The organism is Nostoc favosum CHAB5714 (assembly GCF_020829495.1).
GTDB classification, from domain to species: Bacteria; Cyanobacteriota; Cyanobacteriia; order Cyanobacteriales; family Nostocaceae; genus Nostoc; species Nostoc favosum.
Window position 1 is genome coordinate 1 of record NZ_JAIVFQ010000028.1, and the last position, 81,439, is coordinate 81,439.

Below are 81,439 nucleotides of genomic sequence, written 5' to 3' on the forward strand. Positions count from 1 at the left end.
GCTCAGTGCATCGCAGGAAAGAAGCCTCTTGAAGTTGTGCCTAGCTTCGCAAAAATCAAATACTAGTCCTATAGTTTTTAGAAAAAATAAAAATGATTAAGATTTGACCCTTAACCATTTGATGATAATAGGTAACATCTAGCTTTAGATGGCGGTTAAAGATTAGTTGTAAAGCGTCAAAACCCACCTCTACAGCTTCTACTGCGGCCCGATCTGGATCTGTGGATGTGGCTGGGATAGCTGAAGCTGCAAATTGCACTCCCGTCAACGAAAATTGTGTGACTTTTCCCAGTTTTACCGGACGGTTGAGTGTAGTAGTGAGACTTTCTTGTGCTAAGGGTGTTAACTCTGTTTGGACAAAAGTCCACAACCGACAAATACCGACAATAACTCCTAACAGCAAAAGTCCGCCCAAAGCAATGCTACCCCGACTCAACACCAGCAACCATAGACGCTTGCGGATAGGCGACGGGGAGAGAATATCTTGATTGGGAGATTTAGTCATTTGCTTTTACTGTATTAATTGCCAGATGTTGCTGGCACACACAAGCATTAACTGACACGCTGATTCAGTATGCCATTTCCAGGATACGCCAACTAAACCCAAGACCTCATTGGTTGAGTTACGGTATTTGCTTAATCCAATACTTATGCTTCATAATATTGGCGTTTTCAGTTAAATCTGATCTGAATAGAATGAAAATTGTTCCTGTGACTTTCGCTGAGGCACAACGTAGAACTTTAATATGGATAGACCTTAAAAAAGACAGATGATTACACCAATGCGTGTTTTTGTGTTAATTTTTAATGCTCGAACGGAAAATGAGGGAATTCATACCATTCGGGAAGGCGATCGCAATAAAATTCTGATGTTCGAGTCAGAAGACGACGCTACCCGCTTTGCCCTAATGTTAGAAGCTCAGGATTTTCCCTCACCTACACCAGAGCCGATCGATGCTGAGGAAATCAAGGAATTTTGCGAAAGTGCTGGATATGAATGGGAAATCATCCCAGAAAACAGCAATTTAGTTGTAACTCCCCCAGAACTTAACGTCGAAAAAACCGACTGGCAAGAAGATGCCCAGAAGGAGGATACTGTTGAGGATACGTTTCCTCTCAATCAACAGCCACTAGAAGAACCAGAATTGTCTGATTCTGAACTAGAGAAAATGCGTCGCAAATTGGAAGGATTGTTGTAATTAGTCATTAGTCATTAGTCACTAGTCATTGGTCACTGGTTATTGGTCACTGGTCGCTAACTGACAAATGACAACGGACAAAGGACAAATGACAAAGAACAAATGACAAAGGACAAATGACAAATGACAAACTTACAAGAACGTGGGCATCTTTTAACCGAGCTGGTAAATCCTAACAGTCTTAACTTAGACCAGCTCAGTTCTCTGGAATTGGTGGAGTTGTTTAATAGCGAAGACCAAAAGGCAGTCGAGGCAGTTGCAGCGGCGAAAATTCAGTTGGCACAAGCAATTGATAGCACCGCAGAGCGTTTGCGCCACGGAGGACGCTTATTTTATATCGGTGCGGGCACAAGTGGCAGGTTAGGGGTGTTAGATGCTGCTGAGTGTCCACCTACTTTTTGTACGCCGCCAGAGTTGGTACAGGGGATTATTGCTGGTGGTGCTGGCGCACTGGTACGCAGTTCGGAGGATTTAGAAGACAGTATTGAAGATGGGGAGGCTGCGATCGCAGGGCGACAAATTACCCAGCTAGATGTAGTAGTCGGCATTACCGCAGGTGGAACAACGCCTTATGTCCACGGTGCGCTTCATGCTGCTCGTGTGCGAGGAGCCAAGACTATTTTTATCGCCTGTGTTCCTGCTGAACAATTTAGCTTTGATGCCGATATTGACATTCGCCTATTGACAGGGCCAGAAATAATCGCTGGCTCAACTCGCCTAAAAGCTGGTACAGCCACTAAATTAGCTTTAAATATCCTTTCCACTGGGGTGATGGTCAAACTCGGCAAAGTTTACGGTAATCGGATGGTAGATGTGGCAGTAACAAATCAAAAGTTACGCGATCGCGCTTTGCGAATTTTGCAAGACCTCACAGGCTTAAGTCGGGAAGCAGCTGGTTTTTTATTAGAACGCAGTGGTAAATGGGTGAAGCTAGCGCTATTAATGCACTGGACTGGTTTGGAAAAAGACGATAGCGATCGGCTTCTTTCAGAACACCAAAGTAATCTTAGGGCAGCTGTTATCAGTTATCAAAACCACAACAAACCTTAAAGAAGTTTTCCTAAATAAATACTTTATACAGTTAAGGATTATCAGTGGCAATTTCAGGCGTGTAGAGAGACGCGTTAGCGAAGCGGGGCGTTCGCGATAGCGTCTCTAAGAGTTGCCCAGTCCTCGCGTCTCTCTATAAGTGAGACACATTAATAAATGTAAATTCTAATAAATACTTTTAACATATATTGCCAATCTCAATAAATGAAACAAAGATAGAGATTGCCAATCTTTTTTAAACAAAAATTCAGAAATTCTACGGATATAATTTCGTATGAACATTATTAAAATAATATATTAATACTGAATGCATCTTTCTTAATGATGTGGACAATAGCAACCTACTTGAGTCGTAAAGTTTGCCGATAATCAACTCTGTGCTAAATGACTTTTTTACTACTAATATTTTTGCTATTTTTCTATATCCCTTGATTTTAATAAACTTGATTTAGACTGCTATAAACGAAATGTATTTGCACTTATTGACCTATCTGCTGACCACTATATAGCTAGTGTGGGTTTTTCAATAGCTGGCTTTTTAATACAAGGAACAAAGTATGGCCCACTCGGAACTTATTCTTTCAAATAACCTAGTTAATGAATTTAAAACTTGTACTCAGCTGCAATACAATGGCAAATTAAATATTAAAAGTTCTAAGGGCAGCCAATGGACTTTTTATTATCGGCTGGGACGGATAGTTTGGGCAACAGGTGGAACTCATCCCTTCCGGCGTTGGCGTAGACACATGGCTCAAAATTGCCCCCAGATTGATGTTGATAAATTGCAGTTGCGTTTGCAAGACGTATCAATAGATTACTGGGATTATCGCCTTCTAGAAATCTTTCATAAAAAACAGAAAATTCAGAGAGAACAGATTCAGTCTATTGCCGAAAACACTATAGCAGAACTATTATTTGACCTAGCTCTGCAAGGAAATTTTGCTTCTATAAGTTGCAATCGCACCCAAGAAGTTATTTTAGAAACACCAATGAGCTTCACGAGTGCAGAAATGTCTGTAAAGCACATGCAAGACTCGTGGAAAGTTTGGTCAGAAGCAGGTTTAGCAAATTTTTCTCCTGACTTAGCACCAGTTCTACGCCGACCAGAACAACTTCAGCAGATGGTAAGTCCATCTGTCTACAAAAACTTTGTGAATTTAATCAACGGCAAATTAACTCTGCGAGATTTAGCCGTGAAAATGAAGCAGAGTCTACTGCCACTCACCCGTTCATTGCTTCCCTATATCCTTAAAGGAATCATCGAATTGGTGGAAATACCTGACATGCCCTTAGTAGTGACTGAGGTCAACAATAAGCCTATCACCGCACAACCAAAGAAATCAATTGCTCCACTAGTAGCCTGCGTAGATGATAGCCCTCTGGTCTGTAAAATGCTAGAGGATATTATCACTTCCAATGGACTAAGGTTTATCAAAATTCAAGATGCTGTACAAGCTCTCCCAATCCTGATTCAGGATAAACCAGACCTGATTTTCTTGGATTTGATTATGCCAGTCGCCAGTGGTTACGAAATTTGTACTCAGTTGCGACGAATATCTGCCTTCGCCAATACACCAGTAATTATATTAACAGGTAGTGATGGTCTTTTAGATAGAGTTCGTGCTAAGGTAGTCGGTTCTACAGATTTTATCACTAAACCTGTAGTGCCTGACAAGGTAATGAGTATAATACGTAAATATTTACCTGCGCCAAGTGTATCCATCGACAAGAGTCAACCTAATTTAGAAGTTTGTAAGTAGGGAGAATTAATAATTTTTATTGATGATTAATCATAAACTAATCTGATTAGCTTTAAAATTTCATTCCTCAGCATGAGCCTATTGCTTAACAATAACCATAACAAAAATATTTACAATCGCTAAACTTTTCCACCTCAGTAAACATAAAATTACTGGGGTAATAAATAAGAAGTCCAAATTCACAAGATGCAAGTAGGTAGCGGTCTTAAACCCACCTATTTTTTTATACTAAATCGAATATTTATCACGTAACTAAAATATATATTAAATTATTTTCATTACGTACTTTTTCGGAGGTTAATATATAAAGATTGAATCAAAATTAGACAAATACAAAATTTTTGTATTTATAGCAGTCCAATTTGAGTTGTGAAATATTCTTGATGACAAGGGGTTAGGGTCTAGTACCGCAAGGCGGAAGTCAAAAGTCACACATGCTTTAATTTTGGGCTTTCTGGCTGTAATGAAATGGTAGGTTTATTTCCGCCTACCTGTACTAGTCTCTAGTCCCTTGTATGTCTTTCTTCACGCATCATTTGGATTTGTATGTCTAATTTTTTTACATTCTTAAAAACTTTTAAAGGGTAATTATCATGAATACTGTTTTAGTTGTTGAAGATGGCTTAACAGATATGGAAATAATCAGCCGTTACTTGCAACAAGCAGGTTATTCTGTGATTAGCGCCACAAGCAGTGAAGAAGCTCAAGACAAAATAGATAAAAATAAGCCAGACCTCATATTTCTCGACGTAATTTTACCAGGTAAAAGTGGCTTTGAGATTTGCCGAGAGTTGAAAAATAATCCCAACACTAGCAAAATACCTGTGGTTTTTTGCTCTACAAAAAATAGTGATGTAGATAAAATTTGGGGTAATATGTTGGGCGCTGATGGTTATCTGTCAAAACCGATTGATCGAGAGGAGCTAGCGGGAGTTTTAAAGCGATTAATTAACTAGTAAAACTTCATAAAAAAACAAAAAAATAGAATTCTATATTTCTAATATAGAGCCTCTATAAAATTAAATAACAACTGCAAATAGTGGCTATAGAGCAATAATCAAGCACAAAGGAATAAGAACTTTGGAAACCAAGGAAAAGTTTTTAAGTTTTAATTTGGGAGTAAGGGATACAGCGATAATTTCGTTACAACACATCACAGAAGTTTTGCAAGTATCATTACCAGAAATATGTGGCGTTCCTCAGATGCCCAGTAGCGTCTTGGGTATCTATAACTGGCGCGGTGAGATGCTTTGGTTAGTAGATTTAGAGGCAATGTTAGGTTATCCTCCAATTTCGCAAGGAGCAAATTTACTTTCAAAAATGATGGCAATTGTTCTCGAAAACAAGGGGAAGTATTTGGGACTATTGGTGCGACAGCTAATAGATATTGAATGGCTGGATACTCAAGAAATGAAACCCCCAACTAGCGAATTATTTTATCCTAAAATATTACCTTTTTTACAGGGATACTTTATTAATGATTCTGAAGATATGATTTTTAATTTGGATGCCATAACAATTATCCAAGCTCCCATGTGGAAAGTTCATAATTGAACGGTTGATTATGGGTGATGAGGCATATTGTTTTAACAATACTTAATCCTTCATAGCCAAATACTAATTCATTCTTACCTGCCTAATAACCAATTCTTACTCTAACAAATTTGGAGGCTAATAAAATGACATTTCTGTATAACAATAGCCAGGAAAATCAGAATCTAATTTCTGAAGTAGAAAATCTGAATGGGAACGCCAATATAACAAATATTGCTAGCAATGAAATATTCTTATTAAACGCGATCGCTCAGGAATTTAAAACTTGGCGGCGACAGTTGCAAGACATCGCAACTCACATGCGCCAAGCGCCAGACCTTGATACACTACTCAAAATTACTGTAGCGCAGATTAGAGAAAAAATTGGCTGCGATCGCGCCTTAATTTATCAGTTTACTTCCCTTGATTCAGGTAATGTTTTAGCAGAATCAAGAACACTAGGTTGGACACCGACTTTAGGCGAAAATATTCCCGGAATTATTTTTGGTTTATATACCAACCAAGACTATATAGAACCTGTAGTTATTGACGATATCAATCAGATTCAACTTACCCCTTATCAAAAGCAACTACTAGATAAATTTCAAATTAAAGCTAGTTTGAGTTTACCGATTGTAGTAGAAGGTAAAGTATGGGGATTACTGGCAGTAAATAATTGCTTATCAACACGGCAGTGGCAAGAAGTAGAAATTAGCCTACTATCCCAAATTACAACAGAACTGATCTACAAATTGCAGAGCTTTGAATTAAAAAGAGAAGAACAACAGCGCATACTAGCAAAAAAATCTGTAGCTAAAGTAATCGACAAAATTCTGCGGGTATCAAATGTCGATAAGCTTTTTCAAACAACCACTCAAGAAGTACGGCAATTACTAAAATGCGATCGCGTCGCCGTTTATCGCTTCAAACCTGACTGGAGTGGCGAGTTTATCGCTGAGTCAGTGGGTAATGGCTGGGTAAAAATGGTCAGCCCTGATTTTTATATGGTGTGGGAAGATAGCCACTTGCAAGACACCCAAGGAGGACGTTATGCCAAGGGTGAAAGCTTTGTGGCCAAAGACATCTATAAAATGGGTCATGCTCAATGCCACATTGATATTTTAGAGCAGTATGAAATGAAGGCTTACATCATTGCCCCCATATTTTCTGGAGAGAAATTATGGGGCTTGCTGGCAGCTTATCAAAATTCTGGGCCTCGTGATTGGCAACCTTGGGAAGAAAGCTTTGTGACCCAAATTGGACTGCAATTTGGTGTGGCTATCTCACAAGGCGAATATCTCGAACAGATGCATAAGAAATCTGAGCAACTAGCTCAAATAGTTGAACAAGAAAAAGCTTTTACTAAGATAGTAGGCCGCATCCGACAATCTTTAAATGTAGATAGCGTCTTCAAAACAACCACTCAAGAAGTGCGTCAATCACTACGATGCGATCGCGTCGCAGTCTATCGTTTTAACCCTGACTGGGGTGGCGAATTTGTGGCTGAGGCTGTGGGTACTGGTTGGACAAAACTGGTAGGCCCTGATATTAAAACCGTTTTGGATGATACCTACTTGCAAGAAACAAAGGGAGGTAGGTATGTCAGAGGCGAAAACTTTGTTGTTAATGACATCTATCAAGTAGGGCTTGCTCCTTGCCATATTGAGATTTTAGAGCAGTTTGAAGCCAAAGCTTACATAATTGTTCCTATATTCTTTGGCGATAAATTGTGGGGTTTGCTGGCAGCTTATCAAAATTCTAGCCCCCGTGAGTGGCAAACCTGGGAAGTGACCTTTTTGGTTCAGACTAGCTTGCAATTTAGCCTAGCTAAATCACAGATAGATTATTTGGAATTAGTTCGGTTGAAATCTGAGAAACTAGCTCAGATAGCGGAACAAGAGAAAGCTGTCACCAAGATTAGTAACCGGATTCGGCAATCTTTAGATGTAGAAGAAATCTTCAAAACAACCACTCAAGAAGTACGGCAATTACTGCGATGCGATCGCGTCGCAGTCTATCGCTTCAACCCTAATTGGAGTGGTGAATTTGTAGCAGAATCAGTAGCTCATACTTGGGTAAAACTGGTAGGCCCCGATATCAAGACTGTCTGGGAAGATACCCACTTGCAAGAAACTCAAGGAGGTCGATATGCCCAAGGAGAAAACTTTGTTGTAAATGACATCTATCAGGTAGGTCATTCTAATTGCCATCTGGAAATTTTAGAGCAATTTGAAGTCAAAGCTTATGTAATTGTTCCTGTATTTGCTGGGGAACAATTGTGGGGATTGCTGGCAGTTTATCAAAATTATGGAACTCGTGATTGGGAAGAATCGGAAGTAACTTTGTTAGCACGCATTGGCAACCAGTTAGGACTAGCATTACAACAGACTGAATATTTGCAACAAGTACAAGGGCAGTCAGCCAAATTAGCAGAAGCAGCAGCACGAGAAAAGGCAGCCAAGGAGTTACTACAACAACGATCTATTCAACTCCTAATAGCCCTTAGACCCGCCCTCAACGGCGACTTAACAGTACGCGCACCCATTACAGAAGACGAACTAGGCACGATCGCTGATGCTTACAATAATACCCTGCAAGCACTGCGGCAAATCGTTCTTCAGGTACAGGGGGCTGCTCAACAAGTTGCCCAAACTTCCGGTAACAGCGAGGCTTCACTAACGGGACTGAATAATCTAGCGCAACAACAATCTGAGGAAATTACCGCAGCTTTAGGTGAGATTCAACAGATGGTGGACTCTACTCAAGCTGTGGTGGCGAATGCTGACTTAGTGCAATTAGCAGTGCAACAAGCCAATGAAACTGTTGAGTCTGGCGATACTGCGATGAACTTAACTGTAAAAGCAATCCAAGGAATTCGTGAAACCGTTGCTCAAACCAGCAAGAAAATTAAACGCCTCAGTGAATCTTCGCAAAAAATCTCCAAAGTGGTGAATTTGATTGGTAATTTTGCCACACAGACAAACGTCCTGGCTTTGAATGCAGCCATTGAAGCCACCCGTGCAGGTGAATATGGCAAAGGCTTTGCAGTTGTAGCTGACGAAGTTCGTTCTTTATCTCGCCAGTCAGCAGCAGCAACCATCGAAATAGAAAAATTAGTCCAGGAGATTCAAGCAGAAACCGGAGAAGTAGCAGTAGCGATGGAAACTGGTATTCAGCAGGTAGTAGAAGGCACAAATCTTGTCAATGATACTCGCCAAAACTTGAATGCGATCGTTTATGCAACTGCCGAAATTAGTCAGCTAATCGAGCGAATTACCGCAGCGACTCAAAAACAAATGACGCAATCTGTAACAGTCACAAAATCAATGCAAGATGTAGCAGAAATTGCTAATAAGACTTTTGCGGAATCTCAAGAAATTGCGACTGTGTTCCAAGATTTATCAGGGATGGCGCAAGAGCTATTAACAACTGCTAGTAAGTTTAAAGTGAAGTAGGGAATAGGGAGTGGGGAGTTACGAGTAGAGACGCGATTAATCGCGTCTGTACAGGAGTTAGGAGCTATTTGGTCAAAGCATTAATTAGATAAATCACTATTTTATTGGCAAATGGAAAAATGCTTTGACCTTAATTAATTGTAACTTTTGAGTTGAAGATAGGAGAATAGTAATTGGCAGAGAGTATTATTCAAGAGAAGAGTTTTAAATTTGCTTTGGAAATTATTCACCTATATATTAAACTGCAAGAGCAACGGGAATATGTGCTTTCTAAGCAATTACTACGAAGTGGGACAAGTATTGGCGCGAATGTTGAAGAGGCTAGCGGTGGTCAGAGTAGAAAGGATTTCTTGGCAAAAATGTATATTGCATACAAAGAAGCTAGGGAAACCAAATACTGGCTACGTCTACTACAACAGTCCAAACTAGTAAATATTGATTTAACCAATGAACTAATCTATGCAGACGAAATCATTCGGATTTTGAGTTCAATAGTCAAGACAACTGAAAAATCAATTGGTTGATCAACTCCCAACTCCTGTACAGACGCGATTAATCGCGTCTCTACTCCTAACTCCTAACTCCTAACTCCTAACTCCTAACTCCTAACTCCCCACTCCCCAATTATGATTACAGATAACGAAATTCGTGAACAAGGATACATCTACTTTCTGGCTGAAGCCCCAGAATTAGTACAAATTATTGAACAAGAACTATTTAGCTTATCGGAAGGTTATAGCACTGCTAAAGTTCATAACTTAATGCGGGCTACTCATACACTTAAAGGTGGCGCTGCTAATGTTGGGCTAGAAGTAATTAAGATGATAGCCCATTTTTTAGAAGATGTATTTAAGGCTCTATATAATCCAAAAGTTGTAGTTGATGCCGAATTACAAACACTTTTGTTACAAGCTTATGAGTGTCTTAGCATAGCATTAAATACCGAATTAATTGGCAGCACTGTTAATGATGAAGAACTGCTCCATCGAGCAACTTCAGTTTTTGCACAGTTGCAAGAAAAGCTAGGTGATGCATTTGGTGCTGAAACTCATATTCCCACTTCTGAAGAATTGGGATTTGATATTGTCCAGTCAGTTTTTGAAGTCGGAGTAGAGCAACGTTTAAACAGTATTGCTGAAGTTATTAAAAATCCACCAAGTCATGACGAATTTATCGAGTTTTTACACTCTCAAGCTGAGGTGTTTCTCGGTTTAGCAGAATCTCTAAATTTACCTGGATTGGGAGAAATTTCTCAAACAATTCTGTCAGCGCTGCAAGCAAACCCCACTCAGGTGCAGCAAATTGCAGAAATTGCCCTTGCAGATTTGCAACAAGCACAAAAATTGGTATTAGAAGGCGATCGCACATCTGGCGGAAAAACTTCTCCAGCTTTGCGAAAACTCACGACGGTGGCAAAGAATGAGTTATCTGGAGAATTACAAAATCATTCAAAAGAACAATTTTACCAATTTATCACTACATCTGATAACAATAAAAACCAATCAGTAAAGCCAACAACTGCCAAGTTTTATTTAAAAGTTATTCGTTACATTTTTGGCTGGTTTAATCACGAAATCAAAATACCAGAGGCAGAGCTTAATTTTGAATTAATGGTTCCCAGATTAGAAAAAGAAAATTTACTTGATTATATCGATAATTGGCTGAAAAGCTTTCTTGATTTTGTTCAAGATAAAGAAGATAGTCAAAGCCTTTGTATTTATCGACATGGGATAATTTTAATCATTTTATTTGCCGTCACCAAGTTTCAGCATTCTGTTGAAAAATCTGACAGCTACATCTCAGTCATTAAAATATTACAAAACCGAATTCATAGATTAGCACAAGAATATAAAAACTATCCTCCTGTTACTAGTAAAGAGAAAAACTGGCTTGGTAATCCCAAGTTACAAACGCTCTTAGTTATTAAAGAAATACCTAATGGTTATTCTCAAACAACTGAAAACCAACTAGAAGCAATATGGGGAGAAGAAGCTAGCGAAAACTTTATAGATCAAGTGGTGACAACCACGGATGATGATTCTTCAGTAAAGCTTGATTCCTTAACTGTCAATGAGCAGGGAGTTGTAAATGTTCCTGAAACAGCTATTGAAGTCATGCCTGATTTAGCTACACAAATCAACAAAGAAATAGAAGATAAACCAGAGTATGTTCAAACTAAAAACTTTCGCCAACCTTCTTTTATTCGAGTAGATACAGAAAGACTGCAACACCTTAATTATCTAGCTGGGGAATCGTTGATTTACCAAAAACGGCATAGTTTGCAAGATGAACAAGTCAAAGAAATAATTGACCAATTAATTCAGCAACTCACTAGACACCAAACAACTTTAAATGAATTACGTGATTTACCATTACAAAGACAAAATATTGCCTCACAACAAACGCAAAATTTTGCAGTGAATTTTGACTCTTTAGAAATGGATGTATATACAGATTTTCAGATGACATTGCATGAAGCAATAGAAGAGACACTCCAACTACAAGAAACCACAGAGTCTCTTGACTTGCTTCTGACGCAAGCTGCTCAAATCAGTGACAAACAAGAAAATTTAACTCTTAATATTATAGATAGCTTAGTAGAAGCACGAATGTCGCCTTTGGGTAATATCCTGAATCGCTTCCCCCACATGGTAGATAAGTTGGGGAATGTTCATGCCAAACTTGTAGAATTGAAACTTACTGGTACTGAAGTACTAGTTGATAAAGCGATCGCAGAAAAGCTGTACGATCCCTTATTACATTTAGTACGTAATGCTTTTGACCACGGTATTGAAGCTCCGCAACTTCGCCGAGAGCTTGGTAAACCAGAACAAGGGTTAATCGAAATCCGCGCCTATCATCAGGGTAGCCAAACTGTTATCGAGGTTCGGGATGATGGCGAGGGATTGAATTTAGATAGAATTCGCAGAAAAGCTGCTAAATTTTATCCCATACAAACTGAAGAAAAAACTATCACCTATACTTCTAATCTGGCTGAATCTGAACTGTTAGATATGATATTTTCACCTGGATTTTCTACTGCTGGTAAAGTGAGTGAAATCTCTGGGCGCGGTATGGGGTTAGATATAGTGCGGACTCAGATGAACGCACTTAATGGTTCAATTTCAGTTCAATCCTTACCCAACCAAGGAACAATATTCATACTCAAAATTCCTTTTTCTATGACTACCGAAAAATTAATGCTAGTTCAAGCCAAAGGTATTGTATATGCCCTTCTTTTGGACAGTATTGAAAAAATATTGATTCCCTCTGAACAACAGATTAAAGAAATTGAAGGTAAAAAAGTCTTACATTTGAATACAGACGATGATGAAACTATGGTCAGCCTTCGTCAACTTTCAAAGTTGATTAATTATAATTATTCATGCTTTAATAGTGCTACTCCATACAACACATCAAGTACTCACGACCCAAGCATAGCGAAAAATCCGGTACTTTTGCTACGACGAAATCAGGGAAGATTTGCTTTAGAAGTTGACCAAATAATTGGTGAACAAGAACTGGTAATCAGACCTTTAGGAAATGCGATCGCACCGCCAAAATACATTTATGGTTGTAGTAGTTTAGCTAATGGTAATCTCATCTTAGTGATTGATGCTTCATTGCTGGTATCTAGCGAGCTTCAACAAACAACACTTGATGTCATGGCGCTACCAGTACCTTCTTTGTCAAATAAAAAAGCCTTAGCGATATCAGGACATACTTTTTCATCTACACCATTACTTGCTGCATCTACTTCCACAACAACTATAGAAACCCAACCCAGTTACTCTCAAGAGTCAGATAATAGATCACCAAAAGAAACCCAACCTAGTTATTCTCAAGAGGCAGATAATAAATTACCAAAAGTTGTTTTACTTGTAGATGACGCAATTAGTCTGCGCCAAACTATCTCTCTCACACTGCAAAAATCTGGTTATCAAGTAATACAGGCTCAAAATGGTGTAGAAGCTCTAGAAAAGTTACAGTTACATCCAGAAATACAAGTTGTCATCTCCGATTTAGAGATGCCACGAATGAATGGTTTTGAGTTGTTGGGCAATTTCCGTCAATACCCCAATTTAGCAAAAAAACCTGTAGTGATTCTCACTTCTCGCAGCGCTGAAAAACATCGCCAGCTTGCTCAAGAATTGGGTGCAAAGGCTTACTTGACTAAGCCTTATTTAGAGCATGAGTTTCTTTCTACAATTAAGGAGTTAATTAACAGTAATACAGATGATTTAAACCATTTAGTCACGGTAGGAAATGATTAATGACTTTCGTGTTGCGGTTTGATATTTTGGAAAATGCGATCGCCTTAATTACTAGGTAGATTATTTGGATCTACACCTAGAGAACGTAAATACTGCGCTAATTGTTCAGCCCTTTGTCGCTGCTGTTGTGCCTGTTCTGCATCTGTCAAATAGCGATTTGCTTGCTGATCATACCAACATAAAAACTCCTGTTGTATCCCGGCAATTACAGCTTGGTGTCGCCCAATACCTAACCCTACCTCTGGCATCAAATAGGGTTCACCTATTTGTAGTTGGTAGTTTCCATCTATCAACTTATAGACTTCAAAGGGTTGATGTTGGTCGCGTCGCCAAAACTCAGGGTTATAAATTACGTAGTACAATACACCAAGTTTTCTGTATATATCTAGCTTCTCGTCGTATTCACCTCCTGGGGTGTGGGATACCATTTCTAATGTAAATATTGGAACTACCCCATTTTCTTCCCAAACCGCGTAACTTTTGCGTGATTTGCCACCCTTTTTTCGTTCTACTCCCACACTTAAAAAAGCATCTGGCACTACAGGTACTCTAGAATTTAGTCCTGTGGTGTGATATAATCCCATATCTACTCCAAAGTACCAATCCATGCGATTTGCCCAAATGGAGTTGAGTAAGAAGAGTAAAATGTTGGGCAAAAAGTTTTGGTCTTCGTTATCCACTGGCGTATCGTCTGAACAGGGAAGTTCATCAGTAGTTGGTAACGCATTTTTGAGATCAGGTGAGAGCATAACCGTTGTCTCGCTGGCGTTTGATGCCCTTATTATAAATGAGTGACGAAAAGTTTAGCGTTTGGGCGCAGCCTCGCCAAATTTAATTAAAAGTGCGATCGCAATACTAACAAGCAAAATTAATGTCATACTCAAGGCTGAACCAAATCCCCAATTTTGCGTTGCTCCCAGAAACTGGTTATAAACTAACCGCGCTGCCGTCATACTAGAAGCACCACCCAGTAATTCTGGATCGACAAAATCCCCCAAGCCTGTGATAAATACAAGCATGGAAGCAGCCGCAATTCCAGGAAAAATTTGCGGTACGGTTACTTGCCAAAAAGTTTCCACCGGATTTGCACCTAAATCAGCCGCAGCTTCTAACAACCGCTTGTCTAGCTTTTCGAGAGAAGCATATAAAATCAAAACCATATAGGGTAACAAGCTGTAACTCATACCAATAAATACAGCTTGACTCTGGTTAAGTAATTCCAAAGTAGGCAAGCCTAAATTGCTGAGTAAACTGTTCAATAAACCAGTAGGACGAAGAATTGTAATCCAAGCGTATGATCGAAGTAACGAGGAAGTCCACAAAGGCAAGACAAAGCCTAATAGCAGCAAATTCCGCCAACGCTGCGGCGCTATCTGAGCAATCCAATAGGCGACGGGGAAGCCCAAAATTAAACAAATTATTGTAGTGCCAAATGCAAAAAATAGCGATCGCACAATTACTTGTACATAAAGGTGGTCAAATATGCGGATGTAGTTTTTGAATCCGTTGGGATTGACCAAATCTCCTGGCCGGATGTCTGCAACTAAACTTAACTGGAAAATTATTAAAGTTGGCAGCACCAACAAAAGTAATAACCAAATGCCAGATGGTGCAAGTAATACCAAAGGTTGGAGCCAATTCGCTCGCGGGCGTTGCAATTCTTTTATTTTAGAAATATCACTTTTTTGAAAATTCACCACTTAGAACTCCTAACTCCTAAGAGACGGGATTAATCACTCTTGTACAGACGCGATTAATCGCGTCTCTACTCCTAACAGACGCGATTAATCCCGTCTCTCCTAACTATTTTAGCCGCTAGTTAATTGAGTCCAATAGCGATCGTAAACCTCTTCAAATTCTCCTACAGGAGTAACACGTTCACAATTTGCTAAAAGTGACTCTGAGGGAAATAAATTAGGATTATTTTGGATTGTTTTTGGCAATTGCTCAAATCCAGCACTATTAGGCGTAGAAATATTCAGGCGTTGACTGATTTGGGCTGCTAATTCTGGTTGCAAAATCATGTTAATCCAAGCATAAGCTCCAGCTAAATTAGGGGCTGTTTTAGGAATTACAATACTGTCTGTCCATAATGAAGAACCACTGCGAGGAATTACATATTTGAGTTTAGGGTTTTCTTGAGAGATTCTCACCGCATCTGCTGAATAGCACATTGCCAATAGTAAATCTCCTGCCAGAATTTGATTTTGCCAAGCGTCTGTATCAAAACGTGCGATCGCAGGTTTTAGCACTTTCAATTTTTCATAAGCTTGTTTGATTTCTTGTTCATTTTTTGAGTTGTAAGAGTAACCTAGCATCCGTAACGTTGCACCCATCACTTCTCTAACATCATTGAGCAAGGTCATCTGCTGATTAAGTTGCTTTTGGTTTTGCCAAAGGTAATCCCAGTCTTGTGGTGCATCTTTGATTTTTTCGGAATTATAAAGTAAACCTGTTGTCCCCCAGTTAAAAGGGATGCTATATCGGTTATTGGGGTCATAGCTAGGATTCTGAAACCGGGGGAATAAACTCTCTAAACCGATTAAGCGATCGTGATCTATTTCTGTTAATAAACCTTTGTTTACCATCTTCTGCACCATGTAATCAGATGGGTAGATGATGCTGTAAGTACCACCGCCTCCAGCTTGCAATTTAGCCAGCATGACATCATTGGAATCATACACATCCGCTAGCACTTTCATGCCTGTTTGGGTACTAAAGGTTTTCAATAATTGGTTGTCAGTATATTGCGTCCACGTAAAAATATAAAGTTGGTCACGTTGACCCGAAGTATTAGAATTAGCACGGACTTCAGCTAGCCTCCAGCCACAACCAGCTAAAGATAAGCCAGAAAGCCCTGCCACCCCTTTTAAAAATTGGCGTCTGTTAGTCATTAAGTTAGAAGCTGTTTATCAACAACCTCTAGATTACGGTATACCTAGTAGCCCCTGCCGTGATTTTTAGGGATAAATGTGTCAATCTTCACACTTACTATAGGGCTTGCTTAATCTCTGATGCTTGTCCTGCCTCAACGAGATACCTGTATGGAAGGAGTTGTTCATCATACGTGTATCAGTGGGACAAGAAACCAGGAGTTTTTGCAGATGAAATTATATAGATTTTGACTATATAGCTTAGAATAGTAAGTTTATCATCATATTTCTTTCTTATAGCTTCAATCAGTAAGCTGTTATGCTCTTCCTAAAAAAGCCAAACAAGTTTGTAGAGAATTGCGGTACAAAGTATTTAAATATGTTGTTAAACATTTGTAAACTGTTAGCAGCCGAGTAGCCGCGTGTCACATCTTGTTAAGGAATTATCATGAGACAACTTGTTATTGCTGAAGGCGTATGCCTCATTGGTCATATCGTGTCAAAAGCCTTTGGACTGGTAGGGATGCTACTGGTCGTACCTAATGCTGAAATAATTTTAAACTTATCGCAGGTTGGAGAAACTGCCATACAGTTAAGTATGGCAGGTGGCGGTGTAGTTGATATCATCTTGGGGACAATAGCTGTCTCTATTTATGCCTACCGGACGCTGGGATTGGGAACTTGGTTAGCATTTATGCTGCCTGCCATGTTTATCTCCTTGGGGAGTGAACTACTGGGAACCAGTACAGGTTTTCCATTTGGTGATTATAGCTACTTGAGTGGCTTAGGTTATAAGATTGCGGGGCTAGTTCCTTTCACAATTCCTTTATCTTGGTTTTATGTTGGGCTGTCGTCTTATTTAATTGCGAGAACTGGTTTGAAAGTGGCACAAAAACCTAGTTGGGGACGCCATATTGCGGCTATAGCCGTTGGTGCTTTACTCTTCACTTGCTGGGATTTTGCCCTTGAGCCAGCGATGAGTCAAACTTCTCTACCTTTTTGGTATTGGGAACACCCAGGAGCTTTCTTTGGCACACCTTACCAGAACTATGCAGGTTGGTTTGGCACTAGTGCCCTGTTTATGACTGTGGCAGGATTGTTGTGGAGAAACGCTTCGATTAAATTAGAGCGATCGCAACTCAATCTACCCTTAGTCGTTTATTTAACTAATTTTGCCTTCGCCGCCGGACTAAGCTTGGCCGCTGGATTCTCCATTCCTGTGTTGCTCGGCTTATTCCTTGGTGTAGCTCCCGCCGTGGCTCTGTGGTTAAGCAGTTCAACCACACCCACTCCAGTTGCTGTTGAACCAGCAAGCAACGAAGTCTCGGTGGCAAGAAGCGTTAAAGTTGCCTTGAAATAAGTCGATAAATTAGGGAGTGGGGAGTGGGAGATGAGGGAGCAGGGGGAGAAATCAATTCAAAATTCAAAATTCAAAATTCAAAATTAAAGAACTTCTGCCTTCTGCCTCCAGCAAGAACTGCCTCCTCTTTCCCCATGCCCCATGCCCCATGCCCCATGCCCAATGCCCCATGACCAATGACCCATGACCAATGACTAATGACTAATGACAACGCTTTGATGGTAGAAAGCACCATCTCACTTTTATTGCTACTTATCCAAGTACCAGCAACGGCGATTCTATTTTCGCGCCTGCTAAAGGGGCCAAGACGGCTTGCTCCAATAGAACCGCAACAGCCGACACTGGAGCTTTTGGGTAAGGTTAGCGTCGTTGTTCCCACGCTGAACGAGGCGCTTCGCATTAGCCCGTTGTTAGCTGGTTTAAGCCAGCAAAGCTACGAAGTTCGGGAAATTATTGTTGTAGACAGCAAGTCTAGTGATGGTACACCGGACTTGGTAAAAGCGACACAGCAGAAAGATCCGCGCTTTCGGGTGATGACAGATGACCCCTTACCCTCTGGTTGGGTGGGGCGTCCTTGGGCGTTGCATAACGGTTTTCTATTTAGCTCTGAGGGTAGTCAGTGGTTTCTGGGGCTGGATGCTGATATCCAACCGCATCCTGGTTTGGTTGCTGGTTTGGTGAAGACGGCCGAAGCACAGGGCTATGACCTCGTTTCCCTTTCACCCCAGTTCATTCTCAAATATCCAGGAGAGTGCTGGCTACAACCGGCTTTGTTGATGACTCTGCTTTACCGATTTGACCCTGCTGGGATCAATACAGAGCAGCCAGAACGGGTGATGGCAAATGGGCAGTGTTTTTTGTGTCGCCGCTCCGTTTTAGCTGCTGTGGGTGGCTATAGCAGTGCGAGTGGTTCTTTTTGTGATGATGTCACTTTGGCGCGAAATATTGCTGTTCAAGGGTATAAGGTGGGCTTTTTAGATGGCGCAAAGGTGCTGAAAGTACGGATGTATGAAGGGGCGATGGAGACGTGGAAGGAATGGGGGCGGAGTCTCGATCTCAAAGATGCAACTTCTCGTTCGCAGTTATGGGGAGATTTATGGCTACTCACATCCGTTCAAGGTCTACCCCTTTTAATAGTCCTTACTTTTTTGTTGATTTCTCCCCCACACTCCTACTCGCTACAGACGGGATTAATCGCGTCTCTACCTACTCCCCCACTCCTTCTGCTAGGACTAAATTTATTCTTGGTGGTAATTCGCTTTGCTATGCTAATTGCGATCGCACCTTCTTATGATCGCAAAAGCGCTAAAGGTGGCTGGTTATTCTGGCTTTCCCCTTTGGCTGATCCCTTAGCTGTGCTGCGAATCTTCTTATCTGCGTTCCGCAAGCCACGCGAGTGGCGGGGACGCAAGTATAGTGGTGAGTTATGAGTTATGAGTTATGAGTTATGAATTTTCAACTCCTCACTCCTAACTCTAAACTCCTAACTCCCTACTCCTCTTCACCTCCTACTTTATCCCCGCGTTCCAGTTCCCAAAGAATTTGATTTCCTTCACGGCGTACCCGTGACACTATCCAGTTTCGCCAGCGCCATTGATCTCCCCGACTGGTAACAGCGCTGGCGTGGACATCCATCAAGTCTGCTAACTCAGAACTGGTGATTAAATAGCCTTTTTCTGAAATTTCGTCAGCGATACGCAGAGTTTCGACCAAGCTGCGGAGTTGCGAAACCCTCATTTCTGGCGGTTTTTCATCGGTTGCGGCCGCAGTTGGCCCAGTAGATGGTTCCATAACGGTTATTTCTGGTGCAGAAGTACTGATTTCTTGCGGACTTTGGTTAATTATTCGAGAGTTTTTTTCATAATCAGCTACTTTTGCTACATTTAGGTCATTTGTGGAAGGTAAAGATTTATAAAAATTTGTAGGTGTTAATTGTTGTAGCGAAGGAATTTTACCACTGGCGTATGTGCGAGCGATCGCATCACAACGTTCGTTACCTATGTTACCAGAATGTCCCCTGACGTGTTGCCATTTTACTTGTTGGGTATTAAGTTCATCGAGAGTTTCCAAAAGCTCTTGGTTTTGGACGGGTTTACCATCTGACTTTTTCCAGCCTTTCTTTTTCCAGCCTTTCACCCACTTGGTAAGGCAGTTAATCAGGTATTCGCTATCGGTATGAAGGATAATGGGTTGGGTTTGTTGAGATGTTTGCAGGAATTGGAGGGCTGCGATCGCAGCTTGCATTTCCATTTTATTATTAGTGGTATGAGGGGATGCATCGCCCATTTCGTGGATTGAACCATCGCTAAAATAGACGACAACTCCCCAACCGCCAGGGCCAGGGTTTCCGGTGCAAGCACCATCGGTGTATATGCTTTGGATTGTGGGTTGAGTGGACATGGTTTAGGATATCGAACCGCAAAGGACGAGGCAGGCGCTAACAGCGGGTTTCCCGACTTATTCGCTCTTAGCGTTCCCGTAGGGTAGCAACTGCCGTGCTAAGGACGCTAAGGAAGAGTGATTAGCTGCGAATTGTTTTAACGAATATCCAGGCTATTATAGTTACCTTTCACATAGCCAAATATAGACAGGCTATTTTACAGGTGTTTGAGCTACTCCAATTTCAGCATGGACACGCTTAAATGTTGAAGTAATACGCCTTGGATGTACTACCTGACATCCCCTATCCCTCTGAACTATATTCATCAGGATTACTTTTCTTAGGTGATTAAGGTCTACTTAATCTTAATGACGAGGCTCGAAAAACTTTTCAAGTTGTCTATCTCAAACTATCATAAATGTATATGTTTAGGTTAATTTGGCTACAAAATGAATGAAGTTTTAACATACTGGTTCGCACTGCGGCTAAGGTAACTAACGATGTGGGCGGGAAGATTAAGTTAAAACTAAGGTGAGTTGCAGCAGTTTTCATGTATTTGAACCACATTTCTCGTAGGGGCACAGCAATGCTGTGCCCTTACTGCGCGATCTATTTAACTGAAAATAGCTGTAATTTTTGTCAGTTGATACAATCGCATTGTTAGCCGATACAATCGCATTGTCAGTCGATACAATGCCATTGTTAGTCGATACAATCGCATTGTCAGTCGATACAATGCCATTGTTAGTCAAAACAATCGCATTGTTAGTCGATACAATCGCATTGTCAGTCGATGCAATAACAATGCAGAAGGTTGCGTTTAAATAGCCTCCGTGAGTTGGAAAGCATTAATTGTCCGCTAATCTACCTACGCGGACTTAGTTTTGATGGTTCCGCGATTTCTAATCGCCAGGGTTACATACGTTTCAAATCTTGTAAAACTGCGGCGGCTGATTGATAGCGATCGCTAAAATGATAGCAAACCATTTTATCTAAAATCACCGCTAATTCTTCACTCACTTGTGCTGTTTGCCGCCACATAATATTACCCGTTTCTGGATCTGGGTGGAGGTCTTGTGGTGCTATCCCAGTTATGGCTTGAATGGCAATCATTCCTAAAGCGTAAATGTCACTGCATAAGCGCGGATGACCGGCAAATTGTTCTGGAGGTGCATAACCCCGCGTCCCAATGGCTACTGTGGCTAATTCTGTTTGCTCACTACTTGGCGGTTGCATCAATTTGACTGCACCAAAGTCAATCAATACCAGCCGATTGTCTTGAGCGCATCTAATAATATTAGCCGGTTTGATATCACGATGAATCACTCGATGCTGGTGAACAAATTCTAGAACTTCTAAAACTTGTTTTAACATCTCAATCACAAATGATTCGTTTTGCACATTCCGCACAGGTGGTAATTCTTCACTTAGGGTATGTCCCTCGATATATTCTTGAATCAAATAAAATTCTTGGTCATCTTCAAAATAAGCAAGTAGTTCGGGAATCTGATGATGTTTACCCAAAGATTGTAATATTTCAGCTTCACTATTAAACAACCTACGAGCAACTTGCAAAAATCGTGTATCTTGACGGGCTGGCATTAACTTTTTAACTACGCAAATCGGATTACCTGGGCGTTGAGTATCCTGTGCTAAATAAGTGCGGCCAAATCCACCAGCACCGAGAACTTGAGAGATTTTGTAGCGTCCACTCAAAAGCAAATCACCTGATTTTATTTCTGGTGAATCAACTGGGGGAGGAAAATCAAGATAGGAGTCGGGAAGTGCTGTTTTATCTTCTAAGAGTACATTTAATTGAGCGATCGCTTCTTGTTGTTTTTCAACTTGCAGAATAATCACCTGAGTTTGTCGCTGATTTTGGTAGCTAGTATAAGTAATCACACAAATGCTACTAATCACCAAAGCGAGGGCAGAGGGAACTAATGGTATCCATCCGGCTTGCAAAAACAAAGCAACGCAGATTCCTATTAAGCCAAGTAGAGTTGTCCCGACCACCACTAGCAACAGCAACGGATTTTGCCACCGCCATGCTATAATCCCACCTAAAAGCGACCAGCCCCACACCCAAATAAGTTCCGCCCAGTCTGGCCAATACCAAATTAGAGCTCGCCCATCCAACACTGTACTGATGAGTTGACTTGCTATCTGTGCATGAATAAACAGAGCAGGCATTCTGGCTGGTTGATCTGGCAAAGCGCTGTAGGGTGTATAAAAGCTACTTTGAGGTAAATTAGCGGCAGTAGCGCCAATAATTACAAGGCGGTCTTTGACTAAATTGGGTTTGACTTGTCCACTGAGGACTTGTGTGAGGGTTACTTCGTCGGCGAGGCTGTTGGGGTGATGGTAATTTAATAATATTTGATAGCCATCTGCATCTAGATGTTGGTAGCTACCGGAATTTGGTTGTAAACGCCAGAACAGGGTTTTACCTAACTTAAAATCTCCTTTATTAGTAAAGTCATATTCAATGCCTTGTTTTTCCAGATAATTAATTGCTATTAACGCACCAAATGCAAATGATGTTGTACATTTTTTGTATGGAGAGTTAACAAATAACAAACTGCGGCGAATAATTTGGTCGTTTTCATTGTCAGCAACCACATTGCCAAACCCAACATTCTCTATAGGTAAATTTGGCGGTGGTGGGATTTCATCTCTACCCAAGCTGCTGAAAAAACAGGTGCTGACGATGTTATCTTTATTTTGCAAATTAGCTGCCAAATACTTGTTTTCTGGTTGGAAAAGATATAAACCAACAATTCGCGGTTGATAAGTCTCTATTTTCTTTAACAGCTGATTTATTGTATGATCTGATGGAGTCCCTTTCTCTCGTTTGAGATCCTCGTCAGTGATTTTTACCAGCAAAATCCGCTTATCAGGTGCTTCTGCTAGACGCGATCGCAACATCTGATCATAAACTCTCAACTCCCAAGGCTGCAACCATTTGAGTTCCCGAACTCCCCAGATAAAGGCGGTAACTCCTACACTGGTAACTAAAATAATTTGCAACCAGCTTTTGCTCTTGAAAGTTTCACGCGAATCCTGAACTTTGACAAAGGGGACACGGAGTTTTTCTAATAGTCCACTAATCACGGCGTTGCGGCGGTAGCCTGAATTGGGTAGATTTTGCAGGCGCAGAAGTTAATTTTCTGACTCTAGGTTAATTAGCTTTTAACCTGAGCTTCTATATTAATGTAACAATTTACTTGCTGCTTAGAGACTAGACAAGCGATTGGGCTATGCAGCTAATCATCCGTTTGAGATGTTTGAGCATCTTTAACAGCACTGGCAATTGGGAAAGAAATAGGATTAGTAGATGGGGTTAGTGAATCTAACTCGGATTGTTCGAGTGATGCCTCAATGCTTGAATCAGCAAAATAGGAGTCAAATATTTTATCATAGTTAGAAGCAACAGCTAAAAAAGCGCCACCTAAAATATAGATAGGTAATGGCAAATTAAATTCTTGCAACCAGTCAAACAGTTCCGCTAAGGCAAATAACACAAAAAAGCAGGCAAGCCAAACCCTCATATTTTTATTCTCTCGATTGAAACAACTCTATTAATAGCTTAAATAGGTTGCCTAATAGTTGATGTAGTACATAATCACCAACTTACAACAGACCTCTTGCAAAAGTCCTAGATGTGTGGGACAAGTTGGGTAGCATTGATGACGTTGGAAAAAAAAGAGAGTACCTCACCTACTTCCAAACAAGTAAATGCGTACGCTCAACAAGCAAATGCTGTCGCTCAACAAGTAAATGCGTACGCTCAACAAGCAAATGCTGTCGCTCAACAAGCAAATGCTGTTGCTCAACAAGCAAATGTTGTCGCTCAACAAGCAAATGCTGTCGCTCAACAAGCAAATGCGTACGCTCAACAAGCAAATGCTGTCGCTCAACAAGCAAATGCGTACGCTCAACAAGCAAATGCTGTCGCTCAACAAGCAAATGCGTACGCTCAACCTGACTTTTGACGGGATGTGGAAAAGGGGATAGACTTTTGCAAGAGGTCTAACCTCTATAACTCTAGATAGATGTAGTGAGAGTTATAGCATCTGCTATATTCCAATATCTACTAGAAAAATAAAAATATATTTAGCTTATGCCTCAATCGAACAGCTAAGGATTGCACAGTTGGTTCGTGAGACTTGGCAGTGCCTCAAACTTTCACAGGTAAAACTGGCAACGATGTTAGGAGTTTCGTTCTACAGTATAAACCGATGGCAAAACGGACGGACACGACCTTCGCCACTGGCTATGAAACAAATTAAAGAGCTATTACACTAAATGGGAGAACCCGGTGAAGCGCTTTTAGCCAGATACTTTAAAAAATGAGGAGCAGAGACTGTGACTAAAGAGGCAAAGGGCAGGGGACAATAAAATATTAGGTGTGATTGAATTTTTTAGCAACCAACTTTTAGAGCCTGACACCAATTTACTCCAAATGATCAGTGCGATCGCCACTCAGATTGGTCAATTCATCGAGCAGCAGCGAAATTTGTCGTTACTGTAAGAAAGTGAGGAAAAATCTCGCCGGATTTTGGAAACATTAGGTGTCTCGATTGAGAAAGAAAATTTTCCCCTTGTTAAAGATTTAATTTATCATCTAAAAGCTCAAGAGGTTACAGATTTGCGGCAATATTTGGGTGAACAGGAGCAAGTAGAAGAAAATCTGCGTCATAGTGAAGCACGCTACCGCTCACTGGCAGAAGCAAGCGCATCCATCGTCTGGAGTGCGGGGCCTTGGGGCAACGTTGTTGACGAGATTCCAACTTGGGAGGCGTTCACTGGGCAAAGTCCCGAAGAATACAAAGGATGGGGTTGGGTTGACGCACTGCACCCAGATGACCGTACATCTGTAGCTGCTATTTGGAGACAGGCCTTTTTTGGACGCAGCGTTGCAGTTGCCGAGTATCGTGTTCTGCGGCATGACGGCGAATACCGTTACATGAATATACGCGGTGTGCCTATACTTGATGAAACAGGCGAAATTCAGGAATGGGTAGGAATGTGCGTAGATATTAGCGAAGGCAAGCAAGCTGAGGCAGAACGTGAGCAATTGCTGGCGCTACTGAAAACAGAACAGACTCGCTTGGTTGAAGCTAACGTTCTGCTTGATACCCTCTTCAATAACGCACCTATAGGTATTGGTCTATGGGATGAGAAATTAAGATACGTTCGGTTGAATGACGCTTTAGCTGAGATTAATGGTTTTCCCCAAGAGGTGCATATCGGTAAGACTGTCGCCCAAGTGCTACCTGGAGTAGATTCTACGGTCATGGAAGCTTTTCGTAATGTGATCGAGACTGGAGAATCTATTGCCCAAGAGGCCAGTGGAGAGACACCTGCCGCGCCTGGAAAGCAGCGGCACTGGTCGGTAAATTATTATCCAATTCAACTACCAGATGATATTACTTGGGTGGGTGCAATCTGCCAAGAAATCACGGATCGCAAGCAAGCAGAAGTCGAGCGCCAACAGCTATTTGAGCGGGAGCAAGCGGCTCGTGTTGAGGCTGAAGCTGCCAAAGAGCAAGTTACCAAGATTTTAGAAAGTATCACTGATGGCTTTCTTGCCTTTGACAGTGAGTGGCGCTTTACCTACCTCAATCATCAGGGAGGCATAAATCTGGGGCGTTCCTGCGAGGATTTGCTCGGAAAAAATTTGTGGTCAGAGTTTCCAGAACTGGCTGATACTAGCTTTGGTCAGCTTTATCAAAGGGCAGTTGCTCTAGGAATGCCCCTTGAGCTTGAAGATTATTACCCACCCTTTGATGCATGGTTTGCGGTTCGCGCCTATCCTTCAGCCACAGGGTTATCAGTTTATTTCCGTAATATTAGTATACGCAAACAGGCAGAGGCAAAACTGCGCGAGAGTGAGGCGTGTTTTCGGCTGATGGCTGAGAATTCAACTGATATTATTTCACGCCATACAGTAGATGGAATTCTTCTTTACGTTTCACCAGCTTGCTACACAGTATTGGGGTATCAGCCAGAGGAACTAGTAGGTCATTCCAGCCAGGAGTTAGTTCACCCTGACGATTTGGCAGAGATTGCCAGGAATTATCCAGTCAATGCCGATTTACCAGATATTTATACTATTACTCACCGCGCTCGTCACAAAGACGGACATTATATTTGGTTGGAAGCAACTGTTCGAGCTATTCGCGATCGCCAAACTAAAGAAATTTTAGAGATGCAAGCGTCTTCGCGGGATATTACAGAGCGCAAGCAGGTGGAGGTGGAGCAGCGTTTTCTAGCTGACGCTAGTGAGATTTTGGCTGCATCATTAGACTACGAGACAACCTTAGCCAGTTTAGCGCGTTTGGCAGTGCCTGAAATAGCTGATTGGTGCTTAGTTGATATTATTTGTGACAATCAATTAGTCCGCCGGGTTGCAGCAGCCCATGCCGATCCAAAAAAACAAGAATTAGTAGAACAGTTACAAAATTATCCGCCTGATTTGACACGAAAAGAAGGTATTGCTGAGGTAATACGGACAGGCAAATCACAAATTACTCATTTTATTTCTGATGAACAGATACAAGCGGTAAGCCATAATGCCAGTCATCAAAAAATCTTGCAAGAACTAAATCCGACATCTGGTATTAGTGTACCCCTCATAATTCGGGGACGGGTGCTGGGAGCTATGACTTTGGTATCTTCTTCAGGTCGTCGCTACGATACCAAAAGCCTAATGTTATCAGAAGAGTTAGCTCGCCGGGCTGCCGTAGCCGTTGATAATGCCCGACTATATACAGAAACACAGCAATCTCAACAGGCGGCTTTACGGGCAGCATCTCGCACTGCGCGTCTGCAAGGCATTACCGCCGCACTTTCTGAATCTCTGACTCCGGCACAGGTTGCTGAAGTAATGGTAGAGCAAGGTATGGCAGCTTTGGGAGCTAGTTCTGCTTTAGTAGCACTAGTGACTAATAGCAGCACTGAACTAGAAATTGTCCGTGCAGTAGGTTATCAACAGGAAGCAGTAGATTCATGGCGTCGATTCTCTATTAATGCATCCGTACCACTGGCAGAAGCAGTGAGAAACAAGCAGCCCATCTGGCAAGAGTCAACAGCAGCGAGGATTGCTCGTTACTCACATCTTGGTAAGGAATACGCCCAGGTTGACTACGGAGCTTGGATTTCAATTCCATTGATCATCGAGGGGCGAGCCATAGGTGGAATGTCTCTAGCTTTTGCCGAAATTCAGGAGTTTAGTCAGGATGACCAACCCTTCATGCTGGCACTAGCACAGCAGTGCGCTCAAGCGATGGAACGGGCCCGTCTATACGAGGCAGAGCAAACGGCACGGGAAGCAGCAGAAAACGCTAACCGAATTAAAGACGAATTTCTAGCAGTCCTTTCTCATGAATTGCGATCGCCACTCAACCCAATTTTAGGATGGTCTAAGCTACTCCAAACCAAAAAACTTGATGAAAAGACAATCCCTCAAGCGCTGAAGACTATTGAACGAAATGCTAGGTTACAAGCTCAACTGATTGAAGACTTACTGGATATCTCCCGGATTTTACAAGGTAAACTTAGCCTGAATATCTACCCAGTTGATTTGACATCTGTGATTTCCGCAGCAATGGAAACAGTGCGGTTATCGGCAGAAGCTAAGTCAATTGAGATGCACATTAGCCTGGAACCACATTTGGGGCAAGTTTTAGGTGATTCTGGCCGATTACAGCAAATCGTTTGGAACCTGCTCTCAAATGCAGTTAAGTTTACACCTGCGGGGGGACGGGTTGATATTCGACTGAAACAAGTAGGGGGTAAAGAAATACCAAACCACTCCCCGCTTTATGCTCAAATTATCGTCAGCGACACTGGCAAAGGCATCGATCCTAATTTTCTGCCTTACGTGTTTGAATATTTTCGCCAAGAGAACAGCAGCACCACCAGAAAGTTTGGTGGACTGGGATTAGGATTAGCGATCGTCCGTCACTTAGTCGAACTGCATGGCGGCACAGTGCAGGTAGAAAGCGAGGGCGAAGATCAGGGGGCAACTTTTACCGTGAGACTCCCACTGCTCCAAAATCAATCAGAGATTAAACAGGAGAGTAATGACTCAGAGACATCCTCAAATTTAAATGGTGTCAATATTTTAGTAGTGGATGATGATGCAGATACGCGAGAATTTATTGCCTTCTTGCTAGAGCAGTATGGGGCAAATGTGACAGCAGTAGCATCAGCAAATGAAGCACTAGCCGCTTTAAGCCAATCCTTGCCAGATATACTTTTAAGCGACATTGGGATGCCAGAAGTGGATGGATGTATGTTTATGCGACAGTTGAGAACACTGCCAGCAGAGCAAGGAGGGCAAATTCGAGCGATCGCACTTACTGCCTATGCTGGAGAAATGAACGCCAAGCAAGTACTTGCAGCTGGATTTAACAAGCATCTTGCCAAACCAGTAGAGCCAGCCGAATTAGTAGATGCGATCGCCAACTTAATAGCTGAATAAACCGCAACGCGAGAGTCATTAGTTCTTGAGATACCACGCCCCCTGCCCCCTGCCCCCTGCCTCCTGCCTCTTATAAACCTGTCTCTAGCTGTTTACCCTGCATTCAGCGCATCTATCAATTGCGGCCCTGCTGCAAATGGTCCAACCCAATTCACGGTTACACCCAATGCTTGGAAACGTGGCTCAACAGCTTTTTTGGATTTGACAAGATCACCAGAACTTTGATACGCCAAGTTAATTACTTTGGCGTTTGTCTGCGCTTGGGTACTTTGCACAAGGCTACCGGCAAAGGGAGATAATAAAGTAAACAGTCCCAGTGCTGAATATTGGACAATACGCTTTAAAACTGTGCGACGTTGTGGTTGATATGGCTTATTCATCAGTTGTGATTTTCCTCGTAATTTTTAGCTTTTAGGTTGTAAGTCTTACTTTCTTTCTTTCAGCAAGTAAGATAATAGGAAGTTGTTATTTAAACCTCCTAGAACACCAATTTATGATTACAAATTGAGATTGTGCTAATTCAAGAAATCTCCTTTTGCATTTGGGAGCATACCAAATGTGTAAAAACATATTTTGTCATTGCGAGCGTAATGAAATGAAGCGAAGCAATCGCAGCATCTAGACTTTGCGATTGCTTCATTCCGCAACTCTTAGAGACGCACTCGCGTTCGCTCCATTCGCAATGACTACCTGCTAACTTGGTAAATTTGCTTGCATTGGGATGCTCCCTTTGCATTTAGTAAATTGGTATTCTAGTTTGTTTTAAAAAGCAGACTTCATATCTGATTATTCTCTACTTTTCACTAATCAGTGTTGGTGGAGTAATAGCTGCATATTCTTTGGGTGTAAGCAATGCTTCTTGAACATCAATTTTTTTTGGTAATATTTTTTCGTTATAAAATAAATCTGCAACACTTTGTTGAGCTTTCATCAACTCTGGAGTAATTCCTTTTAGTCGATAATTAGCGCGTCCAGAAAATTGTTTACTATAGTTACTTTAAAAGAATTCAACCTAGTTATTCAAGCTTTTTGTCTCGTCCTGTTTAAAAAATATGGGGGATAAATTTTACTTATAGTTCTAGCTTTTTAGAGACGCAATTTCTTGCATCTCTACTTCAGATATAGAGGTTAAAATGGACGACTACCTGCAAGGCTAACCCGTTTCAAGACCCTTCGCTCATTCGGATCAAATGCTTGACGGTAGTGCAAGGTAGCTTGATTATTCCAGTAGACAATATCACCTATAGACCATTTATGTTGGTAGTAGAACTTGGGTAAATGCTTACTTATTCGCTAACACCTCTGAGGGAGTAATTTTGGCGTACTCTTCAGGCGTCAAAAACCCATCCCTAACATTCACCTTCTTGGGGATAAGTCCTAAGCTGTACCACTTATCTGCAACCTCTTGTTGCTTGATAATGGTTTTTTCAGTAATCGGTAGCAGCCCATAGTCATATTTATCATGCATTATTTCTAAAGTAGGTGGATCTAGCTGAGTTACAGGAGCAAGCAGTTGTGCTACTTCTTTGGGATGATCCTTAGTCCAAATTTCTGCTTTTTCTAGCTCCTCTAGAAACACTTTGATAACATCAGGATGAGCCTGATAAAACTGGCGTGAGGTTGAGTAAAAGTTGCCAGTATCCCGCAACTTACCACCATCTGTTAGAACACGAGCTATTTTATTTTGTACATTTCTGGTAGCGAATGGCTCCCAAATATACCAAGCATCCACCTTGTTCTGACTGAATGCCGCATTTGCGTCTGCGGGTGCTAAAAAAACAGATTGGACATCACTCAGTTTCAGTTTTACATCTTCTAATGCCTTAACTAATAAGTAGTGACCGATAGAAGCTTTTTGAAAAGCCACTTTTTTACCCTTCAAATCAGTAACACTTTTAATCGGAGAGTTTACAGGAACTAAAAGTGAGATAGCTTTACCACTAGGGCGTGTAGTAGCTAGATAAACAAGAGGCGCTCCTGCTGCTTGTGAAAATACAGGAGGCGATTCGGCTGTAGATGCGATATCTAGTCCATTTGCATTCAAGGCTTCTAGCTGTTGTGGCCCAGCCGCAAACTCAGCCCACTGCACTTTAAAACCCAGAGGCTCTAATCGCTTTTCTAAGGAACCCTGTTTTTCTAAAATTGCTAAAGCGGAAAGTTGTTTTGAACGTACAATCCGTACTACTTGCTTCTCAGTTGACTTCTGTGTAGCGCTAGATGAAGCCAGCGATTCAGGCGAAGTTGCCGACTGTTGAGTGTTATTTTTTACTTCACTACAACTCGATAGGGCTGTTGATAGCATTAAGCAGTAACCAAGAGCAAACAACAAGGAACGACGTGTTGTTCTCTGGCTTTTTCTGAATTCAAACTTTCCTTTTAAAGCTGGCATTGGTTGTTTTATTGATTTCCCTCTAGGTGGTTAGAACAATGATGATTAATTGCAATGTAAAAAACAAAAAATCTTATCTATTAAGTTATTTAAAAATTACAATAAATATTTATTAAATTAGAGGATGTTTTAAAAGCCCCAGAAGGTATAATTTTGCTGTTCTCACTTGGGTTAACTTCGACGATAAATCAAGGTTTTAGCCATGTACTGAGATACTTGACTGTACTAACTAGGAGAACAAAAGACCCTTTTAAAACATCCTCTTAGGTAAGAGAGTGGGTATTACCCACCCCCCAACAATTCGAGGAACTGAAAATTTAATAGTTAGAAGGGAAAATTTAGGAAGTGGAGTGAGAAGATCCCACTCCAATATCGTGCTAGTGGAAGATTGAAACTTGTGAGTAAAACTCTGTCTTGTTCGTGTTCAATTTTGCTAGTATTTCCAAGCGACTAGAATTGTAGCTTTGTAGGAAGTGTTTTTAGTTGAGTCATATCAATTTTAGATTGTTGGGCATTGGGCATTGGGCATTGGGCATTGGGCATTGGGCATTGGGCATGGGTTATTCCTGTTGTCTCCTTCATCACCCTTGTCTCTAAGAATATTGGGTGATCACAGGTAGTTGATCGTTGAGTACCCAATCGCCGATCGCTCGCAATTTGTAGTCCACAGGATCATGGAGGGTAAAAGTTCGCAAATCTCGCCAGTAACGGTCAAATCCATACTTAGTTGCAGTGGCGCGAGTTCCGGTAACTTCAAAGATGCGGTTGGTAATATCTATACCTACACGGGTAGCTAATGCCTTGGACGCGGAAACTGCGTTAGCGAAGCTCGCCGCAGGCATCGCTACTTCTCCCCTCTCTTGATGAGTCAGCGATACATCCTTATCCCACGCTGCTTGCACCTTTTCGGCTGCTTGGTCGGCTAGAGCGATCGCAGCTTGAATTTCCACCCAAAAATCACCGTAATGATGTAGAAGATATGGGTCTTGAGTAGCACTATCTACCCCTGATGTAATCCACGCTTTAGTAGTAGTTTTTGTATACTCACGAGCGGCGGCGAAGGCTGCTTTAGTAATTCCTAGATAAACATTGGTTTTTGTTAGCTGGGCAATAATGCCAAGAAATTTTAAACTCTCATTTCTCCGTGTCCTCTGCGCCTCTGCGGTTCGTTATTTAGGAGAAATGTAGAGTGGGCAAGGCCCACGCTACAAGTGAACAGAGGAAATGGAACATGGAACGTTGTAAAAAATTGTCCTTTGTCATTAGTTATTTGTCCTTTGGTAATGACCAATGACTAATGACAGTTATTTCTTAGCCGCTAAATATTCGTTTGCGGCTTTCTCAACACCTGTACCCTTGAAGAAGTCTTGATTGAGACTGGTGTACAACTCCAAAGGATGGATTGAGAGGAAGTAGCGGAGGTCTTCTTCGGTAATGATTTCGTGTTCTGCCATTGAGTAAGCGTTGGCAGTAACGGCGGTGATATCAGGCACATCCCAGTGACCGGAATCTGAACCCAAGAAGCGCATATTCCAACTCTTCAATTCCTTCTTCGGGAGTGTGCAGGGGAATGGCGGCGATGGGTGTTAAGCGATCGCTATAAGGGCGGAAAATATCAGCATGGTAGGTGTTAACTGCTCGACAAACAGCCCGCCGCATTTCTTCGTTACCGATATTCGGGGCCATTGTTGCCAAGTTGGGGTACACAACGGCAAAGTCTGTACCTGTTTCTTGCAAGCGCTCATGCAGCAACTTGGGTAAGCTAATAGTAGCTAAATTCAAAGTATTTTTTGTAGGACGACCCCACCAGTTAGGGCGATTGGTGCGATAAGCAAAACGTTCTTCCCAAGTTTGCTTATACCACTTAAAGCGGGAAGATCCTGGTAAATTCTCTTTGAAACGTTCGACAAGTGCAGTTCCACCAATTTGCTCTAAATAATCCAAGACTGCTGGTTCAAATTCTTGGGTATGTACATCAGTATCAATGATCGGATAACCAAGTTTTTCCCGAATTTGAGCAGACTTGGTTTTTTGTGGGCGGTCTAGAGCGATCGTCATGATAGTTTACCCTCATCAAATGTTTATAGACATTGGCAAAGACGCGATAAATCGCCGTCTTTACAAGAATCAATCATTTGTAGAGACGGCGATTTATCGCGTCTCTTAAACCGAACCGTATTGCCTAGTCCCTAGTCTCTTTCCCAGCCAAAAATTCATCTGCGGTTTTCTCGATAGCCGTACCTTTGAAGAAGTCACGATTCAGGCTGGTATACAACTCCAAGGGATGAATTGACAGGAAATATTGCAAATCTTCTTCGCTGATAATCTTGCGTTCTACCATTGAATAAGTATTAGCAGCGATCGCAGTAATATCAGGTACGTCCCAGTGGCCAGAATCGGAACCCAAAAATGCTTTAACCCGATCGCCATAAGGATTAGCTTTGCGGTTAAAAGCTTGGGCTACACGGGTATCATCTGATTCTGTCCCGAAGTAGAAGTGATTCAAGAAGCGATCGCGGATATCCTCTGGCTTGGTAACTCCTGCTACGGCGAATTCATCCAAATCACCTGGCTCTAAGGGAGATACTAAGTCAGCGTGGAAACCTAAACCACTGCCTAGTTGATCCAAACGACCATGTACTAGTTCACCACCATAGCGGGTATATAATTCTAGCAGTTCTTCATAATTAACATTGGCGGGATTGTTATTTTCTACCAAATGGTCTTTATTGCGAGTATCCCAGTGCCAAATCAAATCAGTGTACAAACTAGCACCCCAAGCTGAACCTCCTTCTAAAAAGGCAAACTTGAGTGTAGGGAAGCGGTGAGTTACACCACCAAAGAACAGAGATTTACATAGTGCTTCCCCAGCCGATGCAAAGTGACCAATATGGTTGTATTGGTAATTGCTAATGGAACGCCGATTTATCCAGCCCATACCGGAAGAGTGGGTGGTGGGTACAACTTTCAGTTCTACGCACTTCGCCCAGAAGGGATCGTAATCATACTTACTATCCAAGCCAAAGGTGTCAATCCAGATGGCTTCGTTAGCTACTTCTTCGCCATATTTCTCGAAGGCGGGAATCGGGCGGCGGATATGTCCGGGGATTTGAATGGCTTTGAGTCCCAAAACCTTCACCGCATATTCCAATTCTGCGATCGCCTCTTCGGGCGTATGCATGGGAATGGCAGCAATGGGTGTTAAGCGATCGCTATAAGGACGGAAAATATCAGCGTGGTAAGTATTAGCTGCACGGCACACAGCCCGCCGCATCTCTTCATTACCGATGTGTGGTGCCATCGTTGCCAAGTTGGGATACACAACGGCAAAGTCTGTACCAGCTTCTTGCAAGCGTTCGTGCAGTAACTTTGGCAAACTAACGGTGGCTAAATTTAAAGCGTCGTTGGTGGGACGAGTCCAGAAAGGAGGGCGGGCGGTGCGGTAAGTGCGGCGTTCATCCCAAGATTGGTTAAACCATTTAGAGCGAGATGCACCGGGTAAGTGTTCTTGGAAACGCTCTGCGATCGCAGTTCCAGCAACTTGCTCTAAATAGTCCAAGAATGCTGGGGGAAATTCTTGGGTATGTACATCGGTGTCAATGATCGGATAACCAAGTTTTTCCCGAATTTGAGCAGACTTGGTTTTCTTGGGACGGTCTAGTGCAATAGTCATAGCCATTTTACCTGAATTTTCAAATGCATTGGTCAAGAGGGGAGCAGAAAGTTTACAGGACTTACGCAAAATAATGGAAAAACGAACCGCAAAGGCGCAAAGGACACAAAGGAATGAGAGTTTTAGAGAGCTATTGCGTAAGTCCTAAGTTTATAAGCCTGGAAGTTGAGCCTTTGAGCCTGGAAGTTGAGCCTTTGAGCCTGGAAGTTGAGCCTTTGAGCCTGGAAGTTGAGCCTTTGAGCCTGGAAGTTGAGCCTTTGAGCCTGGAAGTTGAGCCTTTGAGCCTGGAAGTTGAGCCTTTGAGCTTGGAAGTTGAGCCTTTGAGCTTGGAAGTTGAGCCTTTGAGCTTGGAATTTGAGCCTTTGAGCCTGGAAGTTGAGCCTTTGAGCCTGGAAGTTGAGCCTTTGAGCTTGGAAGTTGAGCCTTTGAGCCTGGAAGTTGAGCCTTTGAGCTTGGAAGTTGAGCCTTTGAAATACTTAATTAACGCCGTGTGCAACTTTCTCTCAAACCTAACCCCCAACCCCTTCCCTACAAGCGTTGGGGAGCAAGAATCAAAGCCTCTCTCCCCTTGGGGGAGAGGTTTGGAAGTGGGGTTTAAAGAATAAGTCCCACATCGCGTTAATTACAAAAATTTGTTTTTCTTGCTTAGAAAAGTTACTGATTCCTGCCTCCTCTGCTCCCCCTACTCCCTCATCTCCCTCATCCCCCCACTCCCTATTTCTCTTCAGCAACCCAATCTGTTAATTTAAAGTCCGACTTTGCTAAACCCTGCGAGACTAAAAAATTCTTTGTCCCCTCTAAAAGTTTCACACCCTCGGCTGGTAATGGTTCTTCTGATATTTGTTTGAGCGGTAACGATACTTTAATAATATTGAGGGGATATTTAGTAGTTTGGGCATGGTACTGATAATATTCTTCAGAATTAGCTTTTAAATCCTTAGCTGCTTCTGTGAGAATTGCATTAAATTTCTGTGGAAAATCAGGTTGTTTCGCCAGAAAGCTTTCGGTTGCTACAACTAATGATGTCCCTGACAGACCTTTATGATTCGCAGAAGAATCAATCACTGGAAACCCTTGTGATTTCAAAAAAGGCCCCAAATCACTTGAAGTTGCATAAGCAGCTATATCACCACGTTCTAAAGCAGCTTTTGCCTCAGTAGTCATCAAATGAACAACTTTTACATCCTTGGCAATTTTAGCTTCAGCTAACAGACCCAGCAGGTATCGATGCATATAAGAACCTTTTTGGGTAGCTATTTTTTCACCTTTGAGTTCAGCAAGCGATCGCGCCCCATTCTTTTTCGCTACTAACCAGGCGGTTGTATTAAATTGAGTAATCCGCAATAATCGGGTTTCCTGACCCCTCGCTCTCAAAACTATGGCTGGTGTATCTCCTAAAGAGCCAACATCTAATTGTCCAGCGACAAGCGCCTCATTTAGATCCGGCCCGTTAGGAAACCTTGCAAAAGTAATGTTTTTAAATCCCGCTTTTTGCAACTCACTATCTAATATTCCTTTTTTCTTTGCCCAACCAAGTGGCCCTGTAGGTTCTGAACTACCTACATAACCTATTCGTAGGGTAGAAATGTTGTTAGATGCAGCTACAGCACTATTGGCCTTAATAGCCTCAATAGATTGAGCAGATTTTGTTTCGCCTTGGCTACATCCTGTAGTTAGTAGTAGTAGGATACAAGCCACTGATGTTGATAATCTTGAAGGAAGTTTATTTTTACTGATAGAACCTGTTCCTACTGCGATTGCTAGCATGACTCTTTTCTCCGTCGTACTATACGCCGTGTGCAACTTTCTCTCAGACCTAACCCCCAACCCCTTCCCTACAAGCGTTGGGGAGCAAGAATCAAAGCCTCTCTCCCTGTGGGGGAGAGGTTTGGAGAGGGGTTCTAAGGATAAGCTGCACATCGCGTTACTATTTCATCTGCTTCAGAATTTGGAATGTTTGATCGGCTTTTGCTGTTGATGTACGTTTATGTCCCCAACCGATGTTTTCCCGGTAACTACCCAGTAGCCCAACTTCTGCCAATTCTGCCTCGTTGACCGAAGTCGTCACATCGCTTTCTGGTGCAACATAAAGAGCATCAACTGGACAATACAATTCGCACATATAACAGGTTTGGCAGTCACTCTGTCGAGCAATAGTTGGCGGCGCATCGGGTACTCTGTCAAACACGTTGGTTGGACAAATGTTTACGCAGATATTACATTTTATGCACCGCGACTCGCTGACCAACTCAATCACACTAATGCTCCTATTTTGGGTTGTGACTTTTCTGTACTATGTAAAGGCTGAGTTTTCACCCAGACTTGATCTAATCCGCCACTAATCAGGTGATGTTGCTGGTTAGCATCAAGTTCTGGATAATCTAGATGTTTGTGCATACCACGAGTTTCTTTACGTTCAATGGCACTGCTGTACATCCACCTCGCTGTGGCTACCATCGCCGCCGCTTCTCGCGCCCGAATTAGCTCTTTATCTGATGTTACCTGGCTACTGCGGAGTTCTTGCCAAAGATGATTTAGCCTACCCAAAGACTCGCTTAAGCCTTGTTCTGTACGGAAATAGTTCTTTTCGTAAGGAAATACTTCAGCTTGGACTGCTTGAATAATTTCATCAGTTGCTAAGGTTTGAGAGCGATCGCTTTGTAATACTACCTCTCCAACACCCAAAACTAGTCGTTGAGTTTTGTGTTCTCCCAAACTGCGGCTATATTCAGCAGCCGATTTCCCCGACCAATAGCCAGAAGATATTGCCCAAGCTGCATTGTGGCTACCGCCGCCAGTAAATCCACCACAAATCAGTTCGCGTGTGGCGGCATCTCCTGCTGCATAAAGTCCCCGCACAGAACTGGCACAACTCTCATCTACAATCCGAATTCCTCCCGTACCGCGCACCGTTCCTTCTAGGCGCAGAGTCACAGGGAAACGTTGAGTAAATGGATCAATACCTGCACGGTCAAAGGGTAAAAAGAAGTTGGGTTGCGCTAAACGCATAGATGCCCGCATCGATTCAGCCGCTTTGTCTATGATGGCGTAAACTGGCTGTTGCAACAATGTCTGGGCAATTACTGAACGTCTATGAGAACTTGCACCCGGAATCACACTACCATCTTCGTAGGTGAAGGTTGCCCAATTATAGAACAGGGTTTTGGTGACTGAAGAAAAGGCGGGAGAGATGCCATAAGCATTAGAAAATTCCATACCCGACATCTCAGCACCAGCTTCTGCCGCCATCAGATAACCATCCCCTGTCAGGACGTTGCATCCTAACGCTTTACTGAGAAACGCACAGCCACCTGTTGCGATAATTGTGGACTGCGATCGCACTACCCATTTACTACCAGTTTGACGGTTCACACCTGTTGCACCAGCAACAGCACCATCGTCATCTACCAGTAATTCTAAGGCGGGGCTGTTGTCTAAAATTTTGACTCCTGCCCGTTGAATTTGCCGCCGCATCAGCCGCATATACTCAGGCCCTTGCAGCGATCGCCGATAGGGTTTACCTTCATCGTCCGTGGGAAAGGGATAACCCCACTCTGCTAACTGATTGACGTTTACGTAGGTCTGATTCAATACCCGATCCATCCAGTTGCGATCGGATAAAAACCCACCCAACGATTCCCGACTTGCTTTTGCTGTTTCTCGTGCTTCTGGGTCAGGTGGCACATACCACACACCATTACCAGATGCAGCAGCACATCCAGTCGTACCACAATATCCTTTGTCTACCAGGACAACTTTAGCTCCACTTGATGCAGCACTCCAAGCCGCCCAAGTGCCAGCCGGCCCACCCCCAATTACCAACACATCTGCTTGGAGGTCAAGTTCAAAATCGGTTGTTAACGTTTTCAGCATTTAAAATATCTTCCCCCACCGATAAAGTCTTAAGCATCAAGTCTTCACCCCATCAATGCTGCACACTATCCGAAATCTGTTTGCTTACCTACTTGATACCTTACTAGTACCGCAAGGCGGAATTCAAAATTCAAACAGGTATACAGCATAAGCGTTTCATTGATTTAGAATGGGTGGTTTATTTACGCCGTGCTGTACTAGTAGGCTCATTGCGGCTCCTGAAAGCAGGTTACTAGCAGATTATTATAGCCTTAAACTACTTTAACCTGATCGAATAACCGTAGTTTATTTATATAACAAAGCTTTTCACAGTTTCTAACAAAAAGCAAGCACTTTTACAAACAAATTAAAACGTAAAGTTCTGTAAAATAAATTTTCTATCCCTCAAAGGACACTTGCTTTTTATTGTGTTTTGTGCAAACATCCAAAGTTAGTTCGCAAACCACTAAATTTCGATAGACTTACTGTGGTTTAATGAGTTTCTCTAAACAAGTGCAAGGAGTGCCATTCTTGCTTGATGATTGGATTGTTAAAAGGCTTGAAACAATAATAGTTTTACTGAGCAACCTATAGCAATCTTTAGATAATCTGCTCCTGAATTCTGCTGTATATAGCAGTCCTAAATCATTTGTGAAAATTATATATCTCTTTCTTCTTTCTTCCCTTTGCGCCCAAAGCCAATACTTTGCGGTTCGTTTTCAAATTTTATATTTTTCACGAATCAAATAGGACTGCTATATACGGATGTTCGCTCTTCCACAAGTTCTTGTAGCTCATAAAAAAGATTAACCAACGAAATTAAGTTGATATTGTGTGAGGAACAAACAACCCATGTCTAAAATTTTGTGGAATTATTTGCTAGTGATTCCAGCCTTGTTCGGTGGACTCATAGTTTTATCTTCAGCAGCAAGTGCATCTGAAGTAGAAAAGACGACACAGCAAGTAATACCAATTGACAAGAATATTGCTCAAAGAACTCCATCACTCTTGGATAACACAGTAAAAGTGCAAGTTTTAGGTGTTCCTAGCGATCGCATAGAGCAAGTTACATCTGTATCACAACTATCTGATGTTAATCCTACAGATTGGGCCTTTCAAGCGTTGCAGTCTCTAGTTGAGCGCTATGGCGTGATTACGGGATATCCAGATGGCACATTTAAAGGTAATCGGGCGCTAACTCGTTATGAATTTGCCGCAGGCTTGAATGCAGCCCTTGATCGCCTCAACGAATTGATTGCGACTAGCACTGGAGAGTTGGTACGAAAAGAAGACTTAGCTACTCTGCAAAAACTGCAAGAACAATTTGCATCTGAACTCGCCACACTGCGCGGACGGGTAGATGCTTTAGAGACGCGTCAAGCTAACATAGAAGCCAATCAGTTTTCTACAACTACCAAACTGATTGGTGATGCAACATTCCTGGTAGCAGATACATTTGGCAATGCCTACGGCGGGCAAAGCCAACGCGCCAATAATACTCCTGCTGATGATACAAATGATGGAACTCAAACCTTTTTTGCTTATCGTGCCAGACTTAACTTTCAAACGAGCTTTACAGGTAGAGATCAACTAACCACTCTTTTAACAGCGGGAAATAACATTCCTAACTTGGCGGCTACTACGGGAACCCACATGACCCGTTTTACCATTGATGGTGACGGGAGAGCTGATACCTATCTTAGTCAGTTAACATATCGTTTCCCGTTAGGCTCAAAAGCTACTGTATGGGTAGGGCCTAGAGCGCTTCAACCAGCTGTGTTTACTCCCACCTTAAATGGTGCGGTTGCTGGCCTAAACGGTGCTGTTTCTCGGTTTGCCACATTCAACCATACCATTTATCGACCAGGCTTTGATGGTGCGGGTTTAGCTCTTGGGTATAAGTTTAGCGATCAATTGCAATTAAGCTTAGGTTACATAGCAGATAATAATCAGGCTCCTAACCCTACCCGTGGACTTTTCAATGGTACTAATTTGGCACTTGCTCAGTTAACCATATCACCCACGCGCCAGTTAGATATTGGTCTAACTTACACCCGCAAATACTATATTGATAACACTAGTGGTGATGACCCTAATTTTAACGTCACTGGTGGTACAGGTAGCGTTTTCGCCAGAAATCCTTTTGAACAAAATTCCACTACAACCGATAACTTCGGATTTCAATTTAACTGGAGAACCAGTCGGAGCTTAATTTTAGGTGGTTGGTTCGGCTATACACGCGCCAATCAAAATAGAGGTGGTGATAGTGATGCGACGATTATTAATACTGCGCTGACAGTTGCTTTACCAGACTTGTTTAAGAAAGGCAACGTGGGTGGCATTATCGTTGGGATACCGCCTAAAGTCACGAGTAGTGATTACAGAAATAGCGCTGGGCTGCTTCGAGAAGATCCAAGTACTTCTTTACACCTAGAGGCTTTCTACACCTACCGGGTGAATGACAACATCACTGTTACTCCAGATTTTTATGTGATTACCAAACCAGAACATAACGATAACAACGATCCGATTTGGGTAGGTGCGCTCCGCACTACTTTTGCTTTCTAGCCCACAGAATTTTTCTTTAGCTATGAATTATTCGGTCAATACTTGTCTAGATTTTGAGTAGCATCCTGAAAATTATCTAGTTTGTCAGAATTGTTCGTTGAGTTGGAATTGTCATAGAAACCACCTACCTCTGCCAAAGTATAGAGGGGCCTGGCTTTAACTTCTTCATAGATGCGCCCTATATATTCGCCTAAGATGCCAACACTGACTAACTGCACAGATCCGAGAAAGAAGATTGCCATCAAAATAATCGTAAACCCAGTTAAAGGCGAATGGGGAACAAAAAGCCGCCAATACAAGACTAATAAAGCCATCAAGATAGCCGCCGCCGCCGCTACTAACCCTAAGTAGGTTGATAACCGCAGTGGTACTATTGAAAAGGACACTAGACCATTGATGGCAAGCGCCAAGGATTTGCTGAAAGTGTATTTAACTTCCCCAGCAAAGCGGGGGTTGCGCTCGAACCGAATTGCTGTTTGCTGAAAGCCAACCCAAGAACGCAGACCACGAATGTAGCGGGTGCGTTCTGGCATAGAATTGAGAATATCTACGATCTGCCGATCCATTAAACAAAAATCACCAGTATCAGTAGGAATCTCTACATCTGCAAGCTTCTTGAGGACGCGATAAAAGGAGTAGGCAGTAAAACGCTTAAACCATCCTTCCTTAAGGCGTTGAGTGCGTTGAGCGTAGACGACTTGATAGCCCTGTCGCCATTTTTCAATCATGTCGGGGATTAGTTCTGGTGGATCTTGTAAGTCAGCATCAAGGATGATGATAACTTGACCCCGGACAAAATTCAGACCAGCCGTAACTGCAATCTGGTGACCAAAGTTACGAGCAAAGCTCAGATAGCAAATACGCGGGTCTTTTTGATGGAGTTCTCGTAGTAGTTGTAGGGAGCGATCGCGGCTACCATCATTGATTAAAATTAATTCGGCAAGACCATCCAGCCGATTCATTACTGCACTCAGTCTGCGGTATAGTTCAGGAATAATTTCTTCTTCGTTATAAATTGGAACAATCAATGAATACTTTGGTAGCATCTAAAAATCTTGTTTAATTTTTGAACAGCCAAGTTGACAGACTGCTTGTAATCATCAAGGTTTTGTTCTCAGTATACTTAGCAATAGTCAAGTCAGATTGCTATAGTTTATTTATTCTTCGGGTTGATGTCATCTGAAGGATTTGATTCTTTCAGACTTTCTACAGCTTTTTTGGGAAAACTCCGGCGATGGCGATACCAAGTAGACCCTGCTACCAGGGTTCCAGTTAAGCCCAAGGCGAGTACTAGCGGCAAGAAATCGCCTGTTTTGACTGCCTTCAGACCAGAACTACCCAGTAGTACAAAAGGTAATACACTAGGAACAGTACCAAGTGTTGTACCTAGAACATAATCTTTAAAGCTGATCGAAGTCAGTCCAGCAACAAAGTTGACCAAACCATAGGGCATGATTGGTACTAATCGGATGGCAAACATATAAAAAAGCCCTCCACGCCGCACCTGGGCATCCATCGCTTGCCAGCGTCCTGCTAGTCGTTTTGCAACTGTTTGCCGTCCAATAGTCCGAGTAAAAATAAAGGCAATTATTGCCGCAATGACTGCTCCAACACTAGTCCAGAAAGTACCCAGCCAAGGGCCAAAAATTGCACCTCCAGTCAAATTTAGCACTGTTGAGGGCAAAACTAACATAGTTGCTACAACGTACAAAGCAACATAAATAACAGGTGCCCAGATACCAGAAGATTTTAGCAAAGCTTGAATTTGTGCTGGTTCAATGCCGCCAAGAAGATATACTGCTATACCAGTCGCAATTATACAACTCAGTGTAAGTACTAAAATACCAGCTTTCAAGTTCCACACTAAAATACTCCTGCTTTTTTTGTAAAACAACCCATATTTGGCAAATTTCCCGATTAATTCTTGAAAACCTTGGTTTTGGAAAGTAAAGGAAATAATGACTGAGAGAATCAATGATTAGAGAGTCTAGCCATCAGTAATCATAACCTTTATCAAAAAAATGGGTATAAGACCCGGTGCTTCACGCAATGCTTTAATAATTGATTTGGATTTATTACAGAGAATCTGATATTAGGAATCCCCGACCGTTTACGGCGGGGAGGATGTCAATTACGGTAAAGCTTGTTCGACAAAATAAGCTTTCGACAAAACTTGTATTCTTCACGACAGCCATCTTTGCTCCAAAAGTGTAATGATTACCAGAATTATCTGCAAAAAAGTAAATTTTGTCGGCAGTTATTCTTTATGAATCTACACTGGTTTTTTAATTAATTTCCTGTAAAATGCTGATCATAAACTACGGTAACTTTGTCAAATTAACGTAGTTTTTATCCCTCATACCCTGACAAACATGCAAATTCTCTGGTTTATTCCGACTGGATCTCATGACGGACGCTATTTAGGCACAGATATTGGCTCTCGTGTTGCCACACCTGATTATTTGCAGCAAATTGCCCAAGCTGTGGATAATTTAGGCTACACGGGCGCATTGTTACCTACAGGGACTTCTTGTGAAGATGCTTGGATAACTGCCGCCGCTTTCATCTCTGTCACTAAGCAGATGAAATTTCTTGTAGCAATTCGTCCAGGAATTACTTCCCCAGGTGCTGCTGCCCGGATGGCAGCAACATTTGACCGAATTTCTAAAGGAAGATTGTTAATTAATGTGGTGACAGGTGGAGATCCGGTGCAACTTGCTGGGGATGGCTTGCATCTTAGTCATGACGATCGCTATGATTTAACCGATGAATTTCTCATAGTTTGGCGGGGTATCGTCAGTGGGGAAACAGTTGATTTTAAAGGAAACTACCTGGATATCAAAGGTGGTAAACTCCTATTTCCACCAGTTCAAAAACCCTATCCACCTTTGTGGTTTGGTGGTTCATCTGCTGCTGCCAAGCGGGTTGCTGCTAAACATATAGATGTTTACCTAACTTGGGGCGAACCTCCACAACAAGTAGCCCAAAAGATTGCTGAAGTTCGGCGACTGGCGGCTGAACAAGGTAGAACAGTCCGTTTTGGGATTCGCTTGCATGTAATTGTGCGAGAAACCGAATCTGCGGCTTGGGATGCTGCCAATGAGCTAATTAAGTATGTGGATGAGAATGCGATCGCAAAAGCTCAAAAAGACTTGGCTAGTTCTGATTCTGAAGGACAGCGGCGCATGAGTCAACTACATAGTGGTAGTCGAAAAACTTTAGAGATTAGCCCCAACCTCTGGACAGGAATTGGATTGGTGCGAGGTGGTGCTGGTACAGCCCTAGTTGGAGATCCCGACACCGTTGCCGCTAGGATGCTGGAATATCGCAATTTGGGCATAGAAACTTTCGTGTTTTCTGGATATCCCCATTTAGAAGAAGCATATCGCACTGCTGAATTATTATTTCCACGCCTACCTTTGCAGAGTGAACCTGCACCTTTAACGCCACCAGTTAGCGAAATTGTCACTAATGAAAAACTTGCTAAACAACTAACAAGTGCTTCATGACAATGCCAATTTTAGATTTTGGACTTCGACTTCTCTCCGAGACGCACTTGCGTTCGCTCAGTCGAACGATTTGGGATTAAGCAAAAATACCAAATGTAAAGTCTAAAATCAAAAGCTTGATGCTTCTAAATTCATCTTTGTGAACAATCTAAAATCTAAAATCCACAATTCCATGACTATTACCTTTAAACACACCAAACGCAACAATAATATATCCTTGAGCGAGGTGTTAGACAACCCGCAAATCGAAAAAATAGTTCCTTGGATTGTACCTGTTCTAGTACTAGTACTTTGGGAACTTTCTTCCAGAAGTGGTTTACTCTCAACCAGAATTTTACCAGCCCCTAGTGGCGTAATAGCTACAGCGATTAAACTAGCCTCCACTGGAGAACTTTTTCAACATATAGGAATTAGTGCTGGGCGGGCGATATCTGGTTTTATAGTTGGTGGCAGTATTGGCTTTGGTTTGGGATTACTCAATGGCTTTTCTCGTCTAGCAGAAAAGTTATTTGATAGTTCTCTGCAAATGCTCCGCACTATCCCCAATTTGGCATTAATTCCGCTAGTGATTCTCTGGTTTGGTATTGGCGATCAAGCTAGATTATTTCTAGTGTCTATGGGTGTATTTTTTCCGATATATCTGAATACATTTCATGGCATCCGCAGTGTTGACTCTGGACTGATTGAAATGGGAAAAGTCTATGGGTTAAAAACACCACAACTTCTGTGGCAAATCATTTTTCCAGGAGCTTTGTCTTCGATTCTCGTTGGTGTCCGTTTTTCCTTGGGGATTATGTGGCTGACACTAATTGTGGCAGAAACGATCGCAGCAGATTCCGGACTGGGTTATATGGCAATGAATGCCCGTGAGTTTATGCAAACCGATGTTGTAGTCTTGAGTATTGTGATCTATGCATTGCTGGGGAAATTAGCAGATGCTGTTGCCAGAGGATTAGAAACCAAATTCTTGGCTTGGAACCCTAATTATCAAAAGTCATAAATGTCAAATTCACCAGAGTCAAAATTTTAAAACTATTGATGTCAAATTTTGACTTCTAATTTTGAGTGTGATTTATAAATTCAACGTCTCATCAAACAATTAAATTCCAATTTTTCTAAAAAAGGAGATTTTGCAAGTGAGTTCTAATGTACAAGGTACACAACTAAGTATTTTAGATTTGACGAAGGCTTTTGGCAAGAAAACTGTTTTAAACTCGTTGAATTTAGAAGTTGAAGCAGGTGAGTTTGTCGCTATTGTTGGACGTAGTGGTTGTGGTAAAAGTACCTTATTGCGTCTTGTGTCAGGATTAGATAAAGCAACTTCAGGCGGAATACTACTGGATGGAGAACCACTGCGTAGACTCAGCCGTTCTGTAACGGTAATGTTTCAAGACCCCCGCTTGCTGCCGTGGAAGCGTGTTGTTCAGAATGTGGGGTTGGGCTTGGAAGGTAATTGGCGTGAAAAAGCTTTGTGGGCACTTGATAAAGTCGGACTCAAAGATCGGGCTGATGAGTGGCCGTATGTCTTATCTGGTGGACAACGGCAACGGGTATCATTGGCAAGAGCATTAGTCAGTCAGCCCCGTTTGTTGTTGTTAGATGAACCTTTGGGAGCATTAGATGCTCTAACTCGCCAAGAGATGCAGCATTTAATTGAGAATTTATGGCAAGAGCGGAGATTTACTGCATTTTTGGTTACTCACGATGTGGAAGAGGCTGTGGCTTTGGCAGACCGAGTGATAGTGATTGAACAAGGGCAGATTTCTGTGGATTTGCCTGTGAGACTTTCACGCCCGCGCGATAGAAGTAGCGAAGTGTTTGTCAATATTAGAGAAACAGTTCTTCAGCAAGTAATGGGTAATGAAGGTAGTCAGCCAAATAACCAATTATTGCAGTTGAGTAGCTAAGTTTAGCTTTCGTTAGTTGATTAATATAATGCTTGAGGTAGCTGCAGTAAAATATGCTACTTCGAGAATTAATGGGATTAATATAGTAATTTTATTTGATTTGGGATCGAACCGCAGAGACGCAGAGAACGCAGAGAGAATTAAGAGGATTTTCATGAATGATTTAGGATTGCTATAGTCTTGAAAGAGATTATTTAGATGGAATGTTAGCATTTTTGCTTATTCCGATCGCAGAATTTGTAATCACTTATATACTGGCTCATGCCAAGCATCTGCCAGAATTATATGCTTTACAGGCAGAACGTCACTGGAAAAAAGGCTTTGCTATCCAAGAGTTGACAGATGCGACCTTGCTAATTATTGGCGCTGGTGGTATTGGTCAAGAAATCGCCGCCCGTGCTAAACCCTTTGGCTTGAAAATTATTGGCAGTCGCCGTCATCCCCAAGAGCTACCAAATTTTGATCAGGTAGTGGGTGCTGATGAATGGCGTAGTTTACCGCCGTAGGCATCGCTCCTGCCAGCCGCAGACTATGTAGTTATTGCTACACCATTAACTCCAGAAACTAAAGGCTTGATCGATGAAGCTGCATTGCGCTCTATGCGTCAGTCTGCTTACTTAATTAACATTGCTCGTGGTGCGATCGTAGATGAAGCCGCATTACTTACCGCACTACGTGAGGGATGGATTGCGGGTGCTGGATTAGATACAGTAGCTACAGAACCTCTGCCGCCGGAAAGTCCCTTGTGGTCGTTGCCAAACGCCTTTATCACACCCCATTGTTCAGCCCTTTCGCCACGCCTCAGAGAGCGAATAGCACAACTATTTATTGACAATCTCAAACGCTATCAAACTGGTCAGCCCTTGCGGAACGTCGTAGACAAGCAAGCAGGATACTAAAATATGGGGAATTGGGAATTGGGCATTGGGAATTGGTTATTCGCCTTGTCTCCCTCATCTCCTTCATCCCCCTCATCCCCCTCATCTCCCTCATCTCCCTCATCCCCCTCATCTCCCCCTGCTCCCTCATCCCCCACTCCCCACATTTGTATAAATAAGACTAATACCTCTAAAGAAGTAAGCAATTATGGTGATGGAAAAATTGCCAAGCTGAAACAAAATAATATCAGGAATTTAACGTCATCCGTAAAGAGAAGGACTACAATCAAAACGGACAAATGTTTCATGCTCCAACAAGAGAGGATTACAAAGCTATGTCCGACTTAAATCGCGGAATTATGAAATTTGAGGGTGCAGATTCCCCAAAAGTAGTCACTATCTCTACCGTGCTGCTTCTGGGATCGATCGCTGCTCTCATAATCTGGGCGCTGCAAGCTGCCTATGCGCTAAACTAAAACCATTAGTAGCTTAGAAGGACACTGGCAAAAACGGTTGCCGTCGTAGCCAAGTGTCCATTCAGCAACTAATAATTGAATAAGAATCCAGAATCCAGAATCCAAAATCCAGAATGCTTTTCCTTTAGGGATTCAAACCAACACCTAATTGTAGACCTCTAAATCTATAATTTGGAGCGCTGGAAACCCCTGTGTTCATCCCTACCTATACTCCAATCCATTCTGAATTCTGACGACTGGCGCCTGAATTCTTTTTGATAAAAACGCCCTAATAACTACTATCAAAAATTTTAGAAAAACTTTAGATTTTAGATTTAAGGTTTTAGATGGAAAATTTAAATCTAAAGTCCAAAATTCAGAATGTTTGAACCTTGGGGTGTCTTAGTTATTTTAATTGTCTGCCCCCTCTTGGGCGGATTACCCCTGATTGCATGGATTACTTACGCGCTAACGCGCAAGCAACTATCACAAGTTGGTACAAAAAACATTAGTGTATCAGCTGCCTTTTATCACGGCGGTAGGTTTGTCGGAATTCTGGCAGTCTTGTCAGAAGCTTTGAAAGGAGTTGCAGCAGTCTTACTCACCCGCGTTTTCTTCCCGGAGGGATCGTCTTGGGAATTGATCGCCCTGATCGCTCTGGTAATAGGCAGATACTGGATAGGCAGGGGGGCAGGTACAACAAATGTCGTTTGGGGATTTGTCGTACATGATCCACTGGTGGCAATATTTGTATCGTTCTTTGCAGGAATTAGCTTTACAATTCTGCAATCAAGAAAGGTAGTCAAATTTGGGGTTTTGCTTCTCTTTCCTGTGTTTGTGATCATTCTCCACATTAGCGATTTCCCCAGAATGCTTGCTGCTATCGCCTTAGCTGGTTTAATGGGCTGGATTTATACTAAAATTCCTGATGATATGAATCTGCCAGCCCAAGAGGCACAAACAGAATCGCAAGCGATGTTGGAGTTTTTACGCGGCGATGTCTACGACGGGCTACGCCAACGCGCTATGGTTTCTCTAGATGAAGAGTTGGATGCTGCTATTGTCGGAGAAAAAGCGGCTACGTTATCTCAAATTAAGCGTTGGGGTTATCCAGTCCCTAAGGGATGGGTACTCGCCCCAATTGATGATCCCGATCTGTTGACAGAATTTCTCCAGCCATCAGAGTTATCTCCCTTGGTGGTACGTTCTTCTGCCATTGGAGAAGACTCAGAACACTCTTCTGCTGCTGGGCAGTATGAAACAGTTTTAAATGTTACCACCTCAGAGGCATTACAAAAAGCGATCGCTCAAGTTCAAGCTTCCTACAATCATCCATCTGCCGTCCAATATCGGCGCGATCGCGGCTTAAATGATACAGCAATGGCTGTGTTGATTCAACAACAAGTCCAAAGTGTATATTCTGGTGTAGCTTTCAGCCGCGATCCCATTACTGGGCAAGGTGATGCAATCATCATTGAAGCCCTTCCAGGCAGCCCGACGCAAGTCGTTTCGGGAAAAGTCACACCAGAACAATATCGCGCTTTTGTCATTGAAACAGAAAATTCCTCCTCTGTGCAATTAGAGGGTCAAGGACGAATCCCCCAAGCATTAATTAAGCAAGTTGCATACTTAGCCTATCGACTAGAAAAACGTTATCATGGCACTCCTCAAGATATCGAATGGAGTTACGACGGTCAAACACTCTGGGTGTTGCAATCTCGACCGATCACCACTCTACTACCAATCTGGACACGCAAAATCGCCGCCGAAGTGATTCCCGGAGTCATTCACCCCTTAACATGGTCGATTAATCGTCCCTTAACTTGTGGAGTTTGGGGAGACTTTTTTACTCTAGTTTTGGGCGATCGCGCTTTAGGGTTAGATTTCACTGAAACAGCAACTCTGCATTATTCTAGAGCCTACTTTAATGCATCCCTCTTAGGAAATATTTTTATCCGCATGGGATTGCCGCCGGAAAGTTTGGAATTTTTAACTAGAGGAGCTAAATTAAGTAAACCGTCCTTGCAGTCAACCTGGGAGAATTTACCAGGACTAGGAAAGTTGCTGAGGCGGGAATTAAGTTTAGAAAAAGACTTCAAGGAAGATTATCACAAACGGTTCATTCCTGGTTTGTCGCAGTTGGCACAAGAAGATATAGATAACTTGGAACCAGCCAAGCTGCTAATCAGAATCGACTTTATTTTAGAGTTGCTACGTCATGGGACATATTACAGTATTTTAGCTCCCTTAAGTGCTGCCGTGCGGCAAGCGATTTTTCGGGTGAAGGATGGGCAAATTGATAATAGCGTTACTCCAGAGGTAGCGGCATTGCGATCGCTGAGTGCAATAGCAACAGATGCCAAACAAGTATTGCTTGAGTTTGAACCACAGCGAGTATTTGAGCAATTAAAGCAAACCCCAGAGGGAGAAAAGATCCTGCGAGAATTTGACGAATTACTTCAGGATTACGGCTATTTAAGTGAAGTGGGAACAGATATTTCCGTTCCTACTTGGCGGGAGAATCCCCAGATGATTAAGCAGATGTTTGTGCAGTTAATGCAGGGTAACGAACCACAATCAGGCGCAAAAGACGCAATTAATAGTATTTTTGCTGGTAAGCGCAAAGGTGGATTTGTGCAACGGCGTGTAGATATCAAGGGACGAGTTACCGAAGTTTATTCACGGCTTTTGGCTGAATTGCGTTGGAGTTTTGTAGCTTTAGAGAAGATTTGGTTAAAGTCCGGCTTACTCCAGAAAACAGGAGATATCTTTTTTCTAGAGTTTGATGAAGTGCGGCGTTTAACTGTGGGTGACGATTCTAGGTTAATTGAGGATTTAGATGAGTTAGTGGAATCGAGGCGATCGCAATTCGTCCAAGATAGTGAGATCATTCAAGTACCCCTTTTAGTGTACGGCAATACACCCCCTCACCCCTTAGCTCCCTCTGAACTCTACTCCGATCAAATATTACAAGGGATTGGAGCCAGTCAGGGACAAGCTGAAGGCAGGGTGAAGGTGTTACGAAATTTACAAGACGTGCCAGACATTGATCGAGATACGATTCTGGTAGTACCTTACACAGATTCCGGCTGGGCACCTTTGTTATTAAGGGCTGGAGGATTGATTGCCGAAGTTGGTGGACGGCTTTCTCACGGTGCGATCGTTGCTCGTGAGTATGGGATTCCCGCAGTAATGGATGTTCAAGGCGCTACATGGCTACTGCAAGATGGTCAACGGGTAAGGATTGATGGCTCTACGGGTATTGTGGAATTATCTAACGATTTAAGACCCCATTGATTATCACTTCTGGTGAAAAACTTGCCAGATGTTGCTTAGAGGATGTTTTAAAAGTCCTCTGGTCGGTAGCAAAACGTTTTAAGTTAATTACGCACTGTACAAATGCATCGTGATGTGAATTAACGATGCATAGGTTCTTTTAGGCTTTTCTTAATTAACCTGCGATCGTAAATAGACCGTGCTGTAGGGGCACAGCAATGCTGTGCCCTTACGAAAGATGTAATTTTTAACTAGTTCCGTGGGTTTAAGTCCCCCGGTTCAATAAAAATTTTGTTTTGTGTTGGGGTTATATCATGTCCGCATAAATAGTTACGCTAACCACAGTCATTACACCCCACCCCCAACCCCTCCCGAAGAGCGGGGAGGGGAGACAAAGCATAGCTTTGGCGGGGTGGGGTTCTTTGGGTTTAATAAGTAATCAAGCGGACATGATATTAACGGGAGCATCCCAATGCAAGCAAATTTACCAAGTTAGCAGGTAGTCATTGCGAATGGAGCGAACGCGAGTGCGTCTCTAAGAGTTGCGGAATGAAGCAATCGCAAAGTCTAGATGCTGCGATTGCAACTCTTAGAGACGCTACCGCGAACGCTTCATTTCATTACGTACCCTGCGGGAACGCCAAGGGCGAACGCAATGACAAAATATGTTTTTACACATTTGGGATGCTTGCAAAAAAACAGTCTACGTCTTGAGATAGATTGTCTATTTGCCAAAACTAACCAAAATTTATAGAATTTATAGAAATAAAGGACTTTATAAAGTTTGAGTCGTATGCCTTTCCATCAGGATTACCTTGGTGTTGAACAACCAGCCGTGGGTCAATTGATTCGGGAACTCCGGCAAACCCTGAAGCTGACACAGGAGAAGTTTGCGACTCAACTCGGTGTCACGTTTCCAACGATCAATCGCTGGGAAAACGGACATGCGACTCCTTCTCCTTTGGCACTTAAGCAAATTGACACTCTGCTTAACCAATTGTCTGAGTCACCCGATGCCACCTTACAAAAACGCAGTCAGACAATTCGAGAAAAATACTTTCCGACAAAGGATCTCAAAGCATGAAGGCAGAGGAACACAAGGCTTGGGCTGAAAACCTCTTTGTTGGTGGCGGCGAGATAGGTGCATTGTTGAGATCGCACAATTGGTCGCAAACGCCGCTAGGGGCTGTGGAAACCTGGCCGGACAGCCTAAAAACGGCTGTGCAGATCCTGTTGACAGAACTCGATCAAGTCCAGCAGCCAGAAAAAACGCAGCTAGGATCTGATCTGCCGCCGGTTAGCACATCAACAGATGCCTTGCGTCAAGCTGCCCAAGCCCATGCGTTTCGAGTCAAGCTGACCAATGCGCTACGCCCTCTGACTGACGCTAATGAGATTCAGGCGATCGCTGCCCGCACTTTGGGCGATTCTCTAGGCGCAAGCCGCGTTATTTACATTGAAGTGTTACCGGGCAGCAAGGAAGTCATCGTTCATAAAAACTACACGAACGGCGTTGCCGAACTGAGCGGGCTGTACCATCTGGAAGACTTTGGGCGCAACCTGACAGATGACCATCGAGCGGGGCAAACGGCGATCGTTCCCGATGTGGCAAACTACCCCAAATACACAGCCAGCCAGAAGGCAATGTATCAAACGATTGATATTGCCGCGCATATTGATGTGCCCCTGATCAAGAACGATCAATTTGTCGCATTGCTGGCGGTGCATCAGGCAAACCCTCGTGCGTGGACGGAAGACGAGGTGAAACGAGTCGAGGAAACAGCAGAGCAGACGTGGGCGGCCGTCGAGCGTGCCCGTGCTGAAGCAGCATTACGCGAGAGCCGCACCGAACTCGAACGGCAACAGCGGAAGTTCGACGCGATCGTCGCTGCAATTCCCGATTTTATTTACACCTTTGATTTGGCGGGACGGTTCACGTATGTCAGCCCGGCGTTGCTCAATCTTTGGCAGAAAACTTCGGATGAAGCTTTGGGAAAGAATTTTTTTGATCTGGATTATCCAACCGATTTAGCAACCCGACTTCAGCAACAGATTCAACAAGTGATCGCCACGCGCCAGCCGCTCAAGGATGAAACGCCCTACACTAGCGCAATCGGCACGCGTGCCTATGAATACATTTTCGTGCCACTTTTGGGCATAAACGGCGCAGTAGATGCAGTCGCAGGCGTGACGCGAGATATCACCGATCGCAAGCGGGTAGAGCAAGCTTTGCACCAAAGCGAGAAGCAGGCTCGAAATATTCTGGAGAGCATCACTGAAGCCTTCTTTGCACTGGATGAGAACTGGCAGTTTACCTATATGAATCCATCTGCCGAAATACTGCTTGATCGCACTCCAGGCGATTTAATTGGCAAGAATTTGTGGGAAGAATATCCAGGACTGATTGGCAATGAGTTGGCGCAGATTTACTGGAGCGCCATGCGCGATGCCTACGGCGGGCGGAGCCATCGCGTGGCTGCGTCAATGACCGCGTTTTACCCGGATCACGATCGCTGGTACGAGGTTCGCAGCTACCCCGCCCCAAAGGGTATCACCGTTTATTTCAAGAATGTTACCGAGCAGATTCAAACTGCCGCAACCCTGCGTCAATCCGAAGAACGCTACCGGACGCTGTTTGAGTCGATCGACGAAGGCTTCTGCATTATTGAAGTGCTATTTGACGAAAATGATCCGCCGAATGCCTCCGGCAGTGCGCTTCGCGCCAGCGACTACCGCTTCTTAGAGATCAATCCCACCTTTGAGGAACAAACGGGACTTCAACAAGCAGTCGGGAAAACGGCGCGTCAGTTAGTTCCAGATATAGAAGACCATTGGATTCAGATTTACGGTCAAGTTGCTCTAACGGGTGAACCTGCTCGCTTTGAAAATGGCTCTCTTGCAATGAACCGATGGTTCGATGTGTATGCCTGTCGCATGGGTGAGCCGGAGGGGCGAAAAGTTGCCATTGTCTTCAAAGATATTAGCGATCGCAAACGGGCAGAAGAATTTTCGCGGCGAACCGCCGAATTTAATGCTTTCCGCGTCTCTCTCACCGACGCGCTCCGCCCCCTTGCCGACCCAGTAGAGATTCAGGCTACGGCCAGCCGTGTGCTTGGCGAATATCTCGGCGCGAACCGTGTATTGTACTTCGAGGTTCGCGGCGCTGATTACGTCGTTGAGCGTGATTATGTTAACGGAGCCGCAGCACTCGCCGGCAACTACCCGGTTGATTCGTTCGGGCCGAAGTTGCTCGCGGCGTACCGCACTGGTCGCGCCGTGTGCGTGTCTGATGTGGAAGCCGATCCCAACCTGTCCCCATCTGAGCGAGCAGCCTATGCCGCGATCCAGATCGGTGCTTACATCTGTATACCCCTGGTCAAGAGGGGCGAGTTCGTAGCTGGGCTGGCAGTTAACACATCCGAACCGCGAGCTTGGACGCCGGACGAGGTGTCCTTGGCGGAAGAAGTAGCCGAGCGCACTTGGGCGGCAGTCGAACGCGTCCGCGCCGAAGCAGCCTTGCGCGAATCGGAGGAGAAATACCGCACGCTGTTCGATTCGATTGACGAAGGTTTTTGTCTGGTCGAAGTTTTATTCGACGATGCCAAAAAGGCAGTTGACTACCGCTTTCTTGAAACCAATCCGGCATTCTTGAACATCACCGCGCTCGAAAACGCAATTGGCAAAACCGGCCGCGAGTTGGTGCCGGACATTGAGCCGCACTGGGCGGAAACTTTCGGTAAAGTCGTCAAAACAAGACAGCCCGAACGGTGGGTCAACAGTTCCGAAGCGATGGGGTTCTGGTTCGATTTGTACGCTTTCCCGGTGGACGAGCCGGAAGAGCATAAAGTCGCCATTATTTTCAGCAACATCACGGAGCGCAAACAAGCCGAACGACAAGTGGAGTTTTTGACCGAGTTAAGCCGAAGACTCGGCACGGTGACGGATGCAGTGGAAATCAACCGCATTGTCACACGCGAAGTCGGAACCTTTTTGAACGGGCATCGCTGCTATTATCTCGATGTCACGCCGGACGGCAGCCAGGTAACGGTTCTACCCGATTGGCGGCTCGACGGATCAGATCTTGCCGGAACTTATGACCTTTCCCTTTTCGGCGCGAAGGAATGGTGGGAAACAGCGGCACGTTTACCGTTCGGGATTGACGACGTGAACGTGCATCCCTGGACAAAGGATTTCGCCGACAATTACACGCTCATCAATATGCAATCCTACGTCATCGCACCGTTTGTCCGTGAAGGGCGTTGGGTGGCTTCGATCGGAGTCAGTTCCAACAAGCCGCGCCATTGGACGGCGGATGAGATGTTGTTGCTGGAAAACGTTGCAGCGCGTGTTGCTCCGCTGATCGAACGCGCCCGCACTGAAGCAGCCTTGCGCGACAGTGAAAACCGCTTCCGCATGGCGATCGAAGCTGCTCAATTAGGCACCTGGGACTGGAATCTCATCACCAATCAATTGATTTGGGATGAGGGTTGCAAAGCCATGTTTGGCTTACCACCAGAAGCCCAGAGCAGCATTGAGGTCTTTTTTGCCGGATTGCACCCCGACGATCTCGAACGAATAGAACAGATGGTGCAATGGACTTTGAACCCAGCAAGCAGCGGCAAGTATGACGTAGAATATCGCACGATCGGGATTCAGGATGGGGTTGAACGGTGGATTGCGGCCAGAGGACAGGCTTACTTTGATGCTGCCGACAAGCCACGACGCTTTGTCGGCACTGTACTCAATATCACTGAGCAAAAACGGATTGAGGCAGAACGAGAACAACTCCTTGCCCGTGAGCAAGCCGCAAGAGAGGCAGCCGATCGCGCCAACCGGATCAAAGATGAGTTTTTGGCGGTGCTGTCCCATGAATTGCGATCGCCTCTCAACCCGATTTTGGGCTGGACGCACTTACTACAAAACGGCAAACTGAGCGAAGCCCGTAGAGCCGAAGCCTTGAAAATTATCGAGCGCAATGCCAATCTACAGACGCAACTTATCGAAGACTTGCTCGACATCTCCCGCATCATGCAGGGCAAACTAAGCTTAACAGCGGCTCCGGTCAGTTTGAACTTTGTGATTTCTGCCGCCGTTGAAACGGTGCGTTTGGCAGCAGAAGCAAAAAATATTGCGATCGCTCTCGATCTTGACTCTGAGATCGCTTTGATTTCTGGCGATGCAGCCCGCTTGCAACAAGTGATGTGGAATTTGCTTACTAATGCAGTTAAGTTTACACCCAACGGCAGACAAGTGACCGTTGAACTGCGGCAACTCGACGGGCTAGCTCAGATTCGGGTAATCGATACTGGCAAAGGCATCAATCCACAGTTTTTGCCCCATGTATTTGAATATTTTCGGCAAGAAGACGGCTCAACGACACGCAAATTTGGCGGGTTGGGATTGGGGCTAGCGATCGTGCGACAAATTGTAGAAATGCACGGGGGTACGGTTACAGCAGAAAGCCAGGGTGAGAATCAAGGCGCAACCTTCATCATCCAATTGCCTGTGATGCACCAGGCAACATTGATCGCATCCGAGCCAATCCACACCCAGACAGAAGCAGAAGTGCCTTTAGACGGCGTTCAAATTTTGCTGGTGGATGATGAACCAGATACCCGCGAGTTTCAGGCATTTGTGCTGTCACAAAGCGGGGCAAATGTGACAGCCGTCGCTTCTGGCTTAGAAGCTTTGCAAGCTCTAGAGCAGTTCACTCCTGACGTGCTAGTGAGTGACATAGGTATGCCTGAGATGGACGGCTATATGCTGATGCAGCAGATTCGATCTCGCCCACCGAATCAAGGAGGAAGCATTCGGGCGATCGCACTGACTGCTTATGCCGCAGAAATTGACCAACAAAGAGCACTTCAGGTAGGATTTCAAACTCACATTACAAAACCTGTAGAGCCAGAGGAGTTAGTGAGGGCGATCGCAAACTTGCTAGAGGGCAACTAACTTTCCGCAGGGCAAGAAGAAAACAGATCACTGATGGCGTAAGTCCTAACAAAAATAAATTTATGAGAAGGAGTCAGAATTCAGAATTCAGAATTCAGAATACCCCATGTCTGAAGTCAGGGGTAATATCATGTTCGCATAATTAGTTATGATTTCCACAGTCATTGCACCCCACCCCTTAATCCCCTCCCCGCTTGCGGGGAGGGGAGACGAAGCGTAGCTTTGGCGGGGTGGGGTTCTTCGGGTTTAATAAGTAATCAAGCGGACATGATATTAATTATGATTTCCACAGTCATTGCACCCCACCCCTTAATCCCCTCCCCGCTTGCGGGGAGGGGAGACGAAGCGTAGCTTTGGCGGGGTGGGGTTCTTCGGGTTTAATAAGTAATCAAGCGGACATGATATTAGTTATGATTTCCACAGTCATTGCACCCCACCCCTTAATCCCCTCCCCGCTTGCGGGGAGGGGAGACGAAGCGTAGCTTTGGCGGGGTGGGGTTCTTCGGGTTTAATAAGTAATCAAGCGAACATGATATAACGCTCACGGAAAGAATTTTTTCTTCTCCACGATTAAAATCGCTTGCTCTAAACCTCGATTCTCCATCCAGTCGCACAGAATCCCCAAGCTGGATTCTGGCTCCTGAATTCTGAATTCTTCTTCGGTAAAATCCTAATATACCAAGGGTGTCGCGCCGCGCATCTGACGTAAAGAATTTATACAAGCAGGACAATCGCAGCCAAATAAGTTGATTGCAACATTGCTTTCTTCGTCATTGAACTCCAGCATGGGAGCATCTTCTTGAGAAAACTCTATTTCACGCTGATAGTTAGGAATTTGAGCCAATACGGAAGCCCTTGCACATACTAAACCCACTTTATGTTTATTGCGTATACAAGATAGACGGTCTGTGGTTTTGGCTGCTGGTTCTGGCTCCATAGCTTGTGCGTGATTAAGCATTACTCCCATAGAGAGAATAGAGCTAATCAGCACAGGAGAAGAAAGCAAACTCAGTATCAATTTGTTCATTGATTTTCTTAGAAAACAATCTCGATTGCTCAGATTATCCGATTAAATCTTACAGTGCAAGTAAACGTCTATCAGGAATATATAGCGGTTCCCACTCAGATCCTATACAACATTATATCGCAAGGTGTAGGGGCTTGTCTTTGCCCATTGGTGTCAACTTAAGTCAGAGAGCTTCATTCCACAGTCATTTTACCCCACCCCTTAATCCCCTCCCCGTTCACGGGGAGGGGAGATTTTGTCGTTAGACAAAAGCGGGGTGGGGTTCCGACGGCTTAATTAGTGGCTTAATTAGTAATTGAGTGGACTTGATATAACGTCATTGCAAGGGTTTCACGTTAAGTTGACACCTATGGTCTTTGCCGTGCCCCTACGGGTGTACCTCACGTAAACGAGAACCGCTATAACAACTTGTATCAATTGTTCTGCCTCTTGGCCAATCCCATATAAAGCAAGTCTGTTTCTAATAACGTCAAAGCGGAAGTTGCTACAGACTGCGCGAAACACCCAAACGTCAAAGCAGAAGTTATTACAGGGAAGACGGAAGTTGCTACAGACTGCGCGAAACACCCAAACGTCAAAGCAGAAGTTATTACAGGGAAGACGGAAGTTGCTACAGACTGCGCGAAACACCCAAACGCGAAGGCAGAAGTTATTACAGGGAAGACGGAAGTTGCTACAGACTGCGCGAAACACCCAAACGCGAAGGCAGAAGTTATTACAGGGAAGACGGAAGTTGCTACAGACTGCGCGAAACACCCAAACGTCAAAGCAGAAGTTGCTAAAGGGAAGACAAAACAGAGAAATTTATAGCTAAAAATCCTGTCTCATGTCGCGTTTTGGAGAAAAATGCTGGTCATATTACTATAGCCGTTCTCGAATGGAAGCAATACACTTTGACCTCACTTCCATTCCTCTCTCCTAAAAGGAGAGAGGCTTTGAATCTTACTCCCCAACGCTAGTAGGGAAGGGGTTGGGGGTTAGGTCTGTATTGCACTTAAGTGAGAAGCGCTATAATTATCGGACAGAATACATGCGTCAGTCGTCAGAATTCAGTTGGGTATTCTGTATGATATCATGTCCGCATAAATAGTTATGCTAACCATAGCCATTACACCCCACCCCCAGCCCCTCCCCGCAAGCGGGGAGGGGAGACAAAGCTACGCTTTGGCGGGGTGGGGTTCTTCGGGTTTAATAAGCAATCAAGCGGACATGATATGACTGGCGGATAGCGCAGCGTTAGCTCATCCTGGAGCGTCTGAATAATCGGCGTTTTTGCACCCCCACAAAACTAGAATTTTTGGTGGTGCAACAAGAAAGTCGCGGGTCTGAATCCCCGACTGAAAGATTGCTGACTCCTGAATTCTGACTTCTGAATTCTTCTTCAAGCCTACTGTTCGGTATAGCGACGCGGCGTATAAACCCAGATATTACCATCGCTGCGTTTGATGGTTCGGGTTTTTGTGGAACCAACGAGAATAATTGTCCGCATATCAGCGCTTGCTGGTGCTAACTGGTCAAGTGTAATCACTTTCACTGCCTGTCCTGGCCTACCGAGATTCCGAGCCAACACTACTGGGGTATCCGGTGTTCTATGTCGCAGCAAAATATTTCTCGCTTCTGCCAGTTGCCAGGTACGCTCTTTGGAAACAGGATTGTAGAAAGCAATTACGAAATCAGCCTCGGCAGCAGCAGCAATTCGTTGCTCGATCGCAGACCAAGGTTTCAAGATGTCAGAGAGGGAAATAGCACAGAAGTCATGCCCAAGGGGCGCACCAATGGCTGCTGCTGCTGCCTGCATGGCTGAGATACCTGGTGCTACATGAATGTCGATAGTGTCCCATTCGGGTTTGGCATAGCGATCGCACACTTCAAAAACTGCTGTTGCCATTGCATAGATACCTGGGTCGCCAGATGAAACTACAGCTACATATCGCCCAGATGCGGCCAAATCAAGGGCCATTTTTGCCCGTGCTTCTTCTTCGCGGTTGTCGGACTCATGCCGTTGCTTGCCATCAGCCAGAGAACCAACTAAATCTAAATAAGTTTTGTAACCCACTAGGTCAGTTGCCGACTTGAGTATCTCCTTCACTTCCGGAGACATCCATTGCGATCCACCAGGGCCTGTGCCAATAATCGCTAACCGTCCGCGTGGTTGACCGATGGTATTGGGGTCAATTGGTTGAGGGGCAATAGCGATCGCTATGTGGGGGGATGAGGAAGATAAGGGGGATGTACCTGTGGCTGCGAAAGCAGCTGCTTGCGCGGGGCTATAACCTTGTGATAACAGACTTTCTAGCTGATTTGGGGTAAAAAAGCGGGCAGGCACTCCCAAGGCGCTAGCTACGGCGTGGATTGCGGGATCGGCGGCGGCGGTGATGGGTGCAAATATCCCGGCGACTGATGCTTTTTCTAGTGAGGCATCAGCTAGTAGCTGCTGTACTAAAGTTACTGCATCATCAATGGAGCCACTAATTGCGATCGCGATCGTTGCTGGGTGGTAGACAAGGCAGTTGGCTGTAGGAGTCACCAAACGTTCCGTAACTTGGATGGTCAAATCTCCCTGTGGATCTATGGGCAGTTTGCGATCGCTTAACCAAGGTGCTATGCCTTCTAGTTTGACTTGTGCCCCGGCTAGTAAATCTGAGATAAATTTCTTCGCATCGTCTGGGTTTGCTAAATGGTATCCGGGGGGAGAAGATAACAGGGTTGTGCCCAAACGTAAATCGCCTGTGGTCGTAATTGCAGGTTTGACATTAAGGGCTTCGGCAATGCGACGGGCTAAATCGTTTACCCCGCCAAGTCCGCCCAAGAGGGGGACAACAGCACTACCATCCTCAGCTACAGCTAACACTGGTGGTTCCTGTTGTTTATCTGAGAGTATGGGAGCTAACGTCCTAATTAAAATGCCGGCGGCACAAATGCCAATCAGCGGCGTTCCCTGAGCAAATAACTCGCGCAACGTCTCGCCAAAATTAGTAAAGCTGACATCAACTCCCGATGTGCGACCCGCTAGACCGTATAGTGTCGCCCCTGGTAGGACGCTGATTATTTTACGTGCTACTGTGACGCTATTTTGACCTAATATTACAATGGCGGGTGCAACGTTCATCATCACTTAATTACGAATTATTTAATTAGCACTTTAAATAAATGTTCTTAGAAATTTGAGTGCTTCAATTTTATTGTTAAATGTGGCGTGAATTATGTCACCATTATTATAACGAATATCAATCTCGTATTTTAATGGTGGGGCAAATGTAGGTTGATTCTCTGAATAATTATGAATATATTCAATAGCATTTTCGACAGTGGCAGTTTGTTGAGATAACCCATGTAGGACAATGACATTTACCTGTTGGACTAGTCTAACAAATGATTGCTCTAAAGTATTAATAAATTTATCTATATGGAGTTTTTCAAGATTTAGCATTTGATTTTTAATGTTAGTAATATCCAGCGCTGATAATTTTTTCCATTGCTCAATCTTATTTTGAAAGTCTGTTTCTAGTGTACTTTCATTGAAAGATGCATTGATACCAACAGATGTAAATGATTTAACGATGTTTTCATACTTAAGATAAAGAATTTTAAAGCCCTTAGATTCTAATTGGTCAAGCGCTCCTTGAGTAAACACACCTGCTAGAATAGCTCCTAAAAATGGGTTAAGGTGACTATAGGTGTCTGCCAAAGGAATAAGCGCTCCTTCAATTTCTTGAACCTTGTTTCTAGAATGCTTGGTGTAACGCCGCCACGCAGTCTCAATAAATGCTACTGGAAGACCAAGAGTATCTTCTGTACCTCCTCGTTCCAGTACATAGTCAAGATCATGATAGTTACCGTAGCGATCCTGCCATGATACCTTTTTAGTGATTCGTGCTTTGCGCTTTCTCTGAGAGTCTAAGTAAAAACCATGCTCATCAGCCACTTGTTGAAGTGTCTCACGAATAAATTCTTGGATGAAATGCCCTAAAATCTGACCCCATTTATGTGAAAACGACTCTGCCATTACATTTGTGAAAAAATAATTTGTGTTGTGATTACCCTACCCGTAAACCCACAAACAACCTTCGCAAAGAGGAACTCTATGCTTGCGATTTTTCCACTTCACATTTCGGTCACGAACTTTTTCAAAATTAAAAGATTTAAACCCTGCTGCTTGTGCTAATAAACCCATCCATTCAATCACCGGAATATAAACACCATAGGGAGCAGAATCGCCAATCATAAAGCAAACTGTTGCAGGACTTTTGCACACTCTGCGAAGTGCTATCCAAACTCTAGCCATATCCAAAAAATAGCAGGCAATCATCAAGTGATAATTCTTTTTACCTCCATGTAAATGTCGTTCCTGGGACAATTTGTGACAGGTTTCAATAATACTAGCTTTGATTGGATATAATTCATGAGATGCTAGAACTTCGTCGATGTTTACATTCTTATTGGTTACGTGCTGCGAACATGAACGAATTAAGTATTGCCTCACCGCACTTTGTAAATCACCCCAACCGGAAATTTCTTTCATAAAACACATTTCTAGACGTGTAGCATCTGCATAGTCATAGTTGTTAGCATACGGTGGTGATGTGATTACCAAGTTGGCAAAATTATCAGGTACACCCTGGCAAGTCCGAGCATCAGATTGAATAAGTGTAGCAACAGAAGCCGCCATTTTTCCGGCAATTCTCATATCTGTAGCTATACTCTCTGCCATTAGCCCAAAAGCAGACATTGCATCTAAAGAATATTGTTTCTTTTTATTTGGTAAAATGTACTGCCAAGGTGCAGTTCCAGCATGAGAAACATGACGAAGAATTGATATAAGTGTTAACCAAACTAACTGAGATTCAGATGAATCATCAGCAAGTTTTTCCCAAGATTGGTGCAATCTATCTAGAGACTCAAGTGAAGATATACTAAAGCATTCATGAATCAGTTTTGGGTATGTATCTATACAGGGCTGAACATTTTCGGCACGTTTTATAACTTTTTCTATATGTTCAAGATAAGCATCAGCGTCAGTTTGATATAAAAGTTTAGCTCTTGCTATACGCACAACAAAGGGATGAGCCTCAATTCCCAAACATTCAACTCCAAGCTTTTCAGATGCAAGTAAGGTTGTACCAGAACCAGAAAATGGATCTAAGACAGTAATTTCTCCTCGTTCTTTAGCTTGGCTAATTATAGTTTCAACCCATTGTGCAGAGAAACCTGCACTAAATCTAAACCAGCGATGAACTGGCAATTTCATGTTATTAATGAATGTAGATGAACTGTCCAAGGATTTGGAAGTGCAAGAAGAAAATTCCTGAAATGGCAATTCTAATTGTTGATTCATGTGGAGAGTTATTATTATTTATGAAGCGATCGCTTGACAATAAATAGGTAAAATGCGGCTTTGCAATACTAGTACACAGTATTTATCGCAGTTGGTTATGTTCCTCTGTAATACCCAACTGCTTTAGAATTTCATAAAATGCATAGGAATTGTGGTTGCTCGTCCATCTGGATGTTGCCAACGAGCATGAGAGCCTTTCTGCCGTACTTTTTCAAAGAACCTAGAGACTTATTGCGAATCAACCGGAAGATCAAAATCCGATGTCTTAAGGGAACTCATTAGAAGTCTTAAGACAAAGAAAAAGCCGTCCTTTATGACGGGGCTTTAGACCCATTTCTCTGGTAAAGACTTCATGGGGATAGCCGCGAGTTTGAGTTACACCTTTAATTTACAGCGATCGCCCCTTTAAAAAAAAAGCGATCGCTTGCTTCTTGTTTCAATTAGCTTTACGCTCTTTAAGGACTTGATCTAGCAAATTTCTAGCAGTTTGTGCTTTAGCCAACGCTATTTGATGGTCATTATAAGCCCGAACAAGGCGAGAAAGACTGCTCACACCAGCCTTAAGTTGCTCAAGTTCTTCACCAGCAACCAGTTCTCCATCAAGCATCCGCCCGATTAACGGTTTGATGTCGCCCACTTCCTGCCGGACTTTTTGGAGTTTTTCTAGGCTACTCAGTAAGGTTTTGAGTGAGTTCAAGATGTCGTCAATATCCTGGACATCCTCCACTGCTTCCGGTAAATCTTCAATTGTCACTGTATCTTCATCTGATATTGTAGGCAATTCCTGTGCAGACATTTCAGTTTTAACCCCGTTTGACCGTGCCATCAAAGCTTCCTCAAGGAATTTTCCTTAGTGTATCGCTGATTCAGCCTATGTTAAGCAATTTCGCCATAGCCAACCGTTGCAGTTTCCCGGTAGCACCACGAGGTAGTTGATCTAAAATGTGAATTTGCTTGGGAACTTTGAAGTCTGCCAGCATGGTTGAACAGTAAGCTAAAAGTTCTTTTTCGCTGACTTCTGCTTTGAGGACAACAGCAGCATGGATATCTTCTCCTAAAGATTTGTGGGGGACGGCAAAGGCTAAAGCTTCGGCGACGGCGGGATGGCGCAGCAAAACATCATCCACTTCTAAAGGAGAAATTTTTTCCCCACCCCGGTTAATCAATTCTTTAATGCGTCCAGTCAAGCGGAGGTAGCCGTCTGCATCCAGTGTACCCTGATCCCCTGTGCGGAACCAACCGTTTACAAAAGCTGTGGCGTTAGCTTCCGGGTTGTTTTCGTAGCCATCTATGACATTGGGTGCTTTTACCACCACCTCGCCCAGGCTTCCCTGAGATAATAAGTTGCCTTCGGAGTCCATAATGCCGACTTCCACACCGAAGCCATAACCGACAGTACCCAGTTTCCGCACTTTTGGCGGTAGGGGGTTGGTGGTCATTAAGTGAGATGCTTCAGTCATGCTGTAAGATTCCACGACGGGAGCATTAAGAGTTGCTTCTAGCTGTTCAATAATAATCGGGGGCAAGGGAGCGCTACTAGAGCGAATGAAACGAAAGCGGTTAGCTTTGACAATTTCTGTGTTGCGGCTAGCGCGTGCCAAAATTGTCTGATGCATGGTTGGTGCTGCGGAGTACCAGGTAGGTTTGTAGGTATCTACCAGTTTCCAAAACTCCAAGGCATTAAAACCATTGGGACAAATTAATGTGCCGCCCGATGCCAGAGTTGCCAGCAAACAGCCTACCAATCCGTGAATATGGAACAGGGGCATTAGGCAAAGTGTAGTGTCAGCTGCTGTGAGTGAGTAAGCACCAATGATGTTGCCAGCTGAGGCGATTAAGTTGCGATGACGAATCGGCACACGTTTGGGACGGCTGGTGGTGCCGCTAGTGTGGAGAATCATCGCCAGATCATCAGCATTGGGGGCTGCGGGATTCGAGGATTCTGCTGGTTCTGAGCCTGTTTTGACTAATTCAAAGCTCAATGTGCCGTCAGTGTTTACCTTGGCATTAATCAGCATCATATCGGGTGTGACGGCGGCAATGGCTGCTTTTGGCGACTCAGACAACGTAATCAGTGCTTTTGCTTGGATATCTTCGTAATAGAAGGCAAATTCTTCTTGTTTGTATTTAGGATTTAAGGGTGCAGCAGTGCCACACAGGGCGACAGCTAAAAAGGTAATAGCCATTGGTGAACCGTTAGTCATGGCAATGGCAATACGTTCTCCCCGTTTCAATCCAAAGCTGTTGAGTTGCGATACCAGTCCAACAATATTCTCGCGCAATTGCTTATAGGTTAGCGATCGCTCAGACGGCGTAACTAGGGCTAGATGATTGTCTTCCCCCGCTAAAAGCTCAAATAAGTTCATTAGTTTTCCGGTCTGTCAACGGATGATTCAATCAGTTTTAAGAATAAAGTACACGCCACGGGTAAACAACATTTAACCCGCCCTTTGCGACATGGTAATATTTATTACATTAAAACTGTTAATAACTATCATTGACAAATACATAACTTAATTATAGTTTAAGTAGGGTGTGCGGCACATAAATATTTGATAAATTTATCTACCCTAAATAAGCTCTTTTGTTATGAGTCCTATAAAGATTACTATGCTAGGCGAAAGCTTGGAGCGTCAAGGTGGGATAGTTTCCGTGCAAAAGCTCATCCTTGAAGAAGCGACTGAAGCTACTTCTGATATTAAATTTACACATATAACTACTTTACCCAATGGCTCTGCTCCCCAGAAAGTATTAGTGTTTGTGCAGGCAATAGGACAGTTATTTTGGAACTTATTAAATAAAAAAGCCGACCTAATTCACGTTCATGTTTCAGAGAGAGGTAGCGCTTTTCGTCACTCAATCACTAGTCTTATTTGTTGGTTATTTCAAATACCGCTAATTATTCATGCTCATAGTGCTGACTTTCATTTGTTTTACTCTGAGCTTCCTCAATTGCTGAAGCAATGGCTCAGTTGGTCTTTTAGTAAATGTACCCGTTTTATTGTTTTATCAGATAGCTGGAAAAAATTCTATATCGAAAATCTTGGTTTGAAGCCAGAGCAAGTTATTGTTCTTCCTAACGCAGTAAGGATTCCCGCCCAAATCCCACAGCATGTAGATTCCAACCAGGTATTTTTCTTATTTCTAGGGCGCATTGGTCAGCGCAAAGGTGCATTTGATTTAATTAACGCATTCGCTTCTATACCTGCCCAAGAGAGAAGTAAAGCAAAGTTGACTATGGCAGGGGATGGGGATGTAGAAAAAGCTCGTAGCTTGATTCAAACTCTAAATCTTGTTGACTACATTACTATTCTTGACTGGGTAGACAAAGAAAAACGCGACGATCTTTTAGCTAAAGCTGATGTATTTGTTTTACCTTCTTACAACGAAGGTTTGCCAATGGCACTACTAGAAGCAATGAGTTGGGGTTTAGCTGTCATAACTACTAAAGTAGGAGGAATACCCGAAGTAGTTACTCAAAACCAAAATGGTTTATTACTTAATCCGGGTGACATTCAACAGTTGTCAGAGGCAATGCAATCTTTAATTGCAAATAAAAATTTGAGAATATCTCTAGGAAATAATGCACGGATAAGTGTTAAACACTTGGATATCAACATTTATCTTGCATCCTTAAAATACATTTATGCATCAGTCGTAGGTTGAGAGCCATCTTCTGAAAGTAATTGATTGCCCATAAGCTTGTCTAAAGTAAACAAAAAGGAAATAATAATGGATACTAAAACTTTCCCCGAAATAAAGTTGTTTGATACAAGATTCCATAAAGTTAAAGTACAAGAATTAATCGATTATTTAGTAGAATCAGTAAAAAGTCCCAAAAAGACAATTGTAGAAAATGTGAATATTAGAGCTATGAATTTTGCTTATGAAAAGTCTTGGTATCGAGATTTTTTAAATAATGCAGATTTAGTATTTTGTGACGGATTTGGTGTATTGTTAGCAGCTAACTTAAGCGGCTATTCGCTGGAATCTGCACATCGCATGACAGCACCAGATTACATAGAAGATTTAGCATTGAAATGTGAACAAGAAAATATTTCTTTATTTTTATTAGCTGGAAAACCCGGCGTAGTGGATGAAGCAATTACAAAGTTAGTATCAATTGCACCTAACCTCCGGATAGACGGACATCATGGTTACTTTAATAAATCAGGAAAAGAGAATGATTTAATAATAGAAAAAATTAATAATTTTCGACCAGATATTTTATATGTTGGTTTTGGTATGCCATTACAGGAACGGTGGATTTTAGATAACTTCAATAAAATTGAAACTCGGGTATTTTTACCTTTAGGCGCTTGTCTAGATTTTTATACTAACACTACAGCCCGTGGTCCCGGTTGGCTGACGGATAATGGCTTCGAGTGGTTAACACGCTTAATTATTGAACCAACTCGTCTATGGGATCGTTATATTATAGGTAATCCATTGTTTTTTTATCGTCTATTTAAGCAAAAAATCGCTCAAAAATTGGTAGCAAATCGCTAAGAAATTGTTTGAAAAGTCGTGTTGTCGGTATAAGAAGTTTTAGATACCTCTAAATTCACGCCACTTGCTCATGGGGGAAACCCCCAAGACCGCAGTGGCTCCCCGATATGGGGGACTTTGACTCCGGTTGCCCCTAAAAAAGTTGGGTTAGAGGGGATCTAAAAGTGCCTAAAATCACAGCGAAACACTTTTCAAACAACCTCTAAGGGTATCCGCTCAATAAATCGGGGCGAACCACCAGTTCAGGAACGAGTTTACGCCATTTGAGCCTTGTCACTGAGCGATTTACCCCGGATTATTGAGGGGTTACCTGGTGAAACCAGTTTAAGTAGATGCTGCATTTATTTAAACTACCTATCTAGGGTTTCTCCCCGCTGGCAGGGCTACTCATAGATGACACCTCTGCCAGCGAATATCTCTGAATCAAACTTATAACCGAGGGGATTGATATGGCAGACATTATTGGAGACAACAGGAATAACACTCTAATTGGCACGTTTGAGAATGACGCTATCCTTGGTCAGGGCGGTGATGATAACCTCTTTGGTCGGGGCGGCAATGATGACCTCTTGGGTGGGACTGGCAATGACTCGCTTAATGGCGAGGACGGCAATGACCTTCTCAATGGTGAGGAGGGCGAGAACACCCTGCTTGGTGGGTTCGGCGATGATGTCCTCCTTGGTGGATCTGGCAATGACCTGCTTGATGGCGAGGAGGATGACGATCAACTCCTTGGCAGAGGCGGTGACGACACCCTGCTTGGTGGGTTCGGTAATGATGCTTTCCTTGCTGGATCTGGCAATGACCTTCTCGAAGGCGGGGACGGAAATGACCGACTCGCTGGAGAAGACGATGAAGACCAACTCTTTGGCGGGGAAGGGGTTGACACGCTCAATGGCGGGGCTGGCGATGACCAGATTGATGGCGAGGATGGCAATGACAGCTTGATTGGTCAGGCTGGCGATGACACCCTCCTTGGCGGGGCTGGCAATGACCGACTCGAAGCAGGGGACGGGGATGACCAAATCTTTGGTGGGACTGGCAATGATACTGCTGACTATTCAAATACCACTGCTAGTGTCACCGTTAACCTAGCGACTGGAACTGCCAGTGGAGGGGCTGGGAATGATGTCCTATTTAATATGGAACAAGTCTTTGGTTCTGGTTTCAACGATTCCCTAACTGGCGGGCGCGGTAATGACACCCTCTTTGGTAGAGGTGGCAATGACCTGCTTGATGCTGGAGTTGGCAATGACGTGCTTGATGGCGAGGAAGGCAACGATATTGTCCGTGGTGGGGCTGGCGATGACACCTTGCGTGGTGGGACTGGCAATAACCAACTCTTGGGTGGAGCTGATGTTGATACTGCTGATTATTTCAGTGCCACTGCCGGAGTCACGATTAACCTTGCCACTGGAACCGCTACAGGGCAGGGCAGGAATGATGTCCTGTTGGAGATTGAAAGAATCGTTGGTTCTAGGTTCAATGACACCATCTTTGGCGGAGCTGGCAATGACTTCTTCCTCAGTGGTGGGGGCGGGAATGACTCTGTCAATGGTGGGGCTGGTAATGACCGCCTCTTTGGCGATAACGGCAATGACACCCTCCTTGGCGGGACTAACGACGACTTTATCAATGGCGGGAACGGCAATGACTCCCTGCTTGGCGGTAGCGGCATTGACATCCTGCTTGGTGGGGCTGGCAATGACCAACTCTTTGGTGAGGACGGGAGTGACACTCTCATTAGTAGAGAAGGCAATGATACCCTGCTAGGCGGCAGCGGCAATGACATTCTGCTTGGTGGAGACGGGGATGACCAACTCCAAGGTGGAGGCGGGGATGACCAACTCTTTGGTGGGACTGGCATTGATACTGCTGATTATTTAAATGCCACTGCCGGAGTCACCGTTGACCTTGGCACTGGAACTGCCAGTGGGGGAGATGGGAATGATGTCCTGTTCAATATCGAGCAAGTCTTTGGTTCTAGTTTTAACGACTCCCTGATTGGAGGAGGCAGCAGTGATACCCTCTTTGGCAGAGGCGGCAATGACACCTTGCTTGGTGGGGATGGCGATGACTTTCTTGATGGTCAGGAAGGTAATGACCTCGTCTTGGGCGAGGATGGGAATGACAGCCTGTTTGGCGGGGCTGGCAATGACCAAGTAGAAGGAGGAGAAGGCGATGACACCCTCCGTGGCGGGGTCGGCAATGACACTCTCCTTGGAGGACCTGGAAATGATGTCCTCATAGGCGTTGATACTAACGGTTCTGATTCTCCTGGATTAGGGGAGGTTGATATCCTAACTGGAGGGCCTGGGGAAGATCAGTTCTTACTTGGAGATGCTACTAATGTCTTTTATGACGATAACAGTGGAAGTAGTGGTTTTGCAGACTACGCTACCATCAGTGGCTTCAACTCCAACGAAGATACAATCCAGCTCAAAGGAACACTGGCAGACTATCGCTTGGAGACTGTGGGAGCCAATACAAGGGTATTTCTAGACAAATCAGGGGGAGAGCTAGATGAACTCGTTGGTGTTGTGCAAGCGTCGTCTCTGAGGCTTGATAGTGACGACTTCCTGTTCTACGAGAAAGAAGATGCAGGGCAAGGGACAAACAACACACTAGCTACTGCTGAGAAGCTAGGTACTTTAACATCAGGTTCAGAAGTTAATACCTCTGCTCAACTGGCAAGACTTGCAGGGAACAATCCTGATTTCGACTTTTTCACATTTTCTTTAGCTAACCCAGGAACTGTGACTATTAGCACGCCGAATAACAGTGGTACCTTTCCAGTTCTCGGCCTATTTAATAGTGCTGGGAACTTACAGAGTTCCAGTACTTCTCAATCAATCACCGCTTCACTAGGGGCAGGTACTTACTCCATTTCAGTAAGTGATTTTGATTACTTCCCTCAAAATGGCGGAACTTTCAGTTCTGGCTTTTTTGACCCTGGTTCTTATACGCTAGGAGTCACTGTAGCCTAAAGACAAATGGTACTAAGAAAAGCGGAAACAGTTGCCAATTAAGAAGTTTGCAGTTGTTTTCGTAATTCTTGTCGAGGTTTTGTCATGAAGGGGTAAGCTTTGGGGCGGCGTTTTTGAACTTGTGGTTCCCTGCGGGACGGTCAGTAACGACTTTGTGAACGATAATTTTGATTGTTCTGCTCATCCATCATTACTATCCGCTCAATAAATCGGGGCGAACTACCAGTTCAAGAACGAGTTTACGCCATTTGAGCCTTGTCACTGAGCGATTTACCCCGGATTATTGAGCAGTTACCTCTAAGGAAACTTTCTCCAAATAGTTTTTAAGACTTGTAACCAGACCAACCACCAAGCCCTTGCATAATCCAAGTAGCCTAAGCTTCGGTTTGAAAAGGATAAGGATTTTGTTGAAATGAGCGTCTAACGCATCACTAGATAGCACGATGCATTAGGTTAAAGCCGTAATGCACTCTATTTATCTGTAAAAATTTAAACGTTTGCAACAAATACTCTGACATGTATAAGAAAGGCTTAAGTATTTCTTACAAATGTATAATCAGTTGCAGCAAACGCTTAATACTTTGCAACAAATACTCTGACATGTATAAGAAAGGCTTAAGTATTTCTTGCAAATGTATAATCAGTTGCAGCAATTGCTCAATACTTTGCAACAAATACTCTGACATATATAAGAAACGCTTAAATCATTGCAACAATTGTTGTAATGAACTTATGAATTGATCAAAAAAGTAAAGGTTCAAAACCGGACTTCGTCCCGCTACGCTAACGCCCGCAAGTGGCGCGTTCGCGTTAGCGTCTCGTAGAGAAAAAATCCTTGTATCTCAAGGTAGGTAAAAACCCCACCCCTAGTGTCGGGCTGAGTTTAATTGCGAATTGCGAATTGGATTTATATTGGTATGGCTGTGACTCCTGAAAAGTCATGGGATAAGCAAGATACCAAAGCAGGTATAGTTATTTTTACACTCAGTTGGTAGGAACTTTGCCTCAACAGAGGAGCAGAAAATGATCCAGGTGAATATCGAAGATTTTTTGCTTTTCGAGACGATAGATGCGAAGTTATTTTTTAGGCGAGAGTCTTTGAGTCAGTTTCTTGCTGCTCCTACCTTTTTTTGTAATATTCACTTCTGCTTGCTAGCCAATCAAACTTTATCGGTCTGCGATCGCACTTTTATCAAAAAGTTGGCTTTAAACATCCGCTTTCTGAAAAAATGTTTTGATTGTCTATAATATTACCATCATTTGACTTCTTTATTAAGTAAGTTAACTCATCCCCCGGCTTCAAGCCGGGGGGAAATCGAAGTCATTAGTCATTAGTCATTAGTCATTAGCACCAATGACTAATGACTAATAACTAATGACTAAATCGGCGGGCGGCTATCCCGGACACCCCTTGAAGGGATGGGATTCCCGCCGATTTTCGTTGAAAACGATTTCGGTTTTTCCCGCCTTATATCCCGCCACTGATTCGGAGTACCGAATGAGCGTGGGGGACTTACGGCGAATCAGTTAAAATTAAGTAAATAGCTAATCTAAACTTACCAGCAATCATAAAAATCTTTTTAATGGGTAAACCTATTAATAAAATATGGATCGTCGGAATTTTCTAAAGTATGTCACTTTAGCAGGATCTAGCTTTGCCTTAAATAGTTGCTCTCAAGGCAAAAATTCCAAATCGCAAGGAGAGGTATCTCCCTCAGCCTCGCCTGTGGCGGTAAACGAACCTCTGAAGGTGGGATTTGTTTATGCCGGTCATGTGGGTGATTTTGGCTGGACTTATGCCCATGATTTAGGTCGCAGAGACATGGAAGCCTATCTTCAAGATAAAGTAAAAACTACCTTTGTGGAAAATGTTAACGAAGGTGCTGACGCTCAAAGGGTGATTCGCCAACTCGCATTAGATGGTAACAAGTTGATTTTTACAACTTCCTTCGAGTACATGAATCCAACAATTAAAGTTGCCAAGGACTTTAGTGATGTTGTCTTTGAACACTGTAGAGGATACAAACGTACTGCCAATGTCGGCACTTATCTGGGACGCTTTGAAGAACCGCGTTACTTAACCGGCATGATTGCTGGCAAGATGACAAAATCAAATATAGTTGGTTTTATTGGCGCATACCCAATTCCAGAAGTAATTCGGGGAATCAGTGCATTCACTCAAGGAGTAAGGCTAACAAATCCCCAAGCAAAAGTTAAGGTACTTTGGGTACAAAGTTGGTACGATGCAGCTAAAGAAACAGAAGCGGCTCAAGCTTTGGTCAATTTAGGTGCGGATGTACTGACGCAGCATACCGACTCTGGTGCCGTTGTCCAATTAGCACAGGAGAAAGGCATTTATGCTTTTGGCTACAACACTGATATGAGTAAGTTTGGTCAAAAAGCCCACCTGACATCAGCTATTAACAAATGGGGCAAATTCTATACAGATAAAGCCTTGGCTGTAATGAGTAATACTTGGAAGTCTCAAGAGGTTTGGGATGGCATTGCTCAAGGAATGGTGGATATTTCTCCGATGAATCAGGTAATTCCGGCGGATGTGCAACAACTGGTGAATGCAAAGCGCGATGAGTTTATTCAGGGTACTGCACATCCTTTTGATGGCCCGGTGAAAGACCAAAAAGGGGTGGTACAAGTGCCAAAAGGTAAAGTTTTGGATGATCAGAGACAACTGGCGATGGATTGGTATGTTGAGGGAATTGAAGGATCAATGTAATTCATAATTGATAATTAATAATTCATAATTTAAAGAGCGTGTGAGCTGCTGAACTTTCCACGCTCTTTAAGACCACGCTCATTAAAAATTCAGTGGGCGGCTCTGTACCCGTTTTAAAATTTATGAATTATGAATTATGAATTATGAATTATTTGGTCAAATAGCCATGCCAAAGCACCATCAACATCAGCAACCTGCTCCCCTGACGGTATGGCTGGACGATTTACCATAACAACCTTGACGCCGAGTTCTCGCGCTGCAATAATTTTGGCCTTTGTTGCATCGCCACCGCTATTTTTACTCACGATGGTATCAATCTTGTTATGAATCAGGATTTGCCTTTCATTATTGAGGGTAAAGGGCCCGCGATCGCACAATATCACTCCCAGTGGCACTAAAGCATCATCACTAGGAGGGTCAATCATCCGCATCAGAAACCAAATTTTCTCTAGGTGAGCAAAGGTGGCGAGTTCTTGTCTTCCAACTGTCAAAAATACCCGCTGTGCCTGGTTTGCTACAGATGCGGCGGCGGCTTCAACGCTGTCAACTTCAATCCAGCGATCGCCACTTACCTTTTCCCAAGGCGGGCGTATTAACATCAAACGGGGTACTCCGACTTCGGTTGCAGCATCTGCCGCATTGAAGGAAATCTGAGTAGCAAAAGGATGGGTTGCATCAATTAATAAGTCGATTTGCATGACTCGCAAATAGCTAGCCAATCCAGCCACACCACCAAAGCCTCCAACCCGTAAATCGCCTAAGGGTACTGATGGTTCACGGGTGCGCCCAGCTAGAGATGTGATTGTTTCTAACCCTTGGATAGTTGACACTCTAGCAGCTAATTCTGCCGCATCTCCTGTACCACCCAGAATCAAAACGCGCATCATTAAGATAAAGGTGGAATTTTTGCCAAAATGCCCTTTTTCAGCGCTTCTGGACGCTCTGACCAAGGCAGTAAACCATCTGCTTTGACATAGTATTGACTAGCACATTCTAGTATCGCAGATGCACTACCATCAACGGCTAAATCACCAAATAAATATGTTAATTTGCCCTTGGCAGCAAAGGCAACCACACAGAAACGATTACAAGCACTCATGCATTCAACTTCCTGAATTGGGAATTCATCTCGTAAGTCCCAATCTTGTGCAAGCTGCTGAAGTTGAGATAGAAGTTTTTGACCGCCACTTTCACCTAAGCGTTTTCCATCTTGCCAAACGCTAGCACAAGTTTTGCAAACAAATAAAGTATGGTCGGCAACACCCAAGGAACTAGTCGGGGAAATATTTACAGTAGTAGTCATCTGTACCTCGCAGATTTGTGGAACTGATAAATCTATTTCGGCGGGCATCCTGACTCACTCTATTTGGGATTTTAGATGGCATCTCAAATTGGTTTACAGTTGCTCCCAAGTGCCGGATTTGCACCGAACTTTAAGAGTTACCTCTGGTAGCTGCTCCCCACCAGAACCCAATAACCTTATCGATCATACACTAGGGTATCTTGGAAAAGGATATTACCAAAAATTGCTCAGGAGCGATCGCTCATCAACTATCGCAGACAGATATGAATTGTTGATTTAATTTTGTCGTAAACTACCCCAAGAAAGCTTAATGTCCGAGGCTAGGGACTCTTAAGAATATATTGATTCTGGCTCAAATTACAGAATTTCCTTAATTTGCGCCTTTTATTTTGGCATATTGAGCAAATGTATGCTATGGTTAGAAATCGTGTGGTAAGGACGTATAGCTCAGTTGGTTAGAGCGCTACGTTGACATCGTAGAGGTCACTGGTTCGAATCCAGTTACGTCCATTTGTTGTACACTGACAGATTCTTTGTCACTGTTAACACAATTAATTTCAATTTTAACTGATATCTTGCAGCATTGTCGATTAGCACCATTGTCCGCCCAGAAATAAATTTCACAGGCTTTTAGCTTAAGTCCACTCAAGTGGACTCAAACCCTGTTCAGTCTTCTTTAGAAGAATGCAATATTAGCTTCAGAATTCATTCTGAGGCGGTTGTTGGGACTGGTGCAAGATATTCAATTTAAACAAATTAGAACAAGCGATGCCTAACGCCAAGCCGCCTAGCGTCTACGCCCAAATAAAAGCAGGCCAACCTGTAATTCCAGTATGGTTGGATACCATACACGAGCGTATAGCCAGCAAGTTGAAAGATTAGACTTCAGCAATTTGGAAGTGTGTTGGAGTGTCTCTCAACAAGAGATATACTGGCAAAGCATTAGTGTCGCAATCTCAGCATCTACTATGGGCAAACTCACGCTGCCGCGCAAAGAAGAAAAGAAAATTCGGGAGAGTTTTATTAAAAATGATCAATTAGAGGCGGTGATTGGCTTATCACCCAATTTGTTTTATGGCACAGGTATCCCTGCCTGTATTTTGGTGATGTGTCCACAAGGGGCGAAACCAGTTGAACGCCAGGGAAAAGTTTTGTTTATTAATGCTGATGCTGAATATTATGCAGGTCGCGCTCAAAATTATTTGCGTCCTGAGCATATTGAAAAAATTTCCTGGGTGTTTGAAAATTTTCTATCTTTACCTGGATATTCAGCAGTAGTAACTAAAGAAGAATTAAGAGATAACGATTACAACTGCAATATCCGCCGCTATGCTGACAACGCGCCACCGCCAGAACCGCACGATGTACGGGCGCATTTTTTGGGGGGAATTCCTAAAGTAGAGGTAGAGGCTAAATCTTCCCTATTAGCAGCGCATGGGTTTGATGCAACTAGGATTTTTGTGGAACGCAATTAATTATGACTGCTTTAACCTTACAATTACCTCCTAATTTGCAATTTACTGATGAGGAATTTGCACAAATTGTAGCTGTGAATAAAGAATTACGACTAGAGTTAACTGCTGAAGGGAAATTAATTATCATGTCACCCACTGGGGGAGAAACGGGAAACCGTAATTTTGAACTGTATCTTGATTTAGGAGTTTGGAACAGACAAAATAAGCTCGGAAAAGCTTTTGATTCTTCTACTGGGTTTAAACTGCCAAATGGGGCAACTCGTTCACCTGATGCTTCTTGGGTAAGGATAGAAAGATGGGATGCTCTTACCCCAGAACAAAGAAAGAAATTTATCCCTTTGTGTCCTGATTTTGCAGTGGAATTAGTTTCTGAAACTGATGATGTGGAAGATACTAAAGCAAAAATGGCGGAATACTTAAGAAATGGCTTACAACTAGGTTGGTTAATTAATCCTAAAGATAAACAAGTAATAATTTATCGCCCAAATCTTGCACCAGAAGTTTTACAATCTCCCACCATTTTATCGGGTGAAGATGTTCTCCCTGGTTTTGTTTTAAATTTACAGCAGATTTTTACATAGATGAATGATATCATGTCCGCATAAATAGTTACGCTAACCACAGTCATTACACCCCACCCCCAACCCCTAAGAGTTCTTCGGGAGGGGAGACAAAGCATAGCTTTGGCGGGGTGGGGTTCTTCGGGTTTCATAAGTAATCAAGCGGACATGATATGATTATCTTGATTTTATTTCTACAATCACAGAACGTTCTCAAATTAAAACTTTTATAGAATATGATACTGGTGTTGAGCAGCAAGAAGGCAAACTTTATAGTGTGTTGAGCGTGGAATAACAGTAAGCCGTCAGTTTCCTGCTGGTACTATTGCAATCACTATTGCAGCAAATATTGCTGATACGGCGATTCTTGGTATTCCTATGTATTTTCCTGATAGTGTTGTTGGTGCAATTGTTAAAAAGCCTAACAATATTCGTTATAGTCCTGCTTGCTTCAAAACAGCATTAGCAGTATGACGCGACTTGATAGAACCATCTACCACAAATCGATATGTGAAATGATAAGAGCGATCGCATTTAGACAAAGTTGAAAGAAAGTGTCAAACTTTTACAGATTTTTGGTAATTTCCCCTCTCTGTAAATCTCATAAAACACCTCTGGCAATGTCCATCTATCCACAACGCTGGAATTTTAAACCTTGCACCGCAGTTAGGACATTCCGAAAGTAAATGTAATTTATGGCGATCGCATCCCTTAGTCGCCTTAAACTGCGATTCAATTTTGTGGCAAGGCGAGTCAGCATTCCCCTACCTTTAACTGAAGTGCAACGCTTTGAAGGTGGGACACCATCACCAGGAGTTTGGTTTAATTTGCGGGGTCAACGCCAACAAGGATTTGAAGCGTCGCCACATAATGCCCAAGAAATTGTTACCCTACTCAAAGCTGATGAAAAACGGTTGTGGAATCGCACGGCGGCGGCGTTGCGGGTGAACCCAAATAGACGAGAGTTGCAAGCTTTGATTTAACAAATAACGCTCAACCAGAAATAATACTGACTATCTCAGCAGGCGCAATAGCATCGTTGAATCAGCCTACACCTGAAATTCAGGGGGAAAACACAGAGCAACGCCGTGACCGGACTATAATTTTGTCTGATAGCAATGAAGTTATTTACACTGATTTTACAGGAAATAACTTACAAAGACTATCTGCCTTCGCCAAGGTTTCAGGGGTGCGATCCTTGGCTTTATTAGTCGAAAATGCTCATAACTACAGTTTGAGGCGCTGGTCAGAGAAAAATCAGCGCTTTGAATAGCACGCCCCTTACTCAAATTTACCCCTCACTTAAATTTAGATTAGAGAGGGGAAAAGCGATCACTATCTCCAAAACTGAATTATTCTTTTTGGTTGGTTTCGGCTAGACGTTGGTGCTTCAGGTTTTCCAACTGCTGCAACAGAGAGTCTACCTCTGCTTGTAAATGCATCAACTTAGCTTGCTGATCGTCTTGATAATAAGACTTGGTTAACTTACTGACCCAGTTAGCCTGGGACTCGCGATCGGAAACACTAGGTAAACAAGTAGGCATCGCTAATTAAATCCAAAACTTAACTCACACCATTAGAAATATTATAATATTGCTTTTTTAAGCTTTATTAAAATATTGTGTATTTTCAATCAATTACTCTAATGGATTTCAGGTTCAATCATAAGAAGACGGTGATCTTAATGGCTGTGTTCCTGAGAAAACATTGCCCCAAGTGTGCAAAGCTTCCGTCCACTCGATAGTACTTAGCAATACTTAATTGATAGCTTGCCAATTATAGTTGTATTAATTATTCTCGCTGTTATTAAGTAATTTACGTAAAAAATTACCTGTAAATTATATTAAATTACGCCAGATTAGGAAAAAATCTAGGGCGAAGCACTTGTCGTTCGTGTAGAGTCTTTGTACCACTTGCCTACGGCACGCTCCGCGAACGTGGAAGCAAGCTAGCAAGAGCGTCTTTGTCAAGAGAAGGATAAAACTACCGCAAAGGAAAGGCTGCCTACTGCGTATTTTAAGCTAAAAAATGGAGAAATTAAAGTGGTAAAATACACATAAATACGTTCACGGAGCGCCTTGCACTAAAGTGGCTTTTTGCAAAGTAGGAATAAGTGTTTCAGAGAGTACTTACGTAAGCCCTATAAATTTGTCTATCATTTTTCACTCCGTCAGCATCCCCAGGTCGTCGTGGCGGTTATGATAAACTCACATTCTAAAGAAAATAAAAATGGCAAAATCAAACGCCTGCACCACAAAAAATAATATTCTTACATAATATTCATTTTGGAATTAGGGGACTCTTAACTGGGACAGGGCAAAGAAAAATTCACTTTCTACCTCTTCCCCATCCTGCACTTCCCTATGCCACCCTTTCTAAATATCCAATCCAATACATAAAGAAATTTTAAATCCCGTGACTTTGAGCCTGTCTGTTGCTAAATCTCATCGCCAACCCTGGCCCGGACTGATAGAAGCCTATCGCAAATACTTGCCTGTCAGCGAAAAAACTCCGATTGTCACTCTGTTGGAGGGTAACACACCCCTAATACCAGCGCCTGCGATCGCAGAACGCATTGGCAGGCAAGTACGGGTTTTTGTAAAATACGACGGTCTCAATCCCACCGGCAGCTTCAAAGACCGGGGGATGACTATGGCAATTTCCAAAGCCAAGGAAGCAGGCGCGAAAGCAGTAATTTGTGCCAGCACGGGTAACACCTCAGCCGCCGCCGCCGCTTATGCAAGGCGTGGAGGTATGAATGCCTTTGTGCTGATTCCCGACGGTTATGTGGCGTTGGGCAAATTAGCCCAAGCTTTACTGTACGGTGCAGAAGTATTGGCAATTAAAGGGAATTTTGACCAAGCGCTAGAAATTGTCCGCGAGATGGCCGAAAGCTATCCGGTGACTTTGGTAAATTCCGTCAATCCCTACCGCCTAGAAGGGCAGAAAACAGCAGCCTTTGAAATTGTCGATGCGCTGGGTGATGCCCCAGACTGGCTGTGTATCCCCGTGGGCAATGCCGGTAATATCACAGCATATTGGATGGGATTTTGTCAATATCATCAAGATGGGAAGTGCGATCGCTTACCCCGAATGATGGGATTCCAAGCCGCAGGTGCAGCCCCCTTAGTGACCGGTCAGCCAGTAGCAAATCCCGAAACCCTAGCGACAGCAATTCGGATTGGCAACCCTGCTAGTTGGGAGTTAGCTGTTGCAGCCCAAACCGCAAGTCAGGGAAATTTTCACGCCGTTACCGATGCAGAAATTCTCGACGCTTATCGACTTTTGGCAGCATCAGAAGGTATCTTCTGCGAACCTGCTAGCGCCACTTCTGTAGCCGGGTTATTGCAGGTAAAAGATCAAATTCCTACAGGGGCGACAGTGGTTTGTGTCCTCACAGGTAATGGTCTAAAAGACCCAGATACAGCTATTAAACACAATCACAGTCAATTTAAACAGGGTATTGCAGCAAAATTGGGTGCAGTAGCCGAAGCAATGGGATTTTAAGCATTGTGGAACTAAACGCGATCGTAATAGCTAATTGAAAAATTGCGTAGGCATACCCCACCAAAGGTATCACAGCCAGAATTTTTCAGTCTGGGGAGTATCAAAATAATCCTAGATAATTTTTAAACAACTAGTTGATCATCTTGTAATGACCGAAACAGACTCATGATACAAGCCTCTAAATTTATTTATGCTTACTAAGCGGCTTGCCTTGAGCGACTTGTACTGAGCGTAGTCGAAGTAAGTCGAAAGGAGCCGAAGTATGGGGATTATTAATTTTGAATTTTGAATTTTGAATTCGGAGGGAAGCAACGTGACTCATTCTACTGATATTGCCACTTTAGCCCGGTGGATGGCAGCTGACTTTAGCAATCAAGAACAAGCTTTTGAAAATCCGCCTTTGTATGCCCACATTCGCGTGTGTATCCGTCCCCTTCCGTTGGAATTGTTCTCAGGCGTAAGTTTGTTTCTCGAACAAGCTTATGATTTTATGCTCAATCAACCCTACCGGATGCGGGTAATGAAGTTAATTCCGGCAGAAAACCACATTGTTATTGAACACTACACAGTTAAAGAAGAACAAAAATTTTACGGCGCATCTCGCGATCTTGAACGTTTAAAAGGTTTATCCGTTGACCAATTGGAAAAAATGTCAGGTTGCAACATGCTCGTAGAGTGGACAGGTAACAGCTTTAAAGGCAGGGTTGAACCTGGAAAATGCTGCATTGTGGTTCGTGACGGCAAAAATACTTATCTAGATAACGAATTTGAGATTGATGCTAAAGAATTTTCCAGCCTCGACCGAGGAAGGGATTTAGACACTGATGAACATCTGTGGGGTTCTATTGCCGGCCCATTTCACTTTGTCCGATGGGGTAATTTTGCCGATGAAGTCAAGGTGTAAGAAGTTAGGAGTGAGGAGTGAGGAATTAAAACTCATAACTTATTTATCCTGTAATCAGGACTCTCTAGCGATCGCCTAAAGACTACCATCCTATAGCGGTTCCCATTCAGATGCGGTACAACATTACATCACGAGGTGTAGGGGCAAGTCTTTGCCCATTGGTGTCAACTTAAGCAAAAAGAAACCATAAGATGTAATCTAAGAATATCTTGATTGATGTTCTTAGTGATACATCATGAGTACAAAACGTCCAGCCCGAAAAGG

At 43.3% G+C, this 81,439-nt stretch carries 66 protein-coding genes, 1 tRNA gene and 3 pseudogenes; 38 read left to right on the forward strand and 32 right to left on the reverse strand.

Annotated elements, in window-relative coordinates; genetic code table 11:
• Positions 1-130 precede the first annotated feature (130 nt).
• Positions 131-505 (reverse strand): annotated as a pseudogene (locus LC586_RS18820) (hypothetical protein); the annotation flags it as partial.
• A 265-nt stretch (positions 506-770) separates the two neighbouring features.
• On the opposite strand from LC586_RS18820, the gene LC586_RS18825 reads away from it, so the two are divergent.
• The 8 genes from LC586_RS18825 (at position 771) to LC586_RS18860 (ending at position 13,271) form a co-directional block, all read left to right on the forward strand.
• Positions 771-1,199, forward strand: coding sequence for a DUF3110 domain-containing protein (locus tag LC586_RS18825; RefSeq protein ID WP_100897302.1), 429 nt, complete (start codon positions 771-773; stop codon positions 1,197-1,199).
• 123 nt (positions 1,200-1,322) lie between these two features.
• Complete coding sequence (gene murQ, locus LC586_RS18830; RefSeq protein WP_229486255.1) at positions 1,323-2,249, forward strand: N-acetylmuramic acid 6-phosphate etherase; 927 nt, start codon at positions 1,323-1,325, stop codon at positions 2,247-2,249.
• A 557-nt stretch (positions 2,250-2,806) separates the two neighbouring features.
• Positions 2,807-4,009: a response regulator gene (locus tag LC586_RS18835; RefSeq protein WP_229486256.1), complete on the forward strand. Its 1,203-nt coding sequence runs from the start codon at positions 2,807-2,809 to the stop codon at positions 4,007-4,009.
• Between the two features lie 593 nt (positions 4,010-4,602).
• The gene (locus LC586_RS18840) at positions 4,603-4,965 is read left to right on the forward strand and encodes a response regulator transcription factor (RefSeq protein ID WP_229486257.1); all 363 of its coding nucleotides are present in this window, start codon (positions 4,603-4,605) and stop codon (positions 4,963-4,965) included.
• Between the two features lie 124 nt (positions 4,966-5,089).
• On the forward strand, positions 5,090-5,563 hold the full coding sequence (locus LC586_RS18845) for a chemotaxis protein CheW (protein ID WP_229486258.1): 474 nt from the start codon (positions 5,090-5,092) through the stop codon (positions 5,561-5,563).
• A gap of 125 nt (positions 5,564-5,688) precedes the next feature.
• Positions 5,689-8,997 carry a GAF domain-containing protein gene (locus tag LC586_RS18850; protein ID WP_229486259.1) on the forward strand — a complete coding sequence of 1,103 codons (3,309 nt, stop codon included), beginning with the start codon at positions 5,689-5,691 and terminating at the stop codon, positions 8,995-8,997.
• Positions 8,998-9,170: 173 nt separating this feature from the next.
• Positions 9,171-9,521: a four helix bundle protein gene (locus tag LC586_RS18855; protein WP_229486260.1), complete on the forward strand. Its 351-nt coding sequence runs from the start codon at positions 9,171-9,173 to the stop codon at positions 9,519-9,521.
• A 102-nt stretch (positions 9,522-9,623) separates the two neighbouring features.
• Entirely contained in the window at positions 9,624-13,271 is a 3,648-nt protein-coding gene (locus LC586_RS18860; RefSeq protein WP_229486261.1) for a hybrid sensor histidine kinase/response regulator, read from the forward strand.
• A gap of 44 nt (positions 13,272-13,315) precedes the next feature.
• Here LC586_RS18860 and LC586_RS18865 read toward each other — a convergent pair whose 3' ends face one another.
• The 3 genes from LC586_RS18865 to LC586_RS18875 all read right to left on the reverse strand — a co-directional run bounded on the left by LC586_RS18865 (position 13,316) and on the right by LC586_RS18875 (position 16,165).
• Positions 13,316-14,020, reverse strand: a complete 705-nt coding sequence (locus tag LC586_RS18865; protein WP_229486262.1) for a Uma2 family endonuclease — start codon at positions 14,018-14,020, stop codon at positions 13,316-13,318.
• A 54-nt stretch (positions 14,021-14,074) separates the two neighbouring features.
• Positions 14,075-14,968 carry an ABC transporter permease gene (locus tag LC586_RS18870; RefSeq protein WP_229486263.1) on the reverse strand — a complete coding sequence of 298 codons (894 nt, stop codon included), beginning with the start codon at positions 14,966-14,968 and terminating at the stop codon, positions 14,075-14,077.
• Between the two features lie 111 nt (positions 14,969-15,079).
• A complete protein-coding gene (locus tag LC586_RS18875; RefSeq protein WP_229486264.1) occupies positions 15,080-16,165 on the reverse strand; it encodes an ABC transporter substrate-binding protein in 1,086 nt (361 codons plus the stop codon).
• Positions 16,166-16,592: 427 nt separating this feature from the next.
• Between LC586_RS18875 and cruF the strand changes: the two genes are divergently transcribed.
• From cruF to cruG, 3 genes are read left to right on the forward strand one after another with little or no spacing between them, the layout of a single operon-like run.
• Positions 16,593-17,504 carry a gamma-carotene 1'-hydroxylase CruF gene (cruF, locus tag LC586_RS18880; RefSeq protein ID WP_229486265.1) on the forward strand — a complete coding sequence of 304 codons (912 nt, stop codon included), beginning with the start codon at positions 16,593-16,595 and terminating at the stop codon, positions 17,502-17,504.
• 23 nt (positions 17,505-17,527) lie between these two features.
• Positions 17,528-17,677 (forward strand): hypothetical protein, encoded by a 150-nt coding sequence (locus LC586_RS18885; RefSeq protein WP_229486266.1) that lies wholly within the window; start codon positions 17,528-17,530, stop codon positions 17,675-17,677.
• 24 nt (positions 17,678-17,701) lie between these two features.
• On the forward strand, positions 17,702-18,934 hold the full coding sequence (gene cruG, locus LC586_RS18890; RefSeq protein ID WP_229486267.1) for a 2'-O-glycosyltransferase CruG: 1,233 nt from the start codon (positions 17,702-17,704) through the stop codon (positions 18,932-18,934).
• A 61-nt stretch (positions 18,935-18,995) separates the two neighbouring features.
• Here the strand turns inward: cruG and rnhA are convergent, their stop codons facing one another.
• The 3 genes from rnhA to LC586_RS18905 form a co-directional block, all read right to left on the reverse strand.
• Entirely contained in the window at positions 18,996-19,904 is a 909-nt protein-coding gene (rnhA, locus tag LC586_RS18895; protein WP_229486268.1) for a ribonuclease HI, read from the reverse strand.
• Positions 19,905-20,799: 895 nt separating this feature from the next.
• Positions 20,800-22,998: a CHASE2 domain-containing protein gene (locus LC586_RS18900; RefSeq protein ID WP_229486269.1), complete on the reverse strand. Its 2,199-nt coding sequence runs from the start codon at positions 22,996-22,998 to the stop codon at positions 20,800-20,802.
• A 152-nt stretch (positions 22,999-23,150) separates the two neighbouring features.
• Positions 23,151-23,435 (reverse strand): hypothetical protein, encoded by a 285-nt coding sequence (locus LC586_RS18905; protein ID WP_229486270.1) that lies wholly within the window; start codon positions 23,433-23,435, stop codon positions 23,151-23,153.
• Between the two features lie 138 nt (positions 23,436-23,573).
• Here LC586_RS18905 and LC586_RS18910 point away from each other — a divergent pair, with 138 nt between their 5' ends.
• The 4 genes from LC586_RS18910 to LC586_RS18915 all read left to right on the forward strand — a co-directional run bounded on the left by LC586_RS18910 (position 23,574) and on the right by LC586_RS18915 (position 28,375).
• Complete coding sequence (locus LC586_RS18910) at positions 23,574-23,879, forward strand: hypothetical protein (protein ID WP_229486271.1); 306 nt, start codon at positions 23,574-23,576, stop codon at positions 23,877-23,879.
• Positions 23,880-24,093: 214 nt separating this feature from the next.
• Positions 24,094-24,192: a helix-turn-helix domain-containing protein gene (locus LC586_RS41935; RefSeq protein WP_369010533.1), complete on the forward strand. Its 99-nt coding sequence runs from the start codon at positions 24,094-24,096 to the stop codon at positions 24,190-24,192.
• Positions 24,193-24,295: 103 nt separating this feature from the next.
• Positions 24,296-24,418 carry a hypothetical protein gene (locus tag LC586_RS40705; RefSeq protein ID WP_267921696.1) on the forward strand — a complete coding sequence of 41 codons (123 nt, stop codon included), beginning with the start codon at positions 24,296-24,298 and terminating at the stop codon, positions 24,416-24,418.
• 27 nt (positions 24,419-24,445) lie between these two features.
• Positions 24,446-28,375 carry a hybrid sensor histidine kinase/response regulator gene (locus LC586_RS18915; protein ID WP_229486272.1) on the forward strand — a complete coding sequence of 1,310 codons (3,930 nt, stop codon included), beginning with the start codon at positions 24,446-24,448 and terminating at the stop codon, positions 28,373-28,375.
• A gap of 92 nt (positions 28,376-28,467) precedes the next feature.
• Here the strand turns inward: LC586_RS18915 and LC586_RS18920 are convergent, their stop codons facing one another.
• The 9 genes from LC586_RS18920 to LC586_RS18955 form a co-directional block, all read right to left on the reverse strand.
• Complete coding sequence (locus tag LC586_RS18920; RefSeq protein ID WP_229486273.1) at positions 28,468-28,755, reverse strand: hypothetical protein; 288 nt, start codon at positions 28,753-28,755, stop codon at positions 28,468-28,470.
• A gap of 413 nt (positions 28,756-29,168) precedes the next feature.
• Positions 29,169-29,306 carry a hypothetical protein gene (locus LC586_RS18925; RefSeq protein ID WP_229486274.1) on the reverse strand — a complete coding sequence of 46 codons (138 nt, stop codon included), beginning with the start codon at positions 29,304-29,306 and terminating at the stop codon, positions 29,169-29,171.
• Between the two features lie 197 nt (positions 29,307-29,503).
• Positions 29,504-29,665 (reverse strand): TauD/TfdA dioxygenase family protein, encoded by a 162-nt coding sequence (locus tag LC586_RS41380; protein ID WP_309143387.1) that lies wholly within the window; start codon positions 29,663-29,665, stop codon positions 29,504-29,506.
• Positions 29,658-30,764, reverse strand: coding sequence for an aliphatic sulfonate ABC transporter substrate-binding protein (locus tag LC586_RS18935; RefSeq protein ID WP_229486275.1), 1,107 nt, complete (start codon positions 30,762-30,764; stop codon positions 29,658-29,660). The genes LC586_RS41380 and LC586_RS18935 overlap by 8 nt, the downstream gene beginning before the upstream one ends.
• A gap of 450 nt (positions 30,765-31,214) precedes the next feature.
• Positions 31,215-31,346 carry a hypothetical protein gene (locus LC586_RS40710; protein ID WP_267921697.1) on the reverse strand — a complete coding sequence of 44 codons (132 nt, stop codon included), beginning with the start codon at positions 31,344-31,346 and terminating at the stop codon, positions 31,215-31,217.
• 11 nt (positions 31,347-31,357) lie between these two features.
• Positions 31,358-31,879, reverse strand: a complete 522-nt coding sequence (locus tag LC586_RS18940; RefSeq protein WP_309143388.1) for an acyl-CoA dehydrogenase family protein — start codon at positions 31,877-31,879, stop codon at positions 31,358-31,360.
• Positions 31,880-32,068: 189 nt separating this feature from the next.
• Positions 32,069-32,257, reverse strand: coding sequence for a hypothetical protein (locus LC586_RS18945; protein WP_229486276.1), 189 nt, complete (start codon positions 32,255-32,257; stop codon positions 32,069-32,071).
• Positions 32,250-32,822, reverse strand: a complete 573-nt coding sequence (locus LC586_RS18950; RefSeq protein WP_229486277.1) for an amidohydrolase family protein — start codon at positions 32,820-32,822, stop codon at positions 32,250-32,252. Before LC586_RS18950 ends, LC586_RS18945 begins: the two co-directional genes overlap by 8 nt.
• 124 nt (positions 32,823-32,946) lie before the next feature.
• The gene (locus tag LC586_RS18955; protein ID WP_229486278.1) at positions 32,947-34,437 is read right to left on the reverse strand and encodes an amidohydrolase family protein; all 1,491 of its coding nucleotides are present in this window, start codon (positions 34,435-34,437) and stop codon (positions 32,947-32,949) included.
• A gap of 113 nt (positions 34,438-34,550) precedes the next feature.
• On the opposite strand from LC586_RS18955, the gene LC586_RS18960 reads away from it, so the two are divergent.
• Positions 34,551-35,042 carry a hypothetical protein gene (locus LC586_RS18960; protein ID WP_229486279.1) on the forward strand — a complete coding sequence of 164 codons (492 nt, stop codon included), beginning with the start codon at positions 34,551-34,553 and terminating at the stop codon, positions 35,040-35,042.
• Positions 35,043-35,151: 109 nt separating this feature from the next.
• Here LC586_RS18960 and LC586_RS18965 read toward each other — a convergent pair whose 3' ends face one another.
• The 3 genes from LC586_RS18965 to LC586_RS18975 all read right to left on the reverse strand — a co-directional run bounded on the left by LC586_RS18965 (position 35,152) and on the right by LC586_RS18975 (position 38,310).
• On the reverse strand, positions 35,152-36,204 hold the full coding sequence (locus LC586_RS18965) for an ABC transporter substrate-binding protein (RefSeq protein WP_229486280.1): 1,053 nt from the start codon (positions 36,202-36,204) through the stop codon (positions 35,152-35,154).
• Positions 36,205-36,364: 160 nt separating this feature from the next.
• Positions 36,365-36,694, reverse strand: coding sequence for a 4Fe-4S dicluster domain-containing protein (locus LC586_RS18970; RefSeq protein ID WP_185582283.1), 330 nt, complete (start codon positions 36,692-36,694; stop codon positions 36,365-36,367).
• Positions 36,691-38,310 carry an FAD-dependent oxidoreductase gene (locus tag LC586_RS18975; RefSeq protein ID WP_229486281.1) on the reverse strand — a complete coding sequence of 540 codons (1,620 nt, stop codon included), beginning with the start codon at positions 38,308-38,310 and terminating at the stop codon, positions 36,691-36,693. Before LC586_RS18975 ends, LC586_RS18970 begins: the two co-directional genes overlap by 4 nt.
• A gap of 831 nt (positions 38,311-39,141) precedes the next feature.
• Between LC586_RS18975 and LC586_RS18980 the strand changes: the two genes are divergently transcribed.
• Positions 39,142-40,857 (forward strand): iron uptake porin, encoded by a 1,716-nt coding sequence (locus tag LC586_RS18980; RefSeq protein ID WP_229486282.1) that lies wholly within the window; start codon positions 39,142-39,144, stop codon positions 40,855-40,857.
• 35 nt (positions 40,858-40,892) lie between these two features.
• Here LC586_RS18980 and LC586_RS18985 read toward each other — a convergent pair whose 3' ends face one another.
• Both LC586_RS18985 and LC586_RS18990 read right to left on the reverse strand, forming a co-directional pair.
• Positions 40,893-41,903, reverse strand: coding sequence for a glycosyltransferase family 2 protein (locus LC586_RS18985; protein ID WP_229486283.1), 1,011 nt, complete (start codon positions 41,901-41,903; stop codon positions 40,893-40,895).
• A gap of 107 nt (positions 41,904-42,010) precedes the next feature.
• Positions 42,011-42,721, reverse strand: coding sequence for a TVP38/TMEM64 family protein (locus LC586_RS18990; RefSeq protein ID WP_229486284.1), 711 nt, complete (start codon positions 42,719-42,721; stop codon positions 42,011-42,013).
• Between the two features lie 508 nt (positions 42,722-43,229).
• On the opposite strand from LC586_RS18990, the gene ssuD reads away from it, so the two are divergent.
• The 4 genes and pseudogenes from ssuD to LC586_RS19010 all read left to right on the forward strand — a co-directional run.
• Positions 43,230-44,366: an FMNH2-dependent alkanesulfonate monooxygenase gene (gene ssuD / locus LC586_RS18995; RefSeq protein ID WP_229486285.1), complete on the forward strand. Its 1,137-nt coding sequence runs from the start codon at positions 43,230-43,232 to the stop codon at positions 44,364-44,366.
• A 172-nt stretch (positions 44,367-44,538) separates the two neighbouring features.
• On the forward strand, positions 44,539-45,366 hold the full coding sequence (ssuC, locus tag LC586_RS19000; RefSeq protein WP_229486286.1) for an aliphatic sulfonate ABC transporter permease SsuC: 828 nt from the start codon (positions 44,539-44,541) through the stop codon (positions 45,364-45,366).
• 136 nt (positions 45,367-45,502) lie between these two features.
• Positions 45,503-46,273, forward strand: a complete 771-nt coding sequence (locus tag LC586_RS19005; protein WP_229486287.1) for an ATP-binding cassette domain-containing protein — start codon at positions 45,503-45,505, stop codon at positions 46,271-46,273.
• A gap of 221 nt (positions 46,274-46,494) precedes the next feature.
• A pseudogene (locus tag LC586_RS19010) lies at positions 46,495-47,172 on the forward strand (D-2-hydroxyacid dehydrogenase); the annotation flags it as partial.
• On the opposite strand, the gene LC586_RS19015 reads toward LC586_RS19010, so the two are convergent.
• Complete coding sequence (locus tag LC586_RS19015; protein WP_229486288.1) at positions 47,169-47,357, reverse strand: hypothetical protein; 189 nt, start codon at positions 47,355-47,357, stop codon at positions 47,169-47,171. The pseudogene LC586_RS19010 and the gene LC586_RS19015 overlap by 4 nt on opposite strands.
• Before the next feature lie 93 nt (positions 47,358-47,450).
• Between LC586_RS19015 and LC586_RS19020 the strand changes: the two genes are divergently transcribed.
• The 4 genes from LC586_RS19020 (at position 47,451) to LC586_RS19035 (ending at position 56,834) form a co-directional block, all read left to right on the forward strand.
• On the forward strand, positions 47,451-47,627 hold the full coding sequence (locus tag LC586_RS19020; protein WP_159402606.1) for a hypothetical protein: 177 nt from the start codon (positions 47,451-47,453) through the stop codon (positions 47,625-47,627).
• A gap of 360 nt (positions 47,628-47,987) precedes the next feature.
• Entirely contained in the window at positions 47,988-50,903 is a 2,916-nt protein-coding gene (locus tag LC586_RS19025; RefSeq protein ID WP_229486289.1) for a glycerol-3-phosphate acyltransferase, read from the forward strand.
• A 772-nt stretch (positions 50,904-51,675) separates the two neighbouring features.
• Positions 51,676-51,966: a helix-turn-helix domain-containing protein gene (locus tag LC586_RS19030; protein WP_229486290.1), complete on the forward strand. Its 291-nt coding sequence runs from the start codon at positions 51,676-51,678 to the stop codon at positions 51,964-51,966.
• Positions 51,963-56,834 (forward strand): PAS domain S-box protein, encoded by a 4,872-nt coding sequence (locus LC586_RS19035; RefSeq protein ID WP_229486291.1) that lies wholly within the window; start codon positions 51,963-51,965, stop codon positions 56,832-56,834. Before LC586_RS19030 ends, LC586_RS19035 begins: the two co-directional genes overlap by 4 nt.
• A 670-nt stretch (positions 56,835-57,504) precedes the next feature.
• Here the strand turns inward: LC586_RS19035 and LC586_RS19040 are convergent.
• The 7 genes and pseudogenes from LC586_RS19040 to LC586_RS19070 form a co-directional block, all read right to left on the reverse strand.
• Positions 57,505-57,861: a hypothetical protein gene (locus LC586_RS19040; RefSeq protein ID WP_229486292.1), complete on the reverse strand. Its 357-nt coding sequence runs from the start codon at positions 57,859-57,861 to the stop codon at positions 57,505-57,507.
• A gap of 1,387 nt (positions 57,862-59,248) precedes the next feature.
• A complete protein-coding gene (gene cobJ, locus LC586_RS19045) occupies positions 59,249-60,973 on the reverse strand; it encodes a precorrin-3B C(17)-methyltransferase (protein WP_229486293.1) in 1,725 nt (574 codons plus the stop codon).
• Between the two features lie 30 nt (positions 60,974-61,003).
• Entirely contained in the window at positions 61,004-61,867 is an 864-nt protein-coding gene (locus tag LC586_RS19050) for a hypothetical protein (RefSeq protein WP_229486294.1), read from the reverse strand.
• Positions 61,868-61,903: 36 nt separating this feature from the next.
• Positions 61,904-63,196: a DNA methyltransferase gene (locus tag LC586_RS19055; protein ID WP_229486295.1), complete on the reverse strand. Its 1,293-nt coding sequence runs from the start codon at positions 63,194-63,196 to the stop codon at positions 61,904-61,906.
• Positions 63,197-63,319: 123 nt separating this feature from the next.
• A pseudogene (locus LC586_RS19060) lies at positions 63,320-63,376 on the reverse strand (hypothetical protein); the annotation flags it as partial.
• Between the two features lie 256 nt (positions 63,377-63,632).
• Positions 63,633-64,022 carry a hypothetical protein gene (locus tag LC586_RS19065; protein ID WP_229486296.1) on the reverse strand — a complete coding sequence of 130 codons (390 nt, stop codon included), beginning with the start codon at positions 64,020-64,022 and terminating at the stop codon, positions 63,633-63,635.
• A gap of 40 nt (positions 64,023-64,062) precedes the next feature.
• The gene (locus LC586_RS19070) at positions 64,063-65,562 is read right to left on the reverse strand and encodes an acyl--CoA ligase (RefSeq protein WP_229486297.1); all 1,500 of its coding nucleotides are present in this window, start codon (positions 65,560-65,562) and stop codon (positions 64,063-64,065) included.
• A gap of 223 nt (positions 65,563-65,785) precedes the next feature.
• Here LC586_RS19070 and LC586_RS19075 point away from each other — a divergent pair, with 223 nt between their 5' ends.
• The 6 genes from LC586_RS19075 to LC586_RS19100 all read left to right on the forward strand — a co-directional run bounded on the left by LC586_RS19075 (position 65,786) and on the right by LC586_RS19100 (position 73,426).
• Positions 65,786-66,862 (forward strand): glycosyltransferase family 4 protein, encoded by a 1,077-nt coding sequence (locus tag LC586_RS19075; protein ID WP_229486298.1) that lies wholly within the window; start codon positions 65,786-65,788, stop codon positions 66,860-66,862.
• A gap of 66 nt (positions 66,863-66,928) precedes the next feature.
• Entirely contained in the window at positions 66,929-67,705 is a 777-nt protein-coding gene (locus tag LC586_RS19080; protein WP_229486299.1) for a WecB/TagA/CpsF family glycosyltransferase, read from the forward strand.
• 449 nt (positions 67,706-68,154) lie between these two features.
• Entirely contained in the window at positions 68,155-70,692 is a 2,538-nt protein-coding gene (locus LC586_RS19085) for a calcium-binding protein (protein ID WP_229486300.1), read from the forward strand.
• 1,023 nt (positions 70,693-71,715) lie between these two features.
• Positions 71,716-71,940: a hypothetical protein gene (locus tag LC586_RS19090; RefSeq protein ID WP_229486301.1), complete on the forward strand. Its 225-nt coding sequence runs from the start codon at positions 71,716-71,718 to the stop codon at positions 71,938-71,940.
• Positions 71,941-72,067: 127 nt separating this feature from the next.
• Positions 72,068-72,223, forward strand: a complete 156-nt coding sequence (locus tag LC586_RS19095) for a hypothetical protein (protein WP_229486302.1) — start codon at positions 72,068-72,070, stop codon at positions 72,221-72,223.
• A gap of 75 nt (positions 72,224-72,298) precedes the next feature.
• Positions 72,299-73,426, forward strand: coding sequence for a BMP family ABC transporter substrate-binding protein (locus LC586_RS19100; protein WP_229486303.1), 1,128 nt, complete (start codon positions 72,299-72,301; stop codon positions 73,424-73,426).
• A 134-nt stretch (positions 73,427-73,560) separates the two neighbouring features.
• On the opposite strand, the gene LC586_RS19105 is transcribed toward LC586_RS19100, so the two are convergent.
• Positions 73,561-74,310, reverse strand: coding sequence for a cobalt-precorrin-6A reductase (locus LC586_RS19105; protein WP_229486312.1), 750 nt, complete (start codon positions 74,308-74,310; stop codon positions 73,561-73,563).
• Positions 74,311-74,312: 2 nt separating this feature from the next.
• A complete protein-coding gene (locus LC586_RS19110; RefSeq protein ID WP_229486313.1) occupies positions 74,313-74,729 on the reverse strand; it encodes a DUF1636 domain-containing protein in 417 nt (138 codons plus the stop codon).
• Positions 74,730-75,165: 436 nt separating this feature from the next.
• On the opposite strand from LC586_RS19110, the gene LC586_RS19115 reads away from it, so the two are divergent.
• The 5 genes from LC586_RS19115 (at position 75,166) to LC586_RS19135 (ending at position 78,037) form a co-directional block, all read left to right on the forward strand.
• A tRNA-Val gene (locus LC586_RS19115) sits at positions 75,166-75,239 on the forward strand.
• 323 nt (positions 75,240-75,562) lie between these two features.
• Positions 75,563-76,204: an N-6 DNA methylase gene (locus LC586_RS19120; RefSeq protein ID WP_229486304.1), complete on the forward strand. Its 642-nt coding sequence runs from the start codon at positions 75,563-75,565 to the stop codon at positions 76,202-76,204.
• 2 nt (positions 76,205-76,206) lie between these two features.
• Positions 76,207-76,785, forward strand: a complete 579-nt coding sequence (locus tag LC586_RS19125) for a Uma2 family endonuclease (protein WP_229486305.1) — start codon at positions 76,207-76,209, stop codon at positions 76,783-76,785.
• A gap of 674 nt (positions 76,786-77,459) precedes the next feature.
• Positions 77,460-77,747 (forward strand): hypothetical protein, encoded by a 288-nt coding sequence (locus tag LC586_RS19130; protein ID WP_229486306.1) that lies wholly within the window; start codon positions 77,460-77,462, stop codon positions 77,745-77,747.
• Between the two features lie 56 nt (positions 77,748-77,803).
• On the forward strand, positions 77,804-78,037 hold the full coding sequence (locus tag LC586_RS19135; RefSeq protein WP_229486307.1) for a hypothetical protein: 234 nt from the start codon (positions 77,804-77,806) through the stop codon (positions 78,035-78,037).
• A gap of 79 nt (positions 78,038-78,116) precedes the next feature.
• On the opposite strand, the gene LC586_RS19140 is transcribed toward LC586_RS19135, so the two are convergent.
• Complete coding sequence (locus LC586_RS19140) at positions 78,117-78,308, reverse strand: hypothetical protein (RefSeq protein WP_100898035.1); 192 nt, start codon at positions 78,306-78,308, stop codon at positions 78,117-78,119.
• An 871-nt stretch (positions 78,309-79,179) separates the two neighbouring features.
• Here LC586_RS19140 and thrC point away from each other — a divergent pair.
• Together thrC and LC586_RS19150 are read left to right on the forward strand one after the other, a co-directional pair.
• Positions 79,180-80,271 carry a threonine synthase gene (gene thrC, locus LC586_RS19145; protein ID WP_229486308.1) on the forward strand — a complete coding sequence of 364 codons (1,092 nt, stop codon included), beginning with the start codon at positions 79,180-79,182 and terminating at the stop codon, positions 80,269-80,271.
• Between the two features lie 313 nt (positions 80,272-80,584).
• The gene (locus tag LC586_RS19150; protein ID WP_229486309.1) at positions 80,585-81,175 is read left to right on the forward strand and encodes a chromophore lyase CpcT/CpeT; all 591 of its coding nucleotides are present in this window, start codon (positions 80,585-80,587) and stop codon (positions 81,173-81,175) included.
• Positions 81,176-81,439: the final 264 nt, after the last annotated feature.

Excerpts from the sequence above, each read along its gene's own strand:
- LC586_RS19020 (WP_159402606.1), top strand. The coding sequence starts at position 47,451 with ATGTTTCATGCTCCAACAAGAGAGGATTACAAAGCTATGTCCGACTTA.
- cruG (WP_229486267.1), top strand. The coding sequence starts at position 17,702 with ATGACTAATGACAACGCTTTGATGGTAGAAAGCACCATCTCACTTTTA.
- LC586_RS19085 (WP_229486300.1), top strand. The coding sequence starts at position 68,155 with ATGGCAGACATTATTGGAGACAACAGGAATAACACTCTAATTGGCACG.
- LC586_RS18910 (WP_229486271.1), top strand. The coding sequence starts at position 23,574 with ATGACGTTGGAAAAAAAAGAGAGTACCTCACCTACTTCCAAACAAGTA.
- LC586_RS18840 (WP_229486257.1), top strand. The coding sequence starts at position 4,603 with ATGAATACTGTTTTAGTTGTTGAAGATGGCTTAACAGATATGGAAATA.
- LC586_RS18860 (WP_229486261.1), top strand. The coding sequence starts at position 9,624 with ATGATTACAGATAACGAAATTCGTGAACAAGGATACATCTACTTTCTG.
- LC586_RS19090 (WP_229486301.1), top strand. The coding sequence starts at position 71,716 with ATGATCCAGGTGAATATCGAAGATTTTTTGCTTTTCGAGACGATAGAT.
- LC586_RS19140 (WP_100898035.1), bottom strand. The coding sequence starts at position 78,308 with ATGCCTACTTGTTTACCTAGTGTTTCCGATCGCGAGTCCCAGGCTAAC.
- ssuD (WP_229486285.1), top strand. The coding sequence starts at position 43,230 with ATGCAAATTCTCTGGTTTATTCCGACTGGATCTCATGACGGACGCTAT.
- LC586_RS19025 (WP_229486289.1), top strand. The coding sequence starts at position 47,988 with ATGTTTGAACCTTGGGGTGTCTTAGTTATTTTAATTGTCTGCCCCCTC.
- LC586_RS19110 (WP_229486313.1), bottom strand. The coding sequence starts at position 74,729 with ATGACTACTACTGTAAATATTTCCCCGACTAGTTCCTTGGGTGTTGCC.
- LC586_RS19035 (WP_229486291.1), top strand. The coding sequence starts at position 51,963 with ATGAAGGCAGAGGAACACAAGGCTTGGGCTGAAAACCTCTTTGTTGGT.
- LC586_RS18835 (WP_229486256.1), top strand. The coding sequence starts at position 2,807 with ATGGCCCACTCGGAACTTATTCTTTCAAATAACCTAGTTAATGAATTT.
- murQ (WP_229486255.1), top strand. The coding sequence starts at position 1,323 with ATGACAAACTTACAAGAACGTGGGCATCTTTTAACCGAGCTGGTAAAT.
- LC586_RS18865 (WP_229486262.1), bottom strand. The coding sequence starts at position 14,020 with ATGCTCTCACCTGATCTCAAAAATGCGTTACCAACTACTGATGAACTT.
- LC586_RS19130 (WP_229486306.1), top strand. The coding sequence starts at position 77,460 with ATGGCGATCGCATCCCTTAGTCGCCTTAAACTGCGATTCAATTTTGTG.
- LC586_RS19075 (WP_229486298.1), top strand. The coding sequence starts at position 65,786 with ATGAGTCCTATAAAGATTACTATGCTAGGCGAAAGCTTGGAGCGTCAA.
- LC586_RS18965 (WP_229486280.1), bottom strand. The coding sequence starts at position 36,204 with ATGCTAGCAATCGCAGTAGGAACAGGTTCTATCAGTAAAAATAAACTT.
- LC586_RS19065 (WP_229486296.1), bottom strand. The coding sequence starts at position 64,022 with ATGGCACGGTCAAACGGGGTTAAAACTGAAATGTCTGCACAGGAATTG.
- ssuC (WP_229486286.1), top strand. The coding sequence starts at position 44,539 with ATGACTATTACCTTTAAACACACCAAACGCAACAATAATATATCCTTG.
- LC586_RS18935 (WP_229486275.1), bottom strand. The coding sequence starts at position 30,764 with ATGCCAGCTTTAAAAGGAAAGTTTGAATTCAGAAAAAGCCAGAGAACA.
- LC586_RS19100 (WP_229486303.1), top strand. The coding sequence starts at position 72,299 with ATGGATCGTCGGAATTTTCTAAAGTATGTCACTTTAGCAGGATCTAGC.
- LC586_RS19040 (WP_229486292.1), bottom strand. The coding sequence starts at position 57,861 with ATGAACAAATTGATACTGAGTTTGCTTTCTTCTCCTGTGCTGATTAGC.
- LC586_RS18980 (WP_229486282.1), top strand. The coding sequence starts at position 39,142 with ATGTCTAAAATTTTGTGGAATTATTTGCTAGTGATTCCAGCCTTGTTC.
- LC586_RS19105 (WP_229486312.1), bottom strand. The coding sequence starts at position 74,310 with ATGCGCGTTTTGATTCTGGGTGGTACAGGAGATGCGGCAGAATTAGCT.
- LC586_RS19125 (WP_229486305.1), top strand. The coding sequence starts at position 76,207 with ATGACTGCTTTAACCTTACAATTACCTCCTAATTTGCAATTTACTGAT.
- LC586_RS19030 (WP_229486290.1), top strand. The coding sequence starts at position 51,676 with ATGCCTTTCCATCAGGATTACCTTGGTGTTGAACAACCAGCCGTGGGT.
- LC586_RS19120 (WP_229486304.1), top strand. The coding sequence starts at position 75,563 with ATGGTTGGATACCATACACGAGCGTATAGCCAGCAAGTTGAAAGATTA.
- LC586_RS18825 (WP_100897302.1), top strand. The coding sequence starts at position 771 with ATGATTACACCAATGCGTGTTTTTGTGTTAATTTTTAATGCTCGAACG.
- LC586_RS18955 (WP_229486278.1), bottom strand. The coding sequence starts at position 34,437 with ATGACTATTGCACTAGACCGTCCCAAGAAAACCAAGTCTGCTCAAATT.
- LC586_RS19070 (WP_229486297.1), bottom strand. The coding sequence starts at position 65,562 with ATGAACTTATTTGAGCTTTTAGCGGGGGAAGACAATCATCTAGCCCTA.
- LC586_RS18925 (WP_229486274.1), bottom strand. The coding sequence starts at position 29,306 with ATGAAAGCTCAACAAAGTGTTGCAGATTTATTTTATAACGAAAAAATA.
- LC586_RS18950 (WP_229486277.1), bottom strand. The coding sequence starts at position 32,822 with ATGACGATCGCTCTAGACCGCCCACAAAAAACCAAGTCTGCTCAAATT.
- LC586_RS18920 (WP_229486273.1), bottom strand. The coding sequence starts at position 28,755 with ATGAATAAGCCATATCAACCACAACGTCGCACAGTTTTAAAGCGTATT.
- cruF (WP_229486265.1), top strand. The coding sequence starts at position 16,593 with ATGAGACAACTTGTTATTGCTGAAGGCGTATGCCTCATTGGTCATATC.
- LC586_RS18975 (WP_229486281.1), bottom strand. The coding sequence starts at position 38,310 with ATGCTGAAAACGTTAACAACCGATTTTGAACTTGACCTCCAAGCAGAT.
- LC586_RS19080 (WP_229486299.1), top strand. The coding sequence starts at position 66,929 with ATGGATACTAAAACTTTCCCCGAAATAAAGTTGTTTGATACAAGATTC.
- LC586_RS18985 (WP_229486283.1), bottom strand. The coding sequence starts at position 41,903 with ATGCTACCAAAGTATTCATTGATTGTTCCAATTTATAACGAAGAAGAA.
- cobJ (WP_229486293.1), bottom strand. The coding sequence starts at position 60,973 with ATGATGAACGTTGCACCCGCCATTGTAATATTAGGTCAAAATAGCGTC.
- LC586_RS18875 (WP_229486264.1), bottom strand. The coding sequence starts at position 16,165 with ATGACTAACAGACGCCAATTTTTAAAAGGGGTGGCAGGGCTTTCTGGC.
- LC586_RS19050 (WP_229486294.1), bottom strand. The coding sequence starts at position 61,867 with ATGGCAGAGTCGTTTTCACATAAATGGGGTCAGATTTTAGGGCATTTC.
- LC586_RS19095 (WP_229486302.1), top strand. The coding sequence starts at position 72,068 with ATGACTAAATCGGCGGGCGGCTATCCCGGACACCCCTTGAAGGGATGG.
- LC586_RS18850 (WP_229486259.1), top strand. The coding sequence starts at position 5,689 with ATGACATTTCTGTATAACAATAGCCAGGAAAATCAGAATCTAATTTCT.
- LC586_RS40710 (WP_267921697.1), bottom strand. The coding sequence starts at position 31,346 with ATGAAGGAGACAACAGGAATAACCCATGCCCAATGCCCAATGCCCAAT.
- LC586_RS18960 (WP_229486279.1), top strand. The coding sequence starts at position 34,551 with ATGAGAGTTTTAGAGAGCTATTGCGTAAGTCCTAAGTTTATAAGCCTG.
- LC586_RS19055 (WP_229486295.1), bottom strand. The coding sequence starts at position 63,196 with ATGAATCAACAATTAGAATTGCCATTTCAGGAATTTTCTTCTTGCACT.
- LC586_RS41935 (WP_369010533.1), top strand. The coding sequence starts at position 24,094 with ATGTTAGGAGTTTCGTTCTACAGTATAAACCGATGGCAAAACGGACGG.
- LC586_RS18905 (WP_229486270.1), bottom strand. The coding sequence starts at position 23,435 with ATGAGGGTTTGGCTTGCCTGCTTTTTTGTGTTATTTGCCTTAGCGGAA.
- rnhA (WP_229486268.1), bottom strand. The coding sequence starts at position 19,904 with ATGTCCACTCAACCCACAATCCAAAGCATATACACCGATGGTGCTTGC.